Source organism: Nocardioides albus, assembly GCF_014648255.1.
Classification (GTDB): Bacteria; Actinomycetota; Actinomycetes; order Propionibacteriales; family Nocardioidaceae; genus Nocardioides; species Nocardioides albus.
The window spans coordinates 1-114,131 of record NZ_BMQT01000008.1; the positions used below are offsets into that span (position 1 = coordinate 1).

At 69.9% G+C, this 114,131-nt stretch carries 111 protein-coding genes and 1 tRNA gene (1 of these 112 running past the window's edge); 75 read left to right on the forward strand and 37 right to left on the reverse strand.

Translation table 11 applies throughout. The annotated features are described in order from the left end of the window. The first annotated feature begins 248 nt into the window (after positions 1-248). The 8 genes from IEY84_RS17055 (at position 249) to IEY84_RS17090 (ending at position 6,020) form a co-directional block, all read left to right on the forward strand. Positions 249-554, forward strand: coding sequence for a hypothetical protein (locus IEY84_RS17055; protein WP_229788771.1), 306 nt, complete (start codon positions 249-251; stop codon positions 552-554). Between the two features lie 390 nt (positions 555-944). Beyond that, on the forward strand, positions 945-1,301 hold the full coding sequence (locus IEY84_RS17060) for an ArsR/SmtB family transcription factor (RefSeq protein ID WP_183551104.1): 357 nt from the start codon (positions 945-947) through the stop codon (positions 1,299-1,301). Continuing rightward, entirely contained in the window at positions 1,298-2,332 is a 1,035-nt protein-coding gene (locus IEY84_RS17065) for a cation diffusion facilitator family transporter (protein ID WP_183551102.1), read from the forward strand. Before IEY84_RS17060 ends, IEY84_RS17065 begins: the two co-directional genes overlap by 4 nt. Before the next feature lie 25 nt (positions 2,333-2,357). Continuing rightward, positions 2,358-2,906: a gamma carbonic anhydrase family protein gene (locus IEY84_RS17070; protein WP_183551100.1), complete on the forward strand. Its 549-nt coding sequence runs from the start codon at positions 2,358-2,360 to the stop codon at positions 2,904-2,906. Positions 2,907-2,991: 85 nt separating this feature from the next. Further along, a complete protein-coding gene (locus tag IEY84_RS17075; protein WP_008359350.1) occupies positions 2,992-3,255 on the forward strand; it encodes a phosphoribosyl-ATP diphosphatase in 264 nt (87 codons plus the stop codon). Between the two features lie 9 nt (positions 3,256-3,264). Next, entirely contained in the window at positions 3,265-4,149 is an 885-nt protein-coding gene (gene hisG / locus IEY84_RS17080) for an ATP phosphoribosyltransferase (protein WP_183551098.1), read from the forward strand. Positions 4,150-4,255: 106 nt separating this feature from the next. Continuing rightward, a complete protein-coding gene (locus tag IEY84_RS17085) occupies positions 4,256-4,696 on the forward strand; it encodes a PH domain-containing protein (RefSeq protein WP_229788772.1) in 441 nt (146 codons plus the stop codon). A gap of 94 nt (positions 4,697-4,790) precedes the next feature. Continuing rightward, positions 4,791-6,020: an SGNH/GDSL hydrolase family protein gene (locus tag IEY84_RS17090; RefSeq protein ID WP_183551094.1), complete on the forward strand. Its 1,230-nt coding sequence runs from the start codon at positions 4,791-4,793 to the stop codon at positions 6,018-6,020. 3 nt (positions 6,021-6,023) lie between these two features. Here IEY84_RS17090 and IEY84_RS17095 read toward each other — a convergent pair whose 3' ends face one another. The 4 genes from IEY84_RS17095 to IEY84_RS17110 all read right to left on the reverse strand — a co-directional run bounded on the left by IEY84_RS17095 (position 6,024) and on the right by IEY84_RS17110 (position 9,608). Further along, positions 6,024-7,484 carry a DUF6297 family protein gene (locus IEY84_RS17095; RefSeq protein WP_183551092.1) on the reverse strand — a complete coding sequence of 487 codons (1,461 nt, stop codon included), beginning with the start codon at positions 7,482-7,484 and terminating at the stop codon, positions 6,024-6,026. 8 nt (positions 7,485-7,492) lie between these two features. Continuing rightward, positions 7,493-8,143, reverse strand: a complete 651-nt coding sequence (locus IEY84_RS17100; RefSeq protein WP_183551090.1) for an ABC transporter ATP-binding protein — start codon at positions 8,141-8,143, stop codon at positions 7,493-7,495. Beyond that, positions 8,140-9,045, reverse strand: a complete 906-nt coding sequence (locus tag IEY84_RS17105; protein WP_183551088.1) for an aldose 1-epimerase family protein — start codon at positions 9,043-9,045, stop codon at positions 8,140-8,142. Before IEY84_RS17105 ends, IEY84_RS17100 begins: the two co-directional genes overlap by 4 nt. Positions 9,046-9,113: 68 nt before the next feature. Then, entirely contained in the window at positions 9,114-9,608 is a 495-nt protein-coding gene (locus IEY84_RS17110; protein WP_183551086.1) for an SseB family protein, read from the reverse strand. Between the two features lie 123 nt (positions 9,609-9,731). Between IEY84_RS17110 and IEY84_RS17115 the strand changes: the two genes are divergently transcribed. From IEY84_RS17115 to IEY84_RS17160, 10 genes are all read left to right on the forward strand, one after another. After that, positions 9,732-10,193, forward strand: a complete 462-nt coding sequence (locus IEY84_RS17115; RefSeq protein WP_183551083.1) for a hypothetical protein — start codon at positions 9,732-9,734, stop codon at positions 10,191-10,193. Between the two features lie 2 nt (positions 10,194-10,195). Beyond that, a complete protein-coding gene (locus IEY84_RS17120) occupies positions 10,196-10,732 on the forward strand; it encodes a uridine kinase family protein (RefSeq protein WP_229788774.1) in 537 nt (178 codons plus the stop codon). Positions 10,733-11,038: 306 nt separating this feature from the next. Next, positions 11,039-11,782, forward strand: a complete 744-nt coding sequence (infC, locus tag IEY84_RS17125) for a translation initiation factor IF-3 (RefSeq protein ID WP_229788776.1) — start codon at positions 11,039-11,041, stop codon at positions 11,780-11,782. 75 nt (positions 11,783-11,857) lie between these two features. Beyond that, positions 11,858-12,070, forward strand: a complete 213-nt coding sequence (locus IEY84_RS17130; RefSeq protein ID WP_008359371.1) for a large ribosomal subunit protein bL35 — start codon at positions 11,858-11,860, stop codon at positions 12,068-12,070. A gap of 47 nt (positions 12,071-12,117) precedes the next feature. After that, positions 12,118-12,501, forward strand: coding sequence for a 50S ribosomal protein L20 (gene rplT / locus IEY84_RS17135; protein ID WP_183551077.1), 384 nt, complete (start codon positions 12,118-12,120; stop codon positions 12,499-12,501). 5 nt (positions 12,502-12,506) lie between these two features. Beyond that, positions 12,507-13,280: a TrmH family RNA methyltransferase gene (locus IEY84_RS17140; protein WP_183551074.1), complete on the forward strand. Its 774-nt coding sequence runs from the start codon at positions 12,507-12,509 to the stop codon at positions 13,278-13,280. Positions 13,281-13,545: 265 nt separating this feature from the next. Then, complete coding sequence (locus tag IEY84_RS17145) at positions 13,546-14,589, forward strand: MerR family transcriptional regulator (protein WP_183551071.1); 1,044 nt, start codon at positions 13,546-13,548, stop codon at positions 14,587-14,589. 4 nt (positions 14,590-14,593) lie between these two features. Beyond that, a complete protein-coding gene (locus IEY84_RS17150) occupies positions 14,594-15,781 on the forward strand; it encodes an MFS transporter (protein WP_183551068.1) in 1,188 nt (395 codons plus the stop codon). A 69-nt stretch (positions 15,782-15,850) separates the two neighbouring features. Further along, positions 15,851-17,053 carry an oxygenase MpaB family protein gene (locus tag IEY84_RS17155; protein ID WP_183551066.1) on the forward strand — a complete coding sequence of 401 codons (1,203 nt, stop codon included), beginning with the start codon at positions 15,851-15,853 and terminating at the stop codon, positions 17,051-17,053. 202 nt (positions 17,054-17,255) lie between these two features. Next, positions 17,256-18,314, forward strand: coding sequence for a sensor histidine kinase (locus IEY84_RS17160; protein ID WP_183551063.1), 1,059 nt, complete (start codon positions 17,256-17,258; stop codon positions 18,312-18,314). Between the two features lie 48 nt (positions 18,315-18,362). On the opposite strand, the gene IEY84_RS17165 is transcribed toward IEY84_RS17160, so the two are convergent. The 3 genes from IEY84_RS17165 to IEY84_RS17175 are packed head-to-tail and all read right to left on the reverse strand — an operon-like array spanning position 18,363 to position 22,301. Then, positions 18,363-20,462, reverse strand: coding sequence for an iron ABC transporter permease (locus tag IEY84_RS17165; protein WP_183551060.1), 2,100 nt, complete (start codon positions 20,460-20,462; stop codon positions 18,363-18,365). Continuing rightward, entirely contained in the window at positions 20,459-21,478 is a 1,020-nt protein-coding gene (locus tag IEY84_RS17170; protein WP_183551057.1) for an iron-siderophore ABC transporter substrate-binding protein, read from the reverse strand. Before IEY84_RS17170 ends, IEY84_RS17165 begins: the two co-directional genes overlap by 4 nt. Before the next feature lie 25 nt (positions 21,479-21,503). Next, a complete protein-coding gene (locus tag IEY84_RS17175; protein WP_183551054.1) occupies positions 21,504-22,301 on the reverse strand; it encodes an ABC transporter ATP-binding protein in 798 nt (265 codons plus the stop codon). A gap of 173 nt (positions 22,302-22,474) precedes the next feature. Here IEY84_RS17175 and pheS point away from each other — a divergent pair, with 173 nt between their 5' ends. Together pheS and pheT are read left to right on the forward strand one after the other, a co-directional pair. Further along, entirely contained in the window at positions 22,475-23,581 is a 1,107-nt protein-coding gene (gene pheS, locus IEY84_RS17180; protein ID WP_183551051.1) for a phenylalanine--tRNA ligase subunit alpha, read from the forward strand. Beyond that, complete coding sequence (gene pheT / locus IEY84_RS17185; protein WP_183551048.1) at positions 23,578-26,067, forward strand: phenylalanine--tRNA ligase subunit beta; 2,490 nt, start codon at positions 23,578-23,580, stop codon at positions 26,065-26,067. The genes pheS and pheT overlap by 4 nt, the downstream gene beginning before the upstream one ends. A gap of 122 nt (positions 26,068-26,189) precedes the next feature. Here the strand turns inward: pheT and IEY84_RS17190 are convergent, their stop codons facing one another. Genes IEY84_RS17190 through IEY84_RS17200 form a run of 3 tightly spaced genes read right to left on the reverse strand, consistent with a single transcriptional unit; the run spans position 26,190 to position 28,738 of the window. Continuing rightward, on the reverse strand, positions 26,190-26,723 hold the full coding sequence (locus tag IEY84_RS17190; RefSeq protein WP_183551046.1) for a barstar family protein: 534 nt from the start codon (positions 26,721-26,723) through the stop codon (positions 26,190-26,192). 9 nt (positions 26,724-26,732) lie between these two features. Further along, positions 26,733-27,761, reverse strand: coding sequence for a threonine aldolase family protein (locus IEY84_RS17195; RefSeq protein ID WP_183551044.1), 1,029 nt, complete (start codon positions 27,759-27,761; stop codon positions 26,733-26,735). 47 nt (positions 27,762-27,808) lie between these two features. Beyond that, positions 27,809-28,738 carry a GntR family transcriptional regulator gene (locus IEY84_RS17200; protein WP_183551041.1) on the reverse strand — a complete coding sequence of 310 codons (930 nt, stop codon included), beginning with the start codon at positions 28,736-28,738 and terminating at the stop codon, positions 27,809-27,811. Positions 28,739-28,851: 113 nt separating this feature from the next. Here IEY84_RS17200 and IEY84_RS17205 point away from each other — a divergent pair, with 113 nt between their 5' ends. Then, complete coding sequence (locus tag IEY84_RS17205; protein WP_183551038.1) at positions 28,852-29,997, forward strand: FAD-dependent monooxygenase; 1,146 nt, start codon at positions 28,852-28,854, stop codon at positions 29,995-29,997. 92 nt (positions 29,998-30,089) lie between these two features. Further along, positions 30,090-33,080, forward strand: coding sequence for an ATP-binding protein (locus tag IEY84_RS17210; protein WP_221209235.1), 2,991 nt, complete (start codon positions 30,090-30,092; stop codon positions 33,078-33,080). Here the strand turns inward: IEY84_RS17210 and IEY84_RS17215 are convergent. From IEY84_RS17215 to IEY84_RS17230, 4 genes are all read right to left on the reverse strand, one after another. After that, positions 33,077-33,895: an ABC transporter permease gene (locus tag IEY84_RS17215; RefSeq protein ID WP_183551033.1), complete on the reverse strand. Its 819-nt coding sequence runs from the start codon at positions 33,893-33,895 to the stop codon at positions 33,077-33,079. The genes IEY84_RS17210 and IEY84_RS17215 overlap by 4 nt on opposite strands. A gap of 1 nt (position 33,896) precedes the next feature. Next, positions 33,897-34,901, reverse strand: coding sequence for an ATP-binding cassette domain-containing protein (locus IEY84_RS17220; RefSeq protein ID WP_183551031.1), 1,005 nt, complete (start codon positions 34,899-34,901; stop codon positions 33,897-33,899). Between the two features lie 78 nt (positions 34,902-34,979). Continuing rightward, complete coding sequence (locus IEY84_RS17225) at positions 34,980-35,534, reverse strand: LOG family protein (RefSeq protein WP_183551029.1); 555 nt, start codon at positions 35,532-35,534, stop codon at positions 34,980-34,982. 10 nt (positions 35,535-35,544) lie between these two features. After that, complete coding sequence (locus tag IEY84_RS17230) at positions 35,545-36,375, reverse strand: maleylpyruvate isomerase family mycothiol-dependent enzyme (protein WP_183551027.1); 831 nt, start codon at positions 36,373-36,375, stop codon at positions 35,545-35,547. A gap of 80 nt (positions 36,376-36,455) precedes the next feature. On the opposite strand from IEY84_RS17230, the gene argC reads away from it, so the two are divergent. The 9 genes from argC (at position 36,456) to IEY84_RS17275 (ending at position 45,094) form a co-directional block, all read left to right on the forward strand. Beyond that, a complete protein-coding gene (gene argC, locus IEY84_RS17235; RefSeq protein ID WP_229788778.1) occupies positions 36,456-37,487 on the forward strand; it encodes an N-acetyl-gamma-glutamyl-phosphate reductase in 1,032 nt (343 codons plus the stop codon). Further along, positions 37,484-38,428, forward strand: a complete 945-nt coding sequence (argB, locus tag IEY84_RS17240) for an acetylglutamate kinase (RefSeq protein WP_183551022.1) — start codon at positions 37,484-37,486, stop codon at positions 38,426-38,428. The genes argC and argB overlap by 4 nt, the downstream gene beginning before the upstream one ends. After that, positions 38,425-39,621, forward strand: a complete 1,197-nt coding sequence (locus IEY84_RS17245) for an acetylornithine transaminase (RefSeq protein WP_183551019.1) — start codon at positions 38,425-38,427, stop codon at positions 39,619-39,621. Before argB ends, IEY84_RS17245 begins: the two co-directional genes overlap by 4 nt. After that, on the forward strand, positions 39,618-40,541 hold the full coding sequence (gene argF, locus IEY84_RS17250) for an ornithine carbamoyltransferase (protein WP_183551016.1): 924 nt from the start codon (positions 39,618-39,620) through the stop codon (positions 40,539-40,541). Before IEY84_RS17245 ends, argF begins: the two co-directional genes overlap by 4 nt. After that, positions 40,538-41,065 carry an arginine repressor gene (locus tag IEY84_RS17255; protein WP_183551013.1) on the forward strand — a complete coding sequence of 176 codons (528 nt, stop codon included), beginning with the start codon at positions 40,538-40,540 and terminating at the stop codon, positions 41,063-41,065. The genes argF and IEY84_RS17255 overlap by 4 nt, the downstream gene beginning before the upstream one ends. Positions 41,066-41,094: 29 nt before the next feature. Beyond that, a complete protein-coding gene (gene argG, locus IEY84_RS17260; RefSeq protein ID WP_183551010.1) occupies positions 41,095-42,555 on the forward strand; it encodes an argininosuccinate synthase in 1,461 nt (486 codons plus the stop codon). Then, a complete protein-coding gene (gene argH, locus IEY84_RS17265; RefSeq protein ID WP_183551007.1) occupies positions 42,555-43,979 on the forward strand; it encodes an argininosuccinate lyase in 1,425 nt (474 codons plus the stop codon). Before argG ends, argH begins: the two co-directional genes overlap by 1 nt. Next, positions 43,979-44,548 (forward strand): DNA-3-methyladenine glycosylase, encoded by a 570-nt coding sequence (locus IEY84_RS17270; RefSeq protein WP_183551005.1) that lies wholly within the window; start codon positions 43,979-43,981, stop codon positions 44,546-44,548. The genes argH and IEY84_RS17270 overlap by 1 nt, the downstream gene beginning before the upstream one ends. 126 nt (positions 44,549-44,674) lie before the next feature. Next, entirely contained in the window at positions 44,675-45,094 is a 420-nt protein-coding gene (locus IEY84_RS17275; protein ID WP_183551002.1) for a single-stranded DNA-binding protein, read from the forward strand. A 174-nt stretch (positions 45,095-45,268) separates the two neighbouring features. Here IEY84_RS17275 and IEY84_RS17280 read toward each other — a convergent pair whose 3' ends face one another. Then, positions 45,269-46,429: a DUF1015 family protein gene (locus IEY84_RS17280; protein ID WP_183550999.1), complete on the reverse strand. Its 1,161-nt coding sequence runs from the start codon at positions 46,427-46,429 to the stop codon at positions 45,269-45,271. Between the two features lie 64 nt (positions 46,430-46,493). Here IEY84_RS17280 and IEY84_RS17285 point away from each other — a divergent pair, with 64 nt between their 5' ends. The 7 genes from IEY84_RS17285 (at position 46,494) to pyrG (ending at position 55,348) form a co-directional block, all read left to right on the forward strand. Beyond that, positions 46,494-47,543 carry an HAD-IIA family hydrolase gene (locus tag IEY84_RS17285; protein WP_183550996.1) on the forward strand — a complete coding sequence of 350 codons (1,050 nt, stop codon included), beginning with the start codon at positions 46,494-46,496 and terminating at the stop codon, positions 47,541-47,543. Further along, a complete protein-coding gene (locus tag IEY84_RS17290) occupies positions 47,540-47,824 on the forward strand; it encodes a hypothetical protein (protein WP_183550993.1) in 285 nt (94 codons plus the stop codon). Before IEY84_RS17285 ends, IEY84_RS17290 begins: the two co-directional genes overlap by 4 nt. An 11-nt stretch (positions 47,825-47,835) precedes the next feature. Beyond that, positions 47,836-48,699, forward strand: a complete 864-nt coding sequence (locus IEY84_RS17295; RefSeq protein WP_183550990.1) for a TlyA family RNA methyltransferase — start codon at positions 47,836-47,838, stop codon at positions 48,697-48,699. A gap of 98 nt (positions 48,700-48,797) precedes the next feature. Next, a complete protein-coding gene (locus IEY84_RS17300) occupies positions 48,798-49,739 on the forward strand; it encodes an NAD kinase (RefSeq protein WP_373292339.1) in 942 nt (313 codons plus the stop codon). Further along, positions 49,732-51,507, forward strand: a complete 1,776-nt coding sequence (gene recN, locus IEY84_RS17305) for a DNA repair protein RecN (RefSeq protein WP_183550987.1) — start codon at positions 49,732-49,734, stop codon at positions 51,505-51,507. Before IEY84_RS17300 ends, recN begins: the two co-directional genes overlap by 8 nt. Positions 51,508-51,671: 164 nt before the next feature. Beyond that, positions 51,672-53,603, forward strand: coding sequence for a putative cytokinetic ring protein SteA (gene steA, locus IEY84_RS17310; protein ID WP_183550984.1), 1,932 nt, complete (start codon positions 51,672-51,674; stop codon positions 53,601-53,603). A gap of 14 nt (positions 53,604-53,617) precedes the next feature. Next, a complete protein-coding gene (gene pyrG / locus IEY84_RS17315) occupies positions 53,618-55,348 on the forward strand; it encodes a CTP synthase (RefSeq protein WP_183550981.1) in 1,731 nt (576 codons plus the stop codon). Positions 55,349-55,410: 62 nt separating this feature from the next. Here pyrG and IEY84_RS17320 read toward each other — a convergent pair whose 3' ends face one another. Next, positions 55,411-55,884, reverse strand: coding sequence for an SRPBCC family protein (locus tag IEY84_RS17320; RefSeq protein WP_183550977.1), 474 nt, complete (start codon positions 55,882-55,884; stop codon positions 55,411-55,413). Positions 55,885-55,981: 97 nt separating this feature from the next. After that, positions 55,982-58,420: an aminopeptidase N gene (gene pepN / locus IEY84_RS17325; RefSeq protein WP_183550974.1), complete on the reverse strand. Its 2,439-nt coding sequence runs from the start codon at positions 58,418-58,420 to the stop codon at positions 55,982-55,984. Positions 58,421-58,442: 22 nt separating this feature from the next. On the opposite strand from pepN, the gene IEY84_RS17330 reads away from it, so the two are divergent. Beyond that, on the forward strand, positions 58,443-59,084 hold the full coding sequence (locus tag IEY84_RS17330; RefSeq protein WP_221209233.1) for an NUDIX domain-containing protein: 642 nt from the start codon (positions 58,443-58,445) through the stop codon (positions 59,082-59,084). A gap of 5 nt (positions 59,085-59,089) precedes the next feature. Here the strand turns inward: IEY84_RS17330 and IEY84_RS17335 are convergent, their stop codons facing one another. After that, positions 59,090-60,328 (reverse strand): tetratricopeptide repeat protein, encoded by a 1,239-nt coding sequence (locus tag IEY84_RS17335; RefSeq protein ID WP_183550970.1) that lies wholly within the window; start codon positions 60,326-60,328, stop codon positions 59,090-59,092. 296 nt (positions 60,329-60,624) lie between these two features. Between IEY84_RS17335 and ald the strand changes: the two genes are divergently transcribed. The 13 genes from ald to IEY84_RS17400 all read left to right on the forward strand — a co-directional run bounded on the left by ald (position 60,625) and on the right by IEY84_RS17400 (position 73,756). Beyond that, entirely contained in the window at positions 60,625-61,740 is a 1,116-nt protein-coding gene (ald, locus tag IEY84_RS17340) for an alanine dehydrogenase (protein WP_183550967.1), read from the forward strand. Between the two features lie 226 nt (positions 61,741-61,966). Further along, positions 61,967-62,863, forward strand: a complete 897-nt coding sequence (gene xerD, locus IEY84_RS17345; RefSeq protein WP_183551128.1) for a site-specific tyrosine recombinase XerD — start codon at positions 61,967-61,969, stop codon at positions 62,861-62,863. Next, a complete protein-coding gene (locus tag IEY84_RS17350) occupies positions 62,860-65,487 on the forward strand; it encodes a DEAD/DEAH box helicase (RefSeq protein ID WP_229788779.1) in 2,628 nt (875 codons plus the stop codon). The genes xerD and IEY84_RS17350 overlap by 4 nt, the downstream gene beginning before the upstream one ends. A 30-nt stretch (positions 65,488-65,517) precedes the next feature. Continuing rightward, on the forward strand, positions 65,518-65,664 hold the full coding sequence (locus IEY84_RS17355) for a hypothetical protein (RefSeq protein WP_183551143.1): 147 nt from the start codon (positions 65,518-65,520) through the stop codon (positions 65,662-65,664). A gap of 278 nt (positions 65,665-65,942) precedes the next feature. After that, positions 65,943-66,956 (forward strand): DUF4241 domain-containing protein, encoded by a 1,014-nt coding sequence (locus IEY84_RS17360; RefSeq protein WP_183550965.1) that lies wholly within the window; start codon positions 65,943-65,945, stop codon positions 66,954-66,956. Positions 66,957-67,269: 313 nt separating this feature from the next. Next, the gene (locus IEY84_RS17365; protein WP_183550960.1) at positions 67,270-68,265 is read left to right on the forward strand and encodes a ParA family protein; all 996 of its coding nucleotides are present in this window, start codon (positions 67,270-67,272) and stop codon (positions 68,263-68,265) included. After that, positions 68,247-68,600, forward strand: coding sequence for a hypothetical protein (locus IEY84_RS17370; protein ID WP_183550957.1), 354 nt, complete (start codon positions 68,247-68,249; stop codon positions 68,598-68,600). The genes IEY84_RS17365 and IEY84_RS17370 overlap by 19 nt, the downstream gene beginning before the upstream one ends. 29 nt (positions 68,601-68,629) lie before the next feature. Continuing rightward, entirely contained in the window at positions 68,630-69,532 is a 903-nt protein-coding gene (locus IEY84_RS17375; protein WP_183551124.1) for a segregation and condensation protein A, read from the forward strand. After that, positions 69,525-70,205, forward strand: a complete 681-nt coding sequence (gene scpB, locus IEY84_RS17380) for an SMC-Scp complex subunit ScpB (RefSeq protein ID WP_183550954.1) — start codon at positions 69,525-69,527, stop codon at positions 70,203-70,205. Before IEY84_RS17375 ends, scpB begins: the two co-directional genes overlap by 8 nt. Next, positions 70,202-70,969 carry a pseudouridine synthase gene (locus tag IEY84_RS17385; RefSeq protein WP_183550951.1) on the forward strand — a complete coding sequence of 256 codons (768 nt, stop codon included), beginning with the start codon at positions 70,202-70,204 and terminating at the stop codon, positions 70,967-70,969. Before scpB ends, IEY84_RS17385 begins: the two co-directional genes overlap by 4 nt. A gap of 203 nt (positions 70,970-71,172) precedes the next feature. Next, a complete protein-coding gene (gene thrS, locus IEY84_RS17390) occupies positions 71,173-72,417 on the forward strand; it encodes a threonine--tRNA ligase (protein WP_183550948.1) in 1,245 nt (414 codons plus the stop codon). A gap of 156 nt (positions 72,418-72,573) precedes the next feature. Next, entirely contained in the window at positions 72,574-73,368 is a 795-nt protein-coding gene (locus IEY84_RS17395; RefSeq protein WP_183550945.1) for a helix-turn-helix domain-containing protein, read from the forward strand. A gap of 4 nt (positions 73,369-73,372) precedes the next feature. Further along, a complete protein-coding gene (locus IEY84_RS17400) occupies positions 73,373-73,756 on the forward strand; it encodes a VOC family protein (RefSeq protein ID WP_183550942.1) in 384 nt (127 codons plus the stop codon). 28 nt (positions 73,757-73,784) lie between these two features. On the opposite strand, the gene IEY84_RS17405 is transcribed toward IEY84_RS17400, so the two are convergent. Both IEY84_RS17405 and IEY84_RS17410 read right to left on the reverse strand, forming a co-directional pair. Further along, complete coding sequence (locus IEY84_RS17405) at positions 73,785-74,255, reverse strand: MarR family winged helix-turn-helix transcriptional regulator (protein WP_183550939.1); 471 nt, start codon at positions 74,253-74,255, stop codon at positions 73,785-73,787. Further along, positions 74,252-74,884: a type 1 glutamine amidotransferase family protein gene (locus IEY84_RS17410; protein ID WP_183550936.1), complete on the reverse strand. Its 633-nt coding sequence runs from the start codon at positions 74,882-74,884 to the stop codon at positions 74,252-74,254. Before IEY84_RS17410 ends, IEY84_RS17405 begins: the two co-directional genes overlap by 4 nt. A gap of 189 nt (positions 74,885-75,073) precedes the next feature. On the opposite strand from IEY84_RS17410, the gene IEY84_RS17415 reads away from it, so the two are divergent. Genes IEY84_RS17415 through der form a run of 4 tightly spaced genes read left to right on the forward strand, consistent with a single transcriptional unit; the run spans position 75,074 to position 78,989 of the window. After that, the gene (locus tag IEY84_RS17415; protein WP_183550933.1) at positions 75,074-76,153 is read left to right on the forward strand and encodes a prephenate dehydrogenase; all 1,080 of its coding nucleotides are present in this window, start codon (positions 75,074-75,076) and stop codon (positions 76,151-76,153) included. A 10-nt stretch (positions 76,154-76,163) separates the two neighbouring features. Beyond that, positions 76,164-76,859 (forward strand): (d)CMP kinase, encoded by a 696-nt coding sequence (cmk, locus tag IEY84_RS17420; RefSeq protein WP_183550930.1) that lies wholly within the window; start codon positions 76,164-76,166, stop codon positions 76,857-76,859. Further along, positions 76,856-77,596, forward strand: a complete 741-nt coding sequence (locus IEY84_RS17425; protein WP_183550927.1) for a lysophospholipid acyltransferase family protein — start codon at positions 76,856-76,858, stop codon at positions 77,594-77,596. Before cmk ends, IEY84_RS17425 begins: the two co-directional genes overlap by 4 nt. Next, on the forward strand, positions 77,589-78,989 hold the full coding sequence (gene der, locus IEY84_RS17430) for a ribosome biogenesis GTPase Der (protein WP_183550924.1): 1,401 nt from the start codon (positions 77,589-77,591) through the stop codon (positions 78,987-78,989). The genes IEY84_RS17425 and der overlap by 8 nt, the downstream gene beginning before the upstream one ends. A 71-nt stretch (positions 78,990-79,060) precedes the next feature. On the opposite strand, the gene IEY84_RS17435 is transcribed toward der, so the two are convergent. Then, a complete protein-coding gene (locus IEY84_RS17435) occupies positions 79,061-79,552 on the reverse strand; it encodes a MarR family winged helix-turn-helix transcriptional regulator (RefSeq protein ID WP_189129311.1) in 492 nt (163 codons plus the stop codon). Between the two features lie 168 nt (positions 79,553-79,720). Between IEY84_RS17435 and IEY84_RS17440 the strand changes: the two genes are divergently transcribed. Next, positions 79,721-80,215 carry a VOC family protein gene (locus IEY84_RS17440; RefSeq protein WP_183550920.1) on the forward strand — a complete coding sequence of 165 codons (495 nt, stop codon included), beginning with the start codon at positions 79,721-79,723 and terminating at the stop codon, positions 80,213-80,215. Between the two features lie 59 nt (positions 80,216-80,274). Here IEY84_RS17440 and IEY84_RS17445 read toward each other — a convergent pair whose 3' ends face one another. Both IEY84_RS17445 and IEY84_RS17450 read right to left on the reverse strand, forming a co-directional pair. After that, complete coding sequence (locus IEY84_RS17445) at positions 80,275-80,883, reverse strand: hypothetical protein (protein WP_183550918.1); 609 nt, start codon at positions 80,881-80,883, stop codon at positions 80,275-80,277. A gap of 139 nt (positions 80,884-81,022) precedes the next feature. Continuing rightward, positions 81,023-81,517 carry a gluconokinase gene (locus IEY84_RS17450; RefSeq protein WP_183551121.1) on the reverse strand — a complete coding sequence of 165 codons (495 nt, stop codon included), beginning with the start codon at positions 81,515-81,517 and terminating at the stop codon, positions 81,023-81,025. Between the two features lie 122 nt (positions 81,518-81,639). On the opposite strand from IEY84_RS17450, the gene IEY84_RS17455 reads away from it, so the two are divergent. Then, on the forward strand, positions 81,640-82,359 hold the full coding sequence (locus IEY84_RS17455; protein WP_229788781.1) for a FadR/GntR family transcriptional regulator: 720 nt from the start codon (positions 81,640-81,642) through the stop codon (positions 82,357-82,359). A gap of 79 nt (positions 82,360-82,438) precedes the next feature. Continuing rightward, positions 82,439-82,512, forward strand: a tRNA-Pro gene (locus IEY84_RS17460). Positions 82,513-82,601: 89 nt separating this feature from the next. Here IEY84_RS17460 and IEY84_RS17465 read toward each other — a convergent pair. Beyond that, a complete protein-coding gene (locus tag IEY84_RS17465) occupies positions 82,602-83,648 on the reverse strand; it encodes a ferritin-like domain-containing protein (RefSeq protein WP_183550916.1) in 1,047 nt (348 codons plus the stop codon). 191 nt (positions 83,649-83,839) lie between these two features. On the opposite strand from IEY84_RS17465, the gene IEY84_RS17470 reads away from it, so the two are divergent. Continuing rightward, entirely contained in the window at positions 83,840-84,598 is a 759-nt protein-coding gene (locus IEY84_RS17470; RefSeq protein WP_183550914.1) for an SDR family oxidoreductase, read from the forward strand. Positions 84,599-84,674: 76 nt separating this feature from the next. Here the strand turns inward: IEY84_RS17470 and IEY84_RS17475 are convergent, their stop codons facing one another. Next, entirely contained in the window at positions 84,675-84,875 is a 201-nt protein-coding gene (locus IEY84_RS17475; RefSeq protein ID WP_183550912.1) for a cupin domain-containing protein, read from the reverse strand. 368 nt (positions 84,876-85,243) lie between these two features. Here IEY84_RS17475 and IEY84_RS17480 point away from each other — a divergent pair, with 368 nt between their 5' ends. Then, positions 85,244-86,155 carry an RNA polymerase sigma-70 factor gene (locus tag IEY84_RS17480; protein ID WP_183550910.1) on the forward strand — a complete coding sequence of 304 codons (912 nt, stop codon included), beginning with the start codon at positions 85,244-85,246 and terminating at the stop codon, positions 86,153-86,155. Here IEY84_RS17480 and IEY84_RS17485 read toward each other — a convergent pair. Genes IEY84_RS17485 through IEY84_RS17495 form a run of 3 tightly spaced genes read right to left on the reverse strand, consistent with a single transcriptional unit; the run spans position 86,130 to position 88,339 of the window. Next, positions 86,130-86,912 (reverse strand): SDR family oxidoreductase, encoded by a 783-nt coding sequence (locus IEY84_RS17485; protein WP_183550907.1) that lies wholly within the window; start codon positions 86,910-86,912, stop codon positions 86,130-86,132. The two genes, IEY84_RS17480 and IEY84_RS17485, sit on opposite strands and share 26 nt — an antisense overlap. Before the next feature lie 26 nt (positions 86,913-86,938). Beyond that, the gene (locus IEY84_RS17490; protein ID WP_229788783.1) at positions 86,939-87,661 is read right to left on the reverse strand and encodes a succinate dehydrogenase cytochrome b subunit; all 723 of its coding nucleotides are present in this window, start codon (positions 87,659-87,661) and stop codon (positions 86,939-86,941) included. A gap of 30 nt (positions 87,662-87,691) precedes the next feature. After that, positions 87,692-88,339, reverse strand: a complete 648-nt coding sequence (locus tag IEY84_RS17495) for an NAD(P)H oxidoreductase (protein WP_183550904.1) — start codon at positions 88,337-88,339, stop codon at positions 87,692-87,694. A gap of 80 nt (positions 88,340-88,419) precedes the next feature. On the opposite strand from IEY84_RS17495, the gene IEY84_RS17500 reads away from it, so the two are divergent. Then, on the forward strand, positions 88,420-89,358 hold the full coding sequence (locus IEY84_RS17500; protein WP_183550901.1) for an AraC family transcriptional regulator: 939 nt from the start codon (positions 88,420-88,422) through the stop codon (positions 89,356-89,358). An 83-nt stretch (positions 89,359-89,441) separates the two neighbouring features. On the opposite strand, the gene IEY84_RS17505 is transcribed toward IEY84_RS17500, so the two are convergent. Together IEY84_RS17505 and IEY84_RS17510 are read right to left on the reverse strand one after the other, a co-directional pair. Beyond that, complete coding sequence (locus IEY84_RS17505) at positions 89,442-89,783, reverse strand: YciI family protein (protein ID WP_183550898.1); 342 nt, start codon at positions 89,781-89,783, stop codon at positions 89,442-89,444. 358 nt (positions 89,784-90,141) lie between these two features. Next, the gene (locus IEY84_RS17510; RefSeq protein ID WP_183550895.1) at positions 90,142-90,834 is read right to left on the reverse strand and encodes a hypothetical protein; all 693 of its coding nucleotides are present in this window, start codon (positions 90,832-90,834) and stop codon (positions 90,142-90,144) included. 139 nt (positions 90,835-90,973) lie between these two features. On the opposite strand from IEY84_RS17510, the gene IEY84_RS17515 reads away from it, so the two are divergent. The 7 genes from IEY84_RS17515 (at position 90,974) to IEY84_RS17545 (ending at position 97,286) form a co-directional block, all read left to right on the forward strand. Beyond that, positions 90,974-91,117 (forward strand): hypothetical protein, encoded by a 144-nt coding sequence (locus IEY84_RS17515; RefSeq protein ID WP_183550892.1) that lies wholly within the window; start codon positions 90,974-90,976, stop codon positions 91,115-91,117. Positions 91,118-91,218: 101 nt separating this feature from the next. Next, a complete protein-coding gene (locus IEY84_RS17520) occupies positions 91,219-91,923 on the forward strand; it encodes a GAP family protein (RefSeq protein WP_183550889.1) in 705 nt (234 codons plus the stop codon). Positions 91,924-91,999: 76 nt separating this feature from the next. Continuing rightward, positions 92,000-92,224 carry a heavy-metal-associated domain-containing protein gene (locus tag IEY84_RS17525; protein WP_183550886.1) on the forward strand — a complete coding sequence of 75 codons (225 nt, stop codon included), beginning with the start codon at positions 92,000-92,002 and terminating at the stop codon, positions 92,222-92,224. Positions 92,225-92,242: 18 nt separating this feature from the next. Then, positions 92,243-93,430 carry an aminotransferase class V-fold PLP-dependent enzyme gene (locus IEY84_RS17530; RefSeq protein ID WP_183550883.1) on the forward strand — a complete coding sequence of 396 codons (1,188 nt, stop codon included), beginning with the start codon at positions 92,243-92,245 and terminating at the stop codon, positions 93,428-93,430. A 3-nt stretch (positions 93,431-93,433) separates the two neighbouring features. After that, on the forward strand, positions 93,434-94,651 hold the full coding sequence (locus tag IEY84_RS17535) for a heavy-metal-associated domain-containing protein (protein WP_183551140.1): 1,218 nt from the start codon (positions 93,434-93,436) through the stop codon (positions 94,649-94,651). After that, on the forward strand, positions 94,648-96,003 hold the full coding sequence (locus IEY84_RS17540; protein ID WP_183550880.1) for an alanine racemase: 1,356 nt from the start codon (positions 94,648-94,650) through the stop codon (positions 96,001-96,003). Before IEY84_RS17535 ends, IEY84_RS17540 begins: the two co-directional genes overlap by 4 nt. A gap of 2 nt (positions 96,004-96,005) precedes the next feature. Beyond that, positions 96,006-97,286, forward strand: coding sequence for a pyridoxal-phosphate dependent enzyme (locus IEY84_RS17545; RefSeq protein WP_183550876.1), 1,281 nt, complete (start codon positions 96,006-96,008; stop codon positions 97,284-97,286). Between the two features lie 57 nt (positions 97,287-97,343). On the opposite strand, the gene IEY84_RS17550 is transcribed toward IEY84_RS17545, so the two are convergent. The 5 genes from IEY84_RS17550 to IEY84_RS17570 all read right to left on the reverse strand — a co-directional run bounded on the left by IEY84_RS17550 (position 97,344) and on the right by IEY84_RS17570 (position 102,130). Then, a complete protein-coding gene (locus tag IEY84_RS17550) occupies positions 97,344-97,916 on the reverse strand; it encodes a DUF5134 domain-containing protein (protein ID WP_183550874.1) in 573 nt (190 codons plus the stop codon). A 131-nt stretch (positions 97,917-98,047) separates the two neighbouring features. Next, positions 98,048-98,305, reverse strand: coding sequence for an HPr family phosphocarrier protein (locus IEY84_RS17555; protein WP_183550871.1), 258 nt, complete (start codon positions 98,303-98,305; stop codon positions 98,048-98,050). Between the two features lie 35 nt (positions 98,306-98,340). Beyond that, complete coding sequence (locus IEY84_RS17560; RefSeq protein WP_221209236.1) at positions 98,341-100,401, reverse strand: PTS fructose transporter subunit IIABC; 2,061 nt, start codon at positions 100,399-100,401, stop codon at positions 98,341-98,343. Further along, on the reverse strand, positions 100,398-101,351 hold the full coding sequence (locus tag IEY84_RS17565) for a 1-phosphofructokinase family hexose kinase (protein ID WP_183550866.1): 954 nt from the start codon (positions 101,349-101,351) through the stop codon (positions 100,398-100,400). Before IEY84_RS17565 ends, IEY84_RS17560 begins: the two co-directional genes overlap by 4 nt. Next, entirely contained in the window at positions 101,348-102,130 is a 783-nt protein-coding gene (locus tag IEY84_RS17570; RefSeq protein ID WP_229788786.1) for a DeoR/GlpR family DNA-binding transcription regulator, read from the reverse strand. The genes IEY84_RS17565 and IEY84_RS17570 overlap by 4 nt, the downstream gene beginning before the upstream one ends. A 107-nt stretch (positions 102,131-102,237) precedes the next feature. Here IEY84_RS17570 and ptsP point away from each other — a divergent pair, with 107 nt between their 5' ends. After that, positions 102,238-103,917: a phosphoenolpyruvate--protein phosphotransferase gene (gene ptsP / locus IEY84_RS17575; RefSeq protein WP_183550863.1), complete on the forward strand. Its 1,680-nt coding sequence runs from the start codon at positions 102,238-102,240 to the stop codon at positions 103,915-103,917. Positions 103,918-103,929: 12 nt separating this feature from the next. Here the strand turns inward: ptsP and IEY84_RS17580 are convergent, their stop codons facing one another. Further along, a complete protein-coding gene (locus IEY84_RS17580; protein ID WP_229788788.1) occupies positions 103,930-105,927 on the reverse strand; it encodes a HelD family protein in 1,998 nt (665 codons plus the stop codon). A gap of 105 nt (positions 105,928-106,032) precedes the next feature. On the opposite strand from IEY84_RS17580, the gene IEY84_RS17585 reads away from it, so the two are divergent. Together IEY84_RS17585 and IEY84_RS17590 are read left to right on the forward strand one after the other, a co-directional pair. Next, complete coding sequence (locus IEY84_RS17585) at positions 106,033-106,458, forward strand: SRPBCC family protein (RefSeq protein ID WP_183550860.1); 426 nt, start codon at positions 106,033-106,035, stop codon at positions 106,456-106,458. Positions 106,459-106,542: 84 nt separating this feature from the next. Then, the gene (locus IEY84_RS17590) at positions 106,543-107,940 is read left to right on the forward strand and encodes a cellulase family glycosylhydrolase (RefSeq protein WP_183550857.1); all 1,398 of its coding nucleotides are present in this window, start codon (positions 106,543-106,545) and stop codon (positions 107,938-107,940) included. 21 nt (positions 107,941-107,961) lie between these two features. On the opposite strand, the gene IEY84_RS17595 is transcribed toward IEY84_RS17590, so the two are convergent. Next, a complete protein-coding gene (locus IEY84_RS17595; RefSeq protein WP_183550854.1) occupies positions 107,962-109,140 on the reverse strand; it encodes a L,D-transpeptidase in 1,179 nt (392 codons plus the stop codon). Between the two features lie 144 nt (positions 109,141-109,284). On the opposite strand from IEY84_RS17595, the gene IEY84_RS17600 reads away from it, so the two are divergent. The 3 genes in view from IEY84_RS17600 to IEY84_RS17610 are tightly spaced (each overlapping or abutting the next) and all read left to right on the forward strand, a layout consistent with a single transcriptional unit that may run on beyond the window. After that, positions 109,285-110,811, forward strand: coding sequence for a DUF3375 domain-containing protein (locus tag IEY84_RS17600; protein WP_183550850.1), 1,527 nt, complete (start codon positions 109,285-109,287; stop codon positions 110,809-110,811). Next, positions 110,804-111,592, forward strand: coding sequence for a DUF4194 domain-containing protein (locus IEY84_RS17605; protein ID WP_229788789.1), 789 nt, complete (start codon positions 110,804-110,806; stop codon positions 111,590-111,592). The genes IEY84_RS17600 and IEY84_RS17605 overlap by 8 nt, the downstream gene beginning before the upstream one ends. Then, positions 111,589-114,131, forward strand: the 5' portion of a protein-coding gene (locus tag IEY84_RS17610) for an ATP-binding protein (protein ID WP_183550847.1). The gene runs 823 nt beyond the window's last position; only the first 2,543 of its 3,366 coding nucleotides appear in the window; it begins with the start codon at positions 111,589-111,591; the stop codon falls past the right edge of the window. Before IEY84_RS17605 ends, IEY84_RS17610 begins: the two co-directional genes overlap by 4 nt.

The window sequence follows — 114,131 nt, forward strand, 5'->3', positions numbered from 1 at the left end:
ACTATGAAGCTCTCAACCGAGAGCAACAACCCGTATAGCGGCGGCAGAGAACCTGGGGCGCTTCATTAAGCCGAGTAGGCGCGTCTGTCCCGCGCCACAACGCCGAGTCGGCGCGTTTGTCCCGCGTCACAGCGGCGAGTCGGCGCGTTTGTCTCGGCCTGTCGCGGCGACCCTGCTGCGTCCGGTGGCGTGAGCGCGCGCCATGCCGCTGCCTAGACGACGCAGGTGTGGGCGAGGTCGTCGAAGACGTGACACCCACGCGGTGGGCGGCGGCCGGCATCCAGTCGCCCTTCACACGGCGCGTACCAACGACTTCTCGACGGACCGCCTCCCTCCTCGACGACGTCCTCGCCCGCGGCCGGGCCTCGGGAGAGCTCCGCGGCGACGTCGACGCGATCGACGTGCACATGCTGATCAGCTCCTACTGCGTCTTCCAGGTCGCCAACGCCGCCACCTTCGGCTTCCTCTTCGGTCGCGACATGCTCGCCCCCGACGTCCGCGATCGCCATCGCCGCATCCTCGGCGACATCGTCGTCGGCTGGCTCTCCGCCTAGCAGCCGTCACCTACGTCGGCCGAGACGTCACGTACGTCGGCCGAGACGTCACGTACGTCGGCCGAGTTGGCAACCTGCTGCCAACTCGGCCGACGCGAGTGACGTTTCGGCGTGGGGGTTGACGAGTCGCGTTGTCCCGGCCGACCTCGCTGGCTCCAACAGCTTTCTCCAGAACTGCGCCGGCGCAGCAACTGGCCCGGGCGACGATGTCACCCGCGCCCTACTCGCTTCGTTGATGGCTGCTAACTGGACCGACGTGAACCCGGCCGTGGAATGGCGCCCTGCTCAACTGCTGCGAGCGGTCCGCTCCATTTGCGTGTGACACGTGCGCCGACTCGGCGCTGCGTGGACGGCGTTTCTCGGAGCAGTTGGCGGCGCTACAATTTGCGCATGCATGCAAACACGCAACCTCCGGTGTGGGGGGACGACGTCGTCACTCTTGCCGTCGAGGTGCTGCGGATGCTGGCTGATCCGACACGCCTCCAGATGGCGGGGCTGTTGCTGGACGAGGAGCGGTCGGTCTCGGAGCTGGCTGGCATGTTGGACAAGCCGGTTCCGGGGGTCTCGCAGCATCTGGCGAAGATGCGGATGGCGCGCCTGGTGACGACCCGCAAGGAGGGGACCTCGGTGCTCTATCGGGTCGAGAACGGGCATGTGCGCCAGCTGGTCCTCGACACGATCGGGCACGTCGAGCATCTCCTGGACCAGGTCCCGGCGCACCACCGCTCCGGGGAGGGGTCGGCATGACCCATACGTTGCACGATCACCCACGGGACCATGCCCACGACGGCCACGACCACGGGCATGACCACGGGGATGCGCACGATGGCGGGTGGGCCTGGGTCCGGCACGCTGTCTCGGACGTCTTCGGGGCGCACTCCCATGATGCCGCGGATCAGGTCGACGAGGCGCTGGAGGCCGACGTACGTGGTCGGCGGGCCCTGTGGATCAGCCTCGGTGTCCTCGCTCTCACGGCAGGGATCCAGGCGATCGTCGTGACCTTGACCGGGTCGGTGGCTCTGCTGGGGGACACGCTGCACAATGTCGCGGACGCGCTGACGGCGGTGCCGTTGCTGGTGGCATTCTGGCTGGCCCGGCGACCGGCGAACGAGCGCTTCACCTACGGATACGGTCGGGCCGAGGACCTTGCCGGACTCTTCGTCGTCGCGATGATCGCCCTGTCCAGCATCCTGGCCGGTTGGGAGGCGATCGACCGGTTGTTCCATCCTCGCGAGGTCGAGCATGTCTGGGCGGTCGCTGTGGCCGGGGTGGTCGGGTTCTGTGGCAACGAGATCGTCGCGCGTTATCGGATCCGGGTGGGCCGCCAGATCGGGTCGGCGGCGCTGGTCGCCGACGGGCTCCACGCTCGCACCGACGGCTTCACCTCGCTGGCCGTGGTTCTCGGCGCGGGCGGGGTCGCGGCGGGGCTGCCGTGGGCCGACCCGGTGATCGGGCTGCTCATCGCGGTCGCGATCCTCGGTGTGCTGCGCTCGGCGCTCACGCAGGTGGGCGCGCGGTTGATGGACGCCGTCACCCCTGAGGACGTACGCCGGGCGCGAGAAGCAGTGAGCACCGTGGACGGCGTGCTCGAGGTCCGGAGCCTGCGGCTGCGCTGGATCGGGCACACCCTCCACGCCGACGGTGACATCGTCGTACCCGCCGACCTCCGTGTCGCCGCCGGCCACGACATCGCCCACCACGCCGAGGCACACCTCCTGGAGGCGCTGCCGCGGCTCACCAGCGTCGTCCTGCACGTCAGCCCAGAAGGGACGCACTGACGGCGGCCTCCTAGGCTCTGCCCTGATGAACATCTTCGAATTCGATGGTAAGAGCCCGCAGATCCACCCTGACGCCTGGGTGGCGCCGACGGCGACGTTGATCGGTGACGTACGCCTCGGGCCGAACGCCAGCGTCTGGTACGGCGCCGTGCTGCGCGCCGACATCGGGCCGATCATCATCGGCGAGGGCTCCAACGTGCAGGACAACTCGGTCCTGCACGTACGGCCCGGGTCCTCCCTCGAGATGGGGGCGCACAGCACGATCGCGCACGGCTGCGTGGTGCACGGCGACCGGATCGGTACCGGGTCGCTGATCGGCAACGGGGCGGTCGTCTCCGACGCCGTGGTCATCGGCGACGGTTGTCTGATCGCAGCCGGCGCGATGGTGGTCGAGGGGACCGAGGTGCCCGACCACAGCCTGGTGATGGGCGTGCCGGCCAAGGTGCGCGGCACGATCGAGCCCGGCACCAACCCTGCGGCGATCCTGGAGCTGAACGCAGCCGGGTACGTGGCCCTCATGAAAGAGCACAGCATGAAGCTGCACCGCGCGACCGTGCGCCCGGTTCAACCCTGACCCTGAAGTCGAGGTTGAGGGTCTGGGCGCTCCGCAGGCGAGACGATTCGGGGGCGGGGTCGCGTACGGCCTAGGCTTGACGCTCGTGAAGACGTTCGACGAGCTCTGGGCCGAGCTGAGCGAAAAGGCCCGGACCCGACCTGAAGGATCCGGCACCGTGGCACAGCTCGACGCCGGGGTCCATGCGATCGGGAAGAAGCTGGTCGAGGAGGCCGCCGAGTCCTGGATGGCGGCCGAGTACGAGGGCAAGGAAGCGACTGCGGAGGAGATCTCCCAGCTGCTCTACCACGCCCAGGTGCTCATGCTCGCCAGCGGCATCTCGATCGACGACGTCTACTCACACCTCTGAGGGAACTCCATGAACTCCGAAAGCCCCAGTCCGCAGGAAGCGACCCGTCCGCTGCGGATCGCGGTGCCCAACAAGGGCTCGCTCTCCACCTCCGCCTCCGAGCTGCTGCGCGAGGCGGGCTATCGCCAGCGCGAGGACAGCAAGCGCCTGACCCTCATCGATGACGAGAACGGCGTCGAGTTCTTCTACCTGCGTCCGCGCGACATCGCGCTCTACGTCGGCGAGGGCACCCTCGACATCGGCATCACCGGCCGTGACCTGCTCCTCGACTCCGGCGCCAAGGCCGACGAGGTCATCGGGCTCGGCTTCGGCCGGTCGCGGTTCCACTTCGCCGGCCGCGCAGGAGCCTTCACCTCGGTCGAGGAGCTCCGCGGCAAGCGGATCGCGACCTCGTACGTCGGGGTCGTCTCCGACTTCCTGGAGCGCGAGGGGATCGACGCCAGCGTGACCCGCCTCGATGGCGCCGTGGAGACCTCCATCCAGCTCGGCGTCGCCGACGCGATCGCCGACGTGGTCGAGACCGGATCGACGATGCGGCAGGCCGGTCTGGAGATCTTCGGCGAGCCGATCATGCGCTCCGAGGCTGTGGTGATCACCCGGTCGGGAGCACAGCTGCCGGCGGAGTACGAGACGTTCAAGCGCCGTCTCGACGGCGTCCTGATCGCGCGCAGTTACGTGATGATGGACTACGACATCCGTGCCGAGTTCCTCGCCGAGGCCTCCGCGATGACCCCTGGTCTCGAGGGGCCGACGGTCAGCCCGCTCCACCGCGAGGGCTGGGTCGCGGTCCGCGCGATGGTGCCGCGGGCTGGTTCGCAGAAGCTCATGGACGACCTTTACGCGGTGGGTGCCCGCGCGATCCTGTTGACGGAGATCAATGCCTGCCGAATCTGACCCTGACCGACCTGAGCCTGCCGGGTCTGGGACTGCCGGTTCTGAGTCTGCCGGCCCTGGGTCTGCCGGATCTGAGTCTGCCGGTTCCGGCCCGACGCCGCTGCCGGTGACCCTGCCGCACACCTGGCGCCCGCTCGGCCCCCGCGTCATGGGATGGTTCCTCGTCGCGGCGCTCGCGGTGATGTGCACGATGGTCTGGGTAGGGTTCACGCCCGAGATCAAGGCTCAGGTCACGATGTTCGAGCGGCTCACCTTCGGAGCCGTGGGACTCGGGATCGTGGTCTGCGTGCACGCGCTGACCCGGTCGCGGGTGGAGGCCCGCGAGGACGGCCTCACCGTGGTCAACGGCTACAAGCGTCGGGACCTGGAGTGGGCCGAGATCCTCGCGATCAACTTCCCGCAGGGCGCGCCGTGGCCCAACATCGACCTGGCTTCCGGCCACAACATCTCCGTCCACGGCATCCAGGCCTCCGACGGCGCCGCGGCGAAGCGGGCCGTGCGTACGCTGCGGACGCTGGTCGACGCGCTCTCCAGGACGCGCCACTAGCTGAGGCGACCGCTCGGCGAACCGCGCGCGACACTTCACCCAACGTTGAGAAGATCGGCTGAACGGTGGCAACGGCTGGCCTAGCGTCCTTGCCGTGACCTCTACGACGTGGACTCGCCTCGCTGTTCCCGCACTCGCCGTGAGCGCCGTCATCGTGCTCACCTCCCTCACGCCGGCCCAGGCCGCGCCGGTGCACCCGGTCGGCACCTGGGGCGCCTCTGCCGACGAGGTGGGCGGTGCGGTCGGCGCCGCCGGCCTGACGGACCGGTCGGTGCGCAACCTGGTGCACACCTCCCTGGGTGGCTCCGGCGTACGCGTCACTCTCTCCAACGCGTTCGGTGACCGTCCGGTGACCTTCACCTCGACGCACCTCGGTCTGGCGGGGGACGGAGCCGAGGTGGTGCCCGGCACGAACCGGCCGATGACCTTCGAGGGTGCAGACGAGGTCACCGTCGCTCCGGGCACCGAGGTGCTCAGCGACCCGGTCGACGCCACGGTGCCGGCCGATGCGACCCTCGCGGTGAGCTTCCACGTCGTCGGAGAGAGCGGTCCGATCACCGGGCACGATGTGGCCACGCAGACCTCCTACGTCTCCGGGACGGCCGGTGCGGACGTGGCGGGGGAGGAGGCCGGCGCGGCGTTCACGACGCAGATCTCCAGCTGGTACTGGGTCGAGAGCGTCGTCGTGGAGAAGCCCCGCCGGGTCCGGACGGCGGTCTTCTTCGGCGACTCGATCACCGACGGCAACGGCTCCACCGCCGGAGCCGACCGGCGTTACCCGGACCAGGTGGCCGACCGGCTGGTGACGAGCCGTTTCGCCGGCCGGTTCGGAGTGATGAACGAGGGCATCTCTGCGAACCGCGTCCTCGCCGACAGCACCGGTGGCCAGCGCGGTCTGGACCGCTTCCGGCGCGATGTGCTCGACCAGCCGGGAGTCTCCACGGTCGTGGTGCTGGCGGGCATCAACGACATCCGCTGGGACCACGCCGACGATGCCTCCGACCTGATCACCGCCTACCGCGACCTGATCGCGCAGGCGCACTCGGAGGACGTGTGCGTCGTGGGCGCCACCCTGACGCCGTACGAGGGTGGCAGCCGCTACACCCCGGCGCGTGACCAGGTGCGGGTCGCGGTCAACGAGTGGATCCGGACCTCCGGGGAGTTCGACGGCATCGTCGACTTCGACGCTGCCACCCGCGACCCGGCTCGGCCGGCGCGGTTCCTGCCTGCGTACGACTCCGGGGATCATCTCCACCCCGGCGACGCCGGCTATGCGGCGATGGCCGAGGCGTTCGACCTGTCGCTGCTGGAGTGCGACCGCTGAGTCTCAGCGCCGCCCGACGAGCACCGCGAGCGTGATCGCCGAGAGCACCAACGAGATGGTGGCGCCGGTCGCGTCTGGGGCGAACAGTGCCGGGATGCTGACCAGCCCGGCGATGTCGAAGCCGCGGGCGGCATTGGTGAACAGCGTGACCGGCATGGCACCCATCGGGGTCGAGACCATGGCCGAGGCGTAGTCCGGTGGCGGCGCGACCAGCCACCGGGTGAGCGCTGCCAGGGCACCGAGCCCGACAGCGGGCGCCAGGAGCGGGTGCGGGAGTGCCCACAGACAACCCAGCCCGTACGCGACCAGCAGCACCATCGGCACGAGGAGCGCCCCGAGCCTCAGCTGCCAGGATCTGGCGCCGAGCAGCCGGACGAGCCCGCCCGAGCGGGACAGCACCCGCAGGCCGGCGCCGAGCGGGACGGCGGCCCAGAACCCGAGCACCACCATCACCGGCACCGTCAAGGCCCCGGCCCCGGCCTCGCCGAGCGCGTACGCCGGCACGACCGCAGCCGCCAGGACCAGCACGCGCAGCGGAGCCCGGCGCAGCCTGACGAGGTCGGCGGTGACCAGTGCCAGCGGTCCCAGCGGTCCACGCGGACGCCGGGACCGGACGACGGCACGCTGCCTGCTGGTGTGCTGCAGGACGACGTCATAGGCAAGTGCGGTGTCCAGCCCGGCGAGTGCCCCGGAGAGTCCGTTGGCCAGCCCGTGCCCGCGGGTCAGGTCACGGCGCCGCAGCCGGCCGAGGCGACAATGGCCGAGAACGGCCACCGTGCCGACCGGTGGCGCCAGTGCCGCAGGTGCCAGCCACCACCACGCGCTCGTGGGAGGCGCGAACCCGCTCGTGACCCCGGCGGCGACCGCGGCGAGACCGGCGACGGCTGCGAGTGCCGAGACCGGACCGATCATCCGCCACGTCGACCGGGTCCGGGACTGGGCCACGGCGCCGCCTGCGTACGTCACCACCGCGAGGGCAGCGGCAGCGAGCGCCAGCGCGCCCGCGGTCGTCAGTGCCCACCCCGCCGTCACCGCGGCGAGGATCGCCGGGACCGCGGCGGTCGCAGCAGCGAGGAACAGCAACGTCCAGTACTGCCGCCGCAACCACCGCGCGCGGTCCACCGGCGTCGAGAGCACCATCGCCGAGGTCGCCGGGGACGACATGAGCGGCCCCAGGAGACGCATCACCGCGGCGCCCAGGGCCAGCCAGATCAGCACCACGAGCACCGGTCCTGCGGTGCGCGTCCCGACGCAGGTCTCGCTCGTGCAGACCGCGACGGCCTGCCCGGCGTTGACGACCGCGCTGACCAGCCCTGAGCCGTAGATGAGGATGGTGAGCAGAGCGAGGTACGCCTGGTAGAGCATCTCGCCCCACGGCGCGGTGACCCGCCCGCGGCGCCAGGATCGGATCAGGCCCCGGATCTCGGCAGGCGTCGGTGCGTCGCTGCTGATGTCGACCCTCACCTCGGCGCTCACTCCTGGGCTCGTGCGGCGCCTGGCGAGGAGCCGAGACGTACGACCTCGTCGGCCACGGCTTCGATGAGTGCCGGATGATGGCTGGCGAACAGGATCGCGACACCGGCCTCCTTCTCGCGCGCAAGAAGCCCGGCAAGCCAGAGCGCGCCGTCGGCGTCGAGGCGCTGCTCAGGCTCGTCGAGCAGGAGGAGCCGACGCGGCCGCACCAGCATCGAGGCGAGGGCGAGCCGTTGGCGCTGACCAGAGGAGAGCGACCCGGGCAGCTGGCTCGCCTGGCCGGTCAGGCCCACCTCGTCGAGCACGCCGTCGACGATGCCCGTCGGGTCCTCGACCCGATGGGCGTGCGCGAGGAGGTCGAGATGCTCGACCACCGCGAGATCGGGGAAGAGATCCAGGTCATCGAGGAGGGTGGCGACGCTCCGGCGCACCCGAGCAGACCGCTCGTCGTACGGCTCGCCATCGAGCAGGACCTCGCCGGCCGTCGGCTCGTCGACCCCGGCGACGCACCGCAGCAGCGTCGACTTGCCCGACCCGTTCGCCCCGGTGAGCGCGATCGCCTGCCCGGGCTCGAGAGCGAGGTCGAGCCCGTCGAAGACGGCGTGCTCGCCGTAGGTCCTGCTGAGGCCGGAGACTCTCAGCAAGGTCATCGGAGCGCGGCGATGCCCCAGGAGACCTCGAGGCGCTCGTCGGGGGCGAGCTCGATCAGGTCGGTGCCCGAGTTGAAGGCGTCCGGGGGAGCGGTCATCGGCTCGACCGCCAGGCTGCCTCGCGCGGGCGACTGGTCGTCGGCGCTGTAGACCATCAGCCACGGGTGGCGCTCGTCGACCCAGAGGGCGACGCCACCGTCCGGTCCCTGGACCATGACCGTCGCCCGGCCGTCCTGGTCCCGGTCGAGATCGGTGAACGCGTGGTCGAGGACGACGTCGCCGATGGGCTTCGCGGCGGTGAAGTCGTACGCCGTCGATGCCGTCGCCTCGCTCGTCGTGGGCAGCTTGCGCTCGGGATCCGACAGCACCCGGGTCCTGGCTGGGAGGGTGAGCGTCCAGGCGTCGACCGGGCCGGCGCCGACGGTGAGGTAGGGGTGGGCACCGCAGGCGTACGGAGCGGGGGAGTCGGCGTGGTTGGTCGCGGACTGGGTCACGGTGAGCCCGTCGGGCCCGACCGCGTACGTGACCTCCAGGTCGAGGGTCCAGGGGTAGCCGCTCTGTGCCATCAGCCGGGTCGCGAGGGTGATCGAGTCCTTGGCCTCCTCGATGGGCAGCCACTGCGCCCACCGAACCAGCCCGTGAGAGGCGTTGTTGCGCGCCACCTCGGTGAGCCCGAGCTGGTGGCTCTTCCCGGCGAACTCGTAGCGCCCGTCGCGGATCCGGTTGGGCCACGGCGCGAGGAGCTGGCCCTTGCCACCGCTGGACTGCTCGTCCTCGCCGAACCCGGCAACCAGATCCCGCCCCTCGTAGGACAGCAGCCGCAGGGCGCCACCGCTCTCCGTCACCTTCGCGGTGTAGCCCCCGCCGTCGATCGTGAACTGCTCTCCACTCGGTCTCAGCACAGGCACCAGGCTATCCACTGGCCGAGCCGCACCGGTGGCCGCCTACGAGACTGCCGAGCGCGCACCCCTCAGGGTCGCACCCAGGCCGTACGCGGCCCGACCGTCGCCAGCTGCCAGCCCTCGGCCACCTTGCGCAAGTCGTCTCCCTCGATCGCGAACGGGACAGGCCCGGCGAGATCGAGCACGAGCGCGTCGGCTCCGTCGTGGACCGCGGCCTGGGCAGCATCGCGCAACCCGACCGGCACCGGCCGTGCATCCGCCTGCCACGCCTGCAGCTGCGCCGTGCCGGTGAACCCGAGCAGCGCCTGTCGTCCGTCGGCGCCGGTGAGCAGCACGGTGGCCATGTCGGAGCTCTTGTCGTGGGCGAGGCCGGCGTCGTCGACCTCGACCTCGCCCAGCACCGCGACGACCGGAACGAGGACCCGGGCAGCGGCCAAGGTGGTGAGCACGTCGGCCTGCGTGGCTTTGCCCGCGGCGTACGACCGCAGTACGGCCTCGACCTCGGGAGAGGTCTCTCCGGTGTCACCGGGGAACGCAGTGCCGAGGAGTCGCTTCTCGTTCATCGTCCCCATTGAACCGCAGATGAGCCGCAGAGCGACATCAGGGCAGACATCAGGGCCGACATCAGGGCCGACATCAGGGACAGTCCGGGTGTCAGACGACCAGGACAGTGGAAGACTGCAGGTATGGACCAAGGGGCCTACCTCGCACTAGCCGCCGCGCTCACGATCCTGGGCGCCATCTGGACCTGGGTCGCGTTCCGAAGGCGTGGCCTCGGGGCGGGCGTGAAGGCGCTGGGGTGGACGCTGCTCGCCCCGGCGGCCTACCTGACCGGCCTCCTCCGCGCCAGCGGCAGGATCGTGGACGCGATCGCCGACTGGGCCGCGCGCCTGGTCTTCAGCCCGACGGTCTGGATCGGGTTCGGCATCGCCGCGCTGGCGATCGTGCTCATCTTCGTGGCCCGCCTCCTGCCCGCCAAGGAGAAGCCCAGCCGGGCTGCCCGGAAGGGTGCTGCCGGTGTCGCGCCCGCCGGGTCCGCCGGCCCGGCGGGCGCGGCTCCGAGGAACTCCAAGAGCACGGTGATCGACGAGGACGACGAGGACCTGGCCGACGTCAACGACATCTTGAAGAAGTACGGGATCTCCTGACCGTGCCCTCGGCAGCAGCAGACCTGCTCGCCGTCGCGATGAGCCGGCCGGCGACCCTCGGCCCCGGGCGGCTCGTCTGCATCGACGGCCCCGCCGGATCGGGAAAGACGACGCTCGCCGCCGCTGTCGCCGACCTCACCGGCGCCCCTGTCATCCACATGGACGACCTCTTCGAGGGCTGGGGCGGCCTCCCGGGGATCACCGACCAGCTCGACACGATCCTGTTGCCCCTGATCGAGGGCGCGACCGGCTCCTACCGGCGTTACGACTGGGATCGGGCCGAGTTCGCCGAGACAGTGACCGTGCCCCCCGCCCCGCTGCTGGTGATCGAGGGCGTGGGCAGCGGGGCCGCCGCGTACGACGACCTCCGGACCGCGCTGGCCTGGGTCGACGCGCCCTACGAGACCAGGATGCGGCGCGGCATCGAGCGCGACGGCGACGCGTTCGCGCCGCACTGGGAGGCGTGGGCGGCGGCCGAGTCCGAGCTGTTCGCCCGTGAGCAGACCGCTGCCCGCGCCGACATCATCGTCACGACCTAGGAACGCCCCGGGGATCGGGTCGGCCCCGGGGATTGGGTCGGCGCGGAATGTTGCAGTAGTGTTCCGTGTTGACCGATCAGATCGACGTACGCCGCCGATCTGATCCAGCAAGCGGGGATCACGAAAGCGTTCTCCCACCCGCATCGACCGCGAGCAACAAAGGTCGTCGGGTCCGGTCTCGAGACGATGCCTCAGAAATTGTAGAGGCAGCGGGCTCGGTGGTGCGAGCCCTGCATGGGTGAGCGTCCTGACTGGCTTCCGCTTGTGACAATCAAGCGGAAGCCTTTTTTGATTTCCGGACCGCTCGTGCACGCGGCCCGGAGACCGAGATCCAGAGCCTCCGCAGCCACAACAACTGGAGGACACATCAGCACTGAGCTTCGTATCAACGACCGGATCCGGGTTCCCGAGGTCCGCCTCGTTGGTCCCAACGGAGAGACGGTCGGCATCGTGCCGACCCCTGACGCGCTGCGCCTGGCCCAGGAGGCCGACCTCGACCTGGTCGAGATCGCCCCGCAGGGCAAGCCGCCGGTCTGCAAGCTCATGGACTACGGGAAGTTCAAGTACGAGAACGCCCAGAAGGCCCGTGAAGCCCGTCGAAACCAGACGAACGTGATCATCAAGGAGATGAAGCTTCGTCCGAAGATCGACAAGCACGACTACGAGACCAAGAAGGGTCACGTCGTGCGGTTCCTCAACGCGGGGGACAAGGTCAAGATCACGATCATGTTCCGCGGTCGTGAGCAGCACCGTCCCGAGCTCGGTTTCCGCCTGCTGCAGCAGCTGGCCGACGACGTCGCCGAGTTGGGCTTCGTCGAGTCCTCGCCGAAGCAGGACGGCCGCAACATGATCATGGTGCTCGGCCCGCACAAGAAGAAGGCCGACGCCAAGGTCGAGGCCAAGGAGGCCAAGGAGGAGAAGGCCGCCGAGCGCGCCGCCGACGAGGCCGCCGAGAAGGCGGAGCGTACGGCTGCGAACGCCGCGCGTCCGGCTTCCACTCCGAAGGTCAAGCGCCGCTCGGAGAACCTCGACCCCGACATCGACGTCTGAGCCTCCCGGGCCCAGCAAGAGACTTCCGCCGCCGCGGCGCCCCGTGACCGGCCGGACGACGAGAGAGAGAAGAACATGCCGAAGAACAAGACCCACTCCGGTTCCAAGAAGCGCTTCAAGGTGACCGGTTCCGGGAAGATCCAGCGCCTGCAGGCCGGCCGCAAGTCCGGCGCTGCGTTCGCCTCCGCGCCGACGACCGGTTCGCGCAAGAAGCACCGTCGCAACGCTGGCCTGGTGGAGCTCGCTCCCGCCGACGTCAAGCGCGCGAAGAAGCTTCTCGGTCGCTGAGCGCCGATCACCCCCGAAACTTTCCCTAGCATTCAAGGAGCACTGAAATGGCACGCGTCAAGCGCGCAGTGAACGCTGCGAAGAAGCGTCGCACCACCCTCGAGCGGGCCTCGGGTTACCGTGGCCAGCGCTCGCGCCTCTACCGCAAGGCGAAGGAGCAGGTCACCCACTCCCTGGTCTACGCCTACAACGACCGCCGCAAGAACAAGGGCAACTTCCGCAAGCTGTGGATCCAGCGGATCAACGCTGCGGCGCGCGCCGAGGGCATGACCTACAACCGCTTCATCCAGGGTCTCAACCTGGCCGGCATCGAGGTCGACCGCAAGATCCTCGCCGACCTCGCCGTCAACGACGTGGCCGCGTTCAACGCGATCGTCGCCCAGGCCAAGGCTGCTCTGCCGGAGGACGTCAACGCCCCGGCGAACGCCTGAGTCATATGACGCCTCTCTCCGCGGCCAACGCCCGCGTCAAAGAGGCTCGCAAGTTGAGCCGCCGCTCGGTACGCACCGAGCGGCGGCTCTTCATTGCGGACGGGCCGAAGGCGGTCGAGGGTGCGCTCGGTGTCCCGGGCTGCGTTCAGGAGATCTTCGCGACGGAAGCCGGAGCCGAGACGTACGCTTCGGTGCTGGCCGACCAGCAGGTGACGCTCGTCGATGACCGGGCGATGGCCGGACTCTCCGACTCGGTCACCCCCGCCGGTGTGGTGGCGCTGTGCCGGTTCCTGGACGTCCCGCTCGCTGACATCGTCGGTCCGCTCGTGGTGATCTGCGCCGACGTACGCGACCCCGGCAACGCCGGCACCGTCATCCGCTGCGCAGACGCGGCCGGCGCGTCCGGGGTCATCTTGGCGGGCGACTCGGTCGACCTCTACAACCCCAAGACCATCCGCGCCTCGGTCGGCTCGGTCTTCCATCTCCCCGTCGCCATCGAGCGCGATCCGCAGGCCGCGGTGAAGGCAGCCAAGGCCGCAGGCTTGACCGTCCTGGCCGCGGACATGCACGGCACCGCCGATCTGTTCACCGCCGACGACCTCCTCGTCAGGCCCACCGCCTGGCTGATGGGCAACGAGGCCTGGGGTCTCCCCGCCGAGCTCGCGGCGACGGCGGACGAGATCGTCAGCATCCCGATCTTCGGCAAGGCGGAGTCCCTCAACCTCTCCACCGCCGCCGCCCTGTGCCTCTACGCCTCGGCGCGGGCGCAGCGGGGGTGAATGCTCACCGAGGTAACTCGGTGAACGGTCGCTTCCTTCGTGGAACTCGACGAGGGAAGTGAGCAGCTGGTGCGTTACCTCGGTGAGCATCCCTCGGCGCTCCGGGCCTGCCGAGGCGTCGCTCCCGCTGGCCGAGAAGTCACTCGCGCCGACCGAGCGGGCATCGCGGTGACGCCTCGGCCGACGTACGTGACGCTTCGGCCGACCGGAGCGACGCCTCGGCAAGGCTTGACCTTCATCTGGCCTGAAGGGCGAGGGTTGCGGCATGGATGAGCCACTGTTGACGATCGGGGCGTTCGCGCGGGCCGTGGGCCTGACGGCGAGCGCGCTGCGTCATTACGACGAGTGTGGGTTGCTGGTGCCGGCGGAGGTCGACTCCGGGACGGGCTATCGCTACTACACGCCCGAGCTCGCCGACCGGGCTCGGTTGATCGTGGGCATGCGCGAAGCCGGGGTCCCGATCGAGACGATGCGGGTGGTGCTCGACTCGCCGGCCGGTGAGGCCAGGGCCGCGCTGGCGGAGTTCCTCGAGGACCAGAGCGCGCGCACGGCGCGGGCCGAGGAGGCCGTACGTGGCGTGCTGGCCGCCGTCGATGCCGGGCCAGCTGCGCGGCCGGCGCTCGTCGAGCTGCCTGGTCCCGTGCTGGCCGCGGCGATCCGGCAGGTGCGGCACGCGGCGGAGTCCGATCCGGCCTCCGAGCTCGCTTCTGTCCTCATCGACGTCGGGGGCACCGGCGTGGACGTGGTGGCGACCAACCGCTACTGGATGGCGGTGCGATCGCTGCCTGCGGCCGCCGAGGGCGACGGCGGCCGGGCGGTCCTGTCCCTGCCCGACGCAGCCGCGCTGGCCGACCGGCTGGACGCGATCACCACCGCCGAGCTGCGAATCGCCGACGGCACCCTCACCCTCGCCGGGCAGGAGTTGGGCCGCGACACCACCTACCCGGCGCACCGGCTCGTGCTGGCCGGCCTGGAGCCGGCCGTCACGCGGGCGGTGCTCGCCAAGGCCGACCTGTTCGCGGGCCTCGACGCGGCGGCCTACGCCGAGGTCGACCTCTTCCTCGGCGACCAGACGCGGCTCCGCTCGCCGCACACAGCCGAGCAGAGCGAGGTACGCGGCGTGGTGACCGGCCCGCCGACCCGGCTCCGGCTCGGCACGGCCCTGTTCGGCCGCGCCCTGGCAGCGTGCCTGGGTGACGAGGTGCAGCTGGCGGTGACCGCGCCGGACCGGCCGGTGGTGGTGACCTCGCCCTACCAACCCGGGTTCACCGCGCTGGTCATGCCCGTGCGCCACGACGCCGAAGGCTGAGTCAGTGGGAGTGGCCCAGGGCCGGGGGTTCCGCCCCTGGCTGGCAGCGTCGACCGCATCTGTCTTCGGCGACTCGGTGACCTTCTTCGCGATCGGCTGGGCGGCGGCGGGTTTCGGTGCCGACGCGGCGAGCCTGGTGCTGACGATCGAGGGCATCCCGCTGGCCGTGCTGGTGCTCGCCGGGGGAGTGCTGGCAGACCGGATCGGATTCCGGCGGACGATGGCCGCCTGCGATGCCGCGATGGTGCTAGTCATGGCCGCGTTCGCGGTCGGCGCGATCGATGGTGCGGGACTGTGGATGCTGGTCGCGGTCGGCGCCCTCTCGGGCACCATCCAGGCCCTCCAGCGACCCGCTGAAGGAGTCTTCCCGCGGCTGTTCGGGGCCGAGGACCTCGACCGGCGGATGGCGCTGGTCGGCTCCGCCCACCAGATCGCCCGCACCGCGGGACCCGCGGCCGGCGGCTTCCTGATCGGCCACGGCGGCCTGCCGCTGACCGCCGGCCTGGATGCGGCCACGTACGCCATCGTGCTCGTCGCGCTCCTCCTGGTCCGGCCACCCCACGAGCCGGCTCCCGCGCCCGCCCACGGCTCGGTCTGGCACAGCCTGGCCGACGGTGCGAGGACGGCGGTGCGCACGCCCGGCGTCGTCCCGGTCCTGGTCGCCATCACCGGCCTCGCCGCGACGGTGCTCCCGCTGGTCATGCTCGCCCTGCCGCTCGCCGGCCGCGAACGCGGCTGGACGGCCGCCGAGACCGGTCTCGTCTCCGGCGCGTGGGTGGCCGGGGGACTGGTGATGACCCTCGCCGTCGCCCGCTGGGGCGCACTGCGCGCACCGGTCGCGGTCGCCGGCCCGGCACTCGCGGCCGGCGGGGTGGTCCTGCTGGGGCTGCGTACGGAGATCTGGGCCGGGATCCTCGCGGTCGGCCTGGTCGGCGTCGGCACCACCATGCTGACCAGCTACCTCCTCCCGGCCTATGTCGCCCGCACCCCGCCGGAGATGCTCGCCCGGTTCTCGAGCCTGACCCAGCTGGCCCAGACGGGCCCGGTACTGCTCGCGACACCGCTACTGGGTGTGGCGGCCGGGGTCGACGTACGGCTGGCTCTTGCGGCCATCGCCGCACTGCTCCTGGCCACCGTCCCGGCCGCCGCCCGGGTCGCCAGGCTGCCGCGCCCGATACCCCAGAGGGTCTGATACACGAAAGGTAAATCTGTTTCACTCGGGGATGCGGAGGTTTCTCAGGGCGATGCGAAGGAGCACGGCATGACGAACGTGAGCAGACGACGACTGTTGGCCTCGGGCGGTGCGGCAGCCGCCGCGGGCGCGACCTTCCCGCTGTGGACGTGGTCGCCGAGCGCCTCGATCGCAGGGACGGGGGAAGGGCTGGATCCGGAGTACGTCTGGGACGTCCGCGCGGACCCGGTCATCGAGCGTCTCTACGGCGAGGGCATCGACAAGGTCGCCGAGGTCAACGAGATCCTGAAGGGATGGACCACCAACGACCAGCCGTTGCCTGACGGGTTGCCGGGCTATCTGGCCGACTTCATCGAGGAGGCGCGCAGTCTCCCGGCCTGGGCCGACCAGGGGAAGCTTCAGCTCGCCGGCACCTTCAACGAGGAGAGGTACGGCTTCTTCCTCGCGCTGCTCTACACCCTCGGCAGCGGCCTGATCAGCTGTGCGATCAAGCGTGAGGCGTGGTCGGTCTACTACTCCTACGGCGGCGCGAACATGCGCGACCGGATCGCGAAGACGACCGTGCTCGGCTACGACGTGATGGATGCCCAGGGCTGGACCGCGTCGGGTCGGCTCATGGTCAACTCGGTCAAGACCAGGATGGTCCACGCCGCGGTTCGTCATCTGCTGCCGCAGTCTCCGCACTGGCCGGGCGTCGGCGCCGGCCAGGAGGTCCCGATCAGCCAGGCCGACATCCTGGTCACCTTCCACAGCCTCGGCACCTGGGTGATGAAGAAGTTCACCGAGTGGAACATCGCGCCGAGCCAGGAGCTCGCCGACGCCTTCCTGCATGCCTGGAATGTCGACCTCCACCTCCTCGGCGTGCAGGAGCAGTATCTGCCGAAGGACTGGGCCTCGGCGTACGCGCAGTACGACCAGGTGATGGGGCCGGCGACCGGCCACACGCGAGAGGGGGTCGAGCTCGCCCAGGCGCTGCTCGACTCGGTGATCGGCGAGGGCAACCCTCTGCTGCGCCACGAGCTGGAGTCGCTGGGACGCTACGTGATCGGGGATGCGTACGCCGACATGATCGGCTTCGACAAGGACCCCCTGCTCGCGCCGCTGTGGGCGACCACCGTGCCGCTGCTGGTCACCTCCTACCAGGGCACCGTCCCCCACATCCCGATCGTCTCCAACCTGCTCCCGGAGGCGGTGCACACCTTCATCAAGATCTACTTCTCTCCCGGCGACCCGGCGCCGATCACGCTGCCGCTGAGCAACCGTCCGGAGTAGCGGGTCACAGACTGACCAGGTCGGTCCAGCGGTGCGTCCCGGAAGTTCCTAGGCGCTTCGCGCCGCCATGGCACGCACCTCGCGGCGTTGGCGCCGCTCGGAAGACGCCCGGTATGACTTCGCGACGCCTGCCTTGCGATGCACGCACCCTGACGACGCCAAGCATCCAGGAACTTCCAGGACACACCACTAGGGTGTCGGCGTGGACGCCAGAGAACTCGCCGATGCCCTGCCCGACGGTGTCGTCGTCGCCGATGCGGATGGAGCAGTCGTCTTGGTCTCCACCCTGGCCGGGCGGATGCTCGGCGTGGACCCGGACGCGAGCCTGGGGCTGCCGCTGGGGGACGTACTCACCCTGAGCAACACCGAGGGGCAGACCTGGGCCGAGGCCAACCGGCCCTACGACACCTTGCGGACCGTCACCGGCACCCCCGAACAGGCCTGGCTGCTGCCCGACGGCACCGAGGTGCTGGTCGTCTCGACGATCCGGCGCCCGTCCCTGGACGGCCCGGTCGACCAGATCTCGATCTCGCTGCGCTCGGGCAGGGGTCGCAAACGCCTGGACCGCGAGCGGTCCGACCTGGTCGCCACCGTCGCGCACGAGCTGCGCTCGCCGCTGACCGGGGTCAAGGGGTTCGTCCAGGCGCTCCTGAACCGGTGGGACAAGCTCAACGACGACCAGAAGAAGCTGATGCTCAAGACGGTCGCCTCGGACTCCGACCGGCTCTCGAGGCTCATCGCCGAGCTGCTCGACGTCGCCCGGATCGACACCGGCCGGCTGCAGCTGTATCCACGTGGTAGCGACGCGGCCGTGCTGGTCACCCGGGTGGTCGAGTCGGTCAGATCGGCCACCTCGCGACCGATCGAGCTCCACGTAGCGGGCGGGGTCGAGGGTGGGACCGAGGACGAGCTGGAGATCCACGCCGACCCGGACAAGTTCACCCAGGTCGTCACCAACCTGGTGGAGAACGCCGTACGCCACGGCGACGGCGTCGTGACGGTGACCCTGGGCGCCTGCCCGGACGACCCCGCCCAGGTCCTGCTGGTCGTCGAGGACCACGGTGAGGGCATCCCCACCGAGCTGCGCCAGCGCGTGTTCACCAAGTTCTGGAAGCACGGCGCTCGCGGCGGCTCCGGCCTGGGGCTCTACATCGTCGGCGGTCTCACCCAGGCCCACGGTGGCTCGGTCAGGATCGCCGACGCCGAGACCGGCGGCGCCCGCATCGAGGTCACCTGGCCCCGGGATCAGCCCGCCACCTGAACGCCGACCCGGCGCGACTGTCGCGAGCCGGCGCCGGGTCGGCGGTGGTCAGGCGCGGGACCGAGCCAGCAGGAAGATGAAGTACGGCGCGCCGATGAGCGCGACGACCAGGCCGGCGGGGACCTGAGCAGGGCTGATCGCGGTGCGGCCGATGGTGTCGGCGACCACGAGGAGCAACGCTCCGACCAGGATCGCGACAGGGACGACCCGCGCGCTTCGGGCGCCGACGAGCGCCCGGGCGATGTGCGGGGCGACCAGGCCGACGAAGCCGACGACACCGACTGCTGAGACGGCCATCGCGGTGAGCACCGCGGCGGTCAGCAGGATCAACAGCCGTGCCCGCTCCTTGGAGACCCCGACGAGGCGCGGGGTGTCCTCGTCCAGCGTGAGCAGGTCGAGCTCGCGGCGTACCACGAAGGCCACCGGAACCGCGATGGCCAGGGCAACCGCCACCGGGATGACCTGCTCCCAGCTGCGACCGTAGGTCGACCCCGACAGCCAGGTGTAGATCCGCGGTGTGTCCCAGGGGTTGGAGCGTACGAGCAGGAAGGTGCTGAGCGAGACCGAGCCGTACCAGACGCCGATGCCGATGAGCACGAGCCGGTCGGTGTCGATCCCGTGTCGCCACGCCAGGCCGTAGACCAGACCGAAGGCGACCAGCGCTCCGACCGTCGCGGCGATGAGTACGGACGTGGTCGACGCCGCGGCGGAGCTGCCGCCGCTCCAACCCGCCGACAGTCCGGTCACCACGATGACCGCACCGACCCCCGCACCGCCGGTGATGCCCAGGATCCCGGGCTCGGCCAGCGGGTTGCGGCAGGTGGCCTGGACGAAGGTGCCGGCCAGGGCGAGCGCGCCACCGGCGAGGACGGCCGCGGCAACGCGTGGCGCGCGTTCGTCGAGGGCGAACTGGACCAGCGGGATGCCTTCGCCCTGCAACCAGGCGACGATGTCTCCGGTATAGAGCCACTGGTGGCCGGCGAGCAGGGCGACGACGATGGCGCCGGCCGTCAGGGCGATCAGGAGGACGAGCACGACGAGGAACCGGACCCGGCTGCGGATCGTGACGGTGGCACCGGGCGGCCGCCTGGTGGGACCGGAGTCGCGTCCGCCGCGAGCGAGGAGCACCATCACGACCGCACCGGCGATCGTCGTGGTCACCCCGGTCGGCACGGACATGGCTTCGTCAGCGCCGAGCGCGGCACGGACGACGACGTCCGCGACGACGACGACAAGAGCGCCCACCAGCCCCGCGGCCGGCAGCAGGACGGCATGCCGGTTCAGGGTCGGTACGAACCGGCCCAGCAGGCGCACCAGCACCGGGGCACAGAGACCGACGAAGCCGATCGGACCGGCCAGCGTCACCGCCGCCGAGGTGAGCAGCACCGCGAGGATCGTGCCGATCGCCCGGGTGGAGCGGACCGGCACACCGAGCACCGAGGCGGCGTCGTCACCGGCGGAGAGCAGATCGAGCCGGCGCGCCAGCAGCAGCCCGGCGACCGTTGCGACGATCACCACCGGTGCCACCTGCCAGAACGCCTGCAGCCCCAGCTGGCTCAGCGATCCGCTGCCCCAGGCGAACAGGCTCGTGGTCTCCTCCGAGTAGAGGATGAGCAGCGTGGACGTACCTGCCTGGAGGGCGAGCGCGACGGCGGAGCCGGCAAGGATGAGACGGGTCGTCGATGTGCCTGCACCACCGGCGAGAGCCAGCACGATGCCGGCGGCCACGAGGCCGCCGAGGAACGCCGTGATGCCCGAGGCCCACAGCGGGACCGACAGACCGAGCGCGGCGACCAGCGTCACGGCGAAGTAGGCCCCACCGGTCACGGCCAGCGTGTCGGGCGCCGCCATCGCGTTGCGGGCCAGCGACTGCAGGAGCGCTCCGGCGACGCCGAGAGCGAAGCCGACCGCGATACCCGCGGCCAGACGAGGGATCCGCGAACCGGTGATGATGTCCATCGTCGACGCGGTCGCGCCATGGGCCTGGTCATGCCCCAGCAGCGCATCGAGGAAGTCGGCGGGACCCACACCCGAGGTGCCTTGGGTGAGGTGCCAACCGGCGCTCAGCAGCAGCCCGGCGAGCAGGCACAGGAGGACGACAGAGGCACCTCCGGCACCCGCCCGCGGGGCGTTGGCGGCATCGGTCACTTGGTGAGCAGGTCTACGTACGCGTCGAGCACCTGCTCGGCCGAACGGGGACCGCCGAAGGTCCAGATGCCCGCGGGGAAGGCGTGGTCGCGGCCTTCGCTCACCGCGGGGATCGACGTCCAGACCTTGTTCTTGGCCAGCTCGGCGTTCACGTCACCGGCGGGGTCGACGGTGCCGGTGTGGAAGAAGGTCGCCTCGCCGAGCGTGGTCATGCCCTCGATGTCGGTCTGACCGAGGCCGTACGCAGGGTCGACCTTGCCCGTCCAGGCGTTCTTCAGTCCGAGCTCCTCGCCGAGCTCACCGATCAGCGAACCCTGGCCGAAGGGGCGGATGGCCACGTTGGCGCCGTCGACCCAGCCGTCGTAGTAGACGAACTCGGTCCCGGCGGCGCCGGCGTCGGCGACGGCCTTCTTCGACGCGGCGATCTTGTCCTCGAGTTCACCGACGACCTTGTCGGCCTGCTCCTCGCGGCCGGTCGCCTCGGCGATCATCTCGAAGGTGGTCACCATGTTCCCGACGGGGTCTTTGGCGTCGGCGCCCTTGGTGGCGAGCACGGGGACGTCGTACTCGGCGAGCTGCTCGAGGATCTCGTCCTCGGCGGTGTAGGCCTCGACGACGATCAGGTCGGGGTTGGTCCCGAAGAGCGTCTCCAGGTTCGGCTCGCCCCGGGTGCCGACCTCGGTGACGCTCTTCGGGAGCTTCTCCGCGCTGTCCCAGGTGCGGAAGCCCTCGCCGTCGGCGACCGCGACCGGGTCCACGCACAGGGTGAGCAGGTCCTCGGTCTGCTGCCACTCGAGCACCGCGACCCGCTCGGCGGGCTTGTCGAGCTCGACCTTGTTGCCGAAGGAGTCGGTCAGGCTGACCGGTCCCGTGGAGGTCGCGACACCCTCGCAGCCGGCAGAGGCCTTCTTCTCGGAGTCGCCGGAGTCGGCCGCGGTCGTGGTCTGTCCGCAGGCGGCCAGCATCAGGGCGCCGGCCGCCGTCAGGGCAGCAGTCGTCGTCGTACGTCGAAACATGGTTTCCTCTTCGTGTCCGCCGGCGTCAGAGCCGGGCGTGATGCCTGCCGCGTGGCTCGACCCGGACGCGCCCGGTCTCCAGATCGGATGTCACCTCGATCGGGAGCCCGTACACCTCAGAGAGGTGTTCGGCGGTGAGCACGTCAGCGGGTTCGCCGACGGCGTGCACATCGCCGTGGTGCAGCAGTACGACCTGGTCCGCCACTGCGGCGGTCTGGTTCAGGTCGTGCAGGACGACGCCGATGGCCGTCCCGTGGTGGTCCGCGAGGTCGCGGACCAGGTCAAGGATCTCGACCTGATAGCGCAGGTCGAGATGGTTGGTGGGCTCGTCGAGAAGCAGCACGCCGGTGTCCTGGGCCAGGCAGCTGGCCAGCCACACGCGCTGCAGCTCGCCACCGGAGAGCTGGTCGACCGCCCGGTCGGCCATCGCGGCGGTCCCGGTCAGCTCCATCGCCCGGTCGATGCTCGCGAGGTCCTCCTCCGTCAGCGCGGCGAAGCGCCGCCGGTGGGGGTGGCGCCCGAAGCCGACGACGTCACGGACGGTCAGGCCGGAGGGGTGCGGACGGGACTGGGAGAGCAGGGTGACCTTGCGCGCGAACGCCCGTGCGTTCAGCGGCGCGCTGTCGGCGCCCTCGAGCTGGACCGACCCGGAGGTGACCCGGTGCAAGCGGGCCAGGGAGCGCAGCACCGTCGACTTTCCGGAGCCGTTCGGACCGATCAGGGCGGTCACACGACCCGACTCGAGACCGATCGAGACGCCATGGACCACGGTGGCACGGGCGTAGCCGAGGACGAGGTCATGACCGGAAAGGGCGGGGTGCATGAGGTGAGGCTAGCCTAACTAATTCCGGGGTTGTCCAGGGGGCCTCACCATTCGGTCGGCTAAATCTGGGACTTGCGACAGACCCGCGACATCGGTTACCGGTTACCGGTTCGCGTCACGGGCACCCGGATTCCTAGACTGTGGCCACACACTCGACGCGACGAAAGCCAGTGATGTCCGGTCCCAACACCGACTATGACCCGGTAGAGGTCACACCTTTGAAGGCTGAGGAGGTCGAGGCCGCGCGCGATGCTGCGCTGAAGGCCATCGACGCCGCGACCAGTCTCGAGGAGCTCAAGCAGACACGGCTCGACCATGCGGGCGACCGTTCGCCGCTGGCCTTGGCCAACCGCGAGATCGGCGCACTGCCGCCGGCAGCGCGCAAGGAGGCCGGCCAGCGGGTCGGCAAGGCCCGTGGCGCGGTCAACCAGGCGCTCGCGGCGCGGCAGAAGGTGCTCGAGGCCGAGCACGAGGCGCGGATGCTGGTCGAGGAGACCGTCGACGTGACGCTCCCGACCGACCGGCACCCGTCCGGTGGGCGACACCCGCTCACCACCGGCGCCGAATACATCGCCGACATCTTCGTCGCGATGGGCTGGGAGGTCGCCGAGGGCCCGCTCATCGAGGCTGAGTGGCTCAACTTCGACGCCCTCAACCTGGGCCCGGACCACCCGGCCCGGACCATGCAGGACACCTTCTGGACCGAGCCCGCCGAGAACCATGTGGTTCTCCGGACCCACACCTCGCCCGTCCAGGCGCGAACGATGCTCACCCGCGAAGCGCCGATCTACGTGGTGTGCCCGGGGCGGGTCTTCCGCACCGACGAGTACGACGCGACCCACTCGCCGATGTTCCACCAGGTCGAGGGCCTCGCCATCGACGAGGGCATCTCGATGGCGAACCTGAAGGGCACCCTGGACCACTTCGCCACCCAGATGTTCGGCGAGGGCATCGTGACCCGGTTCCGGCCGTCGTACTTCCCCTTCACCGAGCCCTCGGCGGAGGTCGACCTGACCTGCTTCGTCTGCCGTGGCGCTCAGGTCGTTGATGGCGTCACCTGCCGCACCTGCAAGGGCGAGGGCTGGATCGAGTGGGGCGGTTGCGGGATCGTGAACCCGCGCGTCCTGGTCGCCTGCGGTGTCGACCCAGAGAAGTACAGCGGCTTCGCGTTCGGGATGGGCATCGACCGCACCCTGATGTTCCGCACCGGCCTGTCCGACCTGCGCACCCTCTTCGAGGGTGACGTCCGGCTTACTACTGCATTCGGGAGTGAACTGTGAAGGCCCCCCTCTCCTGGATCAAGGAGTACGTCGACCTGCCGGCCGATCTCGGCATCGAGGAGATCACCGACCGGCTGACCGCGCTCGGCCTCAAGCTGGAGGCGATCGAGACCTCCGGCGCCGGCATCGAGGGCCCGCTCGTGGTGGGCCAGGTGCTCACCGCCGAGAAGGAGCCGCAGAAGAACGGCAAGACGATCAACTGGTGCACCGTCGACGTCGGCGACGCCAACGGCACCGGTGAGCCGCAGGGGATCGTCTGCGGCGCGCACAACTTCAAACCGGGCGACAAGGTCGTCGTGATCCTGCCCGGGGGCGTGCTGCCGGGGAACTTCCAGATCTCGGCGCGGAAGACCTACGGCCACATGTCGGCCGGAATGATCTGTTCCGCCCGCGAGCTCGGGCTGGGGGAGGAGGCCGACGGCATCATCGTGCTGCCGGCCGACGCTCCCGCACCCGGGACCGACGCCCGCGAGGTGCTCGGCCTCGGCGAGGAGATCATCGAGTTCGAGATCAACCCGGACCGTGCCTACGCCCTGTCGATGCGCGGCATCGCGCGGGACGCGGCGCTGGGCTTCGACGTACCGTTCCACGACCCGGCGCAGGTCGACTACCCGGTCGCCGACGGGTCGGGCTACCCGGTCCGCCTCGAGGACGACGGGTGCGATCACTTCGTCACCCGCGTGATCACCGGGTTCGACCCAGCCGCGCCGACGCCCGAGTTCATCGTGAAGCGGCTCGAGGCCACCGGCGTACGGTCGATCTCGCTGGCCGTCGACGTCTCCAACTACGTGATGATGGAGCTCGGCCAGCCGACGCACTGCTACGACAGGGCCAAGCTGTCCGGCGACATCGTGGTGCGGCGGGCGAACGAGGGCGAGAAGATCACCACGCTCGACGACGTGGTCCGGGTGCTCTCCGAGGAGGACCTGCTGATCACCGACGACTCCGGCCCGATCGGCATCGCCGGTGTCATGGGTGGGGCGTCCACGGAGATCTCGGAGTCGACCACGGACATCGTGGTCGAGGCCGCGCACTTCGACCCGACCACCGTCTTCCGCTCCCAGAAGCGCCACAAGCTCCCCTCGGAGGCGTCCAAGCGCTTCGAGCGCGGCGTCGACCCGCTGCTGCCGCCCGCGGCGGCCCAGCGCGTCGTCGAGCTGCTCGTCGAGCACGGTGGCGGCCAGGCCGCCGGTGTCTCCGAGGTCGGGCCGGGGGCCTCGCTCGAGACGCGCGAGCCGTTCCGGACCATCACGATCCCGGTCGACCTGCCGGCCCGGATCATCGGGCTCGACATCGACGAGGCGACGGTGGTGAAGTCGCTCGAGCTGATCGGCGCGCGTGTCGCCGTTTCGGGTGACTCGCTGACCGCGACCATCCCGACCTACCGGGTCGACCTCACCGACCCTTACGACCTGGTCGAGGAGGTCGCTCGCATCGTCGGCTACGACAAGGTTCCCTCGGTGCTGCCGCGCCGGGCGACCGGTGGTGGCCTGACCCGTGCCCAGCAGCTGCGCCGCCGGATCGGGCGTGCCCTGGCCGGTGCCGGGCTGGTCGAGGTCGTCGACTTCCCGTTCGTGGGCGATGCCGACTTCACCGCGCTCGGGCTGCCGTCCGACGACGTTCGGCGGCGGACGGTGAAGCTGGCCAACCCGCTCAGCAGCGAGGAGCCCGGCTACACCACCACGCTGCTCCCGGGGCTTCTGAAGGTCGCCGCGCGCAACATCTCCCGAGGTCAGGACGGGGTCTCCCTCTTCGAGACCGCGACCGTCGCCTTCCCGGTCGACCAGGCGGCGCCGATCTACGGCGTCGACCGGCGCCCGACCGAGCAGGAGATGGAGAAGCTCCTCGCCGCCATCCCGCGCCAGCCGCTGCACCTCGGTGTCGTGCTCGCCGGGGAGCGTACGCGGGGTGGTTGGTGGGGTGCCGCGGAGGCCGCTTCGTGGTCGGATGCCATCGACGTCGTACGCCGCCTGGGCGCCGAGCTCGGAGTCCCCGTCGAGGTCGGCTCGGCATCGCGGGCGCCGTGGCACCCGGGGCGCTGCGCGGTCGTCTCGGTCGACGGGGTTGAGTTCGGCCACGCCGGCGAGCTGCACCCCAACGTGTGCAAGGCGTTCGGGCTGCCGGCTCGTTCGGCAGCGGTCGAGATCGACCTCGACTTCCTGATCTCGAGGGTGCCCGCCACCGCCGCCGGCCCGGTCTTCTCGACCATGCCGGTCGCCAAGGAAGACGTCGCGCTCACGGTCTCCGTCGACGTCACCGTCGCCGCCGTCGAGGCGGCGCTGCGCGAGGGCGCCGGGGAGCTGCTGGAGACTGTCCGGCTCTTCGACGTCTACGAGGGCGACCAGGTCGGCGAGGGCAAGAAGTCGCTGGCCTTCGCGCTGCGCTTCCGCGCTCCCGACCGCACGCTCAAGGCCGAGGAGACCGCGGCTGCGCGTGAGGCGGCGGTCGCGAAGGCCGCCGAGCTGACCGGCGCCACCCAGCGCTGAGGTTCTGTGTCAGTTCCCCGCACGTGCGGGGAACTGACACAGTTCAGTCCACTCTGCGCCGTCAATCCCGCGCATATGTGTGGAAGCGGCAGAGCACGTCCTCGGCGGGGCTTCCATCCTGATCAAACGCCTCGGGTCCTGTCGACGAACTCTCGCGTCGTCCAGCTCACGCGAGTCGCTCCTACCGGCTCCAGGCGCCGGTCCAGTCTTGGGTCGTCCGATCGTGCTAGGCAGATGAAGCGGTTGCCGAAGGGCAAGGCGTGCCGTGACTGGTTCTCGAGAATGTCGAGCAGGGTCTGCGCGGATCGTTGGTCTTTGTCGACGAACGCATCGAAGTCGTCCAGGGCGAGGGCAAGGCCAGTGTCGGCTGGACCGACCCCGTAGTCGCCTGACGCGACGTCGCCGAGGCAGTCGCTGAGTGCGTCGAAGTTGTGCCCGAAATAGTCCGGGAAGTCCAAGGACTCGGCGAGCTGACGGAACATCTCGGCGCTGTTGGTCCACCTCGATGCCGACAGCCGTACGACTCGATACCCGAGCGTCGTCAGGCTGCTGATCCCGTCGTCCCAGACGGACCTGCTCCAGAAGAGTGAGACGCCACCGTTGAGGAGCAGCGAGTAGTCGTACCGGCTGAAGTCGTCGGGGCCGAAGGCTGCCATCTGCGTCCCTCAGGTCAGCGCGTCGCGGAGGACGGCCAGGACGGTGTCGACGTCCTCTGAGGTCGTCTCCCAGGAGGTGACGAACCGGACGCGCCCGTCGAGGCGGTAGAAGAGCACCCCGGCCGCATCCAGGCGGTCGGCGGTCTCGTCGGGGAGGTCCACCCAGGCCAGGTTGGCGTCGACGGAGTTGGTGATGCGTACGCCTGCCTCCACCAGGCCGGCGGCGAGCTCGGCCATCCGGTCGTTGGCGTTACGGGCGTTGCGGAGCCACAGGTCGTCGGTGAGGTAGGCCAGCAGCTGCGCGGACTGGTAGCGCATCTTCGAGGTGACGTGGCCGGAGCGCTTCGTGCGGTAGACGAGCTCGTCCGCCGGGGCATCGGAGAAGCAGACGATCGCCTCGGCCGAGAGGGCGCCGTTCTTGGTCGCGCCGAGGGAGAGCACGTCGACGCCGGCGCGCCAGGTGAGGTCGGCAGGCGTGGCGCCGGTGGCCACGACAGCGTTCGCGAACCGGGCGCCGTCCAGATGCACCCGCAGGTCGCGGGTCTTCGCGATCCCGGTGAGTTCGGAGATCTCCGGCACGGAGTAGACCGTGCCGTAGTCCGACGGCGAGGTCAGCGAGAGCACCGTCGGCTGGGAGTGGTGCGGGTCGCCCCAACGTACGCCGTCCAGGTGGGCCTGGAGGGCGTCGGCCGCCATCTTGTAGCCCTCGCCCGCGATGCCCGTCATCACCGCGCCCCCGCTCAGGAACGACGTCGCGCCGCCTTCGCTGCCCAGGATATGAGCGGTCTCGTGGCACACCACCGAACCCCACGGCGGGGTCAGCGCGGAGAGCGAGAGGGCGTTGGCGGCGGTGCCGCTGAGCACCGGGAAGACCCGGGCGGTCGGGTGCTCGAAGACCTCGCGGACCCGACTCTCGAGCGCGGCGGTCACCTCGTCACCGCCGTAGGCGAGCGCGGAGCCGGAGTTGACGGCGGTCATCGCCTCCAAGATCGCGGGGGAGACGGAGGCGGCGTTGTCAGAGCGAAGTTCGACGGTCACGGCCCCATTCTGGCCGGGGTGTGGTCGAGGGTCGCCGGTGCCCCGGACTACCGGTGCCGGCGGGCGTGCGCCTCGATGCCGTCGAGGAGCAGGCCGAGGCCGAGCTCGAACAGCTCGTCGATGTCCATGTCGTAGCCGTCCGAGAGCAGCCCGGTCGGACCGAAGAGGCGGGCGATGTGGGGGAAGCGGGTCGCGAAGGTGTCGTCGCTGAAGTGAGGTACGTAGCGGCTGTCGGTCCATTCGTCGGCGGAGACTCCCGTCAGGGACAGCGCCTCGTCCTCGCGCTCGATGTTGGCGGCCAGGCCCGCGATGTGGTTGTAGACCAGCACCTGCACGTCGAACTGGGTCTTCGGTGACAGCTCGAGGGCCTCGAGCGCCCCGAGCAGCCGGTCGCCGAAGCGGAGCAGGTGGGGGAGCATCATCGGACGGGTCAGCGGCTGGGTGCGGCCCAGCCACGGGTGGTCGCGATGGAGCCGCCACAGCTCGCGGCTGAGCGATTCGGCGCGCCGTCGCCAGGGAGCCTCGGGGTCGTCCTCGAACTGGGCGGTCCCGTAGATCGCATCGGCCATCGCCGCGATCAGCTCGTCCTTGCCTTCGACGAACCGATACAGCGACATCGGGGCGACACCGCATCGACCGGCGACCGCACGCATCGAGACGGCCTCCAATCCCTCGGTGTCAGCGATCCGGACCGCCGCGCCCAGGACCCGTCCGCGGGTGAGTGGCCGGGCGCCGGGGCCCCTCGTCGGTTCGGCGCGCGGTGCGACCACGGTGCCGGAGCGTGGCCGGGTGATCACCCGGCCGTCGGCGCGGAGCACGTCGAGCGCCTTGGTGGCCGTCGCGAGAGCGACCCCGAACTCCTGGGCGACCTGCCGGGTCGAGGGCACCTTGTCGCCGGGTTCGAGCTCGTCGTCGTCGATGCGTCGACCGAGCTCGGCGGCGATGCGGAGATAGGGCGGTCCGGTCGGGTCGGCCACGGTGGAACCTTTCGTGATCTGTGCTAGGACAGATCCTAGTGCAGATCATGCTGAACTAGGTCAGATTGGCGATATAATTGCAGGTCAGAACGGACATCGCTACTGTCCTGGCCATGGAAAAAGTACAGCGTATCGAAGCCCCCGCCACCGTCCTCATCTCCGGCTCCGGCGTCGCCGGTGCCGCCCTGGCCTTCTGGCTCCGCGAGCAGGGCCTGACGCCCGTCGTCGTCGAGCGCGCCCCAGCGCTGCGTCGCGGCGGCCAGGCCGTCGACGTCCGCGGCGCAGCCCTCACGGTGCTACGGCGCATGGGCCTGGAGGCCCCGGCTCGCGCACTGCGAAACGAGTCCCAGGGCATGAACATGCTCGACGCCGACGGCAACGAGCTGATGCGCTCGGAGGAGTTCGCGCTCTCCTCGGGGCGGCTCGAGACCGAGGACATCGAGCTCCTCCGCGAGGACCTCGTCGAACTCGTCCACGAACGCCTCGAGGGCGTGGAGTATGTCTATGGCGACTCGATCACGGCGATCGACGAGGACGCCGAGGGCGTCCAGGTCGAGTTCGAGAATGCCGCCCCGCGCCGCTTCGCCCTCGTCGTCGGGGCCGACGGGCTCCACTCCAACACCCGCCGGCTCGTCTTCGGGCCCGAGGCCGCCTACATCCACCACCTCGGCACCTATCTGTCCGTCTTCAGCCAGGAGAACTACCTCGGCATGGACCGTTGGCAGACCTGGATCAACAACGGCACCGACGGTGGTGCGGTGATGACCGTGCGCGACAACAAGGAGCTGCGGATCTTCCTCGGCTTCGCCGCAGACCCCATCGACTATGACTACCGAGACGTCGAGGCGCAGAAGAGGTTGGTCGCTGAGCACGTGGCCGGCTTCGGGTGGGAGGTGCCGAACCTCGTTGAGCGGATGTGGACCGCCGAGGACTTCTACTTCGACTCGATGGCCCAGATCAAGATGGAGTCCTGGTCCCGAGGTCGCACCGTGCTTCTCGGCGACGCGGCCCACTGCGCCGCGCCGCTCTCGGGCCAGGGCACGAGCCTTGCCCTCGTCGGCGCCTACGTGCTCGCCGTCGAGCTCGGGCGCGCTACGGACCACGCCGAGGCGTTCGTCGGCTACGAGAAGCGGATGCGTACGTTCGTCGAGGCCAACCAGGAGCTCGCCCTCATCGACCGGCGCACGGTCGATCCGGACGAGTCGACCCGGCGCCTCGATGCGGTCAAGAACCTGATCGATCTCGACGCGATCGGCTAGCGTCGGCGGAGGGACGTGCGGGTTGGGATGCCCTTGTCGAAGAGGCGTTATCCCGTACGTACGCGATATATCGCTATGGCAGAATGGTGGCTGTGACGACGCTGAGGGTGCTGGACGAGGTCACCTGGGACGGTGAGCCGGTGGCCGGCGAGCGGATCAGGGCGCTGTTTCGCGCGCTGGTCGAGGCCGGCCCCCGGGGCGCCTCGGAGGACGCTCTGGTCGAGGAGATCTGGGGCCTCGACGACATCCCGGCCAACCCTGCCAAGGCGCTCCAGGTCGTGGTCTCCCGAGCGAGGTCGGCGACGGATCCCGGTGCGATCGAACGTACGCCCCGGGGCTACCGCCTCGACCTCGAGGCCGGCGAGGTGGACGCCTGGTCGCTGCGGCCGCAGGCGTTGAGGCTGGCCGCCGAGAAGAGGTACGCCGAGGCGCTCCCGCTCCTCGAACGGCTCGAACGGCTCGACCCCGGCGAGGAGGTCACCGAGGCGCTCCTGCGGGCGGTCGCCGCGACCCACGGTGCGCCGGCGGCGCTCGAGCGCTTCGAGGCGTACCGGTCCGGGCTGGCCGAGGGGCTCGGTGTCGACCCGAGCCCGCGGCTGCGGGCCGTCCACGCCGAGCTGCTCGCCCGCGATCGCCCGGTGCGCTCGGGGCTGCGCCACGACGCCGACGCACTGATCGGCCGCGAGCAGGACACCGCCGAGATCTCCGCCCTGCTGAAGAGCTCGCGGGTCGTCACGATCCTGGGGCCTGGCGGGCTGGGGAAGACCAGCCTGGCCCAGGTGATCGCTCGCGGCGCCGACCAGCCGGTGGTTCACTTCGTCGAGCTGGTCGGGGTGACCGCGCCCGACGATCTGGTCAGCGAGGTGGGTTCGGTCCTCGGCGTGCGTGACTCGGTCACTCGGCGCGACCGGCTCACCCCCGAGCAGCGGGCCGATGTGCGGTCGCGGATCGCGCACCAGCTCGATGGGCCGCCGACCCTGCTGGTGCTCGACAACTGCGAGCACATCGTGGCGGCCGTCGCCGACCTGGCCGCCTTCCTGGTCGCCACGGCGGGCGACCTGACGGTCCTCACGACCTCCCGCAGCCCTCTCGCCATCGGCGCAGAGCGGGTCTACCCGCTCGGGCGGCTGGGGACGTACGACGGTCGCGAGCTGTTCCGGCGTCGCGCGGTCGCCGCCCGTCCAGGTGTCCACCTCGACGAGACCGAGGTCGATGAGATCGTCACCCGGCTCGACGGACTTCCGCTGGCGATCGAGCTGGCCGCGGTGAAGGTACGCGCGATGTCGGTCGACGACATCTCCCGGAGACTGGAGAACCGGTTCGAGCTGCTGCGCGGCGGCGACCGCAACGCCCCCGATCGCCACCAGACCTTGATCGCGGTGATCGACTGGTCCTGGAACCTTCTCGCCGAGCGCGAGCGGCGAGCGATGCGCTGGCTCTCGGTCTTCCACGACGGGTTCACCCTCGCGGCGGCCGAGGCGATGCTCGGTGCCGACACCTTCGCCGCGATCGAGGAGCTCGTCGACCAGTCGCTGCTCACGGTCGTCGACGACGGCCGTGGCGGGGTCCGCTACCGGATGCTCGAGACCGTGCGGGAGTTCGGGCGCATGCACCTGGTCGATGCCGGTGAGGATGCCGCGGCCCGATCCGCGCAGCGGCGATGGGCGGTGGCGTTCGCGGACGCGAGCGCGGGCAGGATCTACTCCGCGGAGCAGTTCGACGCGATGGACGAGCTGCGCGCGGAGGAGAACAACCTGGCCGACATCCTGCGTCAGGTCCTGACCGACGGCGAGACCGAGTCCGTGGTGCGCCTTTTCTGCGCGATGGGCGTCTTCTGGACCATCGCGGGCGAGCACCCGCGGGTGATCATGCTGGCCGGTGCGGTCACCGATCTGCTCGAGGACTGGGAGCCGCCTGCCCAGACGGTGGAGAAGACCCGGCTGGTCCTGGCGCTGCTGCTCTTCGGTGCCGCGGTCACCGGTGGGTCCGATCTGGAGCGGCTCGGCAAGATCCTCGACCGGATCGGGGCCGACGCCGCGGACCCACAGCTGCGGGTGATGCTGCAGATCATGCAGACGATGTCGGGTGCCACAGGTGACCGGCCCGACCGGTCCCTGGAGGATGAGCTGTCCGAGCTGGTCCTCGACCCCGACCCGGACGTGCGGGCCCGTGCTCTCACCTTCCTCAGTCACGAGCGCGAGAACCTCGGCGACGCCGAGGGCGCGGTCGCCGCGGGGATGGAGGCACTGCGCCTCGCGGGCACCGAGGGCGGCCCCTGGCCGCACGCGATGCTGCACGCGCAGCTCAGCGGTCTCTACGCCCAGCTCGGCCGTCTCTCCGAAGCCGCCCATCACGCGCGCGAGGCGATCCCGGTCCTGCGTCGGCTGGGCGCCGACGACGACCTCGTCCAGACCCACGCGATCGTGGTGACGTACGTCCTGGAGCAGGGCCGTCTCGACGAGGCCGCCGCCATGCTCGACGAGATCGAGCACGAGCAGTCCTGCGGTGGCTTCGGGTCCCGCGGCGCGATCCACGGCGCCCGGGCGCAGCTGCTGCTGGCGCAGGGAAGGACCGAGGAGGGGTTGGCGCTGCTGCGGGAGATGGTGGCGACGATGGGCGGGCTGCCGTTCCCCGGCTACAACCAGGACCCGGACCTGATGCCGTGGCGGGTCGCTGCCGAGGCGGTCACGCTGGTGGCCTGCGTGCGCCATGGCGCAGCCCCCGACGGCGACGATCTCTTCGACGTCCTGATGGCCAAGGCGCCGTCGCTGGTCGCCGAGGAACGTCAGTCGCAGGACTATCCCGTCACCGGCATGGCGTTCCTCGCGATCGGCCTGACCGGGCTGTTGCGTGAGGTGTTGCCGTCGGAGGACTCGGTACGCCTCCTAGTGCTCGCCGACCGGTTCGGCTATGCCCGGTCATCGCTCGACATGCGCTGGACCCTTGTCGTGGAGGATGCCGAGCGGCTCGCGCCCGGGGTGCTGGCCCGGATCCAGACGGAGTACGCCGAACGCCGCGGGCCCGCCCTGATGGACGAGGCCCGCGGCGTGGTCGCTCGGTTGAGCGGATCGATGCGGGGCTAGAGCTTCTTGCTGTAGGACCACACCGAGAGCGGCGCGAAGATCGCGACGACCGCGGCGCACCCGACGAGCGCCCAGACGACGCTCATGGTGACCTCCCCGGCGTTCATCAGGTCGCGGGTGGCATTGATGACCAGGGTGACCGGGTTGACGTCGACGAAGTGCTGCAGCCAGTCCGGCATGGTCTCCTTCGGCACGAAGGCGGGGGAGAGGAAGGTCAGCGGGAACATGATCATCATGCCCAGGCCCTGGACCCCGCCCGCGGTCTTCATGACCGTGCCGAGCCAGGTGAAGATCCAGCTCAGCGACCAGCCGGCGAAAATGGTCAGCGCCCAGCCGGCGAGCACGCCGCCGACGCCACCACCGGGCCGGTAGCCCATCAGCAGGCCGACCACGATCGTCAGCGTCGCGGCGATCCCGTAACGGAGCAGATCGGCGACCGCCGGACCGGCCAGCGGTGCGATCCGGGCGATCGGGAGTGCCTTGAACCGGTCGAAGACACCCTTGTCCATGTCCTCGCGCAGCTGGGTGCCGCGAGCCATCGAGGCGGTCAGTGCGGTCTGGGCCAGGATGCCGGTGATGATGGTCGGCAGGTACGACTGCACGTCACCGGAGATCGCGCCGCCGAAGATGTAGGCGAACATCGCGGTGAACAGCAGTGGCTGGATCGTCACGTCGAAGAACTGCTCGGGGTTGCGCATCATCTTGATGTACGCCCGGCGGGCCATGGTCAGCGTCTGGCTGATCGTCTCGCCCACACTCGGGTGTGCCCTGAGCGGACGGTCGGCAACGGCGTACGTGGAGATCAGTGCAGCCATCTCAGGCCACCTCCTCGGTGTGGATGTTGCGGTCGGTCTGCTCGGGGTTCTCGGCGCTCTCGGTGCCGTGGCCGGTCAGCGCGAGGAAGACCTCGTCGAGGGTCGGCTGCTGGACGTTGGCGGTGGTGATCGAGATGTCGGCGTGGCGAAGGCCGATGAGCACGTCGGCAGCTCGGTCGGCGTCGGCCAGCGGCACGTTGACGCCCCCGGCCTCGGGAGTGAGCACCGGGCGGTCGCCGGTCACCTTCTCGACCACGGCGGCGGCCGCGGCAATCTGGGACTTGTCGCTCAGCCGCAGGTGGAGGGTGGAGCTGCCGACGGAGGTCTTGAGCTGCTCCGAGGTGCCCTCGGCGACCTTGACGCCACGGTCGATGACCGCGATCCGGTCGGCGAGCTGGTCGGCCTCGTCGAGATACTGCGTGGTCAGCAGGACGGTGGAACCGCCGGCGACCAGCGTACGGATGGTGTCCCACATCTGGCCGCGGGTGCGTGGGTCCAGGCCGGTGGTCGGCTCGTCGAGGAAGATGAGCGGCGGGCGGGACAGGAGCGAGGCGGCGAGGTCGAGGCGCCGGCGCATACCGCCGGAGAACTTCGAGATCTGGCGCTTGGCGGCCTCCTCGAGCCCGAAGGACTCCAGAAGCTCCTCCGAGGCTGCTCGGGCGGCCTTGCCGGACATGCCCAGGAGGCGGCCGAAGAGAACGAGGTTCTCGGTGGCGGTGAGGTTCTCGTCGACGGAGGCGTACTGTCCCGTGACGCCGACGAGCTGACGCACCTGATGGGGGTACGCCTTGACGTCGACCCCGAAGATCTCCGCCGAGCCGGCATCGATCGAGAGCAGGGTGGCGAGCATCTTGAGCGTCGTGGTCTTGCCGGCGCCGTTGGGGCCCAGCACACCGAAGACCTCGCCGCGGCGGATCTCGAGATCGATCCCGTCGACCGCGGTGAAGTCGCCGAAGGTCTTGACCAGACCTGAGGCCGATACGGCCAGTTCGGAGTTGGTTGTCATGCTCCCAGGGTGTGGGGAGCCGGTTTCAGGGCGCCTTCACCGTGGTTTCACGACGGGTCGGCCGGTTTCAGCCTGGTTTCAGCGGGCCGCGTCGAGGCGGGCGAGGACGTCGTCGAGGTCGTCGCCGACCACGAGCGACTCCGCGGGGGAGCCGTGCAGGAAGCCCGCCGCGGCGATGCGCTCCATCATCTCCACGAGCGGGTCCCAGAAGCCGTTGATGTTGAGCAGGCCGACGGGCTTGCCGTGCAACGACAGGGTCTGCCACGTCCAGACCTCGAAGAGCTCCTCGAGGGTTCCGATCCCTCCTGGGAGGGCGAGGAACGCCTCGGCACGCTCGGCCATGAGGGCCTTGCGTTCGTGCATCGTGTCGACCACGAGCGTCTGCATCCCGGGCGCGCCTTCGACGCGACCCCACTCGCGCTCGACCATGAACCGTGGGATCACGCCGAAGATCTTGCCGTTGCCGTCGATCGCACCCTGGGAGATCTGGCCCATCAGGCCGCCCCCGCCGGCTCCGTAGACCAGCTCGATCCCGCGCTCTGCGAGGCCCTTGCCGACCTCGTAGGCGCTGGTCGAGAGCGCGGGATCGTTGCCGTCGCGGGACCCGAGGAAGACCGCCAGGTGCTTGATCATGCGGCGAAGATTAGTCGTCGTTGATCGGCTGGTTGGTCAACGCGCGGAAGCGGTCGTAGATGTCCTTGTCGCCGGTGACGCGGATGTCGGCGTCGTCACGGCGGCGCCAGAGCCAGGCGTCCAGGTCCGCTGCCGTGCCCTCGACGACGACGTCCGGCTCGGTGCCGGCTGGGATCTCCTCATGGGAGACGACGCTCAGGTCGGGCTCGTCCTCGAGGCGATCACCATTGGGACGGGTGCCGGAGATGAGTCCGAGCTGGACCCAGGTCTGGGTGTCGGTATCGACGGCATCGACACGCACGTAGTGGTCGCCGCCCGCGAAGGTCGCCCAGTCGGGCTTGCCGCCGTACATGATGTCGAGGATCTCGTCGATCCCGTCGGCGGCCAGGGCCGGGTCGAGGGGCGTCACTGCGCCGGCGGTGAGCTCGGCGTCGAGGCGGTGGATGAGGATCTCGTGGGCCTGGCGGCGATAGGTGAAACCTGCGGTCTGGTCGTTCGACCACGACCAGGCGGCTTCCTCGGGCGCAGTCTGCTCGAGGGTCTTGATGAACCTGGCGTTGATCTCGTCGAAGTGGGCGAGAAGATCGTCGTACGTCGCGTCGGCGGGCTTCTCCCGCTCCGTGTAGGTCTCGTCGGTCGGCTTGGCGGGCCGGGTCTCGAGGATGAAGGTCCAGAAGTGCTGCACCACCCCAGAGACGTGCCACAGCAGGTCGGTGGCGGTCCACTCCGGAGCAGTCGGGACGGGTGCGGTGGGGTCGGTGTCTGCGAGCACGGCACGGAAGCGCGCCGACTCCGACCGGATGTGGTCGAGGTAGGCGGCGGGGGTGAGGCGGGTTGTCATGGAGCGAAGACTAGGCGCCCGCGTCTCAATCGCCGAACGGATTTTGCGACATACATGCAGGAGAGCGTATGGTCATACACATGACGAAGAAGCGCGTCGCCGTCGCCGGTGCCAGTGGATATGCCGGAGGTGAGCTGCTCAGGCTGCTGCTGGCCCACCCCGAGGTGGAGATCGGTGCCCTGACCGCCGCCTCCAGCGCGGGCAAGACCCTGGGGAGCCTCCAGCCTCACCTGATCCCGCTCGCCGACCGAGTGCTGGAGCCCACCAACGCCGAGACCCTGGCCGGTCACGACGTCGTCTTCCTGGCGCTGCCGCACGGCGAGTCCGGGCCGATCGCGGCTGGTCTGCCAGACGACGTGGTCGTGATCGACTGCGGCGCCGACTACCGGCTCGCCGACGCTGAGACCTGGACGAAGTTCTACGGCACCGACCACGCCGGCACCTGGCCCTACGGGCTTCCCGAGCTCCCTGGTCAGCGTGAGGCCCTCTCGGCAGCCAAGCGGATCGCGGTGCCGGGCTGCTTCCCGACCGTCTCCACGCTTGCTCTCGCCCCGGCGGTGGAGGCCGGCATCGTCGAGCCCGAGGTCGTCGTGGTCGCCGCCACCGGCACCAGCGGCGCGGGCAAGTCGTCCAAGCCGCACCTGATCGGTGCCGAGGTGATGGGCAACGTCAGCGCCTACGGCGTCGGCGGCGGCCACCGGCACACGCCCGAGATCGTCCAGAACCTCTCCGCACTGGTCGAGGGCGGGGTCTCGGTCTCGTTCACGCCGGTGCTGGTGCCGATGCCGCGCGGCATCCTGGCGACCTGCTCGGCCAAGCTCGCCGGCAGCGTGAGCGCGACCGATGCGCGGGCGGTCTACGAGAAGGCGTACGCGGACGAGCCCTTCGTCCACCTGCTTCCCGAGGGTCAGTGGCCCCAGACCCAGGCCGTGCTCGGTTCGAACGCCGTCCACCTGCAGGTGACCGTCGACGAGGCCGCCGGACGGCTGGTTGTCGTCGGTGCCGAGGACAACCTCGCCAAGGGCACCGCCGGGGGAGCGATCCAGTGCATGAACCTCGCGCTCGGTCTCGAGGAGACCACGGGGCTGAGCACGGTGGGAGTGGCACCGTGAATTTTGAGCTCGAGACCGTTGCCCACGAGCCCGGTAGGCCCGATCCTGCCAAGGCCCGCACCCTCGCCGGCGCGCTGCCATGGCTGAAGGAGTACCACGGCAAGATCGTCGTGGTGAAGTACGGCGGCAACGCCATGACCGACGACAAGCTGAAGCGTGCCTTCGCCGAGGACATCGCCTTCATGCGGTTCGCCGGTTTCAAGCCGGTCGTCGTGCACGGTGGTGGCCCGCAGATCTCCGCCATGCTCGACCGGCTCGGCATCGAGTCCGAGTTCCGCGGCGGGCTGCGGGTGACCACACCGGAGGCGATGGACGTCGTCCGCATGGTCCTGGTCGGCCAGGTCCAGCGTGAGCTCGTCGGACTGATCAACGAGCACGGACCGCTGGCCGTCGGGCTCTCCGGCGAGGACGCCGGGCTGTTCACCGCCGAGCCGGCCAGCACCGTGATAGACGGTGAGGAGGTCGACCTCGGCCAGGTCGGCGAGGTCGTCGACGTGCGCCCCGAGTCCGTGCTCGACATCATCGAGGCCGGCCGGATCCCGGTGGTCTCCAGCGTCGCCCCCGACGCGGACGGGGCGATCTACAATGTCAACGCCGACCGCGCCGCCTCGGCGCTCGCGGTCGCCCTCGAGGCAGAGAAGCTGCTGGTGCTCACCGACGTCGAAGGCCTCTACCTCGACTGGCCGGACCCCGAGGAGGTCATCGGCGAGATCAGCCCTGAGGCGCTGGAGGGCATCCTGCCCGACCTCGCCAGCGGGATGATCCCGAAGATGAGCGCCTGCCTCGAGGCGGTCAAGGGCGGCGTCGAGCGCGCCACCGTCGTCGACGGCCGCGAGGAGCACGCCGTGCTCCTTGAGCTGTTCACCGCCGAGGGAGTCGGCACCCAGGTGCTCCCCGGCGTCACCACCAAGACCCGCAAGGCAAGGGAGCTGGACCGATGAGCACCACGGCGTCGAATACGTACGGAGCGCGCTACGCCGGCGCGCTGATGAACACCTTCGGCGCCCCCAAGCTGGTCCTCACCCGAGGTCAGGGTGCCCACGTGTGGGACGAGAACGGCAAGGAGTACGTCGATCTGCTGGCCGGCATCGCGGTCAACGCCCTCGGTCACGCCCACCCGGCGCTCGTCTCCGCGGTGACCGCACAGATGGAGTCCCTCGGCCACATCTCCAACTTCTTCACCTCACACCCCCAGGTCGAGCTCGCCGAGGCGCTGCTCGCCCGGGTTCCCGGAGGCGAGACCGGACGGGTGTTCTTCACCAACTCCGGCACCGAGGCCAACGAGGCGGGCTTCAAGCTGACCCGGCGCACCGGGCGGACGCACATCGTGGCTGTCCAGGGCGCCTTCCACGGCCGCTCGATGGGCGCCCTGGCACTGACCGCCAAGGAGGCCTACCGGGCCCCGTTCGAGCCGCTGCCGGGCGAGGTCACCTTCGTCCCCTACGGCGACGCCGAGGCGCTGGCCGCGGCGGTCACCGACGAGACCGCGGCGATCATCCTGGAGCCGATCCAGGGCGAGGCCGGCGTCATTGTGCCGCCCGCCGACTACCTGGCGGCGGCGCGGGCAGTGGCCGACGAGCACGGCGCCCTGCTCTGGCTCGACGAGATCCAGTCCGGCCTCGGCCGCACGGGTCGCTGGTTCGCCCACGAGACCTCCGGCATCACCGCCGACATCGTCACCCTCGCCAAGGGCCTCGGTGGCGGCTTCCCGATCGGTGCCTGCATCGGTCTGGGCCGGGCCGCGACGCTCTTCGAGCCCGGCAACCACGGCACCACCTTCGGTGGCAACCCGGTCGCCTGCGCGGCGGGCATCGCGGTGATCAACACCATCGAGGCCGACGGGCTCCTCGAGCACGTCACCGTGCTCGGCCAGAAGCTGCGCGACGGCCTCGCCGCCGACCCGCGGGTCGCCAGGGTCGACGGAGATGGCCTCTTCATCGGAGTGGTCCTCGCCGGTCTCGACTCGGGCGCTGTCGCCGCGGCCGCCCTCGAGGCGGGCTTCATCCTCAACAACGCCACGCCCGAGCGGATCCGGATCGTGCCGCCGCTCGTGCTCACCTCGGACGACGCGGAGAAGCTCCTGGCCGCCTGGCCGGCCATCCTCGACGCGGCCCAGGAAGCAGGGGCGAAGTGACCAGGCACTTCCTGCGCGACGACGACCTCACCCCGGCCGAGCAGGCCGAGGTGCTGGCTCTTGCGGCCTCGATGAAGCAGGACCCGTACGCCGCCAAGCCGCTGGCCGGCCCGGTGACCGTGGCCACGATCTACGACAAGCCGACGTTGCGTACGCAGGCGTCGTTCTCCTCCGGGATCGCCGAGCTCGGCGGTCACTCGATGCTCGTCGACGGCCGCCTGGCCGGGATCGGCGAGCGGGAGTCGGTCGCCGACGTCGCCCGGGTGCTCGGTCGGCAGGCCGGGGAGATCGTGTGGCGTACGTACGCCCAGACCGATCTCGAGGAGATGGCCGCCCATGCCGGGGTCCCGGTCGTCAACGCGCTCACCGACGAGTTCCACCCCTGCCAGCTGCTCGCGGACCTGCAGACCCTGCGCGAGCACAAGGGCTCGCTGGCCGGTCTGACCGCCGCCTTCCTCGGCGACGCCGCCTGCAACATGGGCAACTCCTGGGCGCTGGCCGGAGCCATCGCCGGGATGCATGTCCGGTTCGGCGCGCCGGAGGGCTACGCGCCCGACGCGGACGTGCTGGTCCGGGCCAAGGAGATCGCCGAGGAGACCGGCGGCTCGGTCACCGTGACCGCAGACCCGGTCGCGGCGGCGACTGGGGCCGACGTACTCATCACCGACACCTGGATCTCGATGGGCAAGGAGAGCGAGGCGGCTGCCCGGGTCGCGGTGTTCTCGCCCTACTCGCTGACCACCGGCCTGCTCGGACTCGCCGACCCCGACGCCGTCGTGCTGCACTGCCTGCCCGCCTACCGCGGCAAGGAGATCGACGCCGAGGTGCTCGACGGTCCGCGGAGCCTGGTGTGGGACGAGGCCGAGAACCGGCGCCACGCGCAGAAGGCGATCCTTGCGTTCCTGTGGGAGCGACGATGACCACCAATGAGACCCAGCGGCCCGCAACCAAGGGGGCGCGCCAGTCCCTGATCGTCGACATCATCTGGGGCACCGAGATCAAGTCGCAGACCGAGCTGTCCGAGGCGCTGCTCTCGCATGGCGTCCACGTCACGCAGGCGACGCTCTCACGTGACCTGGACGAGCTCGACGCGGTGAAGGTCCGGACGGCCAACGGATCCCTGGTCTATGCGATCCCCGGTGAGGGCGGCGACCGCAGCTCGGTGGCGCCGAAGGAGTCCGCCAGCGGCCGAAGCAAGCTCGGTCGGCTCGCCCGCGAGCTCCTGGTGAGCGCGGACGGGAGCGCCAACCTGGTGGTGCTGCGTACGCCTCCGGGGGCTGCCCAGTACTTCGCCTCGGCCGTCGACCGGGCCGACTATCCCGACATCCTCGGCACCATCGCCGGCGACGACACCGTGCTCGTCATCGGCCGCGAGCCCAAGGGCGGAGCGGCGCTCGTCGACCGCTTCCTCGATCTCGCCGGCAAATCTGCCGACACCCAGTAAAAGACTTCAAGAGCAAGGAGCAACATCTCGTGAGCAAGGTACTGACCTCCCTTCCCAAGGGCGAGCGCGTCGGCATCGCCTTCTCCGGAGGTCTCGACACCTCCGTGGCCGTCGCCTGGATGCGCGACAAGGGTGCGGTGCCGTGCACCTACACCGCCGACATCGGGCAGTACGACGAGCCCGACATCTCCGGCGTGCCGGACCGGGCGATGGCGTACGGCGCCGAGATCGCCCGCGCCATCGACATCAAGCCGCAGCTGGTCGAGGAGGGCCTGGCCGCGCTGGCCTGCGGCGCCTTCCACATCCGCTCCGGCGGCCGCGCGTACTTCAACACCACTCCGCTGGGCCGCGCCGTGACCGGCACCATGCTGGTGCGCGCGATGCAGGCCGACGACGTCAACATCTGGGGCGACGGGTCGACCTTCAAGGGCAACGACATCGAGCGGTTCTACCGCTACGGCCTGATGGCAAACCCCGAGCTGCGGATCTACAAGCCGTGGCTGGACGCCGACTTCGTCCACGAGCTCGGCGGCCGTCACGAGATGTCCGAGTGGCTGGTGGCGCACAACCTGCCCTACCGGGACTCCACCGAGAAGGCCTACTCCACCGACGCCAACATCTGGGGGGCCACCCACGAGGCCAAGACCCTGGAGCACCTCGACGTCTCCCTGGAGACCGTCGAGCCGATCATGGGTGTGAAGTTCTGGGACCCGTCGGTCGCCATCGAGACCGAGGACGTCTCGATCTCCTTCGTCGAGGGCCGCCCGGTGGCGATCAACGGCACGTCCTACGCCGACCCCGTCGAGCTGGTCTACGAGGCCAACGCGATCGGCGGCCGCCACGGCCTGGGCATGTCGGACCAGATCGAGAACCGGATCATCGAGGCCAAGTCCCGCGGCATCTACGAGGCGCCGGGGATGGCGCTGCTGTGGGCGGCGTACGAGCGGCTGCTCAACGCGGTGCACAACGAGGACACCATGTCCAACTACTACAACGAGGGCCGCAAGCTCGGGCGTCTTCTGTACGAGGGTCGTTGGCTGGACCCGCAGGCGCTGATGCTGCGCGAGTCGATCCAGCGCTGGATCGCCTCGCTGGTCTCGGGTACGGTCACGCTGCGGCTGCGCCGTGGTGAGGACTACACGATCCTCAACACCGAGGGATCGCACTTCTCCTACCACCCCGAGAAGCTCTCCATGGAGCGTGTCGAGAACGCCGCCTTCGGCCCCGTCGACCGGATCGGCCAGCTCACCATGCGCAACCTCGACATCGCCGACTCGCGCTCCAAGCTGGAGATCTATGCCGGGCATCCCCTGGACCAGGGAACGGTGCTCGTCGAGAACGGCACCCTCTTCGGCGAGCTGCCCGCCGGCGGCTTCGATCGCATCGCTGCCACCGACGGCAAGCCGCTGCCAGCGGCTCTCCCCGTCGAGGGGGCCGTCCTGGACGACACCTTCCTGGACGAGGCCGCGCTGGAGTCGGGGAACGACTGATGTCGAACACACCTGCCAACGCCACCAACGAGGGCAAGCTGTGGGGCGGCCGGTTCGCCGGCGGCCCCTCGCCCGAGCTCGAGGCGATCTCGCGCTCGACGCACTTCGACTGGCGGCTGGCGCTCTATGACATCGCCGGTTCCCACGCCCACGCCAAGGCGCTGGGTGCGGCCGGGCTGCTCACCGGTGACGAGGAGAACGAGATCCACCGGGGTCTGGACGTGCTCGCCGACAGGTTCACCGCCGGACGGCTGCTTCCCGCCGGCTCCGACGAGGACGTGCACGGCGCCCTGGAGCGGCTGCTCATCGAGGAGATCGGTCCTGAGGTCGGCGGCAAGCTGCGTGCGGGGCGCTCACGCAACGACCAGATCGCGACGCTGTTCCGGAGCTATCTGCTCGACCACGAGCGGGTGCTGCGTGGGCTCGTGCTCGATCTCATCGACGCGCTCGCCACGCAGGCCGACGAGAACCTGGGCGCGATCATGCCCGGACGTACGCACCTCCAGCATGCTCAGCCGGTGCTGCTCTCGCACCACCTGCTGGCGCACGCCTGGGCGCTGCTGCGCGACGTCTCCCGGCTCGAGGACTGGCGGGCGCGCGTCGTGTGCGACTCGCCCTACGGATCCGGCGCGCTCGCGGGACAGTCGCTCGGGCTCGACCCCGAGCTGGTCGCCTCCGAGCTGGGCTTCACCGGATCGAGCGCCAACTCGATCGACGGGACCGCTTCGCGTGACTTCGTCGCGGAGTTCGCCTACGTGTGCGCCCAGATCGGGGTCGACATCAGCCGGATCGCCGAGGAGATCATCCTGTGGGCGACCAAGGAGTTCGACTTCGTCACGCTCCACGACTCCTGGTCGACCGGCTCGTCGATCATGCCGCAGAAGAAGAACCCCGACATCTCCGAGCTCGCCCGCGGTAAGGCCGGACGTCTCGTCGGCAACCTCACCGGGCTGCTGACCACGCTGAAGGCGCTGCCGCTGGCCTACAACCGGGACCTGCAGGAGGACAAGGAGCCGGTCTTCGACTCCCTGGACACCCTCGAGGTGCTGCTCCCGGCCTTCACCGGTCAGGTCGCCACGCTGGCCTACAACACCGACCGGATGGCCGCGCTCGCCCCGCAGGGCTTCTCGCTGGCCACCGACATCGCCGAGTGGCTGGTGCGCCAGGGCACCCCGTTCCGGATCGCCCACGAGGTGGCCGGTGCCTGCGTCCAGGCGGCCGAGAAGCGGGGTGTGGAGCTGGACGAGCTCACCGACGAGGAGTTCGCCACGATCTCGCCGGCGCTCACCCCGGACGTACGCCTGGTGCTGACCATCGAAGGGTCGGTCGCCTCCCGTGACGGTCGTGGCGGCACGGCGCCCGATCGGGTCGCCGAGCAGCTCGCCGAGCTTCGGTCCGGCGCGGCCGGGTTCCGTCCGTCGTAGTGTCTCTCGCCGAACTGCTGATCCAGCGCCCCGAGGTGACCGCTCCGCGGCTCCTCGGGGCGAGGCTGTCGCTGGGCGGGGTGACGGTGCGGCTCACCGAGCTGGAGGCGTACGCGGCCGACGACCCTGGGTCGCACGCGTTCCGAGGTGAGACGAACCGCAACCGGGTGATGTTCGGGCCTCCGGGGCGGCTCTACGTCTACTTCACCTACGGCATGCATCATTGCGCCAACCTCGTCTGCCATCCGGAAGGTGAGCCCGGGGGCATCCTGCTTCGCGCCGGGGAGGTGATCGAGGGGATCGAGATCGCCCAGGAGCGTCGGGGAGCGGCTCGCGACGTCGATCTCGCGCGGGGGCCGGCGCGGCTCGGCTCGGCTCTGGGAATCGATCTCACGATGAACGGGACCAGCGACTTCGAGGTGGAGCTCGCGCCGGACGAGACGTGGTCGCGGATCGAGGTGGCCACGGGCCCCCGGGTCGGGCTCCGCCTCGCCCCGGAGCGTCCCTGGCGGTTCTGGGTTGCGGGAGACCCGACTGTCTCCCGCTATCGACCGGCGAAGAAGCTCTGAGAGCTCGCCGGACCGGGCCGATGTCTGTCCACAGGCTCGGTTCGGGCCGGGGTTCTCCACAGGGCGCGCGGCCCCGCGCAGAACTGTCGGCGCCCCTGACCAGGATGGTGGTCGGAGGTGATCGAGATGACGGTCGCAAGGGTAGAGAAGGAGCCATCCTCGGACGATGGCGCACGGGCGGGAAGCGCCGACGGGCTGGCAACGGTCAACGAGGTGCGACTGATCGGCCGGCTGTCGCTGGCTGCCGAGGAGAAGGAGCTGCCGAGCGGCGACCAGCTCACCTCCTTCAGGGTCGTCGTGAACCGGCCACGCGACAAACGCCGGGGGAGCCGCGTGCAGATCGACGCGCTCGAGTGCCACACCTGGATCGCTCGGGTCCGACGCGCGGCGATGACCTGGCAGGTGGGTGACGTCATCGAGGTCAACGGCTCTCTTCGGCGCCGATTCTTCAAGACCGGTGGGCGGTTGCAGTCGATGACCGAGGTGGAGGTGCTGTCGGCCAGACGGGTCAGCAGGGCCGCCGCGGCGACGAAGCAGGCCAGCTAGGCGATGAGTCGACTAAGAGATCGCGCGGGTAGGGCCGCCTGCTACGCGCCGCGATACGGGCGCGCTGGCTGCGTTGTCGCCTCTCGACGGTGCAACCAGACCGCCTTCGAGGCTCCGCCTTGCCAGCACACCCGTCTCGCGACGCTCGCGACGGCGCCCCTACCCGCGCGATCTCTAAGGCCGAGACTTCTCCAGCCGCGCTGCATCGAGAAGGCGGATGAGCACCCCGGGGTGTGGCTTGGGCTGGAACGAGGTCGCCTTCTCCGGGAGCAGTTGGCCGACCGAGGCGGAGGAGAGGATCGTGTCGAACGTCGGCGCCGCCAGCAGCACCGCGACGTCGCGGCCCGGGCGGGCCCGCTTGAGCGCGGCGTCGACCTGGTGGGCGTGCAGCACCCGAGACGGCTGCCGGCGGAGCTCCGGGAGGACTCGGTCGTGCAGGTAGCCGACGTCGCCGGTGGCGGGGGTGTCGGTGCCGTCGACCTCGAGCGTGGCCCAGCCACGGCCGTCACTGACCACGATGACGCCGGGGCCGAGCCTGCCCAGGGCGGTCTCGCGGCCACCCGCGGTCCATCCGGCGCCGACGGACTCGGCCGCGGCCCGAAGATCGCGAAGGTTCACACCCGTCAGCACCCGGTGGATCGCGCCGAGCTGCAACGGCGTGTCGTCCTGGTCGATGAGCATCGCCAGGCCGAAGTCAGTCGCTGCCGCGTCGCCGGGATCGGCCGGCCCCTGGAGCGCGGCGTAGGCGGCGTAGCGGTGGTGCCCGTCGGCGATCAGGGCCTGCTGGCCGGCCCAGGCGGCGCGCAGCTGTTCGATCAGCTCCTCGTCGGTGATCGCCCACACACGGTGGTGCTGGCCACCGTGGTCGTCGTACTGCTCGTCGGGAGGAGTGCCCTGGACCCCGTCGAGCAGCTCGGCGACGCCGCCGGGCGCGTGGTAGGTGAGCAGGATCGGGGCCGGGTGCACTCGCATCTGACGCATCCGGGACGCGAGCTGCTCGGCCTGCGCGGTGCGTACGCCCTCGTGCGGGAGCACGGCGGCCTGACCGGGTCCGTCGGTGCGGTGCGAGACGTCGAGGATCCCGACGACGCCACGCACGGTGATCCCGGCCGCGGTGTACTCGTGCAGATAGAGCGCAGGGTCACGGTGCTCATGCAGGTCACCGCGTGCCAGCCACGAGCTGATCCGCGAGGTGACCCCCCGATAAGGTCGGGAGTAGAGCCGCGCCGAGGTCGGGTCCCCGATCCGCGAGGGCGCCAAGGAGAGTGCTCGAAAGGGCTCCAGGCGCAGCGGACGGCTGAGGTACGGCGCCCTGACCACACCTGTATCGTCCATCCGCACATCGTAGGGTCACATTGGTGCCATTCGCCGAACCCCCGACTCAGAGAAGGATCTCCGTGTGCTGAACGGCCATCAGCTGAAGGGCTCAGACCAGGCGCTCGCCACCGTCCACGACGTGGCGATGCTCGACCTCGACGGTGTGGTGTACATCGGCGGCGCAGCGGTCCCGCGCGCGCCCGAGTCGCTCGCGTCGGCACGCGAAGCGGGCCTCCGGCTCGCGTTCATCACCAACAACGCCGCCCGGCCGCCGGCCAAGGTGGCCGAGAACATCCGCAACCTGGAGATCGAGGCGACCGCCGAGGACGTCGTCACCTCGGCGCAGGCCGCCGCGCGAGTCCTGGCCGAGCGACTCGCTCCGGGGGCGAAGGTGGTCAACCTGGGAGCCGCCGGCCTGCGGGAGCCGCTCGAGGAGGCCCGACTGATCCCGGTGACCGTGGACGAGGATGCCGAGGCGATCGTCACCGGCTACAACCCCGAGCTGCTGTGGAAAGACATCCTCCGTGCCGCCGTGCGGATCAAGGACGGACTCTTCTGGGTCGCCAGCAACACCGACATGACCTTCCCGGCGGCCTACGGGATCGCGCCGGGGCACGGCGTCCTGGTCGACACCCTGCGCCGCTTCTCGGGAGTCGAGCCGGTGGTGGCCGGCAAACCTTCTCGACCGCTGCTGGAGGAGACGATCCGACGCACCGGGGCCGAGCATGCGCTGATGGTCGGCGACCGGCTCGACACCGACATCGAAGGCGGCCGCAACGCAGGCGTCGACACGCTGCTGGTGCTCACCGGTGTGACCGGCCTCGAGGAGTTGGTCGTGGCCGCGCCACATCGGCGCCCGACGTACATCGCGGCTGATCTGGGCGGGCTGCTGGTGCCTCACCCGGCTCCTGAGTACGACGGCACGACGGCGCGACTGGGCGGCTGGACGGCCGAGATACGCGACGGCGAGCTGCAGGTCACCGGTCAGGGCAGCACCGACGACTGGTGGCGGGTCGCCGCGACCAGTGCCTGGCGGCACCTGGACACGACCGGGGCAGCCGTGACGCTCGGCGACCAGGCCGCGCCGCCTCGCTCGGATGCCGACGGCGAGACGGTAGTCTCAGGCTCATGAGCGAGCAGCACTTCGACGAGACACCGGCCCCGGCCGGGCCGGGTGGCGCCGGCACGGCGCCGCACACCGGTGTCGCCCGCGTCGACGCGGTCCTGGAGACGTTCGACCGGCTCCAGGAGCTGCCGCTGGCCGAGCACGTCGGCGTCTTCGAGGCCGCGCACACCGAGCTGCGACGCGCCCTGGACCCCGACACCTCGGGCCACGATGCGATGGCCCGGGTCGCGGCTGCGTCGAGCGAACCTCAGCGCCAGCCTGCCGACCAACCCGCAGACCAGCCCTGAGAGGCGAGCGGATGCCTCCTCGCCGCCTACGCCTCGACGCCGAGCTGGTCCGACGCAAGCTGGCTCGATCTCGCGAGCACGCCAGCGAGCTGATCGCCGCCGGCCGCGTCACGGTCTCCGGAAACCGAGCCACCAAGCCGGCCACGGGCGTCACCACCGACGTCGCCATCGTGGTGACCGATGACCCCGACCGCCCCGACTTCGTCTCCCGTGGCGGCCACAAGCTGGCCGGAGCACTGGCCGCGTTCGAACCGCTGGGGCTCTCGGTCAAGGGTCGCCGATGCCTGGACGCCGGCGCATCGACGGGCGGTTTCACCGACGTACTGCTCCGCAACGGTGCCAGCCAGGTCGTCGCCGTCGACGTCGGCTACGGCCAGCTCGCCTGGCGCCTGCAGCAGGACGAGCGGGTCGTCGTCCACGACCGCACCAACATCCGTGACCTCTCCCTCGACCTGGTCGGCGAGCCCGTCGACGTCGTCGTCGGCGACCTGTCCTTCATCTCCCTCGAGCTCGTCCTCGACGCGCTGATCCGAGTCACCAGCCCGGAGGGTGATCTGGCGCTGATGGTCAAGCCCCAGTTCGAGGTCGGCAAGGACCGGGTCGGGAAGGGCGGCGTGGTGCGCGACCCGGCGCTGCGGGCGGAGGCGGTCAACGCCGTCGCCGCGGCCGCTGCGAGACGAGGCTGGGGTGCACGCGCGGTCACGACCAGCCCACTCCCGGGTCCGTCGGGCAACGTGGAGTTCTTCCTCTGGCTGCGCCGCGGCGAGGCTACCGTCGGCGAGACGGAGATCGAGGAGGCGGTGCGCGAGCAGCGAGGCCTGGAGAGCCCTACCGCCGAGGCTGTGTCGGTGCCGTCTGAGAGGGTTGATCCGTGAGTGAGCCTCAGCGAGTGAGTCAACGGCCCGTGGCCGACGCCGATGCTCCCGCCGCGGACCCAAGCCCTGGGGACTCGGGCCCGGTGGACCCAGCTGAGGTGCGGCGCGTCCTCATGCTCATCCACACCGGGCGGGAGGAGGCCCGGGAGGTCGCCCTCGCCTGTGCCAAGTCGCTCGCGGTCCACGGGATCGTGGTCAGGATGCTGGCTCGTGAAGCCGGGGACCTGGGCATCGACCCCGGCGCCTATCAGCCGGCGGTCGAGCTGGCCGCCGACGAGCAGGAGGCCAGCAGGGACTGCGAGCTGGCGCTGGTCATCGGTGGCGACGGCACGATCTTGCGCGCTGCTGAGATCGTCCAGCCCCACCGCACCCCGGTTCTCGGCGTCAACCTCGGACACGTCGGATTCCTCGCCGAGGCGGAGTACGACGATGTCGAGTCGACGATCGAGGCGATCGTGCAGCGCCGCTACACCTCCGAGGACCGGCTCGCGCTCGAGGTCAGCGTCTTCGAGGACGGCAAGAAGGTCTTCCGTACGTTCGCGGTCAACGAGGCCAGCGTCGAGAAGGCCGCGCGCGAGCGGATGCTCGAGGTCGTCGTCGAGATCGACGGCCGGCCGCTGTCGAGGTGGGGTTGCGACGGCGTCGTCTGCGCGACCCCGACCGGCTCGACGGCCTACAACTTCTCTGCCGGCGGCCCGGTCGTGTGGCCGGGCGTCGAGGCGCTGCTGCTGACCCCGATCAGCGCCCACGCCCTCTTCGCGCGGGCTATGGTGGTCGCGCCGACCTCGGTGCTGGCCGTCGAGGTGATCTCGCGAGCCGACGGTGCCGGGGTGCTCTGGTGTGACGGCAGGCGCTCCTACGACCTGGGACCCGGCGCCCGGATCGAGGTCACCCGGGGGGGGGAGCCAGTCAGACTCGTACGCCTGCATCAGGCGCCGTTCACGGATCGTCTGGTGCGGAAGTTCGGACTGTCTGTGGAGGGATGGCGAGGCGCCGCGGAACGGCGTCCGTTCAGGATGAACGGAGGCGAGCATGCTTGAGGAGATCAGGATCTCCGGACTCGGGATCATCGAGTCCTCGACCCTGGAGCTCGGACCGGGGCTGACCGTGGTGACCGGTGAGACCGGTGCCGGCAAGACGATGATCGTGACCGCGCTCGGGCTGCTGCTCGGTGGCCGCGGTGACGCCGGCTCGGTCCGCAAGGGTAAGAAGGCAGCCCGCGTCGAGGGTGTCATCGACGCCCGGTCGCTGCCCGGCGTCATCGAGGCGACCGAGGAGGCCGGGGGAGAGGTCGAGGAGGGCCGCGTCCTCGTGGCCCGCACGGTCGCGGCCGAAGGACGAGCGCGGGCGTACGTCGGGGGAGCGACCGTCCCGGTCGCGACTCTCGGTGCGGTGACCTCGCCGCTGGTCGCCGTCCACGGCCAGTCCGACCAGCACCGGCTGCTGCAGCCGCGGGCACAGCGCGAATCGCTGGACCGGTTCGGTGGCGACGCCGTCGCCAAGCTCCTTGCGGCCTACCGCGACCTCCACGCCGAGCTCCAGAAGGTCGAGCGCGAGCTCGACGAGGTGACGACCCACGCCCGCGAACGCGCACAGGAGGCCGATCTGCTGCGCTTCGGTCTCGGTGAGATCGAGGCTGTCTCCCCGGAGGCCGGCGAGGACGTCACGCTGGCTCAGGAGGAGGAGAAGCTCGGCTACGCCGACACCCTCCGCACGGCCGCGGAGCAGGCGCGCGAGGCGCTCTCCTCCGAGGACATCGACTCCCCGGACGCCCTCGGCGCGGTCTCGGTCGCGCGGCAGGCGCTGGACAGCGTCCGAGACCATGACCCCGACGCCGCCGCCCTGGCCGAGCGTCTCGCTGAGGTCACCTACCTGCTCTCCGACGTCGCCGCCGACGTCGCCTCCTACGCCACCGGCGTCGAGACCGACCCCGCCCGGCTGGCCGTCGTCTCCGAGCGGCGTGCTGCCCTGACCGCGCTGACCAGGAAGTACGGCGAGACGATCGATGAGGTGCTCGCCTGGTCCGAGACCGGAGCCAAGCGACTGCTCGAGCTCGACTCCGACGATGACCGGATCGAGGAGCTCAAGAACGAACGTACGCGGCTGCGAGCCGATCTCGCCGACGCCGGCGCCATGCTCTCGACCGCGCGCACCGACGCTGCCGGCGCCTTGGCCGAGGCGGTCAGCGACGAGCTGACCGGACTGGCCATGCCTCACGCTCGGTTGGTGGTCGACGTACGTCAGAAGGAGACCGACGCACCGGCCTCCGAGGACGAGCCGCACGCACCGTTGAGGTTACCGTCCTCTGGAGAGGGGAAGGGTGAGCGCTGGCTTCGCTACGGCTCCAACGGCCTCGACGAGGTCGAGCTGCTGCTCGCCGCGAACACCGGCTCCGAGCCCCGTCCGCTCCACAAGGGCGCCTCCGGCGGTGAGCTCTCCCGGGTGATGCTGGCCATCGAGGTGGTCCTGGCGGCCACCAGCCCGGTCCCGACCTTCGTCTTCGACGAGGTCGACGCCGGCGTCGGCGGCACCGCCGCGGTCGAGATCGGCCGCCGCCTCGCCCACCTCGCCCGCACCGCCCAGGTCCTGGTCGTCACCCATCTGCCCCAGGTCGCAGCGTTCGCCGATCACCACGTCGCCGTCGAGAAGACCAGTGACGGTGTGGTCACCAGCTCCGGGCTCACCGTCCTCGACGACGAGTCCCGCGAGCGCGAGCTCTCCCGCATGCTGGCTGGGCTGACCGCCTCCGACACTGCCATCGCGCACGCGCGCGAGCTCCTCGAGGTCGCCCGCGCCGCCAAGGCCTGACAAGCCACCGAGGCGTCACTACGGTCGGCCGAGACGTCATGTCGTGCCCACTCGGCCGACGCGCCTGACGTCTCGGCCGACGGGGGTGACTTCTCGGCGGGAGGGGGACTCGCCGGGGTGAGATCCGGGGACACCGAGCGATACCAGGGGAGGATTGGCGGGCCATGAGACTGCCGACACGCCAGATTCCCTCCGTACTTCCAGGCAACCGCGGCACGCTCCGCTCGGGGCGGCCGACCAGGGCGCTGATCCCGCGGCTCAAAGAGGGTGACATCGCGGTCATCGACCATGTCGACCTCGACCGCAGCACCGCGCTGGCGATCGCGGCCACGGGCGTGATCGCGGTGGTCAACGCTCAGCCGATGGTGTCGGGCCGCTACCCGAACCGGGGCCCGAAGGCGCTGGCCGATGCCGGGATCGAGTTGATCGACCAGATCGGCGACGCGGGTCTGGAGAAGCTGGTCGACGGGCGGAAGGCGCGGATCCTCGACGGAGAGATCTTCGACGGTGAGCGGCTGCTGGCCCAGGGAAGGGCGTTCGACCAGGAGCTGCTCGCGAGCGAGCTCGAGGACGCCAAGCGTGGCCTGAGCTCTCACTTGGAGCTCTTCACCCACAACAGCAGCGAGCTGCTCAGGCGCGAGGAGGAGGTGCTGCTGCACGGCAACGGCGTACCTCCTCTGGACACGCCGCTCGCCGGTAGGCCCGTCGTGGTGGTCGCCGACCATCCCGACCTGGACCGGCTCCTCGGCGACCTCGCCGGCTTCCTACGCGAGCAGCGCCCCGCGATCATCGCGGTGGGTCCCGCGGCGAAGCGGCTGTCCAAGAAACAGGTACGCCACGCCGTGGTCGTCCTGGGTCCCGACACCGACACCTACCCCGAACCGAAGGTGCTCAACAGCGCTGCCGAGATCGTCCTCGCGCCCGGAGCCTCCGCGAGCGAGAACGCCACCGAGCTCCTCGACCGGATCGGAGTGCAGCCGAAGCGGTTCGAGTCGGCCCTCGCCCCGGAGGATGCGGCCCTGCTGGTCGCCTATGCCCAGCACCCCTCGCTGGTGGTCGGGGCCGGGCTGAGCACCACGCTGACCGACTTTCTCGAGGACCAGCGCCCGGGCCTGGCCGGCACCTACCTGACTCGGCTCGCGCTCGGCCCGGCGCTGATCGACGCCTCCGCGGTCCCGGCGGTACGCCGCAAGGAGCCCCGCAGCCGTCGCCTGGTCCTCCCGGTCCTGGCCGCGGTGACGGCGCTGGCGATCGGCGTACCCGCCGGCACCTGGGCCGCCGACCACGACCTCACCGCGATCGGCACCGGGATCGTGAACAGAGCCGGCGACGGAGCCGCGGCAAGCCCGACCTCCGGTGAGAGCGAGACGAAAAGCGCGAAGGACCCGCAGAAGAGCGCCGAGGCCCAGTTCGTCGCCGAGGCCGGCGACGCGCTCCTGCCCGGCAGGCTCTCCGGCCAGAAGGTAGCTGTCGTCCCCCTCCCCGGCGCCGACCAGAAGACGGTCGCCGCGCTCACCGGCAACATCAAGGCCGCTGGCGGCGCGACCACAGGGGTGCTCGACGTACGACCGAGTCTGCTGGACCCGGACCGCAAGCAATACGTCGACAGCCTGGCCACCCAGCTGATCGAGCAGCTCGGCCGCGGCGACGCGGACCAGGCCACCTACCAGCGGATGGGACAGGTGATCGGCGAGACCTACGCCGGCCGGAAGCCACCCGCGGCGTTCGACCAGCAGGCCAAGACCGCCGCTGTGGCGTTGCTCACCGGAGATCTGGTCAAGGCCCAGGGCCGGCCGACCGGACCGGCCGACCTCGTCCTGGTCGTCCTCGGCGACGACAGCAAGGACACGACCGCGGTCGAGGGCCTGGTCGAGGGGCTAGGAGCGACCACGAAAGGCCTGGTCGTGACCGCACCCACGGGCTCCGAGGATCTCGAGACGCTCCGCGCCAACGACTGGCCGGGCTGGTTCGCGTCGGTCGACGGGATCGAGACCACCACCGGTCAGGTGGCCGCTCCGCTCGCGCTGGCTCGACAGACGAGTCAACAAGGTGGCGATTTCGGTGCGTCAGGTTTCGGCGGCCTGCTGAAGCGTTGATAGGATCGAGGCCCATGAAGTCGGCGAGCTTGACCAAGCACATTTTTGTCACCGGAGGCGTCGCCTCCTCCTTGGGAAAGGGTCTGACGGCATCGTCCCTCGGCCGCCTTCTCCGTTCGCGTGGTCTGAGTGTGACCATGCAGAAGCTGGACCCGTATCTCAACGTGGATCCCGGCACCATGAACCCGTTCCAGCACGGTGAGGTCTTCGTGACCAACGACGGTGCCGAGACCGATCTCGACATCGGCCACTACGAGCGGTTCCTCGACACCGACCTGGTCGGCCACGCCAACGTGACCACCGGGCAGGTCTACTCCAACGTGATCGCCAAGGAGCGACGCGGCGACTACCTCGGCGAGACCGTCCAGGTGATCCCGCACATCACCGACGAGATCTCCGAGCGGGTCCTGGCCATGCACGGCCCCGACGTCGACGTGGTGATCACCGAGATCGGCGGCACGGTCGGCGACATCGAGTCCCTGCCGTTCCTCGAGGCCGCCCGCCAGGTGCGCCAGCGCCTCGGCCGCGACAACGTCTTCTTCGTGCACGTCTCCCTGGTGCCCTACATCGGCCCGTCCAAGGAGCTCAAGACGAAGCCGACCCAGCATTCGGTGATGGCGCTGCGCCAGATCGGCATCCAGCCCGACGCCATCGTGTGCCGCGCCGACCGCGAGCTGCCCGAGGGCATCAAGCGCAAGATCGCACTGATGTGCGACGTCGACGAGGACGCCGTGGTGACCGCGGCCGACGCCCCGAGCATCTACGACATCCCGAAGGTGCTCCACCGCGAGGGCCTCGACGCCTATGTCGTACGCAAGCTCGACCTGCCCTTCCGCGATGTCGACTGGGCGCTGTGGGAGGACCTGCTCCGCCGGGTCCACCACCCCAAGGAAGAGCTCACCATCGGCCTGGTCGGTAAATACATCGACCTGCCCGACGCCTACCTGAGCGTCGGCGAGGCGCTGCGCGCCGGTGGGTTCGCCAACGAGGCCAAGGTCAACATCCGCTGGATCCCCTCCGACGAGTGCGAGACCCCCGAGGGCGCCGCCAAGAACCTCCACGACGTCGACGCCGTCTGCGTCCCCGGCGGCTTCGGCATCCGTGGCCTGGAGGGCAAGCTCGGCGCGCTGACCTACACCCGCACCCACCAGATCCCGACGCTCGGCCTGTGCCTGGGCCTGCAGTGCATGGTCATCGAGTACGCCCGCAACATGCTCGGTCTGGAGAAGGCCGACTCGACCGAGTTCGACGCCGAGACCCCCGAGCCGGTCATCGCGACGATGGAGGAGCAGAAGGCGTACGTCGAGGGCGCAGGCGACCTCGGTGGCACCATGCGTCTGGGCCTCTACCCGGCCGAGCTCAAGAAGGGCTCGATCGCGGCCGAGGTCTACGGCGAGACCTCCATCGAGGAGCGTCACCGCCACCGCTACGAGGTCAACAACGCCTACCGCGACCAGCTCGAGGACGCCGGCCTGGTCTTCTCCGGGCTCTCGCCCGACAACCAGCTCGTCGAGTTCGTCGAGCTGCCCCGCGACGTACACCCCTACTATGTCTCGACCCAGGCCCACCCCGAGCTCCGCTCCCGGCCGACCCGCCCGCACCCGCTCTTCGCCGGGCTGGTGAAGGCGGCCCTCGACAGGCAGAAGGAGCAGCGTTTCCCGATCGACGAGACCAACCTGCGCCGCGAGGTCAGCGACGCCACCGAGGTCAGCGACGTCGAGCTGCCGGAGACGGCTGACGCCTGAGTCCAGGTTTGACAGAGCCCTGGGGCCGGCGGCTGCCGGACCCAGGGCTCTGCGTCTGTGGTCTAGCGGTTCACCTCGCCGGTCGGCTTGACCTCGCCGCGCCACGCACCGGTCTCGGTGCCGCGGCTCTCGATGAAGTCCTTGAACCGATCGAGGTCGCCCTTGGTGCGCCGGTCGACGATGTTGAGCATGTCACCGGTCTTCTCGACCATGCCCTCGGGCTCGTACTCCAGGCGCAGCGTGACCCGCGTCGCCTTCCCCATCTCGTCCTGGGCGAACGACACCGTCCCCTGGTTGTGGGCGCCTTCCACGGCGCGCCAGGTGATGCGCTCGTCGGGAACCTGGTGGACGATCTCGGCGTCCCACTCACGGGTGACGCCGCCGATCTCGGCCTTCCAGTGCAGGTGCTTGTCATCGAGCTGTCGGACCGACTCGACGCCCTCCATGAACTGGGGGAACGACTCGAACTGGGTCCACTGGTCGTACGCGGTATGAACCGGGACTCCGACCTGGACGCTCTTCTCGATGGTGCTCATGTCGTATCTCCTCTCGATTGCATACGACACGAGGGGTACCCGCCGCTCTCGCCGGCCATACCTGCTCGATCCCGGCTGTCCACGATGTCGGGCCACCTCACAGGGCGCGGGCCACGACCTGCCGCGAGTGCACGTCGGCGAGGCGGATGACCGTCTGCCGGACGAAGGGCACGAGCGCGTCACCCTCGCAGGCGGCCCTCGCTGCGGTCGCGACCTCCTCACCGGCCTGCGCCGGGTAGAACCGAAGCTGGAGGCCGAAGGCGAGCATCCCACCGCCCCTGATCGCGGCGACGGCGTCGAGATAACGCTGGGCGTACGGTGCCAGGATCTCGTCCTGTCCCGGGCGCCAGAACGCCGAGGCGAGCGCATAGGCGCTGTCGGTGCGCGGGAGGCGGCGCTCGATCATGGTCACCTGCCAGGCCTCCTCCTTGGCCTCCGCGAGCGGCTGCGCGGTGCGTACGCCCAGAGCGCTGACCCACGACTCCGGGTCCGGGTCGCGTGCCTCAAGCGCGGCGACCGCCTCCGCGTCGTAGTCGCCGGTCTCGGCACGCCGCCGCAGGACCCGCCAGGCGACCTGGACGTCCTCCGCGGCCCCCGCCTCGGCCAGCGCGAGCTGTTCGGGTGTGGAGGCGTGCGAGGCGAGCACCCGAAGAGCGGTGTCGCGATTGGCCGGGTCCTCGGCGAGGGCCGCGGCCGCATCGGCGACCAGAGCGCGCTGCTCGGCTACCCGGTCCGGCGCCGTCCACAGCTCGGCAGCGGCCACCGCCATCCCCAAGAACTCACCGGTGACCTGCGGGTTCTGCTCGCGCTCGAGGACCGAGACGACTCGCGAGACGACCTCTGGCCCGGCGATCTCGCCACGGAAGAGCGCCGACCAGGCGCTGTTGACCGCGACGGCCCGCGCGAGCGAGTCGGGCAGGAGTCCGGCGTTCCGGCTCAGCCAGGCCTCGCTGGCCTCGTCGGAGCGTACGGCGGCGAAGGTCACGTCGGTCGCGTTGACCAGGTGTGCGGCGGCGTCGGGGAGCGAGACCTCGACGGGCTCGCCCGCCACGGTGACCGGGGTGGTCGCGAGGAGTGCGCCGGAGGCGTCGTAGGAGGCGATGTCGAAACGGTGGGGACGTACGGTCCCGTCGGCGCCGGTGACCGACACAGTGCGGTCCGCGAGGGTGATCACGTCGGTCCCGGCATGGTCGAGCCACGCGGTGGTCCAAGCGGAGAGGTCCTTGCCGGCGGCCGCTCCGAAGGCACCCATCAGGTCGTCGAGAACGGTGTTGCCGTAGGCGTGCTCGGCGAAGTAAGCCTGCAGCCCGGCCAGGTAGGCCTCCTCGCCGATATAGGCGTGCAGCTGCTGCAGCACCGCCTGACCCTTCATGTAGGTGATCGCGTCGAAGTTGGCCATCGCGACGTCGACGCTGGGAACCACCCCACGGATCGGGTGGGTCGCGGGCGTCAGGTCGGTGTCGTAGGCCATCTTCTTCTCGGTCAGCGCGATCGAGGCCCACACGTCGGCGTAGCCGGGCAGCGCGGCCGAGGCCCACACCGCCGCCCACGAGGCGAAGGCCTCGTTGAGCCAGAGGTCGTCCCACCAGCGCATCGTGACCAGGTCGCCGAACCACATGTGGGCCATCTCGTGCAGAATCACGTTGGTGCGCTCGGTGCGGTCGGCCTGGGTCGGGGCCGTGCGGTAGAGGAACACGTCGCTGTGCGTGACCGCGCCCCAGTTCTCCATCGCTCCGCCCATGTCGGGCACGAAGATCTGGTCGTAGCGCCGCTGCGGGAACGGCATCCCGAACTTCGTGCCGAACCACGACAACCCGTGCTCGGTGATGTCGAGGATCTCCTCGCGGTCACGCTCCAGCTGGTTCGCCAGCGACCGACGACCGTAGAGCCCCAGGTCGTAGCCGCCCCGCTCGGCACGGACCTCGACGAACGGGCCGGCGTTGACCACCACGACGTACGTCGAGAGCGGGGGAGTGTCCTCGAAGACCCAGGTCCGTGCGCCGGCTTCCTCCTCCGAGACGTCGGCTGGCGCCGAGTTGGACAGCACCGTCCACTGCTCCGGCGCGGTCACGGTGAACGCGTGCACCGCCTTGAGGTCGGGCTGGTCGAAGCAGGCCCACAGCCGGCGGGCGTCGTCGGGTTCGAAGGAGGTCCACACGTAGACGTTGCCGTCCGAGGGGTCGACGGTGCGCAGGACGCCCTCGGAGGTGGCGGTCTCGGACTGGGAGGCGGCGACCACGAGCCTGTTGCTCTCGGCAAGGTCCTCGAGCGGGATCCGCCCGGCCCTGATCGTGGCGAGGTCGAGCTCGGTGCCGTTGAGCGTGGCCGCGCTGACATCGGCGACGCAGTCGACGAACGTGCTCGAGCCCGGGGCGGCGGAGAAGCTGATCGTGGAGATGCTGGAGAGCGTCTCGCCCTCCAGCAGGCCGGTCATGTCGAGCGAGATGTCGTAGCGCTCGACGGTGACGGTCGCGGCCCGCTCGGCCGCCTCGTCCTGGGTGAGTGATGCAGGGGCGGCGGGGGAGGTCTCAGACATGAGCCGAGGGTAGCCTCGGGCCATGACATCGGACGCACGAATTTCCGGCGCGGCGGTGCCGCTGGACCTGGATCCGCTCACCGAGTGGGACACCCCCGAGAGCTGGCCGGTCGCCTCCAGCGAGGACCTGCACCGGGATGGTTGGGTGGTGGCGCTGCGCGCGGACCGGATCAACCGTCCCGGTCACCCCGACGAGGAGCCGTTCCGTCGCCTGGTGGTCGAGCACCCGGGCGCCGCGGTGGTGCTGGCGCTGGATGAGGAGGAGCGGGCCCTGGTCATCACGCAGTACCGCCACCCCGCCAAGCGGCGCTTCGTCGAGCTCCCGGCCGGCCTGATCGACTATCCCGGAGAGAACCCGCTCGACGTCGCCGTGCGCGAGCTGCGCGAGGAGGTCGCGCACGAGGCGAGCGAGTGGACGCATCTGCTCTCGACGTACACCTCTCCGGGGATCTCCGAGGAGATCCACCACTTCTACCTCGCCCGGGGACTGACCGCGACCGACCGCGACGGCTTCGAGTTGGAGCACGAAGAGGCCGAGATGAGCATCCACCGGGTGCCTTTCGAGGAGCTCCTCGAGGCTGTGCTGACCGGGAAGGCCGCCGACTCGCCGGTGGTGCAGGCCGTCCTGGCGTACGACGCTCTCAAGCGCCGCGGGAAGATCTGACCTCCTCAGCGCAGATCGTCGGCCTCGAGCCGGTCTGAGATCTCGTCGGCCTCTACCTCGAACGGTACGGCTTCCTCGCAGCGCCCGAGATCGTGGTGGCGCTGAGCGACAGTTCTGAGCACGACGACGAGACTGGTCTCGGCGTGCTGTTGGTCGGTGCGTACGCGTTCGCGAGCGAGCCTCAGGGCCTCCTGGCCGGTCTCGAACGCCGCTTCGAGGTGACCCACCCTGGCGAGTCTGTTGCTCAAGACTTCCAGGAGCCTGACCAGTTCGCGCTCGCGGTCGGGTTCCTGTGGGTCTGGTGGGGCGGCGACCAACCGCCGGTAGAGGTCCACCGCCTCCTGCGCGACGGGCAGTGCGTCCTCAGGTCTCCCGAGGAGGAAGTAGAAGCAGCCGAGGTTGTGCAAGGTGAACGCGAGGTCGTGACCGTGCTCGACGAGGTCGTCCTCCGCCAGTCTCCGACGGATCTCGGCCGACCGCTCGTTGACTTCGGCTGCTTCCTCGTACCGCTTCAGCGCCGAGTACTCGAGGCCGAGGTCGCGCAGCTGGGCGCCCAACGACGCCTCGTACTGATCGGGGTCGGCCACTGCCGCCCTGGCCCAGAGGTCTGTCGCCCGCCTGTGGGCGTCGAGCGCCTCCACCTTCCGGTCCATCTCGGCATACGTCTCGCCCAGCAGGTACAACAGCCTGGCCAGGTCGAGACCGTGAGCGTCGAAGTCCGCCTTGGCCAACGGGTTGAGGAGCAGCAGAGCTTCCTTCTCCGCCACGATCGCGTCCTCGTACCTGGCGACGTCCGAGAGCCGCATTCCCAAGAGATGGTGCGCGTTGGCAAGGCTGGCCGCGTACATGTCCGGTTCTGCGGCGGCCAAGCGGCGGCAGCTGTCCACAGCCTGCTGGGAGAACGCCAACGCGGCGTCGTCCTGGCTCTGTGGCCACAAGATCCACCCGGCATGTATCTGTGCCCGGGCGAGCAATGGCAGGTACTTCTCCGGGTCGTGCTCCGCCAGGCGGGCATAGTGCTGCACGGCGAGCCTGGCGTGCTCTGCGGCTTCGTCGACCCGACCCAGCTCCGAGTAGTAGCGACTGAGCTGGAGCATCAAACCGGCAACACGCGGCTTCAGCCGGCGGAGTCCGTGTCCGGCCAGCCACGACTCGAGACGCGTGATCCTCTGCAGATTCGCAACGATGTCGGTCCGGGCGTCGTCCTTGGAGGACTTCCACATTCGGTCCCCGAGTGTGTACATGCGTGCATCGAACGAGCCTCGTGGCGACATCCGTGCCTCCCGCGGCCACGACGACCGCTGCTCCGCCGAGAGTGATGCCCGGAGATTCGATCGCGGGACGCCGGGCGAGTCATCAGCAAAGGTACTCCGCGCGGAGCTGCTCCGCGAGGCCATTGCAAGCAACGCCGAGCAGCGCGCGCAGCGCGACAGGGCGATTTAGTGACCCGCGACACATCGGGTGTAGACATGCCACTGAGGGCGGCGACGTGGCCGACCTGAACCTATCAACCACGAGCTACCTGCCTCAGGGGGAGACGATGAGGGTCGGCGTACCGAAGGAAGTCAAGAACCACGAGTACCGGGTGGCGATCACGCCCTCAGGGGTCCACGAGCTGGTGGCCAACGGCCACGAGGTCTTCGTGCAGGCCGGTGCGGGTGTCGGCTCCTCGATCTCGGACAGCGAGTACGCCGCAGTCGGCGCCAAGATCCTCGGCGACGCGGACGAGACCTGGGGCAATGCCGACCTGGTCCTCAAGGTCAAGGAGCCGGTCTCGGAGGAGTACCACCGCCTGCGCGAGGGCCTGACCCTGTTCACCTATCTCCACCTGGCTGCCGACAAGCCGCTGACCCAGGAGCTGTTGGCCAAGAAGGTCACCGCGATCGCCTACGAGACCGTCGAGCTGCCCAACCGGTCGCTGCCGCTGCTCTACCCGATGTCGGAGGTCGCCGGCTGCCTGGCGCCCCAGGTCGGGGCGTACAACCTGCTCAAGGCCCAGGGCGGCCGCGGCACGCTGATGGGCGGTGTCGGCGGGGTCGCCAACGCCAAGGTCGTGATCATCGGTGCCGGCGTCTCCGGTCAGAACGCCGCCAACATCGCCCTGGGGATGGGTGCCGACGTCACGCTGCTCGACACCGACCTGGAGAAGCTGCGGATGTCGTTCTGGCGCTACTCCAACCAGGTCCACGGGCTCGCGTCCAACAAGCTCGCGCTCGAGGAGCAGGTGCTCCAGGCCGACCTGGTCATCGGCGCCGTGCTGATCCCGGGCGCGGCCGCGCCGAAGCTGGTCACCAACGACCTGGTCTCGCGGATGAAGCCGGGCTCGGTGCTCGTCGACATCGCCATCGACCAGGGCGGCTGCTTCGAGGACTCCCACGCCACCACCCACGCCGACCCGACCTACCAGGTCCACAACTCGACCTTCTACTGCGTGGCCAACATGCCCGGCGCCGTCCCGAACACCTCCACCTATGCGCTCACCAACGCGACCATGCCGTACGCCGTCGCGCTCGCAAACAAGGGCTGGACCCAGGCTCTTCGTGACGACGCCGCGCTCGCCAAGGGCCTCAACACCCACGCCGGCCAACTCACCTACGGCCCCGTCGGCGAGGCGGTCGGCATCGACTCCGTCGCCCTCGACACCGTCCTCGCCTGACGCCGAGTCGGCTAGTTCTGACGTGAAGTCCGGCCGAGTCGGCGCAAACTGACGTGCAAACCCGCCGAGTCGGCTCGTTATGACGAGCCGACTCGGCAGATGTTTTGGTCAGGATGAGCCGACTCGGCGGTGGTTTTGGTCAGGATGAGCCGACTCGGCTGGTTGGATGGGGGACGTGACGGCTGCATCGATCGCTTCGGGATCCGCTTCGGCGGTGGAGCATGCGATGCGTACGTATCTCGACCACCTCTCCGTCGAGCGGGGGCTGGCGGCCAACACGCTGTCCTCCTACCGGCGGGACCTGAGGAGATACGCCGAATATCTGGCGCTCAACGGCGTCGACGACCTCGCCGGAATCTCGGAGGCGACGGTGTCGGAGTTCCTGACGCACCTGCGCGAAGGCAACCAGGAGCACCCTGCGCTGAGCGCGACCTCGGCGGCACGGACGGTGGTCGCGGTGCGCGGGTTCCACAAGTTCGCGGTCGCCGACGGGCTGGTCGAGGCCAACCCTGCCGGCCAGGTGAAGCCGCCGCGCGCGGAGAAGCGGCTGCCGAAGGCGCTGCCGCTGGCCGATGTCGAGGCGATCCTGGAGGCGGCGGGCGCCCCCGGGACACCGCTCGCGCTGCGCGACCGGGCTCTTCTCGAGGTGCTCTACGGCACCGGTGCCCGCATCTCCGAGGCGGTCGGCCTCGACGTCGACGACCTCGACCGGGTCGACCATGTCGTCCTCCTGCGTGGCAAGGGCGGCAAGGAGCGGATCGTCCCGGTCGGCTCCTATGCGATCGAGGCCGTGGAGGCGTACCTGACTCGGGCCCGGCCCGACCTCGCAGCGGCCCGCTCGGGTGGCGCGCTCTTCCTCAACGCCCGCGGCGGTCGCCTCTCCCGACAGTCGGCCTGGACGGTGCTGACCCGCGCCGCCGAGCGCGCCGGGATCGACAAGGACGTCTCCCCGCACACCCTGCGCCACTCCTTCGCCACCCACCTGCTCGACGGTGGCGCCGACGTACGCGTCGTGCAGGAGTTGCTGGGCCATGCGTCGGTGACCACGACGCAGATCTACACTCTTGTCACCGTGGACAATCTCCGAGAGGTCTTCGCGACCGCACACCCGAGGGCCCTGTGACCGCTTCGACGAGCTCGACCAAACCCGGCGACTGGATCCCGAAGGTCGGCGCGAGCCCCGACGACGTCTACGAGGCGGTCGTGACGTGGGCCGAGGGGAGCGGGCGCAGCCTCTATCCCCACCAGGACGAGGCGATCATGTCCATCCTGGCTGGCGACAACGTCATCCTGGCGACGCCGACCGGCTCGGGGAAGTCGCTGGTCGCGGCAGGCGCGCATGCGTACGCGCTGGCCGAGGACAAGGTCTCCTTCTACACCGCGCCGATCAAGGCGCTGGTCAGCGAGAAGTTCTTCGACCTGGTCGAGACCTTCGGCGCCGAGAACGTCGGGATGCTCACCGGTGATGCGAGCGTCAACGCGGACGCTCCGATCATCTGCTGCACGGCCGAGGTGCTCGCCAACCTCGCGCTGCGGGAAGGCAAGCGCGCCGACGTCGGACTCGTGATCATGGACGAGTTCCACTACTACGGCGAGCCCGACCGGGGCTGGGCATGGCAGGTGCCGCTGCTCGAGCTGCCGCAGGCCCAGTTCCTGCTTCTCTCCGCGACCCTCGGTGACACCAAGCTGCTGGCCGAGGACCTGACCCGACGAAATGGCCGCGACACCATTCTCGTCGACCAGGCGGAACGACCCGTTCCGCTTGCGTTCGACTGGCGGATGACCCCGCTCCCGGAGAGCCTCGAGGAACTCGTCACCACGGGACAGGCGCCCGTCTACGTCGTCCACTTCACCCAGAAGGACGCCGTCACCCACGGCACCTCGCTCCTCAACGCCGGCTGGTTGAAGCTCTCGACCGAAGAGAAGGGCCAGATCGCCAAGAAGCTCGAGCCGGTCCGCTTCGCCGCCGGTTTCGGCAAGACCCTCTCCAAGCTGCTGCGCAAGGGCATCGGCGTCCACCACGCCGGCATGCTTCCCAGATACCGGCGGCTGGTCGAGCAGCTCGCCCAGGCCGGCCTGCTCAAGGTCATCGCCGGCACCGACACCCTCGGCGTCGGCATCAACGTCCCGATCCGTACGGTGCTCTTCACCGGCCTGGCCAAGTTCGACGGCCGCCGCCAGCGGATCCTGCGGACCCGGGAGTTCCTTCAGATCGCCGGGCGGGCGGGCCGTGCCGGCTTCGACACCCAGGGCTACGTCGTCGTCCAGGCCCCCGAGCACATCATCGAGAACGAGAAGGCCAAGGCGAAGTCCGAGGAGCGCCGCAAGGCCGGCAAGAAGAACTCCAAGGCTCAGCTCAAGAAGCCGCCCGAGGGCACGGTCGTGTGGACCGAGGCCACCTTCACCAAGCTCGTCGACGGCGCTCCTGAGCCGTTGCAGAGCAAGATGAAGGTCGACAACTCGATGATCCTCAACGTGGTCGCCCGCGACGAGGACGCCTTCGAGGTGATGCGCCGGATCACCATGGACAACCACGAGGACCACCGCACCCAGCTCAAGCTCGCCCGCCGGGCCCTGCGGCTGACCCGCTCCCTGCTCCACAGCGGAGTCCTGACGCGGCTCGCCGAGCCCGATGCGTACGGACGCCGTTATGTCCTCACCGAGGATCTCCCGGCCGACTTCGCGCTCAACCAGCCGCTGGCCCATTTCGCGCTGGCTGCGCTGGACACGCTCGACCCGGAGTCGCCGGAGCACACCCTCGAGATCGTCTCGGTGATCGAGTCCGTCCTCGAGCCTCCGCGTCAGATCCTCTTCGCCCAGCAGCACGAGGCCCGGGGCAAGGCGATCGAGAACATGAAGGCCGACGGGATCGAGTACGACGAGCGGATGGCGCTCATCGAGGAGATCACCTGGCCCAAGCCGATGGCCGAACGGCTCGAGGCGCTCTTCGAGGTCTACCGTGGCACCCACCCGTGGCTGCCGGAGGACGCGCTCGACCCGAAGTCGATCCTGCGCGAGATGTACGAGCAGGGGATGACCTTCACCGACGTCGTACGCCGCTATCAGCTCGCTCGCTCCGAGGGCCTGGTGCTGCGCTACCTGACCGACGCCTACCGCACCTTCCGGCACACTCTCCCCGAGACCCACAAGAGTCCCGAGGTCGAGGACCTGGTCGAGTGGCTGGGGGAGACCATCCGGCAGACCGACTCGAGCCTGCTCGACGAGTGGGAGGCGCTCTCCGACCCCGAGCACATCCCGTCGGCCGTCGCCCACCACGAGGCACCACCGCCGCCGCGGTCGTTGTCCCAGCAGACCCGGGCGTTCGAGGTCATGGTCCGCAACGCGATGTGGGCGCGGGTCGACGCGGTCTCGCGCGACGACCTCGACGGCCTGATGCGCCTGGAGCGCGCGGCCGCCGACCGCTTCGACCCTGCGCGAGAGGTCGTGATGACCAGGTCCCGCTGGGACGACGCCCTCGAGGCCTACTTCGCCGAGCACGACGACGTCGGCATCTCCGCCGACTCGCGCTCGCCCAAGCTGCTCACCTGGACGGCCGAACGCAGTGCGCCGGCGGGAGTCGACGAGGATGATGAGACGTACGACGAGACCCGCATCTGGCGGATCACCCAGACCCTCGACGACCCGGCCGGGGATCACGACTGGGTGATCGAGGCGGTGGCCGATCTGGACGCGAGCGACGAGGCCGGTGAGCTCGTCCTGGCGACGGTGGCGATGCGGCGACTGTGACGGGTTGCGGGCGTCCGCTAGCGTTGCGCCGTGCGCAAGCTGATGAAGAACCCCATCGTCGTCGCGGCCGTCGCCAAGATCGCCAACGAGGCTCGCAAGCCCGAGAACCAGAAGAAGATCAAGGACGCTGCGAACAAGGCCTACGACCAGTTCCAGAAGCGCCGTAAGCAGCGCTGAGCCGGGCCGAGGCCCCGCTGAGGGGCCACAGCAACATCCAGAATGACCGCGACACGCTGAAGCCACGGCGTGTCGCGGCGCTTTTGGCCCGCTCCATGGCCGCGTAGCCCTCCCACTCGGATCGAGGAACGACGATGCATGAATTCACCTATGCCGGCGGATGGCGGAACGGCTTGGTCGACCGCCTGTCCCCGGACCAGGCTCGTGCGCGCGACGAGCGCGGAGAGCCGTATGTGGTGGTCATCCATGACGGCGGGTCGGCCGTCGCTGTGGTGGGAGTGGCCCGCGAGGACCACCGGTTCGAGATCGAGAGGTTCGATGAGTCAGGGCGGCGCGTGGCCCTCGCCCGGCTCTCTGACCCGGGTGCTGGGTTCGTCGTGTTGCAGAGCCTGACCACCTGGGACTTCACTCAGACCGACGATGTTCGCGAGGCTGGGTGTCAGCAGGTCAAGTACCGCAGTGACGGAATCTGCACGACGATTGAGGAGCCTCAGGGCGAGCGTGGCGGCAGCGTCCGCAGTGTCGGCTTGTGCGAGGAACGGCCACAGGTGCCGACACCCGTGTTCGGCGAGTGGTCTGACCTCCTCCGGTTCGTTCAGATCTCGACGGAGCTTTCATCGAGCGCCGGCGCCGCGCTCGCGGTCGTCCGTGCCGAGCCCTGGGAGCCGTCGCCGCCACTGCGAGCCGGCGACGTGGTCGAGCGATTTCGGGTCGGCAGCGTCCAGTCGTACCGGGGCACAAAGGTCCAGATCCGCGAGGTGACGATCGGGAGTGTCGCGATCACAGAGGGGCGGGTCATGGCAGCTGATCCCGGCTGGATCCCGAGTGGGGAGGATGCCGGTGGTTTCACGGCCACGATCCCCAGCGGCATCTACCCGGTGACGCTGAGCCTCGCTGCGACCGAGGAAGAGGCCGCCAAAGGCTGGGGCATGGTCGCCGCGGCGACGCTCCGGGTCGCGGATCGGCGGGTCATCTCGTGGGAGATGGGCCTGACGCCTGGCCAGGATCAGCTGGATCTGGGCGCGGACGAGTTCTACGGGATGGGCGTCGACACGGGCACCGGGGCGTTCCTGGATGCCGCGAGAGCGGACGAGCTGACCGACGTGTACGACGACGGTGGCTGGAAGCTCCTCGAGGACAGCGAGTCGAGCGGGGCGACGCTCGCGGACGGTGCCATGGTCGCGTACGCCAGTGGTGAGGGAGACGGTGCGTACCCGGTGTGGATCGGGCGCGACGAGGCCGGCGACGTCGTCTGCTTCGTCGCCGATATGCTGCTTCTCGACGACCGATGACAGGATCGGCTAGGGCGCCGCAGTGCGACGATGCCACCGTGTGGAACCACGAGATCGACCGGCCGGTCCGCTGACGGTTATCCACAGAGTTCTGCACCTCGTCGTTGCCACCTGTGGGGGCTGAGCGGGGCGGAATGCACAGGCCGTCAACAAATTTCCTTCCCGTAGCAGAATCATCCGGATTTGCCTTGTGACACGCCCGGCGCGGCTCCTACAGTCGCGCAGATCCGGGTCTTAGAGTCGCCGTGTCGACATATAGACCCGCACGCCGTGATCGTCCCAGAGCCGCGGCAACTGAACCGGGGGTGGAGGAATGGAAGACAGCTATTTCGGAGCAGGTGGTGCGACCGCGCCGCAGATGCCTCCGCAGACGCCGGCGGCTCCGCCGCCGGCCTATCCGCCCTCGGCCCGGCTGCGCGCCAACGCCCCTGAGCCCGACGCGTCGTCGTTCGACTCCCCGGGCAAGAACAAGCTGGGTCCGACGGGTCGTCCTTGGCCCAACCTCCCCGACCCCGGCCCGGCGACCGGCGGTCCCGCGCGCACCGTCGCGATGGTCAACCAGAAGGGTGGCGTCGGCAAGACGACGACCACCATCAACCTGGGGGCGGCGCTGGCCGAGCACGGCCGCAAGGTCCTGATGGTCGACTTCGACCCGCAGGGGTCGCTCTCGGTCGGTCTCGGGCTCCAGCCCAACGAGATCGAGCTGACCGTCTACAACCTGCTGATGGAGCGTGACATCACGCTCGCGGACGTGGTGGTCCCCTCCGGCATCGACGGCGTCGACCTGCTGCCGGCCAACATCGACCTCTCCGCCGCCGAGGTGCAGCTCGTCCAGGAGGTCGCCCGCGAGCAGACCCTGGCCCGTGCGCTGGCCCCTGCCGTGGCCAACTACGACGTGATCCTCATCGACTGTCAGCCGAGCCTGGGACTGCTGACCGTCAACGCTCTGACCGCCGCCGACTCGGTCGTCGTGCCGCTGGAGTGCGAGTACTTCGCTCTGCGCGGCGTCGCCCTGCTCAAGGACACCATCGACAAGGTCCAGGAGCGGCTCAACCCGCGTCTGAAGATCGACGGAATACTGGGCACGATGTACGACGGCCGCACCATGCACAGCCGCGAGGTCATGGAGACCCTGGTCAACGGCTGGGGCGACCGTGTCTTCCACAGCGTCATCCGGCGCACCGTGAAGTTCGCCGACTCGACCGTGGTCGGCGAGCCGATCACCGAGTACGCCTCCAGCTCCACCGGCGCCGACTCCTACCGGATGCTCGCCAAGGAGGTGCTGGCCCGATGGCAACGCGACGCGTGAGGGTTCCGGCCGCCGACGACCTCTTCCGGCGTACGGCCGACGCGGCAGCCGCCGAGGCGAAGGCCCGCCCGGTCCACGCCGTGCCGGAGCCGGCCGAGGAGACCCCGGCTGCCAAGAAGCGTTCGAGTGGCCGCGTACGTCATGACGAGAAGATGACGGTCTACATCACCTCCGAGGAGCTGCTCGAGCTCGAGCACGCCCGGCTCAACCTCAGGGCCAAGCACAGCATCGCGGTGGACCGCGGCCGGCTGGTGCGCGAGGCGCTCGCGATCGTGCTGGCCGACCTGGAGGAGCACGGGGACGACAGCGCCCTCGTGCACCGGCTCGCCGAGTGACGGTGCTCGATGCCCGGACGGCCGCACCGATGACGGATGGCCCGGATGTGGCCGAGGAGCAGGAGCCGAGCGGCGCCGGCGGGTTCGAGGTGCACCTCGGCAACTTCGAGGGCCCGTTCGACCTGCTGCTGAGCCTGATCGCCAAGCACAAGCTCGACATCACCGAGGTATCCCTGGCCACGGTGACCGACGAATTCATCGCGTACGTCAAGAAGGGCGCCGCGGACAGGTCCGCGGACGGCGGCAAGGGCACCTGGGACCTCGAGCAGACCTCCAACTTCCTGCTGGTCGCGAGCACCCTGCTCGACCTGAAGGCGGCGCGTCTGCTCCCGCAGGGCGATGTCGAGGACGAGGAGGATCTGGCGCTGCTCGAGGCGCGCGACCTGCTCTTCGCTCGACTGCTGCAGTACAAGGCGTTCAAGCAGGTGGCGGCCGTCTTCGCCGAGCGGCTCGCGAAGGAGTCCAAGCGCCACCCACGCTCGGTGCAGCTGGAGCCGCGCTACGCCGGTCTGCTGCCCGAGGTGCTGATCGGGATCGGGCTGGAGCAGTTCGCCCAGCTCGCCGCGGCCGCGATGGCACCCAAGCCTGGACCGCCCGAGATCGGGCTGTCCCACATCCACGGTTCCAAGGTCTCGGTCAAGGAGCAGGCTGCCCTGGTCATCGAGCGGCTGCGTGCCGGCGGACAGGTCACCTTCCGCAGCCTGTGCTTCGACTCGCCGGACACGTTGACCACGGTGGCTCGGTTCCTCTCGCTCCTGGAGCTCTTCCGGGAGGGTGCGGTCGCCTTCGACCAGGTCACCGCGCTGGGAGAGCTGACCGTACGTTGGACCGGGGACGAGGCGCTCGATGTCGACGAGCTGATCCAGGACGAGTTCGAGGGGCAGCCGCCCGCCGAGGGCGGCGCCGACGATGGGGAGAAGAACGATGACTGAGGCTGCGACAGGGGAGAGCACCGAGGAGACCCTGCCGATCGAGGTCGGCGACCTGCGTCCCGCGCTCGAGGCGGTGCTGATGGTCGCGGATGAGCCGCTGGACGCTGCCTCGCTGGCCTCGGCGGTCGGGCACCCGACGGCTGCCGTGGTCGCGGCCCTGGAGGGTCTGGCGGCCGAATACACCGACCAGGGACGCGGTTTCGACCTGCGCAACGTCGCGGGCGGCTGGCGGTTCTACACGCGTGCGGAGTACGCCGGTGTGGTCGAGGGCTTCGTGCTCGAGGGGCAGCAGGCCAGGCTGACCCAGGCCGCACTGGAGACGCTGGCCGTGGTCGCCTACAAGCAGCCGGTCTCTCGGGCCCGCGTCTCCGCGATCCGCGGAGTCAACGTCGACGGCGTGATGCGCACCCTGCTCACCCGCGGGCTCGTCGAGGAGGCCGGTCAGGACCACGAGACCGGCGCCAACCTCTACCGCACCACCGGCTACTTCCTGGAGCGGATCGGCATCACGGACCTCGGTGAGCTGCCCGAGCTGGCGCCCTATCTTCCGGACCTCGCCGACATGGAGGAGGAGCTGACCGAGCAGGTCAGCCCGGCGGCGCTGGCGGCGCAGCCGGAAGAGGGCGCGGCAAATGGGGATGACTCCGCCGATGCGGCAGAATCTCAAGCGTGAGTGACCTGCCTGAGCGAGACGATCTGCCGCTGGACGACGAGGGCCTGATTCGGCTCCAGAAGCTGTTGGCCCTGGCCGGCATCGCGTCGCGGCGCGGCAGCGAGGTCCTGATGCTCAACGGCTCGGTCGAGGTCAACGGCGAGGTCGTCACCCGGCTGGGCACCAAGGTGGACCCCGGCAAGGATGTCGTACGCGTCAACGGCAAGCGCCTGCCGCCGATCTCCGGCAAGGTCTATCTGGCCCTCAACAAGCCGCGCGGCGTGGTCTCGACGATGAGCGACCCGGAGGGCCGCCGCAACCTCTCCGACGTGGTCGCCGACCGCCCCGAGCGGCTCTTCCACGTCGGCCGCCTCGACACCGACACCGAGGGCCTGATCATCCTCACCAACGACGGTGACTTCGCCCACCGGCTGGCTCACCCCAGCTACGAGGTCGACAAGACCTACGTCGCCGAGGTCGAGGGCGAGATCTTCCCGAACGTACGCAAGCGGCTGCTCGCCGGGGTCACCCTCGAGGACGGTCCGGTCACCGTGACCAAGGCTCGGATCATGGAGACCCGCAAGGACAAGTCGATCATCGAGCTGGTCATCCACGAGGGGCGCAACCGCATCGTCCGCCGCCTCCTCGACCACCTCGACCACCCGGTCACGCGGCTGACCCGCACCCGGATCGGCCCGGTCCGGCTGGGTTCGATGAAGCCCGGGGAGATGCGCGATCTCTCCCGCGAGGAGCTCGGCGAGCTGCTCGACACCACCGAGCTCTGAGAGCCCGGAAACCCTGGTGCGTACGCAGATCCGAACCGTTAAGGTGGTCGGCATGCAGCAGCGCGCGATGAGCACGACGACGCCGGACCCACTCCGGCGCTGACCTGCTGTCCATTTTTCGCAGACCGCCCCGGAGCATTGCTCCGGGGCGGTTCTCGTCTCTGGTGGTGATGCTCCGTGGCCGATACCCAGGAGGCACACCCATGAACCTCGATCATCGCGACCTCAACCGCGACCTCGCCATCTTCGCCACCGACCCGCTGGCCGGCTCCGGGCTGCCGCTCTGGCTGCCCGACGGCGCCGTCGTCTTCGCCGAGCTGGAGCGGCTCGCCGCCGACCTGGCCAGGGCCGACGGCTGCGTACCGGTCAAGACCCCGGTTCTCGGGAAACGTGCGCTCTTCGAGCGCTCGGGTCACTGGGCGAAGTTCGCCGACGACATGTTCCCGCCGATGGACATGGGATCGGGTCCGGCGGGAGAGAGCGGTGACGAGCTCGTGCTCCGTCCCGCCAACTGTCCCCACCATGCGCTGGTCTACAAGGCCCGCCAGCACTCCTACCGCGAGCTCCCGCTCCGGCTGCACGAGCTCGCCCCGATGTTCCGCGCAGAGCGCTCCGGGGTGCTCTCCGGGTTGAGCAGGGTGCGTCAGATCAACCTCGACGACACCCACGTCTTCTGCCGTCCCGACCAGGTGGCCGACGAAGCCGGGAAGGCGCTGCGCTCGGCGCTGAAGGCGCAGGAGATCCTCGGTCTGCGGGTCGACTACGTACGCCTCTCGCTGCGCGACGACTCACCCTCCTACCTCGGCTCCGCCGCGCAGTGGCGTGGAGCAGAGGAGGCGCTTCGGAAGGCAGCCTCTGATGCGGGCGTCGAAGTGGTCGAGGCACTGGGCGAGGCCGCCTTCTACGGACCGAAGCTCGACCTACAGGTCGTCGGCCGCAGTGGGCACGAAGAGACCATCGCGACCGTGCAGGTCGACTTCAACCAACCCGAGCGGTTCGACCTCACCTACGACGCCGCCGACGGGTCGCGTGAGCGGGTGGTGATGGTGCATCGCGGCACCGTCGGTTCCATGGAGCGGGTCACCGCGGCCCTGCTCGAGCGCTACCAGGGCCGCCTCCCGCTGTGGCTGGCTCCGCATCAGCTCGCCGTCCTCCCCGTCTCTCCGTCCCAGGACGAGGCTGCGCGCGAGCTCGTCGACGCGCTCGTCGCCGAGGGTCTCCGCCCGCGCCTGGATTCCATCGGTTCCCTCGGCGCGAGGATCCGTGAGTCCCGCCGCCGTCGCGAGCCGCTGATCGCGATCGTCGGCTCGGCCGAGGCCGAGGATGGCCAGGTCCAGGTGCGCGACGTAGCGGCCGGCGTCGAGCGCAGGCTCCAGGTCGAGGATCTGGTGGCGGCGATGAAGGCGGCGTACGCCGTCCGGGCAGCTGCGCTCGATTGGCCGAGCTGACCGAGTGGACGCTAGGAGGGGGACTCACTCGTGCCGTGACTCACCCTCCTAGGGTCTCGATTATGCGTTGAACACCGCAACGCGCTATCGCACAACCTGGTCGACGCCGGCGCTATCGCATGGGCAACCCGCCCCGACCGTGACACCATCGGAGACATGACCGTCCCGCAGGTGCTGCGGCCCTATGTCACCTCGCTGGTCACCTACGACGTGGATTTCGGAGCGCCGGGGGTTCACCGGGGGATGCCGTCGACCGAGATCACCTTCGTGCTGCCGGTCGATGAGCCGCTGGTGACCTCGTGGGGGAGCGGGTCGGAGCCGGTGACAGCGTGGTCGTTGGTCTCGGGGCTGCACACCCGGCCCGCGGCGATCCATCACCGCGGCTACCAGCGGGGCGTACAGCTCGGACTGACGACCGCAGGGGTGAGGGCGCTGTTCGGGATGCCGGCTGCGGCTTGGCGCGGCGAGCTCTTGGCTCTCGACGAGGTCGCGGCCCCCGGTGGCGTACGTCATCTTCCGGAGCAGTTGGCCGGGGCCGATCCGCGGCAGTGGGCGCGACTGGTCGTGAGCAGCCTGGTCGAGGCGCTGGCGCGCCAGGGCGAGCCGGGGCCCCAAGCTGAGGTCGGGCGTGCGCTGGCTCTGCTGACCGGGGGAGCAGGTGTGCAGGAGGTGGCCGACGACGTGGGCTACAGCCGCCGACGGATCAGTGATCTGGTTCGAGCCGAGACCGGGGTCGCGCCGAAGCAGTTCCAGCGGCTGGCGCGTTTCGACCGGTCCCGCGGTCTCGTCGGCCGGATGCCGCTGGCTCGGGCGGCGACGGTCTGCGGCTACGCCGACCAGGCACACCTGACCCGTGAGTGGCACGAGTTCGCCGGTTGCACACCGACGACCTGGCTGCGCGAGGAGTTCCCATTCGTTCAAGACCTGGCAGGAGCAGTTGAGCGAGGCTGAGGTCATGAGTGAAGCAGCGAAGGTGAAGTACTGGCAGTGCATGGCGTTCCACGACGCCGAGGCGATGATGAAGTGGCTGAGCGCGATCGGCTTCGCGGAGCACGCGACCTACCGTGAGGGTGGCATCGTGCACCACGCGGAGTGGCTCTGGCCCGAGGGCGGCGGCCTGATGTTCGGGCAGGTCCGGGAGGGTGGCGGCGTCGGGTCGCCGGGCGGCGCCAACGCCTACCTGGTGACGAATGACCCCGACGGCGTCTTCGACAAGGCGCTCGCCGCCGGGGCCACGGTGGAGCGGGAGATGGTCGACCAGGACTACGGCGGCCGCGGCGGGAGCGTCGTCGATCCGGAAGGCAACCACTGGTCGTTCGGCAGCTATCAGCCGTCCTGACGGCACGGGCTCGGCGTGCCGTTCGCCGTCATCGGTTCTGGGCCGATGCCTGGTCGGGGAGGCCGAGCTCGTCGAGCGCCCGCGAGAGCACGCCCATCAGCTCGACCGCGTCTCGAAGCCGCTCCTCGCCGAGGTTCTCGGCGAGGAGTCGGGCGTACGCAGCGTGGCCGGGGCCGATCCTGGCGACGGCGTCGCGTCCGGCGTCGGTGGAGGAGAGCAGCTTCGCCCGCTGGTGGGCCGGGTTAGGCTGATACTCGGCCAGCTCCTGGTCGACCAGGAGATCGGCGATGCGCTGGACGCTCTGCCGGGTGATGCCCATGGTCCGGGCGATCTCGGAGACCGTCGCCGGTGCGGAGAGCACCGCACCGAGCGCCTGCCAGCGGGCAGCGGTCAGCCCTGAGGGCGCCGCCAGCTGCTCGGCGACCGCGAGGAACTGGCCGTTGAGGCGGAAGCTGGTGATCGCGGCGTTCGAGAGCAGCTCCTGCTCGGCGCTGCTCACTGGACTGCCGTCAGCTCGTAGAAGCCCTGCGGGTCGTTGTCGCGATACAGCTTCAGCCAGGATTCGAGCACGCTCGGCTCGTAGAGGCCGAGCGTGGTGAAGATCTCGGCGGCGAAGTCGACGGGCCGGGTCGCGGTCGCGGTGATCAGGTTGCCGTCGGTGACGGCCGTCTGCTCGGTGTCGTAGCGTTCGGCGCCGCGGTAGCCGCTCATCGCGAGGTACTGCGGGTCGTTGCTGGTGTGCGCACGCTCGTCGAGCAGTCCGGCGGCGGCCAGCGCGTACGTGGCGCCGCAGATCGCCGCCACCGGGGTCCCCGTGTCGAGGAAACGCTGTGCCAGGTCGACGAACGGCGCGGTGGCGCCCGCGGAGTGCCAGATGTCGGAACCCGGCAGGATCAGCATCGCGCTGTCGGTCGGCTCGACCTGGTCGACGGTGACGTCCGGGGTGACCTGGAGCCCGCCCATGGTGGTGATGGGCCGATCGGTGAGCCCCACCGTGACCACCTGGTAGCGACCCGGCTGCGCCTGCCAGTCGGGCTTGTTGATGTGTGCGGTGGCGTGCCCGGTCTCCCAGTCCGACATGGACTCCGGGAGGGCGAGGTGGACGGCGAGGGGCTTGGACGAAGGCATGACAGTATGCTGGCATGATGACAGCATACTGTCAACGTGTCCCTCGTGCGCCGCCCCTGTGCCGCACAGCGCTATCGCACACCATGCCTGGCATCCACGGCATCGCACAGCCCGCCGAGAACGAGGCGGCCCGTCTCACCGTGCCCGCGAGCGCAGTCTCGACCGGCCCGGTCTCGTAGCCTTGGACCCATGACCAACCCCCGAGCGCTCCGCGGCCCCGTCGAGATCGTCGGCGTCGGCCTGCTCGGGACCTCGGTGGCCCTGGCTTGCGCGGCGGCAGGGCTCGAGGTGCTCCTGAGCGACGCGGTCGCCAGCCACGTACGCACCGCGACCGGCCTGGGGGCCGGTCGCCGCCGCAAGCCCGGCGACGCGCCGCAGCTGGTCGTCGTCGCGGTCCCGCCGGCGCATCTGGGTGAGGTGATCTCCCAGGCGCTAGCCGACAACCCGGACGCGGTCGTCACTGATGTCGGCAGCGTGAAGGCGTCGCCGCTGGCCTACGTGCGCGAGCACAGCCGCGACGACGTACGCCGCTACGTCGGCGGCCACCCGATGGCCGGCAGCGAGCGTTCCGGGCCCCTGGCCGCGACCGCGACGCTGTTCGAGGGGCGGCCCTGGGCGGTCACGCCGCACGCGGAGGCCGACGCCGAGGCGACGGACCTCGTCGGCGAGCTCGCCACGCTGTGCGGAGCCGTTCCGCTGACGCTCAGCCCGGAGGACCACGACCAGGCGGTCGCCCGCACCTCCCACGTACCGCACCTGATGGCCGCGCTGGTGGCCGGCCGGCTCGCGGTGGCACCGGAGGGACACCTCGGTCTCAGCGGCCAAGGCGTGCGCGACGTGACCCGGGTCGCCGCCGGCGACCCCGGTCTCTACGGCCAGATCGTGGCCGGCAATGCCCGCGCCGTCACCGGCCTGCTCGCCGAGGTCCGCGCCCAGCTCGACGAGATGATCGCGGCGGTCGACAAGGGTGACGCCGCCGCCCTGGACGTACTCCTCAAAGAAGGTCAGGCCGGGACACGCGCCATCCCCGGCAAGCACGGCCGACCGCAGACGGCGCAGGCGAGCGTCTACGTCACGGTGCCCGACGAGCCGGGCAACCTGGCCCGGCTCTTCGCCGACGCGGGGGAGAGCGGCGTCAACATCGAGGACGTACGCATCGACCACGACCCCGGCCGCCCGGTCGGTGTCATGGAGCTGATCGTGGCCGCGGACGCCGCCGACCAGATGCAGACGGTTCTGGAGTCCCGGGGTTGGGTCGCTCACCGGTAGGCTCCCGCCCGTGAGCAGCAGCAATCCCACCACGGACCCCGCACGCATCGTCATCGCCGTCGACGGCACCTCCGGCTCCGGGAAGTCGAGCACCTCGCGCGGCGTCGCCGACCGCCTGGGCATGCGCTTCCTCGACACCGGCGCGACGTACCGGGCGATGACCTGGTGGATGCTCAGCAACGACATCGACGTGCACGACGCGGACGCGGTCGCCGCCGCGGCCGGCAAGCCGGTGATCACCTCCGGCACCGACCCGCTCGCCCCGACGATCGCCCTCGACGGGGCCGATGTCTCGGTCGAGATCCGCAGCGACCAGGTCAACGCGGCGGTCTCCCCGGTCGCCACCGTCCCCGAGGTCCGGGCACGCCTGGTCGCGCTCCAGCAGCAGGAGATCCGCGATGCGCTCGCCGCCGGGTCCGGCATCGTCGTCGAGGGCCGCGACATCGGCACCGCGGTCTGGCCCGAGGCCGACCTGAAGCTGTACGTCACCGCGGACCCAGCCGCCCGCGCCGCACGGCGCGCGGCCGAGGAGGGCGGCACCGACGCAGAGGCCGTCCGTGCATCGCTGGAGAACCGCGACAAGATCGACTCCACGAAGGGCGGTGCGGCGGTGCCCGAGGGCGCCACCCACCTCGACACGACGCCCTACACGCTGGAGGAGGTCATCGACCTCGTCGTCGACCTCGCCCAGAAGGCGGGGGAGTGAGCGCCAGTCCGCCCGCGGGTACGCCCCGCACCGAGCTTCCCCGCACCGACGCGGTCCCGCATCCGAGCCGGTGGGCGCTCTATCACATCAACGTCTACGCCCGGTGGGTGATCAGGCGCCGGTTCGACGTGCGGCTGCACGAGACCGCCAACATCCCGGCGACCGGGCCGGTCGTGTTCGCCTCCAACCACATCGGAATCATCGACGGTCCGTTGCTGGCGATCTTCACGCCGCGACCGGTGCACGCGCTGACGAAGCTGGAGATGTTCGAGCACTGGTTCCTCGGGCCGTTCCTGCGCTGGGCGGGCCAGATCCCGCTCTACCGCTTCGGCAGCGACCCGACCGCGGTGAAGATGGCGCTGAAGGTGCTGCGTGAGGGCAACGCGATGGGAATCTATCCCGAGGGCACCCGCGGTGCCGGCGACCTGGCCCATTTCAACCGCGGAGCCGCCTATCTCGCCCTTGCCTCGGGCGCCCCGGTGGTGCCGGTGACCATGTTCGGCAGCCGCGATCCGGGCGGCGGGATCTCGTCCTTGCCGCACAAAGGTGCTCGGATCGACATCTGCTATGGCGAGCCTTTCCGCGTCGAGCGCGTAGGCTGGCCACGTACCAGGGAACAAGTCGGGCATGTCTCGGGTTTGCTCCAGAAGCACATGCAGGTCCAACAGGACCATGCGATGGCGTTGACCGGTCGCGAACTGCCCGGTCCGCTACCTACCGAGGAGAACGATGACTGACCCCGACGTTCCGGCGTCTGTGTACACAGCTGAAGACGTACGAGACTTTCACGAGACCGACGAGACCCCGACCGGCCCGCTGCCGGTGCTGGCGGTCGTCGGCCGCCCCAACGTCGGGAAGTCGACCCTGGTGAACCGGATCATCGGCCGCCGCGAGGCGGTCGTCCAGGACGTCCCCGGGGTGACCCGCGACCGGATCTCCTACGACGCCGACTGGAACGGCAAGGCGTTCACGCTGGTCGACACGGGCGGCTGGGACCCGGACGCCCAGGGCCTGGCCGAGCGGATCGCCGCCCAGGCCGAGATCGCGGTCTCCCTGGCCGATGCGGTGCTCTTCGTCGTCGACGCGACCGTCGGCATCACTGACGCCGACGAGGCGGTCGTACGCATCCTGCGCAAGTCCGGCAAGCCGGTCATCCTGGCCGCCAACAAGGTCGACGACCTGCGCACCGAGGCCGAGGCGGCCGCGCTGTGGAATCTCGGGCTCGGGGAGCCGTGGCCGGTCTCCGCGCTCCACGGCCGTGGCTCGGGCGACATGCTCGACGCGATCCTCGCGGTGCTTCCGGACCCGCCGCCGATGCCCGAGGGCACCGAGGTCGGCGGCCCGCGGCGCATCGCGCTGGTCGGCAAGCCCAACGTGGGCAAGTCCTCGCTGCTCAACAAGCTTGCGAAGGAGGAGCGGGCGGTCGTCGACAACGTCGCCGGCACCACCGTCGACCCGGTCGACGAGCTGATCACGCTGGGTGACCGGGAGTGGCGCTTCATCGACACCGCCGGGATCCGCAAGCGGGTCAAGGAGTCCTCCGGGCACGAGTACTACGCGTCCCTGCGCACCACGACCGCGATCGACCGTGCCGAGGTGGCCGTGCTCGTGATCGACGGTGGCGAGAAGATCTCCGAGCAGGACATCCGCATCCTGCAGACCGTCCGCGAGGCCGGCCGTGCGCTGGTGATCGCGTTCAACAAGTGGGACCTCGTCGACGAGGACCGCCGCTGGCAGCTCGACCGTGAGATCGAGCGCGAGCTCGTCCAGGTGCAGTGGGCCCCGCGGATCAACGTCACCGCCCGAACCGGATGGCACGTCGACCGCCTGGTCCCGGCGCTCGACAAGGCTCTCGAGGGCTGGGAGACGCGGATCGGCACCGGTGCGCTCAACTCGTTCCTCGGCCGTCTCGTCGCCGAGCACCCGCACCCGGTCCGCTCCGGCAAGCAGCCGAAGATCCTCTTCGCCACGCAGCCCTCGACGGCGCCGCCGACCTTCGTCCTGTTCACCAGCGGCAAGCTCGAGGCCTCCTACGAGCGCTACATCGAGCGCCGCCTGCGCGAGGAGTTCGGCTTCGTCGGCACCCCGATCGTGCTCCAGCAGCGGGTGCGGGAGAAGCGCAAGCGCTAGCGGTCCGACCGATCAGGGCCCGTAGATCGCCGGTGGCGACCTGCGGGCCCTCGATGTACCTCGGGGTGCGGCTAGGCCGCGGAGCCGTCCGCGGCGGCCTCGACAGGCTTGACCTCGAGTCGCTCGAGCACGCCGTGGTAGAGCTTGGTCAGCGTCGCGACCTCGTCGGGGGTGAATGCGTCGAACATGACCTGGCGGATCAGCTTCACGTGCTCGGGGGCGGCGGCCCGGATCGCCTCGAGCCCGGCAGGGGTGAGATCGACGAAGGCACCGCGACGGTCATCGAGACACTCGCGACGCTCGACGAGACCGCGCGCAGCCATCCGCATGACCTGACGCGAGAGTCGGCTCTTCTCCCACTGGAGCTTGTCGCCGAGCTCGAACATCCGCAGCGAGCGGTCGGGGACGTCGGTCAGGTTGACCAGAACGTCGTAGTCGGCGAGGGAGAGGCCGTTCTTTGCCTGGAGGTCACGGTTCATCCGTGCGGTGAGCTGTGCGTTGACGGCGAGCCAGGCACGCCACGCGACCTGTTCGTCGTTGCTGAGCCACTTGACCTCGTCCATGAGGGCTACCTTACCGAGTCGTAACCGGCACCTTGAGCATCACCGTCCATCGGTGCAGGTCGCCGCCGGCTACGAAAACAGTTGATGCAGAAACTAGACTCTGCTCTGGCCCCTTGGGCGCCGACCACGTAGGGCAGGTCGGGCTCCGGCACCGGCATGAGGAGAGCGATGAGCATCGACATGGACTTCATTACGAAGGACCGTGAGCGGATCAAGAAGGAGTACCTCCGTGAGGAGGCCCTCCGCCCCGCCAGCGCGGCCCGCGGGATCCATCACACCGCGCTGCTCGCCTCGGACGTACGCAGGTCGATCGAGTTCTACCAGGGGCTCCTGGAGTTCCCGCTGACCGAGATCTTCGAGAACCGCGACTACGCCGGCTCGGACCACTTCTTCTTCGACGTCGGGGCGGGCAACCTGCTGGCCTTCTTCACGCTCCCCGGGCTGGACCTGGGGGAGTACGCGGAGGTGCTCGGCGGGCTGCACCACATCGCGATCTCGGTGACCGCGGAGAAGTGGGACTATCTGCGCGCGAAGCTGGACGAGGCCGGGATCGACTACCTGGTCGAGTCGAAGTCGTCGATCTACTTCAAGGGCCCTGACGGCGAGCGGCTCGAGCTCCTCGCCGACCCGCTGGGGGAGATGTACGGCACCAAGGTCCTCTGACCGGACCGCGGAACCGGTGAGGCGGCCGGGACGGGCGCCTGCCCGTCCCGGCCGCCTGCTCAAGGACGGTCGAACGGGTCCTCGGGCACCTCGAGCTCGAGCTGCTCCTCGTAGACCTGCTCCTCGGCCCGCCGGTCGGCGAGCCACGCCGTCAGCGCCACCACGATCAGCTGTGACCGGGATTCCGCGGCCATCTCGTGGACCATGGCGTCGAGCACGTCGACGTTGGTGGCCAGCAGACGCAGGGGCATCGTGACGTACGGATCCTCGAGCCGTTTCGGCTTCGGGACGTTGCGCATGAACGTCCCGTCGGAGACGGGCCTGGTCTTCTCGCGCAGCGCCGCCTGGTGGGCGCGCAGGAGGACCGGAAGCCGGGGGCGGGTCGCCGCGACAGCGTCGAGCATCACGTCGACGAGCGAGCGCGGAACCTCCTGGCTGTAGGTCTTCCACTGCGCCGCCAGGGAAGCCGGCACGGAGAGGCTGATCGCCTGCACCGGCATCCCCTGACGCCGCCCGGCGCCCTCGCGCCTGGACTTGGTGCGGTGAGCCGGGGTGCCCTTGCGGGAGATCGGGTCGAGTTTGACGGGCGAGTCCACGGCCGCATCGCTGGCAGCTGTCGCGGGAGCGGTGGTCTCGTCGGTGGCGGATGGGGAAGATGAATCCGACACGGTGAGCTCCTGGGTTGGGTGTGTTCCTTCGGTCAGAGGTGATTCTGTCGGAGACCACCGACAGTTTCAGTGACGGATGGGACTTGAGTGGCGTCTGGGATCGTTCGACCCGGCTGGCGAGGGGACGCAGAGCATCGCGCTAGCGCACAACAGGCCCGGTGACAGCGCTGACGAGCTCGAGGTAGTGGTCGAGGATCGCGTCGATCTCCTGGTCGATGTCGACGGTCGTACCCGGCTCGTCGGGCGCGAGCGGCTCGAGCGTCGCGAACTGCGAACGCAGCAGCGACGCGGGCATGAAGTGGCCCGCACGAGCCGCCATCCGCGCCTCGATCAGATCCTGAGTCCCGCTGAGATGGAGGAGCTGAACGCCGTCGGCCCGGCTGCGGAGCAGGTCGCGATAGCTGCGCTTGAGTGCCGAGCAGCTCAGCACGGCACCGGTGCGCTGGTGCTCGGCCAGCCAGCCGCCGAGCGTCTCGAGCCAGGGTCGGCGGTCGTCATCGTCGAGCGGGCGACCGGAGGCCATCTTCGCGATGTTCGCCGGCGGGTGGAAGTCGTCGGCGTCTGCGAACGGGACCTGGAGGTACTGGGCGATGGCGGCGCCGACGGTGGACTTGCCGGAGCCGGAGACGCCCATGACGACGAGGAGGGGATGCTGTGTCACGCGTCACAGGGTGCCCGAAAAGGCATCCGTTTGGCAAGACCGGTCAGGAAAAGGACCCTGAGTGGAGCGATCGGCGAATATGGGACGATGCCGCGGTGACCACTTCCAGCGGCGATGCCGTACGCCGACTGCACCAGAGCGTCCGGGACGCACTCGGGCGCAGGATCGTCGCCGGGGAGCTCCCGGCGGGGGCAGTCATCACGCTCGAGGGGATCCAGGCGACGTACGAGGTCTCGCGGCCGATCGCCCGAGAAGCCGTGCGAGTCCTCCAGGCGATGGGCATGGTCGCGACCCGGCGACGTGTCGGCATCACCGTCCTGCCGCGCCGGGAGTGGAACGTCTTCGACCCGCGCGTCATCCGGTGGCGGCTCGACGGCGAGGGCCGGCGTGAGCAGCTGCTGTCGCTCTCCGAGCTGCGTCGCGGGTTCGAGCCGATCGCGGCCCGTCTCGCTGCCGAGCGCGCCGAGCCGGAGCATCACGGCGCGCTCGCCAGGGCGGTGGCAGACATGGTCGTGCACGCCTCCGCCGGCGACCTGGAGGCCTACCTGGACGCCGACACCACCTTCCACCGGGTGCTCCTCAACGCCTGCGGCAACGAGATGCTCGCCGCGTTCGGCGACCTCGTCGCAGAGCTCCTCGCCGGCCGTACGCACCACCAGCTGATGCCGGACACGCCGAACCCGACCGCCATCGAGCTGCACGAGAAAGTGGCGATCTCCATCCGCAACGGCGACCCCGCCGGGGCTGAGGAAGCGATGCGAGCCATCATCGACGAGGCCGCCGAGGCCCTCGCCTCCGCCGACGACCCGCCGTAGGGGGATACCGATTGGAGGCCGCCCGGCGCCTTGCGGTAATGTTCGGATCGCTTCGAACGGAGAGATCCGCTCGCAGTTTCGGGCTGTGGCGCAGCTTGGTAGCGCACTTGACTGGGGGTCAAGGGGCCGCAGGTTCAAATCCTGTCAGCCCGACAGATCGCCCCTGACTTGCTCACGCAGGTCAGGGGCGTTTTTTGTGCCTGTGTGCAACGTTCACCACGTTGCCCATCGGCGGCCGCGCTTCAGGTCCGTTGCTCAATCGGCACGTACTCGAAGGACGGACCAGCCGTCGTCTTCCCGTCGCCCGTCGGCATCTTCATCAGCGCCATCGCCTGCTTGCGCAGTCCGAACATGGCGCCGACAGCGTCCTGCATCTGGCTGGGATCGCCGTTGAAAGCCTGCTCGAGCAGGTACAGGACCAGGCAGTAGGTCTGGTTGAACTCTTCCTGGGCGACGCGGATTGGGCTGCCCTCCGGATAGTCGACGGTACGCGGGTTGGCCCGCATCGGCAGGACTCCATCGAAGTCGATGGCGATCTCCTTGCCGGTCGGTCCGGACTGTGGTGTGTCGCCGGTCTGGTAGCGGCGGCCCAGGCGGAGCTCCTGGAACCTGTAGTAGTGCGCGACCTCGTCCCGCTCGGGGTGGAAGACGTCGCGATCACCGTCCCAGACGTTCGTACGTGCAGCACCCTCGCCCTGCTCGACGATCTCTGCCAGCGCGGCCGACGCAGACTTCAGGTCGACGACCGGCAGCACCTCACCGCCGCCACCCCTGAGGTGGTATTCGCCGATCTGCCGGGCCGGATCGCCGCTGAACACATTCTTCTCACCCATCTGGTCGCACAAGGTGTGCAGTCCGGCCTCGATCGCAGCGTAGAACTGTCCGATCGTCCGATACTCGTCACTCTGTGGCGGCGCGTCCACGGACGCGGGTTGCTCGATGCGTAGAAACAGGTCGAGCGCTTCGGGGCCGAATGGGACGAGATGGACGTGCACGGACTGGTCGCTGTGGGGCAGGGGATGGGGGTATGCCGGCAGCAGGTCGGGTGCGTCCAGCTTGGGAGAGCCGCCGACGGCGTTGAGCAGGTTCGCGGCCAGCGCCAGGTGGATCATCTCCTCGGCGAGGACCGTGCCCACGACTTGGGCAGCCTCGGGGTTGCGGGCAGGGTCCAATGAATAGAGCGCGCACAGGTACGGAGGAATGGTCGCGTGCTCGAGCTCGATCGCCCACTGCAGATGGCGGCGGAGATCGTCGATCGTATCGATGGCGTGGGCGCCACGGGTGTCCATTGAGGTACCTCGGTTCGTCAGGTCGGTTTCACAAACAAAGGACCGGACCGACCCTTTGTTTGTGACAGATCCGACGGAGGTCGGCTGTTCACATCGGCCGCTGGAGGTTCTGTCACAAACCGCAGGCCTGTCCGGTCCTGACTGGTGAGCGACGTTTCGGATCGGCCGGGACGCGGGATGGAAGGAACACCATGAAGATCGTTGTGATCGGCGGGACTGGACTCATCGGCTCCAAGCTCGTCCGGAAACTGGCCGAACACGGCCACGAAGCGGTGCCTGCCTCACCCGATTCGGGGGTGAACACGCTGACCGGCGAAGGGCTGGCCGAGGTGCTGAAGGGCGCTCAGGTGCTGGTCGACGTCTCCAACTCGCCCTCGTTCGCCGACGACGCCGTGCTGGACTTCTTCCGTACGTCAACCGGGAACCTTCTTGCAGCCGAGGAGGAGGCCGGAGTTGGGCACCACGTGGCGTTGTCGGTGGTTGGCACCGAACGGCTCGCCGAAAGTGGCTACTTCCGCGCGAAGATCGAGCAGGAGAGGCTGATCAAGGAGTCCGGACGGCCGTACTCGATCGTGCACGCCACGCAGTTCTTCGAGTTCGTCGGCAGCATCGCCCAAGCGGCGACGGACGGAAACACCGTCCGTCTGTCGGATGCGCGGATCCAGCCCATCGCAGGCGAGGACGTCGCAGCCGCAGTCGGCCGAGTCTCCGTGGGCACGCCGTTGAACGACACCGTCGAGGTGGCCGGTCCCGAGCAGTTCGGCCTCGACGACCTGATCCGCACCGGGCTGGCCTACCGCAAGGACGCCCGTGAGGTCGTCACCGACCCGGAGGCACGCTACTTCGGTGCCCGGCTGGACAAGGACATGCTGCTGCCGGGTCCCGACGCGCAGCTGTCGGCCACCCGGTTCGCCGACTGGCTGCCGCTGAACCCGCCGCCGGCGAAGTAGACACGACCAACTCGTCGAACAGGTCCCTGATATCTGGCCCGGACGGCGTGTGCCGTCCGGGCCAGATGAGCGCAGTTCAGCTTCGGCGCCATCCCTTTGCCTGGAGCTCTTGCTCGGACACCATCTCTCCCTCCAGCACATAGCCGAAAGCCGGTCCGGAATGGCGGTGCGGTGGGGTACCGGGGTCGCCCGGCGGGTAGTCGATGACGATCGTCATCGCATGCGCGCCTTTTGGAATGAAGGGCAGTTTCGCTTCTTGAAGAACGGTCAGCGACATGGGAAGGCCTCCTCGATGGACGGTGTATCCCTGCACGACGTCATGATGCTGAACCCGCCCGGACGTACGGCGGTTGTGACCGCCGCACGTCGAAGAGGCGGATCACATCATTCGACAAGAAAATCGGATTGGGAGGGACCCATGACCACGCCGACCCTCGACTTCACCGGTCTCCGGGCGACTAGTCGGTTGCCTCAATTGCATCGAGAGGTAGCACCGGCTGTACGCCGTCACGAGATTGGTGACACTTCGCGTCCGGGCGCGGTCGTGTCGCGATTCGCGTTGCTGTCTGGTCTCATTGTCGAGGCGGCCCGGTGAAAGACGACTGGGGCCCCGCCGGCGCAGGCAAGGGAGGGATGGAGTTCAGCATGTCCATCGACCAGGACATACCGGGGGAGGGCAACCTCGAGACTGCGGTCGAGGTGTTCGATCAGTCGAGGAAGAGACTGTTCGGAATCGCCTACCGGATCCTGGGAAGCGCGGCCGAAGCGGAGGACATCGTCCAGGAGACCTGGTTGCGCTGGCAGCAGACCGATCGGAGCGCCGTACGCAACCCGGCGGCATTCCTGACGACCGTAGCGACGCGTCTGGCGATCAACGTGGCCGAGTCGGCGCGCTCGCGCAGGGAGACGTACGTCGGTCCGTGGCTGCCGGAGCCGGTGGACACCGAGGCCGATCCGACCCTGGGTGCGGAGCGGGCCGAGGCGCTGGAGAGCGTCACGCTGCTGCTGCTCGAGCGACTCCGGCCGGACCAGCGTGCGGCGTACGTCCTGCGGGAGGCGTTCGGCTACACCTACGACGAGATCGCGGCGATCCTCGAGATCTCGAGCGTCAACGCCCGCCAGGTCGTCAGCAGGGCCAAGCGGGGTGTCCTCTCGGAGCGCCGTGACCCGGTGGACCCGGCGAAGCACCGCGAGCTGCTCTCCGCGTTCGTCGCTGCCGCGCAGAAGGGAGACCTCGCCCAGCTGGAACGCGTACTGGCCGCCGACGTCGTCAGCCTCTCCGACGGCGCCGGCATCGTCGGCAACGCCGCGCGCCGACCCGTCGTCGGACGGACGCCCGTCGCGAAGTTCGTGCGGGCGTTCTCCAGCTGGTGGTGGGACGGGGCCACCACCAGCTGGATGGAGACCAACGGGCGACCGTCGCTGCTCGTCCGTCGCAACGGCGAGCCGGTCGCGCTGCTGAGCATCGCCGCGTCCGCCGCGGGCATCGAGCAGCTCATGTGGGTGATGGTCCCCGAGAAGCTCGTACGTCTCAGGGGCGACGAGCCGGGACAGTGACCGTCGCGTCGAGCCACTGGTCGAAGCTCGGACCGACCAGGTGCCCGTCCTCGCCCGGTAGCAGCACGCCGTCGCGCACCAGCTCGCCGACAGGTGCGCCGTCGACCTGCACCGGGTCACCGGCCCGCTCGGCGTAGGCGGCCGACAGCAGGGCCAGGTTCTCCTGCTGGGGACCGGCCACCTCGACGAGGTCACCCTCGATCTCGCCGGTGGCCACGGCGAGGAGCACCTCGACCATCGCGTCGACGGCGACGGGCTGCGTCACCAGGTCCGGCACGGTGGTGCGGTCGCCGTCGCGGCCCCAGCCGATCGCCTGGCGAGCGATGTCGTGGAACTGCGCGGACCGGACCACGTGCGGGCCGGGCGCGTGCGCGACACAGGCCAGCTCCTGGGCGTACTTGGCGCGGTAGTAGCCGTCGAAACCGGTGCCCGCCTCGGTCTCGGAAGCGGCGATCTTGTCCACCCCGATGATCGAGAGGACGACGGTGCGGCGTACTCCTGCCTCGTGGGCGGCCGTGCCGAGGTTGGCGGCGGCAGCGGTGAAGAAAGCGGTGGCGCCGTCTTCGTCGAGCGACGGGCTCTGGACGACGTCGACGAGCGCCTCGGCGCCGGTCAGTGCGTCGGCGAGTCCGGTCGGCTGAAGCACGTCGGTGCCGGACTCCTTCGACAGTCCGACGACGTCGTGTCCGGCGGCCTGGGCGGCTCTGGCGAGTGCCGATCCGACGAGGCCGCTGACTCCGGCGATGGCGATACGCATGCTGTTTCTCCTTGGTGGTGGGACGTTCACGGCCCGATGAGGCCGAGCTGGATGGCGATGGGGGAGAGCGAGAAGCCGCCGGCGACGAGGACGGCGACGGCCATGGCCGCCGCCTTCGCTGCCTGACGCCGCTGGGCGGTCAGCGTCCAACCAAGGGTCTGCAGGGAGCTCCAGGTGCCGTGCCACAGGTGCATCCCGAGGACGAGCATCGCGGCGAGGTAGATGGCGGTCGACCACCAGACGCTGAACGTGTCGACCACCAGGTTGAACGGGTCGTTCGTCGGGCCCCCGCGTACGTTGACCTTGCCGATCGTGAAGTTGACCAGGTGCCAACCGAGGAAGAGGAAGAGGGTCAGGCCGCCGGTGAGCATCGTGCGCGAGGCGAACGACGAGGCGCGCCGCTGCGGCCGGGCGGCGTAGCGGCCCCGTGCACGGCGGGCCCGTCGGGCGAGGACGAGCGCGCTTGACACGTGCGCCACCAGAGCGGCGATCAGCCCGACGCGCATGATCCAGAGCAACCCGGAGCGGGGAAGGAAGGGCTCGCCCAGCGTGCGCAGGTGCTCGGCGTACGCGTTGTACGCGTCGTGGCCGCTGAACGCCTTCAGGTTGCCGTAGACGTGACCGAGCACGAACGCGATGAAGAGCAGGCCGCTGACGGCCATGACGAGCTTGAGCGCGATGGTCGACGACCATGCCCGACGTCGCGACAGGGAGTTGTGCATACCCAGTAGACCGGACAGGGTCACCATCTGTGACGCCCCGTCACCAAGGCATCGGACTCAGGTGGCGAACTCGTCGACCGCGGTCAATACTCGGCGGTCGAAGGTGCGACGCTGGGTGGCGAGCTCCTCGCCAGCTGGTGCTTTTCCGACGATGAGGTTTCCCCGGTCGTCGACCGACTGAGGCTGGTCCTCGGCATCCGGGAGCACCGCGACGGCTGACTTCGCGAACCCGCAATAGTAGGCGATGCCGTCGCTCAGCTGAGCCTCCAGAAGCTCGACCATCGGTGCGACGATCGGATCCTCGGCTGTAGCACCGGCGAGCCCGACCCACAGAATGCGCTTCCCTGCCAACCGCGGAGCGCTGCGACCGTAGGCGAACCCGTAGTTCCATACACGGTCGATCCACCCTTTGAGGAGCGCCGGCGTGCTCTGCCAGTAGATCGGGAAGACCACGACCAACAGGTCCGCGGCGAGGACTCGTTCCATGTGCCGCTGAACCTGCCTCGAGTACGCCCTGTCCCGATTGGTCCAGTCGGGCTCGTCCTCGACCGTCATCCTGGGGTCAAACCCTTCTGCGCGAAGGTCGAGGACATCGATCTCGTGCTCGGCTGCACGGAGTCGTTCGGTGACCAGGCCGGCGACGTGCGCGGTTCGTGAGTCGGGTCGGTGGTGTGCGAGGACGACTAGCGTTCGTGTGGATGTCATGGGATGAGTACAGCGCGTTGCGCGTAGACGATCCATGGCTTCAACGCTCTTGCTGATAGGAGATCGTCTACGCTTTAGGCGTGGATCCGTTGAGTTCGCTCCTGTCAGGCATCCGTGCTGAGGGTTCTGTCGTGACCTCGGCCGTGCTGAGCACGCCGTGGTCCATTCGTTTTGCTGACCAGGCGGAACTGACGATGATCACGCTGCTGCGCGGCGAGGGTGTGCTGCATCTTCCCGATGGAGACATCCGGAGAATGAGGCCAGGGGAGACTGCACTCGTACGCGGTCCTGCTCCGTTCTTGCTCGCCGACCGCGCCGACGTCGTCGATCACCCCGCGACGAGCTTCGAGGTCGCCTGTTTCCTGTGCGAGGACGATGGCGCCTACGTGGCGCCATCACCGCACGCGGACGCCACGACCCTCGTGGTCGGTGTGTACCGAACGGTGGGCCATTGGTCGAACAGGGTGCTGGACACACTTCCGGCAGTGCTGATCATCGAGGAGCAGCCTGGCGTCTGCGACTGGATGGAGTCGGTGGCCTGTGACGCTGCGAACCTTCGACCTGGATCGCAGGCGCTCATGGACAGGATGCTGGACTGGGCCCTGGTGTGCACGTTGCGCACCTGGTTCGAACGAGTTGGCACCGAGGCACCGGCGTGGTACCGCGGGCTGGCAGATCCCGTAGTCGGACCAGCCCTCGATGCGGTCCATCGGCGACTGACCGAGCGATGGACGGTGGCTCGAATGGCGGCCGAGGCCGGCGTGTCGCGAGCGTTGTTCGCCCGCCGATTCCGCGAGGTCGTCGGCCGCCCACCCTTGACGTACGTCACCGAGCAGCGCCTCGAGGAGGCATCCGATCTTCTGGTGAGTACGGAGCTGGGCGTCGCGCAGATCGCCAAGACGGTCGGGTACGCCGACTCGTTCGGGTTCAGCGCGGCATTCAAGCGGGTCCGGGGCAGCAGCCCGACCGCGTTCAGACGTGCGTTGTCATCCACTTCCCGCGATTTGAACGATCGCTAGCAGTGGTGCCTGGTCACGTTGTGCGATCGGGTTCAGCGAGCCGTAGACAGGTGAACGCCTCCTGGGTGTGGAGTGGATCTATCTCATAGGACTGGTCCGCGGACCTCTTGTGGCCAGCCGCACCCCTCCGCGAGCCGGCCGGCCCAGTACTTGGCGGTCTCGACGTCGGGTACGTCGACGACGACGAAGCCGCCGAGGTGCTCCTTGGTCTCGACGTAGGGGCCGTCGGTGACCACGGTGGTGCCGCTGGTGGCATCGGCGCTGTGGACGGTGTGGTCGTCTGCCAGGCCACCGCCGAACACCCAGACGCCGGCGTCCATCATCTCGCGGCTGACGGCGCTGGACGGCTCCACTCTGCTCTGGAACCACTCCTCGGTGTGGTCGCCGCACCACGGGGCGTTGAAGTAGATGATGTAGTTCGCCATGTCGACTCCTCGAAGGGCAGGGCGGACCGGGTGTCCGCTCTCTACTGTTCCACGAACGGGCTCGGCCGGATACGACAGCCGGGGCGACCGCACTCGGGTGGGACCTCGTGGTGATGTCGATAGGTGAGCCTGCTCGGGGCCGGTCGGTTCGGGCGGTTCTTAACTTCGGCAGTGCTCAGACGCATCAATGGGTGAGCAGGTGGTTACCGACGGACTACTCGATGAAGCAGTCTGGGTGATACTTCCAGCCCGCGTGGCCGGGAACGTGACACCACGATGAGTCGTCGGGTGCCGCGACCCCGGCAATGGCCCGGGGTCGCGGTCTGTCCGGCGCCGGACGCTGGGCGACCGGCGATGCTCAGGAGTCACGCGCCCTGAGATACCGCAGACCCTGTTTCATGTAGGTGCGCGGGTTCGTGTCCAGGTGCGCCGCCCAGGCAGGGGCATGCTCGCCACGGCAGTGGGCGACGTACGCCAGGGCGTAGCCGAACAGCTGCTCGCCCAGATACCCGAGGCGCTGGGTGCGCCAGCCTGTGCTGTCCTGGTGATAGTCGAAGGCGGCGTTGGCGCTGAAGACGCCCAGACCGAGAACGACGGTGGCGAGATCGGTGAGCTGCTCCTGGTCGTACTGGTCGGGTGAGATCCGGTTCTCGCCGAGGAGCCGGACGTGGCCGACCTCGTGTGCGAGTGTCGCGGTGAGGGACATCGGCGTTCTCAGCTCGCCGCGGCTCACTGCGACCACGAAGCGATCACCCTCGCGGCGGTAGTGGCCGGCCTCGCCGCTCCACCGGCTGGACAGGGGGACGGTGCCGCCGAGACCCGGGTCCGCGCCGTCGTCGGTGAGTCGCAGATCGATCGAGGCGTGTGGGGCGTCCATACGGGCGCACACCCGCTGCAGCAGCTGCTCGACGTCCCCGAGATCGCTTCGTGGCGACCACCCAGCAAGCAAGTCGCCCGGCGTCAGCACCTCGCCGAACAGTGCGGCGTCGCCGAACTCCATACGCAGCAGGTCGACCGACGTCTCGACCCAGTCCCGAGCCTTCTCCGACACGGGGCACCTCGGGGTGAAGAACGGCATCTGATCAGCATTCCGCACCTGGTGGTGCGCCGCCTCGCCAATTTCGGTGTGCCGAAGTGCAACCAGCTCGGTTTCCTGAACGCGTGAGCTCAGGTGGGGCGATACTCGAGAGATGACGAAACCGCCCCCGGAAGACTTCAGCAAGCTGCCACCCTCGGTGCCGCTGGAGGAGACGATCGCCTATCAGGCCCAAGAGGTTCCGCTCGGCCCCGAGGGTGGTGGGGGCGAGATCGACGGCGCCGGAGACGGCGACTGAACGGCGGCTGGTCGGGCGCGGCCACCTTCGGATCGCGACGACGGTGAGGTTCCCCCAGAAGGGGTGAAGACGGACCCCGGGAGAGTGGCGAGGTTTGGAGAATGGGGGAACTAGCCGGCCAGCTGCTGCCGGAGATGGTCGGACTGGCGGTCACCCCGGCAGCGGTCGTGGCCTGCCTGCTCCTGCTCGGGTCATCGCATCCATTCCGCAACGTGATCCTGTTGGCCGGACCGTTCCTGGTTGTCTACGGGCTGCTCGCGGTGGCCGCACTGGCGGTGGGACGGACCGCTGACGCCGGCAGCGACGACCCGTCGACGGTCCGCGGCTGGATCAGCATCGTGGTCGGGGTCCTCTTCCTGGTCGCGGGCGCCGTCTCGTGGTTCCGGCCCGTACGACGATCGATCAGCCCACGCTCAGCAGGTGCGGTCGGCCCCGCGAGCACCGATGAGCCCGGCTGGGTCTCGCGGCTGCGCGATCCGTCCCCTCGTCTGGTGCTCGGGGCCGGGGCCCTGTTGGCGGTCGTGAACCCCAACGTCGCGATCCTGGTCTCCGGGCTGGGAATCGTGGTCACCGCCGATGCGACCCTCAGCGTTCAGGCCGGCGGTGTCGCGCTGCTGCTGGCGGCGAGCATGATCGACTTCGTCGTCCCCGCACTCGTGTTCGTCCTTGCCGGCGAGCGGGGCCGCGGGTGGCTCGAGACCGCGACGCGATGGCTCCTCGCCCACAACCGCGTCATCGGAATCGTCGTGCTCATCGTCTTCGGGGTGCTGTTCGTCGGTCGTGGACTCACGCAGGTCATCAGCTGAGCCCATACCGACCGCGCGGCCAGTCGTTCGGTGATATTTTCTAGCCACCGGCGAAGGCCTACTGAAGGGCAGTCTCATGTCAGTTCAGTTCGAAGTCCGCATCGATGGAATGACCTGCAACCGCTGTGTCGAGACCGTGACGAGCGCTCTTGGTGGGCTGGACGGCGTCGAGGGTGTCGAGGTCGACCTGAACCCGGGAGCCGTGTCGAGCGCCCGCGTCACCGCTGAGGAGCCGGTCGAACCGAGGCTGCTCAGATCCACGCTTGCCAAGGCCGGGTTCACCGTCGTCCGGGAACCCTGAGCGGGCGCGGAGTCGTCCGTGCCCGGCCTCGGGTCCCGTCGTCAGTTCCCCGCCCTCATCGCAGAACCCGATCTCGTATACCTCGACGCCGCCTCCGGCACCCCCACTCCGGAGCCGGTGATCGCCCGCCTCACCGCCGAGCTGCGCGGGCCTGCTGCCAACCCCGGCAGGGGCGGGCATCCCTGGGGTCGAGATGCGCTTCGCCGTGCCGAGGAGGCTCGGGAGACCGTCGCCTCCTTCCTCGGCGCCTCGTCACCTGACGAGGTGGCGTTCACCCGTGGAGCCACCGCCGCGATGGCGTTCCTCGCCGACCGGTGGGCACCAGCTGCACTCGCTGACGGCGGCGACATCCTCTACTGTCCCGACGACCATCTCTCCACGGTGCGGCCCTGGCTCCGGCTCGCCGAACGGATGCGCGACCGAGGAGTGCGGACAGTGCCGTACCGCCGCGACCGACTCGGCCGTATCGACCCCGACCACTTCGCGCACGCGGCGAGCGAGCGCACGACCATCGTCGTCGCCACCGACGTCCACAACCTCCATGGCACCCGGACCGAGCTCGACGCGCTGCCGATCCCGCCGGGCGCGAGCGTGTGCCTCGACTGCTCGCAGAGCTCCGGACGGTTTCCTCTGCGGCTGGCCGAGTCCAGGGCCGAGGTCGCCGTCGTCTCCGGCCACAAGATGTTCGGCCCTCCGGGGACGGGGGCTGCCTACGTACGCCGCAGTCAGCAGCACCGGATCACGGTCGACCGAGCGGCAACGCGCAGCGGTCCGGCGCGGCACGTCTCGCCGCTCACCGATGCCGCCGAGGAGGGCAGCCTCGACGGGGTCGGTGCGGCCGGTCTGGCCAGCGCCGCCGCCTTTCTCGACTCCATCGGCCTGGCTCGGATCGGAGACCACCTCGACAGGCTCGTCACCCGGTTCACCGCCGGCGCCTCTCGGATCGGGGGAGTCGCCGTCCTCGGCCCGCCGAGCGAGACCGCCGGCGAGCCGCACAGCGGCATCGTGGCGTTCTCGCTCGACGGTCAGGCAGGAGCCGATGTGGCCTTCGTCCTCGAACGCCGAGGCGTCTACGTACGCGCCGGGGACCACTGCCTGGACGGACCGCGGGAGGACGCGGTCCGAGCGAGCTTCCACCTGTACAACGACGACAACGACGTCGACCGACTGCTGCAGGGCCTCGCCGTTGCCGCCGAAAGGGACTGACACGTGGAGAACGAAGGCATCCGCTACGACCGCACCACAGCTGCCCGCATCCTGGCCGAGGTCGCCGGCGCCGACCTCCTGAGCGGATCGGCCCCGACAGTCACCTCGGCATCGGTGACGTATCGCGTCGAGGAGCTCCGGCCCGAACCCGGGGGACTGCTCACGACCGGGCAGCGCCGCTATCTCGAGTCCTTCATGCGGCCGTGCCGGCCCGACCAGGTCGTCAGCGGAACGCACCGCATCACCTGGCGCGACTCCCGCGGGATCGCGAACAGCGGTCACATCGGACCGGGTCCGCTCGGCCCGGTGCTGCCGATCGCGGCGAGGGAGGCAGTGATCGCGGTCGGCGATGAGATCGCCGCCGCCGACCCGGTCACGGCGCGCTCGGACGCGCTCGACGAGGACGCACTCGACGTCCTCGCCGACACCACCACCGACCAGGAGCCTGCCGAGATCTTCCGTGTCGGCGCCGAGGCCGCCGGCCGCGCGCTCGTCCAGCACGGCATGCTCGCCGGTCAGGTCGGGATCGAGGACCCGGTCGAGCTCGCCGAGGCGATGCGAGACTCCGGGCTCTACGGCACGGTCGCTTCGACCTGGTTCTGGGAGCTGCAGGCCTCCACCTACCGCCGGGGCATGATCCCGGCGAAGCTGGAGCGCGCGGGCGGGCGGCTGCGCTACACCGCCGACACCGTCGCGTTGCTCGCCGAGATGAAGCGGCGCACCATCGCAGATGCGCATCAGGTGATGCACCGAGCTCGCGAGGAGGGACTGGGCGTGCGGGCCGCGATCCAGCGCTACCACGTCGAGCTCGACCAGATCTCGCGACAGTACGCACTGCTGCCGGCAGGGGAGCGGCCCGTCTGCCTCGGGCAGCGCGCCCATCAGGTCGACGGGCAGCGCGTCCAGCCGTTGGCCGCCGTCGCCGAGGCGCTCACCGGCGCCTTCGCGTCCGCGGTCCGGTCGGTGAAGATCGCCGAGCTCCCCGAGTCCGCCACCCGGGACGTACGTTTCGCCGCGGGGGAGCAGGAGTTCGGGGTCCCGGACATGACCTGCCGGCACTGCCGGGTGACGATCACCGCCGTCTTCGACGCCCAGGCTGCCGAGCTGATCGAGGTGGACCTGCACGGGAAGCGGGTGCGGGCAAGGTTCACCGACGCCGGGCAGCGCGACCGGGTCTTCACCGACCTGCGCGACTGCGGCTACACGGTGGCCGAGGGGTGAGCCAACGCTTCCCGCTCCCGGCCGCGCAGCACCCGCTCGCCGCCCGTCTCCTCGCCGACGCTGCCGCGATCGGTGAGGCGATCGAACGGTTCGGGTCGCCGCTCCACGTGGTATTCCCCCAGGTCATGGCCGAGAACGCCGCGGTGCTTGCGGGCGTGCTCCGGCGCCACGGCGTGCCGTACGGCATCTACTACGCGCACAAGGTGAACGCCTCGATCCGGCTCCTCGCCCAGGCCCGCGTCGCCGGGCTCGGCGCGGACGTCGCCTCCGCGGCCGAGCTCGACCAGGCCCTGGCCGCGGGTTTCGCGCCGGACCGGATCGAGGCGACAGGTCCGAAGTCGCCGGCGTTCATCGAGCGGATCGCCGCGCTCGGGGTGACCGTCAACGCCGACGACCTGTGGGAGCTCGACCGGCTCGCCGCCGCCGCGCCGGCCGGCAGCACCGTCCCGGTCCTGCTGCGACTCTCCGGCTTCGCCTCGCCGGCGGTGCCGCAGTCGCGGTTCGGCATCGATCTCGCGGACACCGACGCCGCCCTCGAGACCGTACGCCGCGCCCCCGGACTCGAGCTGCGTGGCGTCGCGTTCCACCTCGACACGGCCGACCCGGCCGCCCGGGTGGATGCGCTGACCGAGTCGATGACGGTCGTGGCCGCTGCGCACCAGAAGGGCCTGCGGCCCTCGGTGATCGACATCGGCGGTGGGTTCCGCCAGCGCTTCGTCGATGATCCGAAGCCATTTCAGAGATATGCGCAGGCCCTCGCCGCCGCGGGTTCGAGCGAGCTGGTCTGGTCCGGCCACGACGTGGGTGCTCCGGCGGCGCACAAGTACGGCAACCACCATCCCTCCACCGAGGTGCTCGAGCGGTTCCTGATGGCCGAGGTCGAGCATCGGCCGGTCGCCGACGTGCTGCGCGAGTGCATGCTCACGCTCTGGATCGAGCCGGGCAAGGCGCTGGTCGACCACGCCGGGATCACCCTGGCCACAGTGCTCTACCGCAAGCGGGCGGCGGGTCGCGACCTGGTCGTGGTCGACCTGTCTCGCAACCAGGTCACCCCGGCCGACCAGGAGGTCCTGCTCGACCCGGTGCTCGTCGGCGGCCGTGGCGAACCGCCGGACGATGGAGTGTTCCTGGCCGGACGGCTCTGCCTCGAGTCCGACCTGATCAGCCGCCGGAAGGTCTTCCTCGACGCCCAGCCGGGCAGCGGCGACGTACTCGCGTTCGTGAACACCGCCGCCTATCAGATGGACCTGTCGGCGTCCGCGGCGGCCGGGCATCCGCCGCCGGCGAAGGTCGCGGCGGTCCTGGAGGGGGATCGGTTCACCTTCGTCCTCGATGACATCCACGGGAGCTGACCATGCGATACGACAGCGTGCTCGACATGATCGGTGATACTCCGCTGCTGCGGCTCGATCCGGGCGCCCACGGTGTGCCCGAGGCCGAGATCTTCCTCAAGCTGGAGTCGGCGAACCCGTTCGGCTCGGTCAAGGACCGCGTCGCCTGGGGGCTGCTGCGCGACCACATCGACACGATCGTGGAGGAGGAGCAGGTCGTCCTGGAGGCGTCGAGCGGCAACACCGCGAAGGCGCTCCAGATCATCGCCTCGATGCACGGGGTCGGGTTCCGTGCCTTCACCAACCGGGTCCGCGTGCGCGAGGTCCGCGAGATGCTGACGCTGCTGGGGGCCGAGGTGACCGAGATGCCCGGCCTCTCGGAGTGCCCGGACCCGACCGCGCCCAACGACGTGTTCGGGGTGATCGGAGACCTCATGGACGGTGAGCCCGGTCGCTACCACCACACCTCGCAATACACCAACGAGGACAACCTACGAGCCCACTACGAGCAGACCGGCCGCGAGATCTACCGTGACGCCGGGCCTGTCGATCTCCTCGTGGGCGGGCTCGGCACCACCGGCTCCACCCGAGGTGCCGCGACCTACCTGCGTGAACGCAACCCGGAGACCGCCGTGGTCGGGGTCGTCGCCGCCGAGGGCGACTTCATCCCCGGGATCCGCTCGGCGGCGGAGATGTGGGAGGTCGGTCTCTTCGAGCCCGGCTTCTACGATGCGATCACCGCCGTCGACTCGGCCGACGCGATCACCGCCAGCCTCGAGCTCGCCACCCGGCACGGCGTACTCGCCGGGCCTACGACCGGGGCTGCCTTCGCGGCGGCTCGGGATCGGCTGCTGTCAGGTCCCGGCGGCCCGGTCACAGCCGTCGTCATCGCGTGCGACCGCATGGAGCCGTACCTCTCCTACTTCCGCCACCGCCGTCCTGACCTGTTCGGGATGGCGGCCGGCACCGCGACAGCCGAGGCGGCACCCTCGGCCACCCCCGAGGACATCGAGACGTGGATCGCCGCGGGAGAGCATGTGGTCGTCGTGGACGTACGCACGGCGCTGGCGTTCCAGGCCGGCCACATCCCGGGGGCGATCAACCTCCGCGACGACCTGCTCGAGCAGGTCATGGAGGCGGGGATGCCGTTCTCCGAGGCCTCCCGGGTGGTCTTCGCCTGCCCGACAGGTGACAGGTCGGCACGGTTCGCCGCGCGCGCGGCCGCAACCGGTCGGCGCGCCTACACCCTGGCGGGCGGCATCCTAGGCTGGCGCGACAGCGGACGCCCGCTCGCTGGAGTGTGACTACCCTCGTGTGCTGCCAAAGGTGCGCTCCAGCGCACTCCTGGCAGCACACGCCGGTCAGGCCACCAGCATGGTCGTCATCGCGGCCGCCATCAGGGCGTGGACCATGGCGGGGAGCCGGTGCTCGCGCGCCACAGTCGCGCGGAGCAGCCACCACAGCGTGCCGGCTGCACAGAGCACGACGAACGTCGAGTTCACCATGATCGCCCAGCCGGGAGCATCTGCGCCTGGTGCGATCGCTGCCGAGCCGCCGTGCCCGGCATGACCCTGGCCACCACCCGGATCCGTGTCCGCCACGAGCAGCGGCATCGCGGCGAGCATCCAGATCATCGCCGCGGTGAGCGCGAGATGTCCGACCAGGTCTGCCCGCCGGGTCCCATCGCTCGTGCGCCGCAGCGCGAGCAGCATCACCAGGGTCAGGACCGAGAAGAGGCCGAGCTGCGCCCACACGGCGACGTCCGAGACGATCACCCAGATCATCAGGATCATCGCGGCGCTCATCAACGCGTGGTTGAGGTGGAGAACCGTCTCTGCGGCCGATGGTGGGCAGACGACGAGGATCCAGATCCCCGCGGTGCCCGTGAGCAGGAATGCGACGGTCAGCAGGAGGTCCCACGGAGGATCGACCACACGTTCAAGGTAGCGTCACCGCGACCTCCCGGCAGCCGACTCCCGGCGTCGAGCAGTCTCCTCGAAGTCAGTCGTTCCGACACCCGGACCGGTCGGTCGATCGCCGGCGACGGGGAGGCGCCTGATCGCGCTCAGGCGTCGAGATCCTGCGCGACGAGCGAAGCGACTGCCTCGACCGCGGCCTGGTCCGGGCCGGTGACCTCGACCTTGTCGCCGTTGGCGGCGCCGAGGGTCATGATCAGCAGCGACGAGGCGGCGTCGACCGGCTCGCCGCCGGGGACGGCGAGAGTGATCTCTGCGCCGAGCTCGTCGACCTTCTCGGAGATGATCGCGGCGGGGCGGGCGTGCAGGCCGACGGCGGAGCCGACGGTGACGGTCTGGGTGTGCATGGATGCTCCTTCGGTGATGGGACGTACGGGACGGTTCAGCTGGTCGCGGCGGCCGGGACCGGCGCGCGACCGATGGACTTGAGGGCGATCACCGCGGCTGCGCCGACGATCACGCCGGCGGCCAGCGCGATCAGGTAGCCGAGAACGTTGGTGACGGCGAAGAGGACGAAGATGCCGCCGTGCGGTGCGCGGACGCCGACGTCGAGGAGCTGGGAGAGACCGCCCGTCACCGCGCTGCCGAGCATGATCGCCGGAATGACGCGCATCGGGTCACCCGCGGCGAACGGGATCGCTCCCTCGGTGATGAAGGAGGCGCCCAGCAACCACCCGGCCTTGCCGTTCTCCTGCTCTGCGTCGGTGAACAGCTGCGGACGTACGACCGTGGCCAGCGCCAAGGCGATCGGCGGGACCATGCCGGCGAGCATGACCGCGGCCATGATCCGCAGCTCGGGGGAGTCGGCGGCGAGCGAGGCGGCACCGACGCCGGTCGCGGCGAAGCTGTAGGCGACCTTGTTGAGCGGGCCGCCCATGTCGAAGGCCATCATCAGGCCGAGCACCGCACCGAGGGCGACGGCGCTGGTGCCGTCCAGAGCGGCGAGGCCGTCGGTGAGCCGCTCCATCAGCCAGTTGATCGGCTTGCCGAGCACCACGATCATCACCAGACCGGCCACGATCGAGGTCACCAGCGGGATCACCAGCACGGGCATCAGGCCGCGCGCCCAGCTCGGGACGCGCCAGCGACTGACCCAGTGGGCGATCACGCCGGCCAGCACGCCGCCGGCGATCGCCCTGAGGAACCCGGTCGCGGGTGCCGCGACGCCGTCGGCGTTGACCACGCCGAACAGGTTGACGGCCAGCGCGCCCATGATGAAACCGGGAGCGATGCCGGGACGGTCTGCGATGGCGTACGCGATGTAGCCCGCCAGCGCCGGGATGAACAGCATGAACGCCGTCTTCCCGATGACGAAGAGCAGCGCGCCCAGGTAGACGGCGAGGGCGCTGTCGAAGAGAGCGTGCTCGAGACCGAGGGCCTGTACGTCGGGAAGGTTGGTCAAGGTGTTGTCGACCATGACCGCGCCGTAGACGTCGGTGATGTCGTAGCCCCCGAGCAGGAAGCTCAGTGCGATCAGCAGGCCGCCGGCAGCGACGAACGGGATCATGTAGGAGACCCCGGTCATCAGGATGCGTCGGGCCCGGCCACCCCAGCTCTCCGCGGCGGCGGTGTTCGACTCGGAAGCCTCGCTCCGGCCGGACTCGACGCGGGCGGCGCTCGGGTCCGCAGCGGCGGCGAGCGCCTCGGCGATCATCGCGTCGGCGTCGTCGATCGGACGCTTCACCCCGGAGGAGACGAGCGGCTTGCCCGCGAAGCGGCTCCGGTCACGGACGCCGACGTCGACGGCGAAGATGGCGGCATCGGCGCGGTCGATCGTCTCGGCAGGCAACGGGGTCGCACCGGCCGAGCCCTGGGTCTCGACAGCGATCTCCACCCCGGCCCGCGCGGCCGCTGCCTGGAGCGCCTCGGCCGCCATGTAGGTGTGGGCGATGCCGGTCGGGCAGGCGGTCACCGCGACGAGGGAGCGCTTCTCCGCCGTGGCCGGAGCCGGTGCGGGCTCCGGTGTCGCGCTCTGGGCTGGGGCCGGCACGTCGCCGACCGCTTCGAGGATGGTCTGGGCGGCCTGCTCGGCCGAGTCGGTCTCCCGCAGGGTCTGTCCGAACTCGGGCCGGGCAAGCGCGCGGGCCAGCTTGGTCAGGATGGTCAGATGCGTGGCGTCACCACCCGCGGGTGCGCCGATCAGGAAGGCGAGGTCCGCGGGGCCGTCCTTGCCGCCGAAGTCGACCGGCGGCGAGAGCCGGGCGAAAGCCACCACGGGCTCATCCACCCCGGACGTACGGCAGTGCGGGATCGCTAGACCACCGGGCAGTCCGGTGGCGGAGACCTCTTCGCGGGCCAGGGCGTCGGCGACGAGGGCGTCCAGGTCGGTGACCCGGCCGGCGTCCGCCACGCGCTGCGCCAGGGCGCGGATGACATCGTGCTTGTCGGGGCCGAGGTCGGCGTCGAGGGCGGCGAGCCCGGGGGTGATGAGTGCGGACATCAGAGTCCTCCGGAGATGGGGTCGAGGTGGCGTACGGACACGAGATCCGCACGGACCTGGGGTGGGGTGGGGAGGGTCGTGCCGGGGAGGCCGGCTGCTGCACTGCCGTACGCGACGGCGAGCCCGAGACGTTCAGGGGCAGAGAGTCCCCGCAGGTCGGCGAGGAGATAGCCGAACAGCGAGCTGTCCCCGGCACCGACCGTGCTGACGACCTCGGTGGGCGGCGGGGTGGCGTGCCAGGTGCCTTCCGCGGAGACGAGGACGGCGCCGTTTCCGCCGAGGGTCGCGAGCACGGCGGTGACGCCGCGGTCGACCAGCGTCCGGGCTGCCGCGGCTGCGGCGGCCGGCTCGTCGAGGGAGCCGGATCCGGTGATCGAGGCCAGCTCCTCGGCGTTGGGCTTGAGCAGGTCGGGCGCGCCGGCCGGGAGTCCGGCGGCGAGCGCGTCGAGGGGTGCCTCGCTGGTGTCGACGGCGATGCGGGTGCCGGTGGTGCGGAGCGCGGTCACGACCTCGGCGTACCACCCGGACGGCGCTTCGGGCGGCAGCGACCCGGCGAGGACGACCCAGCGCGCCTGCTCGGCCTCCTTCACGAGCCGGGCTGCCAGCGCGTCGAGCAGTGCCGGGGTCGCGGTGGCGCCCGGTCCATTGAGCTTGGTGGTGGTGCCGTCGGGCTCGGTCACGGTGGTGTTGATCCGCGGCCGGCTGGCCGGTCCGACGGTGACCACATCGAGCCCGGAGGCGCGCAGCTCGGCGACCATCGGGTCGAGGTCGGGGCAGGGGAGCACCGCACGGGTCGGAACCCCTGCGGCGTACGCGGCGCCGGAGATGTTCACGCCCTTGCCGCCGGGCTGGGAGGTGGTGGTCCGGGCGCGCAGCACCTCGCCGCGGCGCAGCGGGCTGGCGAGCATCACGGTGTGGTCGATGCTCGGGTTGGCGGTCAGGGTGACGATCATGCGATCAGCACCTCGAGGCCGCTCTCGCGGAGCTCGTCGGCGACGTCGTCGTCGATGTCGCTGTCGGTGACGAGGACGTCGACCTTCCCCAGCGCTGCAAAGCGCAGCGTGGTTTCGATGCCGATCTTGCTGGAGTCGGTGAGGCAGACCACCCGGCGGGCAGCGTCGACGAGTGCGCGCTTGGTCGCGGCCTCCTCGTGGTCGGGTGTGGAGAGGCCGTGGGCCAGCGTCAGCCCGTTGGTCGCCACGAAGGCGACGTCGACCCTCAGGCGGCTCAGCGCGTCCACGGTCTCGGCTCCGACTGCAGCCTGGGTGGCGGGTCGGACCCGCCCCGGCAGCAGGTGAAGCTCGATCTGCGGGCTGCCGGCGAGCATGGCGGCGACGGGGACTGCGTGGGTCACCACGGTGAGCCGATGGTCGCGCGGCAGGACGTGGGCGAACCTGCTGGTCGTCGTGCCCGCGTCGATCGCGATGGTGCCGCCGGCGGTGGGGAGGAGCGTGAGGGCGGCTTGGGCGATGCGGTCCTTCTGCGCGGTGAAGGTCTGCTCGCGCTCGCCGAGCGCTGACTCGAGCACGGCCATGCTCTCCACCGGCACCGCGCCTCCGTGCACCCTGCGGACCAGGCCGCGTCGCTCCAACATGGAGAGGTCGCGGCGTACGGTCTCGGTGGTGACCTCGAACCGCTCTGCGATGTCGGCCACGGATATCCGCCCGCGCTCGGCGACGAGACGGGCCGTCGCGACCTGTCGCTCCTCGGCGTACATCCCGGCCTCCTTCATTGATCGATGTGGTTTCGAGTGGGTGTCGGGTCTGTGAATGCCCACATATGTTGTTTTATGTCTGAATGTGTTGACTCGTCAAGGGGTTAGGGCAGATATTTGTGGTCATGGTCACGTCTCGCTCATCTGTCCTCTCCGGCACTCCGGTGGTCCCGGGGATCGTGCTGGCGCCCGTCCACGTGGTGCGGACCGAGGTCGATCCCGTCGCGCTGGAGGCTTTCGAACGCCGCGGCTTCGCCTCGCCGGAGGAGGCTCTCGCGGCCTACGAGGCGGCCGCCACCGCCGTCGCCGACGGGTACGCCCGCCGGGCCGAGAAAGCCTCCGGCGCAGCCGCCTCGGTGCTGAGCGCGAGCGCCGGCCTGGCCCGGGACAAAGGGCTGCGGGTCGCCGTGGAGAAGCATCTGCGTGCGGGGGACAGCCTGGTCGCCTCGGTCGTGGCAGCGGTGGAGCAGTTCGCCACGCTGTTCAGCGGGATGGGCGGGCTGATGGCCGAGCGGATCACCGACCTGCGCGACATCGAGCGCCGAGTCCTCGCGCATCTCGCCGGTGAGCCCGAGCCCGGCGTCGACGTGCCCGAGGGACGGTGCGTGCTGGTCGCCGCCGACCTGGCGCCCTCCGACACCGCCGCGCTCGACTCGGCTCGCGTGGTCGCCTTGGTCGCCGAAAGGGGAGGCCCCACCAGTCACACGGCGATCATCGCCCGTCAGCTCGGCATCCCGTGTCTGGTCGGCGTGGCCGGCGCGACCGCCATCGCCGCGGGCACCCCTGTGCTGGTCGACGGCCAAGCCGGAACCGTCGACCTGGACCCGGGCCCGGACGCCGCTGCCAGTGCCGACACCGACCTCTCCCGGCGGCAGGCGGTCGCCGCCTGGACCGGACCCGGCAGCACCGCCGACGGTCACCCCGTGCCACTGCTCGCCAACGTCGCCGACGGCTCCTCGGCACGCGACGCGGCCGCCGCCGGTCAGGTCGAGGGCGTGGGCCTGTTTCGCACCGAGCTCTGCTTCCTCGACCGGCGCGAGGAGCCCACCGTGGCCGAGCAGGCCGACGTCTACGCCGAGGTGCTCACGCCCTTCGCGGGCCGCGGCCACGTCGTCGTACGCACCCTGGACGCGGGTTCCGACAAGCCGATCGCCTTCGCGACCCACGAGGGTGAGGAGAACCCGGCCCTGGGCGTACGCGGCCTGCGGCTCGCCGCCGACAACCCGGGACTCCTGGAGCGCCAGCTCGACGCCATCGCGATCGCAGCCGAGCGCACCGGAGCGGACACCTGGGTGATGGCGCCGATGGTCGCCACCGTCCAGGAGGCCGCCGACTTCGCCGCCCTGGTCCGAGCCCGCGGTCTCAAGCCTGGCGTCATGATCGAGGTGCCGGCTGCGGCGCTGATGGCCCACCGGATGCTGGAGGTCGTCGATTTCCTCTCCATCGGCACCAACGACCTGACCCAGTACGCCATGGCCGCCGACCGGCTGGCCACCGACCTCGCCCACCTCACCGATCCCTGGCAGCCAGCGGTCCTGCAGCTCATCGCGATCACTGCCGAGGCGGGGCGTAGGGCTGGCAAGCCCGTCGGCATCTGCGGCGAGGCCGCCGCCGACCCCCTGCTCGCCCCCGTGCTCGTCGGCCTGGGCATCACCTCGCTGTCGATGGCACCCGCGGCCGTCCCCGCCGTCGGTGCCCGGCTCGAGTCCGTGACCGCCGGGTTGTGCGACGAGGCGGCCGAGGCCGCTCTCGGTGCGCTCTCCCCGCAGCAGGGCCGTGAGGCGGTCACGAAGATCCTGGGGTGACCTGCGATGGTGTCACGGTCGGGCCCATAGGCTCAGGAGGCGCTTCGTCGCGCGGGTCTGGGCGACGTACAGGTCGCGGGGGCCGGCAACTCCGGCGGCTCGGATCCCCGCGGGGTCGGCGATGATCACCGTGTCGAACTCCAACCCGCGAGCCTCTGGCGCGGCCACGACAGTGGCTCCGTCCCCGCGGACTGCGGCCTCCAGAGCCAGCGCGCGCTCGGTCGCGGCGACGACTCCGATCAGCTCACCCGGGTGCTCCTCGCTGATCTCGGCGATCAACCTGCTCAGCGTGGAAGGAAGGCTCTCCTCGGTCACGCCGAGGACGAGCGGCTGTTCCCCGTGCCGGATCGATCTGGAGATCTGCTGATCCGGGGCGATCTCGGCCAGCAGGGGCTCGGTCGCGAGCAGGATCTCGGTCGTTGTTCGGTAGTTCACCGTGAGCCTGTGGTGGGCGAACCGTTCACCGACGAACGGCTTCAGAGCCTCGTCCCACGTGCGGAGAGTTGTCGACGGGCCCGCTTGGGCGAGATCTCCGACGATCGTCATCGACCGGCCCGGGCAGTGGCGCATCAGCGCTCGCCACTGCATCTCGGAGAGCTGCTGGGCCTCGTCCACCACGATGTGGCCGTAGCTCTTCTCCGGGGCGCCGTCGACGAGGGCGCGGGCTTCGTCCAAGAGCGCGAGGTCTGCGTTGCTCCACCCATCGTTACGGCCGACACTGAAGTCCTTCAGCAGTTCGCGGACGAGATCGTCGGCGACGAGCCGAGGCCAGACCCGGGTGATCGCTCGATCGATGGACGGGTCGTCGAGGAGATCCTCGCGGATGCTGTCCCAGTCGACTTCCAGATCGTCCGTACGAGCGTCGTTGCCCGTGAAGCGGTCGAGATCGATGCCCAGGTGCGCCTCCAACTCCTCCTCGAAGTCGGAGATCTCCTTCGCGGTGCTGCGCTCCAATTCGTTGACCAGATCGTCGACGACGTACTCGGTGAAGAGCTCGCGAGCGCGGTTGTGCCCGATGCCGTTCTGCAACGCCTGGCGACGAGCGGCGTCGACCACGGCAGGCTCGAGCCGCACCGTGTCATGGGTCGTCTTCAGCTCCAGCGGCACGCCGTGGGGCTGGTGCTGCCGCACCAACCGAGCGAGGTCGTCGGCGAGCGCAGCTCGCCCCTTGGCCCGCGCGATGTGATCCGGCTCGGTCCGCGTCGCCTCCACGCCCACCAGATCGGCCATGGTCGCCAGCCGTACGTCGTTCTCGCCGAGCGAGGGCAGCACCTCGGAGATGTAGGTGAGGAACCGCCGGTTCGGTCCGTAGACGAGCACACCCTGATCGGCGATCGACGCGAACGCGTACAGCACATAGGCTGCGCGATGCAGGGCGACGATGGTCTTGCCGGTGCCGGGACCGCCGTCGACGACCATGACCCCGCGATGGGGCGAGCGTACGATTTCGTCCTGCTCGGCCTGAAGGGTCGCTGCGGCCTCGTGCATCCGTCCGGTACGTGCCGTGCTGAGCGCAGAGACGAGCGGGCTGTCCCCGACGAGGTCCACGACCGTCGGTGAGGTGCCGTCGAGAATCTCGTCGTTGATGTCGACGACATCACGGCCGTCGAGGCGTAGGTGCCGACGCCTGCGTAGGCCCATCGGCTCGGCCAAGGTTGCCGCGTAGAACGGCCGCGCGGCCTCGGCCCGCCAGTCGATCAGCAACGGGCGCCCGTCTTCCGCGCGCAACCCGAGCCGACCGATGTGCAGAGATTCTTCCTGATCCGAGCGGTCGATCCGCCCGAAGCACAGCGAGTGCTCCGCCGCCTGCAGCTGCCGGATGCTCTCAGTCAGCCGTGCGACCTCGAGCTCCCTGGCATATCGCTCGCTCGGCCCGTCGACGGGCGTCTCGATCACCCGCTCGTGTGCTGCGCGTCGTGCACTCACCTCGGCGTGAAGGAGCGCATACATCGCCTCGACCGAACGCTGCTCCTCGTCGACCTGACCGACCTTGTCGACCTGTTCGCTCACGTACCCCGCCTTCCGTTGCCGGAGGTCAACTATGGGCGGCAGTCTTGGTAAAGACAACGTTGACCTGCTGCCGAATCCATGGCCTCCCGGGTGCACACTGGCAACATGCAGGAGCGCTACGTGTTCGCCGAGACCTGGGAGCTGCCGACTCCGGCAGAGGCGGTGCGGGACGTGCTGGTCGACGTCGAGCACTATCCGCGGTGGTGGCCGCAGGTGCGGGCGGTGGCGAAGCTCAGCGACGACGACGCGCTGCTGGTCTGTCGTTCGGCGTTGCCCTACGACCTGGAGATCGTGCTCCACGCGGTCAGCCGGGATCTGCCGACGCTGGAGGTCGGCCTCGACGGCGACCTGGACGGGTTCGCGCGCTGGACACTGACGCCGACGCCGAGCGGGAGCCGGATGGTGTTCGAGCAGGAGGTCGTCGTACGCGGCCTGCTCGGGCTGGCCTCGATCGTGCTGCGCCCGGTGCTCACCTGGAACCACCGGCAGATGATGCTCGGGTGCCGGCGCGGACTGGTTGCGCTCGGATAGATCTGTCCGGAAGCACCCCCGGCGATCCCCGAACGGTGTCAGCATGTGGGGTCATCCCCCTGACGGCGTACGGAGGCATCCGACATGCTCATCTTTCGCGCGGCGGCGGTCGCCGCCCTGCTCCTGTTCACGCTTCTTCCCGGGCCGGCGAGGGCGGCGGAATCGGGGATCCCGCCGCTGACCGACCTCGACGGGCGTGTGCTGACGATCCGGGGATGGAACGTCGAGGACAAGGCGCACCACGGCGAGGAGGCGCTGACCGGGATCACCGAACGACACTTCCGTGACCTCGCGGCAAGCGGGTTCAACACTGCCCGGGTGCTGTTCTTCTGGCAGGACCTGGAGCCGAGGCCCGGGGCGTACTCCTCGGTCTACCTGGCCAGGATCGAGCGGATCCTGGACTGGGCGGAACGCTATGACGTCCAGGTGATCCTCGACGCGCACCAGGACGTGTACGGAGAGGCGTTCGGGTCTGGGGGGATCCCGGCGTGGGCGACGCGGACCGACGGGCTGCCGTTCGAGGAGACGCCGGGGGACTGGTTCGCCGGCTACTTCCAGCCAGCGGTGATGCGTGCGTTCACCCACCTCTACTCCGATGCCGACCTGCAGCAGGCGCAGACGGACATGTGGCAGGTCGTCGCCTCGGCCGTCGGTGACCACCCGGCGCTGCTCGGGTATGACACGTTGAACGAGCCGATGGGCGAGCTCTTCGAGGGCGAGGATCTGCCGACGGCGGCGCACCGCCTGGAGTCGACCCTGATCACCGCGATGCACCAGCGGATCGTGGACGCCATCCGGGAGGTGGACGCCACGTCGTGGATCTTCATCGAGCCGACGCCGATCGTCGGCGAGGGCATGCCGACCGGGCTCGGCGCCGTCCGCGGCGAGCGGGTTGCGTACGCACCGCACTTCTACTCCACCGCGCAGGAGTACGGCGGTGACTACGACCCTGCCCTCGGGTGGGTAGAGCGCTACGAGGAGGCCGTCGCGCTCTACCCGGCCGCACAGCGGATGCCCGTCGTGGTCGGCGAGTGGGGTCCGCTGGACTCCTCCACGCCCAATGCACCGGCGTACTTCCGCGACATCCTCGCCTCGATGTCCCGTTTCTCCTCGGGCTGGACGGCGTACGTGTGGTGCTACGGCGGGGGCTACTGCGCCGTCGACCCGTCCGGTGAGTTCCACGAGAACAAGGACGCGACCGTCCAGCCGTACGCGGCCGCGGTCGCCGGCACCGAGCTGAGCCGTTCCTGGGACCCGGTCGCGCGCACCTTCGAGCTTCGGTTCCGGCCGGAGGGACGCAACGGGGTCACGGAGATCCGTGTCCCGGGCGGCCCCACGCTGCCCGCGGGCGGGTGGCAGCTGGACGTCCGGGGGCCGGTGGCGGTCAGCGAGAGCGCCGGCCCGGGCGGCGCCAGGGTCGTGTCGCTCACCCAGCGCGGTCGGGCGAACGGATGGGTCTCGGTCACCGTCTCGGCGCGGTGACCTGGCCCGTCCAGGGAAGGCTCAGCGCAGCGCCGAGCCCTTCTGGTATTCGGCCCAGGACAGGTTCCAGTCACCGAAGCCGTTGTCCCACTCCATCTTCCGGTCGGTCCCGGTGGTCTCGACGATGTCACCGATCCGGGCCACGCCGTAGAGCCAGGCGGCGTTGGCGGTGGAGAGGCCGGTGCAGCCGTGGGAGACGTTGGCGTAGCCCTGCGACCCGGTCGACCACGGCGCGGCGTGGATGAACTCGCCGGAGTTGGAGATCCGCATGGCGTACTCGACGTCATCGAGGGAGTAGTAGTCGCTCGAGCTCTGGTCGGAGATGCCGATCGTCTCCGAGCGCATCTCCTTGACGCGGTGCTTCTCGGAGATGACCTTGATCCCCGAGCGCGTCGTGAAGCCGGGCTTGCCGGTGGTGATCGGGATCGTACGCAGCAGCTTGCCGTTGCTGAAGACCTTCATCTGATGCGTACGCGCGTTGACCTTGAAGACGTGCGCGTCGCCGACCTTGTAGGTGGCGTTGCGGCTGTGCTGGCCGTAGACGTCCCCGCCGGCGGAGGCGCCGTTGATGTCGAGGTCCACCTTGATGGTGGTGCCGGGCTTCCAGTACGCCTGCGGGCGGTAGCGAGCCTCCTTGTCGGAGACCCAGTACCAAGACCCGGTCTGGGCCGGGGTGGAGGTGACGTGCATGCGCTTCTCGAAGGAGGCGTGGTCCTTGACGGGCACGTCGAAGTAGACCGCGACCGGCATCCCGACGCCGACCTCGGACTTGTCGACCGGGACGATGGTGGCGAAGGTCTGCTGGGCCAGGGAGAGCGAGCGAGTGGTGAAGCTGCTCGTGACGGTTCCGGTCTCACCGGTGGCGGTGACCGTGTAGCGCAGCTCGGGGTCGAGCAGGTCGTTGGCGGTCCACTTCTTCTTGTCCGCCGACAGCGAGCCGGGCACGGTGCTCCCGTCGGGCCTGGCCACCTTGACGCTGGTGAAATCGCCGGAGGTCGCGGTGACGGTGACGGTGCTGTCGACCGGAACGTCCTTGGCGCCGTCGGCGGGAGAGATGTCGGCGGTGAGGGGCTTCGCGGAGGGCGAGGCGGCGGCGGAGTCGCCCTTCGCCGAGTCCGGGGTCTCCGGGGTGCCGGCGCAGCCGGAGAGTGCGACCAGGGCGACCATGGCCACCACGACAGAGAAGGAACGAACCCGCATGGGACAACTATGCGCCAGGTGGCAACCGAATACTCAGCCCTGGACGTCTACGCGCCGAAGGTGTCGCGCGCGGGGAGATGTGCGGGAGGCTCCGGAGTGTGTGCGTTGTGGCGTTGTCGGCGGTGCCGCGTACGGTATCTGCCGATGAGTGACACTCGCGTCGAGGCGGCGTACGCCGGGGCTCTGGCCGCCTTCAAGAACCCGATGCTCGACCTTCTGCACGGCCGGTTCGCTCCGTTCGTCGTGGCGGTGCTCTCGGTGACCTTCACCTCCGAGCGGGCGGCGGTCCCGGTGGTGGACGCGCACGCCGAGATCAGCGACATGCTGGACCGGCTCCGGGCCACAGGCTACGCCGAGGGTGAGAACGGCGAGGTGATGCTCCCGGTCGGTTCGGCCCGCGAGCTGTGCCGTCAGTGGGTCCGCGCCGGGTGGCTGCTGCGTCAGATCGAGGGTGAGGACGAGGTCTACCGGCTCTCCGCGCATGCGGTGGGCGCCCTCGAGATCGCCGGCCGCGCGAGTGGGTCTCGGGCGCGGGTCTCCGAGTCGCGGGTCAGGACGCTGCTGGAGGCGGTCGAGCGGCTCGCCCTGGACGCCGACCCCGACGTGCTGACCCGGGTGGCGCGGCTGACCGAGGAGATCGCCGAGCGGCGCGCCGAGATCGCCCGCCTGGACCGCACCGGCGTCGTCGACACCGTCGATGACGACACCCTGCTGGAGCAGGCCGAGAACATCCTCCACCTGACCCGCGAGCTCCCCGCCGACTTCGCCCGAGTGGTCGAGTCGATCCGGGCGATGCAGCGTGACGTGGTGACCGACCTGCGCCAGGACGTACGTCCGGCCGGCGAGGTCCTGCGCGAGTACCTGCAGCGCGGCAAGGACGTGATGGCCTCCACCCCGGAGGGCAAGGCGTTCGCCGGTGCGCTGCGGATGATCGGCGACCCGCGCCGCCTCGACGACCTGGCCACCAACCTGCGTACGGTGCTGCGGCACCGGTTCACCCGAGAGATGGGTCCGCATGAGCGGGCCGAGCTGGCCGCGGTCGGACGCCGGATCGAGACGGGCGTCGCCGAGGTGCTGGCCGCCCAGCAGACCGCCTCCCACGTGATCACCACCCAGGTGCGTACGCACGACCCGGCCCGTGACCGGCAGGTCGACGACCTGCTGCGCGATGTGATGGTCGGGTTCCAGGCGTGGATGCCGTCCTCGCGGATCGCCGAGTCCGTCGAGCCGCTGCGCCGGCTGCCGGTCGCCGACCTCGGTCACCTACGTCAGTCGGTCAGCGAACTGCGTCCGCCCGAGCCGCCGGCGCCGCTGGCCGACTGGGGCGACGTGGAGAGCGCGGTCGAGGACACCAAGGCGTGGGGTGGCCCGGGCTACCGGGCGATCGAGGCCCACCTGGACGCCTACGTGGCGGCCCACGGACCCGAGGAGCCGGTCGACCTGGCCGAGGTCTTCGCGGCTGCGCCGGAGGAGATCCGGCGCCCGGTCGACCTGCTCGGACTGCTGGAGGTCGCCCATCGTCGCGGGATGACGGAGACGGGGGAGATCTCCACGATCGAGGCCGTCCGGGCAGATGGAGTGCGCCGCAGGTTCGCCTTCGGTGGGGTCAGGCTGAGTGCAGCTGGCGAAGAGTCCGACAAGGCGACTGACAAGGGGATGGGCGATGAGTGAGACCGACGTGGCCTACGGCAGCGAGCCGGACGGCTTCATCGAGCCCGTCTCGATGGAGGACGACCCGACCGAGCTCTTCGTCGGCGACCGCGGTGTGCTCGATGCCGACATCCGCCGGGTGCTGGTCCAGCTGCTGCGCCGCCGGTTCATCACCGCGGAGCGGAGCCCGCGGCAGTGGCGTACGTTGCTCGATCACCAGGCGGTGATCGAGTCACGCCTGCACGACCTGTTCGTCCGGCTCGTGGTCGACCACGACCGCGGGATCGCCTACAAGCGGCAGGTGCGCTCGGAGGAGCTCGACGTTCCGGTGCTCCTGAAGGACGATGCCTACTCACGAGCCGAGACCCTCGTGCTCGTCCATCTGCGCACCGTCTTCCAGCGCGAGCGCGGTGCCGGAGAGAGCTCTGCGCGCGTCGACGCCGACGAGCTGGAGCAGACAGTGCTCACCTACTTCGACGTCGGCAGCGGCGACGCGTCCGCGCGCCGCGAGATCCGCCGCGCGGTCGACCGGCTCGCCCGGGAGGGGCTGATCGAGGAGGAGTCCGAGGGCCGCTTCCGGATCACACCCCTGGTCGAGATCGTGCTGAGTGTCGAGAAGCTCGCCGAGCTCAAGGAATGGCTCAAGGAATCTGCTGGTCGAGCCGCGAGGCCGCCTGCGGCCGAGCGTGTCGAGACCAACACGGTCGAATCGAGCGCGGAGGGGGACCGTGTTGGTTTCGGCACGCCTCCGCCTAGCGGCTCCGGCGGCTCAACCAGCGGTGACGAGGAGATCGACGAATGAACATGATCGACAGCCTCTTCGGACTCATCCCGGCCCGCTCGACCGGCCGGCAGTGGGTCGCGAGCGAGCTTCAGCTGGTCAACTGGGGTGGCTACGATGGCGCCCACCGGGTGCGGTTCTCGCCGACCGCGACCCTGCTCACCGGCGGCTCCGGGTCGGGCAAGTCGACCCTGATGGACGCCTACATCGCGTTGATCATGCCGCACACGACGCCGTTCAACGGCGCCTCCAACGGTGGTGTGGTCGGCCGTCCGCGCGGTCAGGACCAGCGCAACATCCTCTCCTACGCGCGCGGCAAGATCGACGAGGCGAAGACCGCCGAGGGGACCAAGATCCGGGTGCTGCGCGGCGACGGCCGCGACACCTGGTCGGCGATCGCGATGACCTGGGCGGACCAGACCGGCGCCCGCTTCACCGCGGTCCGGGCCTGGTACGTGCCGGCGTCAGCCAAGAACCTCGACGACGTGACCAAGCTCCGGGCGGTGGCCGAGGCGGGCTTCGACGTACGTTCGCTGGAACCGGCGGCCGCTCACCGGTTCACGCGCTCCTCGGTCGCCGAGGTCGGCCTGACCCCGATCGACACCGACCGCGACTTCACCGCCCGGATCCACTCCGCGCTCGGGATCGGTGCCGCCGGCGACGGTGAGAAGGCGGTCAACCTGCTCGGCCGGATCCAGGCGGGGCAGCAGATCACCACGGTCGACGACCTCTACAAGAAGATGGTGCTCGAGGAGCCTGAGACCCTCGCCACCGCCGACGGCGTCGTGGCCCACTTCGACGAGCTCTCCGCGACCCGCGACCGGATGGTCACCGCGCAGCAGCAGGTGCGGGCGCTGACGCCCATCCGCGAGCACCGGGCAGCGATCGAGGATGCTGCCGCCAGGCTCGAGGTGATCGACGGGATCGGCTCCTTCGACGACGAGACCACACCGGCGGGACTGTGGCGGGCCGGCAAGCGTGTCGATCTGCTCAGTGAGCTGGAGTCGGAGCTCAGCGGGCGCAGGAGCGCCGCGGAGAAGTCGGTCGCGGAGAAGCAGGCGCTGGTCGACGCCGCCGAGTCCGAGCGCGACGGCCTCGCGGTCACCGTCGCCGCCTCCGGCGGCCGGCGCCTCGAGGAGGCCACCCGCGAGATCAAGGCCGCCGAGACCCGGGCGGACACCGTACGCCGCGCCCGCGAGGCGCTGGACGAGGAGCTCGCCGTCCTCGGCGCGGCGGCGACCACCCCCGCCGAGTTCGAGACCCTCCAGTCGGCTGCGCAGGCGGCCCTGGTCGACGACGACGCGCGCACGAGCGCCCTCAACGCCTACGCCGCTGCGCGGTCCGCCGAGACCGCCGCCGTCGAGCTGGTCGGCCGGCTCGAGGACGAGCTCGCCGATGCCGAGAAGACGAAGAACAACATCCCGGAGCCGCTGCGCGCCGCCCGCGCGGTGCTGGCCGAGGCTGCCGGGCTGAGGCCGGCCGAGATGCCGTTCGTCGGCGAGCTGATCGAGGTGCGCACCGAGCACGAGGCCTGGCGCGAGGCCTTCAACCTGGCTCTGGGCGGGTTCGCGACCACGATGCTCGTCGACGCTGCGCACGTGGGTGCCTTCCGAGCCGCCATCGACACGGTGCGGCAGCGGACGCGGATCCGCTACGAGGCGGTCCACACCGGGATGAAGGACGGTGTGCAACCGCTGGACGAGGGCACCCTTCCTGGGCGCCTGGACTATCGCCGCGGCGTGTTCACCGGCTGGCTCAAGCAGCGGTTGACGGAGCGGCACGGCTACGTCTGCGTGCAGACCCCCGCCCTGCTCGGCCAGCACCGGATGGCCCTCACCGTGACCGGGCAGGTCTCGCAGGGGATGCGCGGCGCGCACGGTGGTCACGGCGTGAGAAACGTGCTCGGCTTCACCAACTCCCGCCGCGTGGCCGAGCTGACCGAACGCCTCGAGGCCGCTCGCAAGGACGTGGAGACCACGAAGGTGGCGGTCGCGGAGACCGAGCTGGCCATCAAGCAGCTCGACCAGCGGCGTACGTCGTTCAAGGCCGTTTCGGCGCTCACCTGGGACCAGGTCGACGTGGCCGGTGCCGAGGCTGAGCGCGACCGGTGGGCCTCGGTGATCGCCGAGGTCACCGCTGACAACCCGCAGATCGCCACCCTCCAGGAGCGCCTCAGGAACGCCCGGGCCAAGGTGGACTCGCTGCGTGAGGGCATCGGCGCCGCCAAGAGCACCTTCACCGATCTCGACGAGCGCTGGAGCGACGTGGTCGAGCAGGTCGACCGTGCCAAGGACGCGCTGGAAGATGCCGCGGCCTCGGGCACCGATGTCGCGTCCGCCCAGGCGGACTATCTCGAGCAGCTCTTCAAGGCGTCCGGAGGCGAGGAGGCCGGCCGGCGGGAGGACGCGCTCGCCGAGCTCGACGCGGTCTTCGCCCGGGCGGGGGAGAGCCTCGACGCCGACCGGATCGGCGCGCAGGAGACGATCGGCACCGCCCGCGTCCAGCTCCAGCAGACCTTCGAGGCCTTCCTCGAACGCTGGCCCAACCCCAATCTCCACAC

Bases quoted from the DNA above. Each gene is read 5' to 3' on its own strand.
- IEY84_RS17060 (WP_183551104.1), top strand. From the start codon at position 945: ATGCATGCAAACACGCAACCTCCGGTGTGGGGGGACGACGTCGTCACT.
- IEY84_RS17065 (WP_183551102.1), top strand. From the start codon at position 1,298: ATGACCCATACGTTGCACGATCACCCACGGGACCATGCCCACGACGGC.
- IEY84_RS17070 (WP_183551100.1), top strand. From the start codon at position 2,358: ATGAACATCTTCGAATTCGATGGTAAGAGCCCGCAGATCCACCCTGAC.
- hisG (WP_183551098.1), top strand. From the start codon at position 3,265: ATGAACTCCGAAAGCCCCAGTCCGCAGGAAGCGACCCGTCCGCTGCGG.
- IEY84_RS17100 (WP_183551090.1), bottom strand. From the start codon at position 8,143: ATGACCTTGCTGAGAGTCTCCGGCCTCAGCAGGACCTACGGCGAGCAC.
- IEY84_RS17110 (WP_183551086.1), bottom strand. From the start codon at position 9,608: ATGAACGAGAAGCGACTCCTCGGCACTGCGTTCCCCGGTGACACCGGA.
- IEY84_RS17115 (WP_183551083.1), top strand. From the start codon at position 9,732: ATGGACCAAGGGGCCTACCTCGCACTAGCCGCCGCGCTCACGATCCTG.
- IEY84_RS17130 (WP_008359371.1), top strand. From the start codon at position 11,858: ATGCCGAAGAACAAGACCCACTCCGGTTCCAAGAAGCGCTTCAAGGTG.
- rplT (WP_183551077.1), top strand. From the start codon at position 12,118: ATGGCACGCGTCAAGCGCGCAGTGAACGCTGCGAAGAAGCGTCGCACC.
- IEY84_RS17140 (WP_183551074.1), top strand. From the start codon at position 12,507: ATGACGCCTCTCTCCGCGGCCAACGCCCGCGTCAAAGAGGCTCGCAAG.
- IEY84_RS17145 (WP_183551071.1), top strand. From the start codon at position 13,546: ATGGATGAGCCACTGTTGACGATCGGGGCGTTCGCGCGGGCCGTGGGC.
- IEY84_RS17155 (WP_183551066.1), top strand. From the start codon at position 15,851: ATGACGAACGTGAGCAGACGACGACTGTTGGCCTCGGGCGGTGCGGCA.
- IEY84_RS17170 (WP_183551057.1), bottom strand. From the start codon at position 21,478: ATGTTTCGACGTACGACGACGACTGCTGCCCTGACGGCGGCCGGCGCC.
- IEY84_RS17175 (WP_183551054.1), bottom strand. From the start codon at position 22,301: ATGCACCCCGCCCTTTCCGGTCATGACCTCGTCCTCGGCTACGCCCGT.
- pheS (WP_183551051.1), top strand. From the start codon at position 22,475: ATGTCCGGTCCCAACACCGACTATGACCCGGTAGAGGTCACACCTTTG.
- IEY84_RS17190 (WP_183551046.1), bottom strand. From the start codon at position 26,723: ATGGCAGCCTTCGGCCCCGACGACTTCAGCCGGTACGACTACTCGCTG.
- IEY84_RS17205 (WP_183551038.1), top strand. From the start codon at position 28,852: ATGGAAAAAGTACAGCGTATCGAAGCCCCCGCCACCGTCCTCATCTCC.
- IEY84_RS17215 (WP_183551033.1), bottom strand. From the start codon at position 33,895: ATGGCTGCACTGATCTCCACGTACGCCGTTGCCGACCGTCCGCTCAGG.
- IEY84_RS17220 (WP_183551031.1), bottom strand. From the start codon at position 34,901: ATGACAACCAACTCCGAACTGGCCGTATCGGCCTCAGGTCTGGTCAAG.
- IEY84_RS17225 (WP_183551029.1), bottom strand. From the start codon at position 35,534: ATGATCAAGCACCTGGCGGTCTTCCTCGGGTCCCGCGACGGCAACGAT.
- IEY84_RS17230 (WP_183551027.1), bottom strand. From the start codon at position 36,375: ATGACAACCCGCCTCACCCCCGCCGCCTACCTCGACCACATCCGGTCG.
- argC (WP_229788778.1), top strand. From the start codon at position 36,456: ATGACGAAGAAGCGCGTCGCCGTCGCCGGTGCCAGTGGATATGCCGGA.
- IEY84_RS17245 (WP_183551019.1), top strand. From the start codon at position 38,425: ATGAGCACCACGGCGTCGAATACGTACGGAGCGCGCTACGCCGGCGCG.
- IEY84_RS17255 (WP_183551013.1), top strand. From the start codon at position 40,538: ATGACCACCAATGAGACCCAGCGGCCCGCAACCAAGGGGGCGCGCCAG.
- argH (WP_183551007.1), top strand. From the start codon at position 42,555: ATGTCGAACACACCTGCCAACGCCACCAACGAGGGCAAGCTGTGGGGC.
- IEY84_RS17275 (WP_183551002.1), top strand. From the start codon at position 44,675: ATGACGGTCGCAAGGGTAGAGAAGGAGCCATCCTCGGACGATGGCGCA.
- IEY84_RS17280 (WP_183550999.1), bottom strand. From the start codon at position 46,429: ATGGACGATACAGGTGTGGTCAGGGCGCCGTACCTCAGCCGTCCGCTG.
- IEY84_RS17290 (WP_183550993.1), top strand. From the start codon at position 47,540: ATGAGCGAGCAGCACTTCGACGAGACACCGGCCCCGGCCGGGCCGGGT.
- IEY84_RS17295 (WP_183550990.1), top strand. From the start codon at position 47,836: ATGCCTCCTCGCCGCCTACGCCTCGACGCCGAGCTGGTCCGACGCAAG.
- recN (WP_183550987.1), top strand. From the start codon at position 49,732: ATGCTTGAGGAGATCAGGATCTCCGGACTCGGGATCATCGAGTCCTCG.
- steA (WP_183550984.1), top strand. From the start codon at position 51,672: ATGAGACTGCCGACACGCCAGATTCCCTCCGTACTTCCAGGCAACCGC.
- pyrG (WP_183550981.1), top strand. From the start codon at position 53,618: ATGAAGTCGGCGAGCTTGACCAAGCACATTTTTGTCACCGGAGGCGTC.
- IEY84_RS17320 (WP_183550977.1), bottom strand. From the start codon at position 55,884: ATGAGCACCATCGAGAAGAGCGTCCAGGTCGGAGTCCCGGTTCATACC.
- pepN (WP_183550974.1), bottom strand. From the start codon at position 58,420: ATGTCTGAGACCTCCCCCGCCGCCCCTGCATCACTCACCCAGGACGAG.
- IEY84_RS17330 (WP_221209233.1), top strand. From the start codon at position 58,443: ATGACATCGGACGCACGAATTTCCGGCGCGGCGGTGCCGCTGGACCTG.
- IEY84_RS17335 (WP_183550970.1), bottom strand. From the start codon at position 60,328: ATGTACACACTCGGGGACCGAATGTGGAAGTCCTCCAAGGACGACGCC.
- ald (WP_183550967.1), top strand. From the start codon at position 60,625: ATGAGGGTCGGCGTACCGAAGGAAGTCAAGAACCACGAGTACCGGGTG.
- xerD (WP_183551128.1), top strand. From the start codon at position 61,967: ATGCGTACGTATCTCGACCACCTCTCCGTCGAGCGGGGGCTGGCGGCC.
- IEY84_RS17365 (WP_183550960.1), top strand. From the start codon at position 67,270: ATGGAAGACAGCTATTTCGGAGCAGGTGGTGCGACCGCGCCGCAGATG.
- IEY84_RS17370 (WP_183550957.1), top strand. From the start codon at position 68,247: ATGGCAACGCGACGCGTGAGGGTTCCGGCCGCCGACGACCTCTTCCGG.
- IEY84_RS17375 (WP_183551124.1), top strand. From the start codon at position 68,630: ATGACGGATGGCCCGGATGTGGCCGAGGAGCAGGAGCCGAGCGGCGCC.
- scpB (WP_183550954.1), top strand. From the start codon at position 69,525: ATGACTGAGGCTGCGACAGGGGAGAGCACCGAGGAGACCCTGCCGATC.
- thrS (WP_183550948.1), top strand. From the start codon at position 71,173: ATGAACCTCGATCATCGCGACCTCAACCGCGACCTCGCCATCTTCGCC.
- IEY84_RS17395 (WP_183550945.1), top strand. From the start codon at position 72,574: ATGACCGTCCCGCAGGTGCTGCGGCCCTATGTCACCTCGCTGGTCACC.
- IEY84_RS17400 (WP_183550942.1), top strand. From the start codon at position 73,373: ATGAGTGAAGCAGCGAAGGTGAAGTACTGGCAGTGCATGGCGTTCCAC.
- IEY84_RS17410 (WP_183550936.1), bottom strand. From the start codon at position 74,884: ATGCCTTCGTCCAAGCCCCTCGCCGTCCACCTCGCCCTCCCGGAGTCC.
- IEY84_RS17415 (WP_183550933.1), top strand. From the start codon at position 75,074: ATGACCAACCCCCGAGCGCTCCGCGGCCCCGTCGAGATCGTCGGCGTC.
- der (WP_183550924.1), top strand. From the start codon at position 77,589: ATGACTGACCCCGACGTTCCGGCGTCTGTGTACACAGCTGAAGACGTA.
- IEY84_RS17435 (WP_189129311.1), bottom strand. From the start codon at position 79,552: ATGGACGAGGTCAAGTGGCTCAGCAACGACGAACAGGTCGCGTGGCGT.
- IEY84_RS17440 (WP_183550920.1), top strand. From the start codon at position 79,721: ATGAGCATCGACATGGACTTCATTACGAAGGACCGTGAGCGGATCAAG.
- IEY84_RS17450 (WP_183551121.1), bottom strand. From the start codon at position 81,517: ATGGGCGTCTCCGGCTCCGGCAAGTCCACCGTCGGCGCCGCCATCGCC.
- IEY84_RS17465 (WP_183550916.1), bottom strand. From the start codon at position 83,648: ATGGACACCCGTGGCGCCCACGCCATCGATACGATCGACGATCTCCGC.
- IEY84_RS17470 (WP_183550914.1), top strand. From the start codon at position 83,840: ATGAAGATCGTTGTGATCGGCGGGACTGGACTCATCGGCTCCAAGCTC.
- IEY84_RS17475 (WP_183550912.1), bottom strand. From the start codon at position 84,875: ATGTCGCTGACCGTTCTTCAAGAAGCGAAACTGCCCTTCATTCCAAAA.
- IEY84_RS17480 (WP_183550910.1), top strand. From the start codon at position 85,244: ATGTCCATCGACCAGGACATACCGGGGGAGGGCAACCTCGAGACTGCG.
- IEY84_RS17485 (WP_183550907.1), bottom strand. From the start codon at position 86,912: ATGCGTATCGCCATCGCCGGAGTCAGCGGCCTCGTCGGATCGGCACTC.
- IEY84_RS17490 (WP_229788783.1), bottom strand. From the start codon at position 87,661: ATGGTGACCCTGTCCGGTCTACTGGGTATGCACAACTCCCTGTCGCGA.
- IEY84_RS17495 (WP_183550904.1), bottom strand. From the start codon at position 88,339: ATGACATCCACACGAACGCTAGTCGTCCTCGCACACCACCGACCCGAC.
- IEY84_RS17505 (WP_183550898.1), bottom strand. From the start codon at position 89,783: ATGGCGAACTACATCATCTACTTCAACGCCCCGTGGTGCGGCGACCAC.
- IEY84_RS17515 (WP_183550892.1), top strand. From the start codon at position 90,974: ATGACGAAACCGCCCCCGGAAGACTTCAGCAAGCTGCCACCCTCGGTG.
- IEY84_RS17520 (WP_183550889.1), top strand. From the start codon at position 91,219: ATGGGGGAACTAGCCGGCCAGCTGCTGCCGGAGATGGTCGGACTGGCG.
- IEY84_RS17525 (WP_183550886.1), top strand. From the start codon at position 92,000: ATGTCAGTTCAGTTCGAAGTCCGCATCGATGGAATGACCTGCAACCGC.
- IEY84_RS17545 (WP_183550876.1), top strand. From the start codon at position 96,006: ATGCGATACGACAGCGTGCTCGACATGATCGGTGATACTCCGCTGCTG.
- IEY84_RS17555 (WP_183550871.1), bottom strand. From the start codon at position 98,305: ATGCACACCCAGACCGTCACCGTCGGCTCCGCCGTCGGCCTGCACGCC.
- IEY84_RS17565 (WP_183550866.1), bottom strand. From the start codon at position 101,351: ATGATCGTCACCCTGACCGCCAACCCGAGCATCGACCACACCGTGATG.
- IEY84_RS17570 (WP_229788786.1), bottom strand. From the start codon at position 102,130: ATGAAGGAGGCCGGGATGTACGCCGAGGAGCGACAGGTCGCGACGGCC.
- ptsP (WP_183550863.1), top strand. From the start codon at position 102,238: ATGGTCACGTCTCGCTCATCTGTCCTCTCCGGCACTCCGGTGGTCCCG.
- IEY84_RS17585 (WP_183550860.1), top strand. From the start codon at position 106,033: ATGCAGGAGCGCTACGTGTTCGCCGAGACCTGGGAGCTGCCGACTCCG.
- IEY84_RS17590 (WP_183550857.1), top strand. From the start codon at position 106,543: ATGCTCATCTTTCGCGCGGCGGCGGTCGCCGCCCTGCTCCTGTTCACG.
- IEY84_RS17595 (WP_183550854.1), bottom strand. From the start codon at position 109,140: ATGCGGGTTCGTTCCTTCTCTGTCGTGGTGGCCATGGTCGCCCTGGTC.
- IEY84_RS17600 (WP_183550850.1), top strand. From the start codon at position 109,285: ATGAGTGACACTCGCGTCGAGGCGGCGTACGCCGGGGCTCTGGCCGCC.
- IEY84_RS17605 (WP_229788789.1), top strand. From the start codon at position 110,804: ATGAGTGAGACCGACGTGGCCTACGGCAGCGAGCCGGACGGCTTCATC.